Below are 115343 nucleotides of genomic sequence, written 5' to 3'. Positions count from 1 at the left end.
TATGTGCCAGACGCCATTGGATGTGCGCTGAATGCACTCAATGATATTGCCGCTAATTCTGCGCTAAACTCTTCTGTCAGGGAACAGGCAGCCTATGCCGCTGCGAACTTATTGGTGAGCGACTATGTTGACGAATGAAGCCTACAAACCCATCAACTGCGATGACTACGACAACCTGGAACTCGCCTGCCAAAAACACTGGACGCTGTCGCTGGAGTTGAAAAGCGGCGAACAGCTCAAGGCGAAAGCCGTGGACATGGTCTCACGTAAAAACGTTGAGTATCTTGCTGTCGACCTCTCCGGTGAAACACGCGAGCTGCGGCTCGATCACATCGCCAGCTTCAGTCATCCTGAGCTGGGCACCGTCATCGTCAGCGAAGACGAGTAACCTGCCAACGGGCGGGAAGTTTCACATCCCGCCCCCCTCATCTACGGCTGTAGCGAACTGTAATACGCCGCCAAATCCGCCATATCCTCATCGCTTAACCCAGCCACAAACGCCTTCATGACTTCAGCCTGACCGCCACTCCGCTCGCCTTTTTTGTATGCCTGCAGGGAATGCAGCAGATAAGGCGCATGCTGCCCGGCCAGATTAGGATACAAAGGAACGGCGCTTTTTCCCTCAGCGCCGTGGCATGCCAGACAGCTGGCGGCTTTCTGCGCACCTGCCTTGATATCACCGTCGGCCAGTGCCGGTAGTGCCACGACGCACAGCGCCGCCGCGATCCAGTGTTTCATCATTGCTCTCCGTTTTATTGTTGTTTTAACCAAATCGCCTGCCAGCCTTGCTCATTACTGGCCGCGCCTTCGCGGGTGATAAACAATCCCGGCGCGCAAATTAACGTCTGGTTGTAGTAAATCAGTGGGATGCGTTCGCGCTGCCACGGTGGAATACCGGCCTCCTGCCACAGCTTTTTCATCTCGCGTCCGCCCGTCCGGCCCTGCAGGTGAAAATAACCCTGGGCCTGAAAACGCACGCTCACCTGCTCATCTGCAGCGGGAAAACGTAACTGTGGAACGTCAGAACGCGCCAGCAATTCACCCAGTTGATCAGGTAATTGCAGCGCTTGTGAACGGTCATCCCAGGTAAGTAAGTGCTGACTGAGGGAAGTCTGCGGCGGCAGCCAGTAAAGGTGCTGGCGATAACGGCGTAGCTCGAAAGCACCAAAGTTCAGGCAGGGCTGTGCATCTTCCCGGCTCTGCATGACTTCACGGGTGATACGTAACAAGGCATCACGCGAAGGCATCACCCCTCCCTGCCCGGCAATCCAGCGACGCAGCAGCGCATGGCGACGTGCTTCGCTCATGCTCAACAGAGACGTGAAGGCCAGCCGCCCTTGCTCATCCGTAAGCTGTGTGAGCTGTTCCGACAGCAGCTCATCCAGCAGTTGCTCCTGCTCACCGCATAGCGCGGCACTGCGTGCCGCTGCAGCGCTAAAATGCGGCCAGCGCGCCTGCAACTCAGGGATCACCCGCTGGCGCAGAAAGTTGCGATCGTAGCGACAATCGGCGTTGCTTTCGTCTTCAATCCAGCTCAGTTGATGTTCTGCCGCCCAGGCTTCCAGCTGCTGACGGCTGATCCCCAACAGCGGACGCAGATGCCGCTTTTCCCCCAGGGAACGCTGCGCAGGCATCCCCGCCAGCCCCGCCGGGCCACTGCCACGTTTTAACGCCAGCAACAGGGTTTCACATTGATCATCCAGGTGCTGGGCGGTAAGTAAGCACTCACCGGGTTGCAGCTGCTGAAACAATGCCTGATAACGCGCCTCACGGGCTGCGGCTTCTATCCCCTGCTCACGACCATCGACCAACACAGGCAATATCGCTAAGGAAATCCCCCATTGCTGGCAAATTTGCAGGCAATGCGCCGCCCAGCTATCCGCATTGGGACTTAAACCATGATGAACATGTAAGGCGCGCAGATGGACCTGCGGGTGCTGCTGTTGCCAGCAAACCAATTGGTGCAGCAGGACGGTGGAATCCAGCCCACCGCTGAACGCCAGCACATAGCGGGCGTCGGGTGTCAGCAGTGCAGCAAGATGGGACAAAGACATGGCGCATTCCGTGAAAACGAGCTACCTGATTGTGGCTCGCGACGGCGGCTATTTTACGCCTGATACAGCTCCAGCGGCAAACCATCCGGGTCTGAGAAGAAAGTACAGGCTTTACCGGTCAGGGCATCGATACGAATCGGTTCACATACCACGCCTTTCTCTGCCAGCGCAGCGACCGATTGCTCAACATCCTCAACACAGAACGCCAGATGGCGCAAACCACAAGCTTCCGGCTGGCTGACACGTGCCGGTGGCGACGGGAAGGAGAACAGTTCAATGGTGTACACTCCATTCAGGCCGAGATCGCCCTTCCAGGAATCACGCTCCGCCCGGTAAAACTCCCCCAGCAATTCAAAGCCCAGCACATCACAATAGAACGCCTTACTGCGCGCATAATCAGTCGCGATAATGGCGATGTGGTGGATCTGTTTAATTTGCAGCATAGCGGCTCCGGTTGTCTGATTTGCCGCCTACCTTACGCGGCAGGCGGCCAGCTGAAAAGAGGCTTTTGTCCGAAGTTAATGATCGTTCTCGCCTTTTAATACCCGCACCAGATAGCGCCCATCCTCCGTCAGCGTGGCACCGTGGATATCGGTTTCAAAGCCGGGATAGTGCCGCCCGATGGTGCAGAGCATCAGCAGGAAATCGAGCACCGCGCGGCTTTGTTCGGTGATCATTTCCCCCGGCATCACCAGCGGTACACCGGGTGGGTACGGCAAAATCATATTGGCTGAAATACGGCCCACCAGCTCGCGAATATCTACCGTTTCCACCTGTCCTTTTACCTGCTGCTGAAACGCCTGATGGGGCGTCATCTTCATCTCCGGCAACACATCAAACGCCTTCAGCATCAGGCGGGGTAGATCATGCTGCAGGATCAATTGATGGATCCCCTGTGCCAGCGTCTGAATACGCATGTTGCGATAGAAATCAGGATCTTCGGCATACAGATCCGGCAGCATATTTTTCACCCGCAGGTTGAGATCGTAGGCGCGTTTAAACTCTGTCAGGCCACGCAGCACGCTCATCGCTTTGGTTTTATCGATGCCGATACTGAACAGAAACAGCAGGTTATAAGGCCCGGTTTTTTCCACCACCACGCCGCGCTGATCGAGGAATTTCGCCACCAATGCCGCAGGGATCCCCTCCTCCGCCATCACCCCCAGCTCACTCATTCCCGGGGTCAGGATAGTCACCTTGATCGGATCGAGGTACATATGATCGCGATCGGCCTGGGTAAAACCATGCCACGCTTCGTCTCCTGGCTGGATCGGCCAGCACTCTGCTTCATCAACCTGCTCCGGCTGCCAGATATCAAAGAACCAGCCGTCTGACTCCTCGCGCAGACGCTGGATTTCGCGACGGAAATGCAGTGCCCGCTCCACCGAACGATTCACCAGCCGTTTACCCGGATTGCCGCGCAGCATCGCCGCTGCCGTCTCAATTGAGGCAACAATGGCGTAATTTGGCGAGGTAGTGGTATGCATCATGTAGGCTTCGTTGAAGGTCTGCTCGTCGTAATCCCCTTTGATATGAATGAGCGAAGCCTGTGAAAAGGCAGCCAGCAGTTTATGCGTTGACTGCGTTTCATAAAAAACCTTGCCGGGCACACGGTCACCGCTCATGCCGCTCTTGCCTGCGTAGATCGGGTGAAAATTGGTGTAGGGAACCCAGGCAGAGTCGAAGTGGATCGAGGGTACATCCAGCGTCTGTTTGATGTATTGCGTGTTGTACAACAGGCCGTCATAGGTTGAGTTGGTGATCACCGCATGTACTGGCCAGCTGGCGCGGGGCGTCACATCAACTTTGTGCTGAATGCTATCGCGTGTGAACTCTCGCTGTGGAATACCGCCGAGGATGCCAAGGGCGTTACGCGTCGGCTTCAGCCACAGAGGAATAATATCGCTCATCATCAGCAGATGCGTCAGTGACTTATGGCAGTTGCGATCGATCAATACCGTACTGCCCGCCGGTGCCGCATACATACCGACGATCTTATTCGAAGTCGAGGTGCCGTTGGTCACCATGTAACTTTGCTCGGCACCAAAGGTACGCGCCACGTACTCTTCCGCTTCCAGATGTGGGCCGGTATGGTCGAGCAATGAACCCAGCTCGGTAACCGAAATCGAGATATCCGCTTTCAGCGTGTTAGCACCAAAGAAATCGTAGAACAGGCTGCCAACCGGGCTTTTCTGAAACGCCGTACCGCCCATATGGCCTGGCGTACAGAAGGTGTATTTCCCCTCTTTAACATAGGTAAACAGCGCTTTGGTCAGCGGTGGGGTGATTTTATCAATGTATTCATCGGTGTACTGGCGGATGTGCAGTGCAATATCGTCGGCGGCACTGAGCGCATACTCGAAGAAATGCAGCGCCATGCGCATCTCGTTGATGCTGACATCCATTTGCGAATGGGTGTTGATAAAGGCGTACAGCGGCAGATATTCATTGAGTTGATTGATCTCGCTGCATAATTCCAGGCTGTAGTCATCCCAGTCAAAAATTACGCCGCAGATACGCGGGTTATGCTCAATTAACTTGAGCAGATCGCTGGCATCGGTGGGATAGACAGTCTGAAAGCCCTGTAGCTTCAGCGCAGCATCCAGCTCACGGATCGGTTCATCTTTGTAGAAAACGCCGTGCGGTCCCATGATCGCAAGAATATTCAATGCTCACCTCCTGTGGTGTTGTGGCACTGAATAATGATAGCGAAAAGCGAGGGTGGCTTACTGTCAGAATGCTCCACTGTTGCTGAGATAACTGATGGTTTGAATTACATCACGTTGTAGCGGCCTGCTGATGCAGCTGCTGGCGCTCATCGAGACTTCCCCGTGAGTTCTCATCCCGAATGGAAGATATGACAAACTTTCGCCACGCCTTATAATGTTCATTGGCATTTTCGGGGTCGCTGATTCCGGTATTTATCCGGTCAGCAATACTGATAATCCTGAGTTTGTTATTGCTGGGTGAGGTGAGTAAATATGCCAGTTCGTCAATGGTTGTGATTTCACCATGACAAAATTCCAGACTATTTTCCAGTAATGTAATGATATCCTCACCAAAAGATTTATGCCCATAAAGCTTTTGCGCAATAATTTGTAACTTGTCCACCAAAAAATAAGCATAACCCAAATCTTCAGGTAAATTTTTATATTTCACAAAGAAAGATAAGAGCGTGTCACCGTCGAAAGAAAGAAGCCACTTTACAGAAGGGAAAAGTTCACCGGTGGTTGTGATTTCTCTGAGCAATCGGTTACTGTAAATGGCTATCGCCCGAAGCTGTCCATCTGAAATCTCCGCATTATCAATCAATAATCGATCTATCTCTTCAATACTTAAACCTCTGATACCAAAAGGGAGACCTTGTAAATCAACACTGGTTATCTGAAATCCATCGCCAACCACTAACGGAGCAATAAACATATTATCAAACAAAATTTTTATTCTGTTCCCCCGATTAGCAGAAAGTATTGATTTAATCACATCTTCTCTAATCTCTCCATCTTCCAGTTTTATTAGTTTCCTTGTATCCGCGTTGATGTCACTGCGATTCAATACCAGAGGAGAATTATCAATAGTGTTATGATAAAGGGTCATAATAGGCACCCGTTTATAATAACGCTCAATCATTAATCGTTTGGCCCTCTCTTTAATAATTTCATCTATATCCTCTCTTGTTTGATAAGCCACATATTCAAAATCAGCAGTATAATAAAACTCACTTCTCATCCCGAGGATATCACCATGAATCAAGTGTGATAACATATTGTTGTATTGATATATTTTTTGCCATATTTTACCGGCTACTTCTCTAAAGTTATACACCATGCCATTTATCATTTCAGCTACTAACGAATTTCTGATTTTTCTAAAACTGAGGTTTAAAGGATAATATCCTGGAGCTGATAGTAGATTCATTAACATGACAGGTCGCTTATGAATAGCCTGGACCAGTGTTGCTGCTTCAGATAATGCCAGGTAGCAAGAGAGCTGTTTCTGAGTGGGGCCTGCTTTCCATAAAACATAAGCCAGTTCCTGGTTGGCAGCATCGAACAGTACCCCCCATTTATCAAAATCTCCTTCATTCGCACGCGCACAAGGTACGAGAGTGGTTCTTATATGTAAATTATCAATATTTTTGCTGAGATCATGCAATCTATTAATCATATCTTTTTTAACCAAAGACGATATTTCCCAGCTGTTAATATATTCTTCTACCACACTGATTTTTTTAGCACTTTTACAGGAAATGAAATGAGAGAAGGCATTCGAAACTCTGTCCCTCTTTTTCTGCATGTCTTTTTCCCCAGATGAAAGCGATAAATCGAAACATGCTTCAAGATCACGTCGCAGTGCCATAGCAATATGATTAAGAATCATTTCACTGAGTATGGGATACTGAGAACTCAAAGAGATATTTTCCAGGGGATTTTTTTGAGGGAGTTCAGTTTCCCCTTTGAGAGCAACACTGTCTCCCTTTGGCACAAACGCAGCATAATGCTCCCAGTTATTATTGATATAATTTGCCGTTTGTTGCCTTAAATCCTGCCAGGCTTGCTCATTCCCATAATAACCAGCAGCAACAGCACGAAAGAGGCAGTTTCCATCCGCCATAACATTACGAATATTTCCGCTGCTTTCGATAAGTTGATAATGTTCTAAACCATCAGGCCGCGATCTGCGCAGGTATATTACTTTTTCAGGATTTGTCGTATTTCCTGCCTGAAAATGAGTACCACATTGATCATCCTCAATATCCAGCAGAACATTCAAATAATCCGCAACCCCATAAGTGGCAATATCCATTGCCTCATTATTCCAGATATCAGGTTCTCTGATAGTGCTTATCAGACGGTTTTTTATTATTAAACTATCATGCTGCTCTTTCGCTGTAGCCGTAACCTCAGCTTTATGACTCTTCGAAATATATTTTTTCCCGGAAGCGTTTTTTCTGCTTTTGCGTGATTCCAGAATTTCACTGACGGTTTTATTTGCATAAGGTTCAGATTTATCCAGGCGCGTATAAGATGTATTTTCCCTGGTTGTAGCCGAAAAGCACCACTGATATGCTGCTCTGGAATGATTACTGACGCAACCACAAAAATTTTCGGCAACTGATCTTACCTTGCCATGAACTGACAGATCCCGGAAATGTTGTTTTTCTCGTGGTAAAGGAGATCTCTGCGGTAATGATAATTTAATCTCCGAGCTGGGGATCTGAGGCGTGTTTTTCACAAAACTGACAACCTGTTGGCTGACAGGATTTGAGGACAACGATGTATTTGATAAACCCGGTGGTCTGCCAACGGGTGCACGGTAAGCAGTACAATCATTATTTGGCATCTTGCCCTCCTGTTTTATGACATATAACTATACTCACCAGAAATTTATTTTTTAAAAATGCACTGATCCGATGTTCTGGCGTTATAGCCACAGAATTCCACCAGTTAAAACTCATCATATATGAGTTCAACGCTCTTCCGTATTCTCTGATATGTGATTATATTGCTCAGCCAGCGTCTCCAATCCTGACAAAAACATCTGATATGTAGATCTTGCTTCTGGCATAAAACTGATACCACGCATATTAATAACGACCATAATTAAACTTTTATTGTCTTCATTATCAAGGAAATATATACCACAAGAATGATGCGTATTTTCATCTGCAATGAAAACTTCTACGCTGGAGGGGCGAAGGACCAGATAACACCCTCTGACACCATCCTCAGGCAGCGTTTTAAAAGCCTCTCCCGCAGGCCCATAACAACCAATAAACTTTCCTGTTTCATTTTCTCTCAAAATCCAGTAATTACCCTGTTGTGAAAGATAACAATAAAGGTCTCTCATCGGTATTTTTTCAACATATGACTGCAATGATTTATCTAATTTCCTGACTTCCTCTCGCATTTCCAGTGACTGCCTGCAACTCACCTCATTAACTATTTTCTCCACCAGCATATTCCAATCATCACGGGGATGATAAAGATTGCCTCTTTCAATGATTTTTTTGATGATTTCGTTAATACCATTAAGTATTAATGGCGATACAAAAATCACATAAGCCAGCTCATCAGTATTGGCAATTTTATCAGCAAATGACTTCAGGCATGCCTCTATCATCGTAATAATTTTACTGCCATACGCCCCATTGCCATATATTTTTTTAGAAATACAGTCCAGACCATCCACTAAAAAATAGTCACCACCATCATAACCTGGCGTATAGCGAAATAAGAAGCGCTTGCTATCGTCGCTGAGAACATTCAACCATTCCACATAAACTTTAAGTTCTCCGGTGAGGGTAATTTCTGGAAACAGGCGGTTGGCACAAATAGCGATACATTTAAGATGTCCTCTGGAAATAGCGGGATTATCAATAAACTGATGATTAAGCTTCTCAAAGCTTAACCCTCTTTCCCCATAGGGAAGCCCTTTTAAATTCACGCTATTGATCGGATATGCATCGCCTATAACAAATGGAAAAATATGCATATGTTCACTAACAACATGCAACCTGGCTCCACGATTAAAACAAATTAAATCCCTGACAATCTTCCCGGAGGGAAGATCAGTGTGGATATCATATAACTTTCGTTCCTCACTGTTGATCATACTTCTCTTTAATACCAGTGGTGAATTATCAATCGTTTCCTGATATAGATTTATTCCGGGAACACGTTGATAAAATCGTTCTACCATTAGCCGGCAAACTCGATGCCTGATAACAACATTTCTGTCATCCCATATTTCATTTTCAATAAGGTTATCAAGATCCACTTTGTAATAATGATCGCTCTTCATCTTTATCAGATCATAGCCAGCTAACATATGAAAACCATTATCAAAGGGTGGCAGTAAAGAGCAATGATCACTAAAGTACGACGTTAAAATATCTATCAGACCACCAATGCACTCACTTCTGATATTTTTCAGTTCGTTATTCTCAATAAAAGACGTCTCAGTCATCAGCTGCTCCTCCAAACGGAGGCCGCGTTGATGAACCAATTGTATTAAATCAACTGTTTCTGACAGCACTAAGAAATTAGAGAACTGCTGTGCCAACATCCCCGTATTCTCTAAAATATACTGAAGCTCTCTATTCGTTGACTTGAAGAATACGGCCCATGGTGAGAAGTCTTTTTGTTTTAATCGGGACGTACAGAGTTTTACATAATCTTCGCATTTATTATTCAGATGGTTTTTAAGATAATGCAATCTTTTTAATAACCGGTGTTTAACAACCGGGCCAATTTCCCAGTCGTTTATCACTCCTCTGATCTCCTGATACCTTTCCCGACTGATATCGCTAACAAAGTGAGAGACCAGATGGTTAAAACTTTCTTTTACTTTTCTGGATTTTTTTTGCTCTCTCGTGAGAGGAGAACTAAATAATGCTGTTAAATCCGTTTTCATACTCGCGACTGTATAATCCAGAATCGCATCACTGATATCTGGAGCCGCAGTAGAAAGATAGGGCATCATTTTATTCAGTGGATAATTTTTTGGCAGCATCTCAACGGTTGCGGCTTTCCTCGGGAACGTCTGCGTCGGAATAAAATCAACGTAGTTATCCCAATGGTCATTGATATAGTCAGCCGTACCCTGTCTTAGCCGCTGCCAATGTACTTCATTACCATATCTATCGAGGGATATAGCACGAAACAGACAATTCCCATCCGCCATCACATTACGAATATTTCCGCTGCTTTCGATAAGTTGGTAATGTTCTAAACCGCACGGTCTGGATCTACGTAAATGAATAATTTTTTCAGGGCATTGCGTATGTCCCACCTGGAAATGAGTATTGAGCTCTACATCTTCAATATCCAGAATAACGTTTAATAAATCTGCAACCCCCGTAACAGCAATATCCATTGCATCCGTATTCCAGTTACCCGGTTTGCTGATCGCTTTTATCAGGTGATCTTTTATGCTACCTGCGTTGCCGGGATATTCTTCCGTGATCCCTGAGGCACTTAATGGTCTTTTCGTAGTAATGCATTTTTTCTTCGCTGGATTTTTTTTTATTTTACAGGCTTCCAGTATCTTACTTACTGTTCCACCCGCCCCGGTCGCTGATGCTTTCTGCTTGATATTACGGTGTTGTTCTGTGGTTTTATCGGAAAAACACCACTGATAAGCGGCTCGGGAATGGTGACTGACACTGCCACAGACGGTCTCGGTTACCCTCTTCATCTTCCTGTGAATAGACAGGGACTGAAATTGTTGTGTCACCCGTGATAAAGAGGGTCCCTCAGGCAATAACGATTCGGTTCCGGAACTGGAGGGAAGTAACGGTGTATTTTGTGTAAACCTGATCGCGTGCTGGCTGGCTACAGTGGAAGGATCGGATACCGTTAATGGATTTGATGTGCTGACAATCGGCGCACGGTAACTGAAACAATCATTATTTGGCACCCTGCACCGCCTAAGACTGAATATAAGGAACCATAAGGATAGCAATGCCTATAAGCAGGCAATTCAGTTTTTTTTCTGAGAATAGCGGGAGAAATATGGAAGTATCAGGCCAGTAGCCTGAAATCAGGGAATGAAATCACGGAGAATGTCCTGCGACACTCTCCGTGATTTACAGATGCGTGTTAGATGAGAATCAGGCGTAGCCGTAGCTCATCAGACGCTGGTAACGACGGTTCAGCAATTCTTCCGTGCTAAGCACATCAAGATCGGCCAGATCGGCCAGCAGCTGTTTTTTCAGCGTAGCAGCGATATCGACCGGGTGACGATGCGCACCACCCAATGGTTCCGGGATGATGGAATCGATCAGCTTCAGCTCTTTCAGACGATCGGCGGTGATGCCCATCGCTTCTGCTGCCAGCGGCGCTTTGTCGGCGCTTTTCCACAGGATAGAAGCACAGCCTTCCGGAGAGATCACCGAATAGGTGCTGTACTGCAGCATGTTGACTTTATCGCCCACACCAATCGCCAGCGCACCGCCCGAACCGCCTTCGCCGATCACGGTACAAATCACCGGGATTTTCAAGCCAGACATTTCACGCAGGTTGCGCGCGATCGCTTCAGACTGGCCGCGCTCTTCAGCACCCACGCCCGGATAGGCACCCGGTGTGTCGATGAAGGTGATCAACGGCATCTTAAAGCGTTCCGCCATCTCCATCAGGCGCAGCGCTTTGCGGTAGCCCTCTGGTGCTGGCATCCCGAAGTTACGGCGAATTTTTTCTTTGGTTTCACGGCCTTTCTGATGACCAATGATCATCACCGGGCGACCATCGAGACGCGCGATACCGCCAACGATGGCTTTATCGTCAGCATAGGCGCGATCACCTGCCAGCTCGTCAAAATCGTCAAAGGCATTGCGGACATAGTCCAGCGTATAAGGACGCAGCGGATGACGCGCCAACTGCGCGACCTGCCATGCACCCAAATCGGAGAAGATTTTACGGGTCAGCTCGACGCTTTTTTCACGCAGACGCTGCACTTCTTCATCCAGATTAATATCGTGTTTCTCATCCTGACGGCCAATCGATTTCAGCGAATCAATTTTCGCTTCCAGTTCTGCGATTGGCTGTTCAAAATCCAGGTAATTAAGACTCATAATGTTCCTGTTTTAGTCAAACTCCAGTTCCACCTGCTCCGACCCAACTAACGACCGCAAATCGTTGAGTAAACGATCGCTGGGCGAAATACGCCACGCTGCACCAAAGCGCAGCTTCGCCCGCGCATCTGCTCTCTGATAATAGAGATGCACCGGAATAGTCCCGGAACGATAAGGTTCCAGAGACTGGCGGAGACGGTTTAAAAGCTGGTCATCAATTTGCCTGTCCGTCAGCGAGATAGCAAGACCACGCGCGTATTTTTCCCGCGCTTCGTCAATGTCCATCACTTCACGGGCGGTCATTTTAAGGCCGCCACTAAAGTCATCAAAGCTGACCTGTCCGCTGACGATCAGGATTCGGTCCTTCTCCAGCAATTGCTGGTATTTATCCAATGCATCGGTAAATAACATCACTTCCAGACGACCAGAGCGGTCATCCAGAGTACAGATACCAATTCGGTTGCCGCGCTTGGTAACCATCGTCCGGGCTGCAATGACCAGCCCCGCCGCGACGGTCACTTTACCACGATCGGTCGGATGCATGTCCTTCAGGCGCATGCCGCCGACGTAACGTTCAATTTCTTTCAAATACTGATTGATCGGATGGCCGGTGAGATACAGACCCAGCGTTTCACGCTCACCATCCAGCTGAATCTGTTCCGGCCACGGCGTCACGCTGGCGTAGGATTTCTCCACCTGCTCGGGTTCTTCCGCCAGAACACCAAACATATCCGCCTGGCCGATGGCCTCCGCTTTCGCGTGCTGATCGGCCGCTTTCAGCGCATCGCCAAGCGAGCTCATCAACGCGGCACGATGCGGGCCTAAGCGATCGAACGCCCCGGACATGATCAGTTTTTCCATCACGCGGCGGTTGATCTTTTTGGTATCGGTACGCGCACAGAGATCGAAAAGTTCTTTGAAGTAACCATCGCGATTACGCGCTTCAAGGATCGCTTCGATCGGGCCTTCACCCACGCCTTTGATCGCACCGATGCCGTAAACAATCTCACCGTCATCGTTGACATGGAACGGGTACAGCCCGGCGTTGATATCCGGCGGCAGAACCTTGAGGCCCATACGCCAGCACTCATCCACCAGTCCCACCACTTTTTCGGTGTTATCCATATCAGCGGTCATCACCGCTGCCATAAACTCAGCCGGGTAGTGCGCTTTCAGCCACAGCGTTTGGTAAGACACCAGTGCGTAAGCAGCGGAGTGCGATTTGTTGAAACCATAACCGGCGAATTTCTCTACCAGGTCGAAGATCTTCATCGCCAGCTCGCCGTTGACGCCCATTTTCTCCGCGCCTTCCTGGAACACCGAGCGCTGCTTCGCCATCTCTTCCGGTTTCTTTTTACCCATCGCACGACGCAACATATCTGCGCCACCGAGGGTGTAACCGGACAGCACCTGGGCGATCTGCATTACCTGTTCCTGGTAAAGAATGATGCCATAGGTGGGTTCCAGTACCGGTTGCAGCGACTCGTGCTGCCACTCAATATCCGGATAAGAGATCGCTTCACGCCCGTGTTTACGGTCGATAAAGTTATCCACCATGCCAGACTGCAACGGACCAGGACGGAACAAAGCCACCAGAGCGATCATGTCTTCGAAGCAGTCCGGCTTCAGACGTTTGATCAGATCCTTCATGCCGCGCGATTCAAGCTGGAACACCGCGGTGGTTTCCGCGCGTTGCAGCATGTCAAAACTCTTTTTGTCATCGAGCGGAATGGCAGCGATATCAATCGGTTCCAGCCCCTGCTTCTCACGGCGCGGGTTTATCATCTTCAGCGCCCAGTCGATAATGGTGAGCGTTCGCAGGCCGAGGAAGTCAAACTTCACCAGACCCGCGTATTCCACATCATTCTTATCAAACTGCGTCACCGGATGATTGCCGTTTTCATCGCAGTACAACGGGGAAAAATCGGTGATTTTGGTCGGCGCGATCACCACGCCACCGGCATGTTTACCCGCGTTACGCGTTACGCCTTCCAGCTTACGCGCCATATCGATCAGCGCCTTAACCTCTTCATCAGCCTCGTAGATTTCCGGCAGTTGCGGTTCGGCAGCAAAGGCTTTTTCCAGCGTCATGCCCGGATCGGGCGGCACCAGTTTGGAGATGCGATCGACGAAACCATAGGGATGGCCCAGCACGCGGCCTACGTCACGGATAACCGCTTTCGCTGCCATCGTTCCGAAAGTAATGATCTGCGATACGGCGTCACGACCATACATTTCCGCGACATGATCGATGACCTGATCGCGTTTTTCCATGCAGAAGTCGACGTCAAAGTCAGGCATCGACACACGTTCCGGGTTAAGGAAACGTTCGAACAGCAGGTCAAACTCAAGCGGATCAAGGTCAGTGATTTTCAGCGCATAGGCCACCAGCGAACCGGCACCGGAACCACGTCCCGGCCCCACAGGCACGCCGTTATCTTTCGACCACTTGATAAACTCCATGACGATCAGGAAGTAACCGGGGAACCCCATCTGGTTGATAACGTTGAGTTCAATCTCCAGACGCTCATCATATTCCGGCCGCTTCTCCGCGCGAACTTGCGGATCGGGAAACAGGAATTCCAGGCGTTCTTCCAGGCCTTCGCGAGATTTCATCACCAGGAAGTCTTCGGTGGTCATATCGCCGGTAGGGAACTGCGGCAGGAAGTATTCACCGAGACGCACCGTCACGTTACAACGCTTAGCAATTTCTACGCTATTTTCCAGCGCTTCCGGGATGTCCGAGAACAACTCGCACATTTCCGCTTCGCTACGCATATATTGCTGAGGGCTGTAGTTACGCGGGCGCTTAGGATCGTCCAGCGTAAACCCGTCGTGGATCGCCACACGAATCTCGTGTGCGTCAAAATCGTCTTCATTCAGGAAGCAAACTTCATTGGTCGCCACCACCGGCACGCCTTGCGCTATCGCCAGTTCGATTGCGGAGTGCAGATAGGCTTCTTCATCCGGGCGACCCGTGCGCGTCAGTTCGAGGTAGTAGCGATCGGGGAAGTGTTGTTGATAAAACGCCAGACACTGTGCCACCAGCGCATTGTTACCGCGCAGCAAGCTACGTCCTACATCACCACGGCGACCACCGGAAAGCAGGATCAAACCTTCCTGATGCTCAACCAGCCAGTCACGATCAATCACCGGGCCAGCAAAGCCGTAACCTCGCTGATAAGCACGTGAAATCAGCAACGTCAGGTTCTGATAACCGTCGTTGTTGGCGGCCAGCACGGTGAGCTGAGAGAGCTCATCACCCATCAGCTCACTGGCAACGTTAAAATCAGCACCGATAATCGGTTTCACCCCGGCACCATGCGCTGTGCCATAGAACTTCACCAGCCCACACAGGTTGGTAAAATCAGTAATGGCAATGGCGGGCATACCTAATGAGGCCGCTTTTTTTACCAGCGGCCCGGTCTTCGCCAGGCCATCAACCATTGAGTAGTCACTGTGGACACGCAGATGTATAAAACGAGGTTCAGCCATATCAGTTTCCGGTTAAAACAGTGTCAGGCTATTAAAGCGTAGTCGGCTGACGCGCGGCCAGCACGTCGGCATCAATCAGGGCGTTGCGTACCGGCGCAAAACTGCGACGGTGATGGGGTGTGACACCATGCTGGGTGAGTTTTTCCATGTGCAGCGCCGTAGGATAACCCTTGTGCTGTGCAAAACCATACTGCGGGAACAGCAGATCCAGCTCGGCCATTTCACGATCGCGCGTCACTTTGGCCAGGATCGACGCAGCGCTAATCTCCGCCACCAGGCTATCCCCTTTGACCACGGCCTGCGCAGGCATCGGCAACGCCGGGCAACGATTGCCGTCGATCAGTACAAAATCGGGTACCAGCGCTAAACCAGCAACCGCGCGCTGCATCGCCAGCATCGTGGCGTGCAGGATGTTGATCTGATCGATCTCTTCCGGTTCGGCGCGCCCCAGGCTCCACGCCAGCGCTTTCTCTTTGATCTCTTCATACAACGCCAGACGACGTTTTTCTGACAGTTTTTTGGAGTCGGCCAGACCCACGATCGGTTTTGCCGGATCGAGGATCACCGCGGCAGTCACTACCGCCCCCACCAACGGACCGCGTCCCACTTCGTCAACACCCGCAATCAAACGCGCATCCGGATAAATAAACTCAGCCATGGGCAATCTCCAATACAGCATCCGCGGCCTGCTCGTCGGCATTCCAGCGAATCTGTGCATGTAGCTCGTTAAAGGTACTGAGCAACGCATCACGCTCCGGGCCAGCATGCAGCAAGGGTTCCAGTGCGGCGGCCAATGCCTCCGGCTGGCACTCATCCTGCAACAACTCCTTCACCAGTTCACGTCCCGCGAGCAAATTTGGCAATGAAACATAGGGGGTTTTCACCAGCCGTTTCGCCAGCCAGAAAGTGAAGGGTTTCATACGATAACCTACCACCATCGGACATTTTGCCAGCATGCATTCCAGTGCCGCCGTCCCGGATGCCAGAATCGCCGCATCGCTGGCGATCATCGCCTCACGGCCTTTACCGTCGAGCAGATGCATCGGCAGCTCGGGGGCAACCTCGGCTTTGATCTGTTCGAATTGTTCGCGTCGTTTGGCGTTAACCAGCGGCACCACAATTTCCAGAGTCGGATAGCGCTGGCGCAGCAGCTGCGCAGCTCGCAGAAAATCGGCGCTCAGCATTTCGACTTCCGCACCACGGCTACCCGGCAGCAGGCCGAGGCAAATCGCATCGTCGGCAATACCTAAATCACGCCGCGCCGCCAGCTTATCGGGTTGCATTGGCATGGCATCCGCCATGGTATGCCCGATAAAACGGCATGGCACGTTGAAACGATCGTAGAAGGCTTTTTCAAACGGCAGGAATGCCAGCACCAGATTGGTGTTACGACCAATTTTAAAGACACGTTTTTGACGCCAGGCCCACACTGACGGGCTGACATAATGGATGGTACGGATGCCAGCACGCTTCAGGCGGCCTTCCAGCGTAATATTAAAATCTGGTGCATCGATACCAACAAACACGTCCGGTTGCAGTTCAGTGAAGCGCTGCGTCAGGTCGCGACGGATTTTCAGCAAGCGTGGCAGACGTTCCAGCACTTCAACAATGCCCATCACCGCCAGTTCTTCCATCTCATACCAGGCTTCGCAACCTTCAGCTTGCATACGCGGACCCGCAACACCAACAAAACGCGCATCAGGATGGCGCGCCTTTAACGCGCGGATGAGTCCGGCACCAAGAATATCGCCGGAGGTTTCTCCGGCGACCAGGGCAATAGTCAGGGGACGCACTGACATGGATTAACGAATCAACCCACGGGTAGAACGGGCAAAGAAGTCATAGAAAGGCTGCACTTCGCTGTGAGCTTTTGCCAGTGCTTCAATTTCCGGCTTGGCTTCTTCCAGCGTTTTATCGCTGCGATACAACAATTTGTAGGCATTGCGAATCGCATGCAGTGCTTCTTTGCTGAAACCACGACGCTTCAGGCCTTCGATATTGATACCAAAAGGCGTCGCATGGTTACCCTGCGCGATGACATAAGGAGGAATATCCTGAGCTACGCCAGAACAACCACCAACCATCACGTGTGCGCCAATGGTGCACCACTGATGAACGGCGGTCATACCACCAATGATCGCAAAATCATCAACGGTGACATGGCCACCCAGCGTGGCGTTGTTGGCGAAAATGCAGCGATTACCAATCACACAGTCATGTGCGATATGGGCATTCACCATCAGCAAATTGTCACTACCGACTTTTGTCAAACCGCCACCCTGCACCGTTCCACGGTGAATAGTGACGCTTTCGCGGATGCGATTGCGATCGCCAATTTCCACGCGAGTCGGCTCACCGGCATATTTCAGGTCCTGGTTCACTTCACCAATGGAAGCAAACTGATAGATCTGATTATCTTTACCGATACGCGTATGGCCATTCACCACCACGTGCGATTTAAGCACCGTACCTTCACCAATTTCCACGTTGGCACCAATAAAGCAAAAGGGACCGATGTGAACATTGGCACCGATTACGGCACCCTCTTCAATAACAGAACTGGGATGGATGTTGGCGGTTGAATCAATCACTAATTATGCCTCCCGGCTACGGGCACACATCATGGTCGCTTCACAGACAATTTTACCGTCTACGGTAGCAACACCTTTGAAGCGAGTAAGACCACGGCGGGTTTTCTCGAAAGTGACTTCCATGATCATCTGATCGCCCGGAACGACCGGACGCTTGAAACGAGCTTCATCAATACCTGCGAAGTAGTAAAGTTCGCCCGGTTCCAGTTTTCCAACGCTTTTAAACGCCAGAATGCCCGTCGCCTGCGCCATTGCTTCCAGGATCAATACGCCTGGGAAAATCGGTTTACCAGGGAAGTGTCCCTGGAAAAACGGTTCGTTAACGGAAACGTTCTTCACCGCACGCAAATATTTATGCTCTTCAAACTCCAGCACGCGGTCAACCAGCAGAAATGGATAGCGGTGCGGCAGCAATTCTAAAATCTCTTCAATTTTCAGAGTATGCGTTTCAGTAGTCAAAATACTCTTCCTGTCCTAAAAAAATCTGATGGCAACAATAACACGGCCTGCATCGATCAAAATGATCATCTGCAGGCCGCAAATCAGTTCGGTGGCGTTTCGCTTCTTTGCGATACCTGCTGCACTTCCTCAAAAGGCTCCTGAGGTGGTAAGAAGGTACGCTACTTATTATGAAGCGGGTCTCGCGGGATGGCGTCAGTCGTCTTTGCCGACTTTACGCTCGATGGCTTTGAGACGTTTGCTCATGTCATCGATGTTCATCACCAGCGCTGCCGTTTTACGCCAGGTTTTGTTGGGTTGCAACGGAATACCCGAAGAGTATACCCCAGGCTCTGTGATCGGACGCATTACCATGCCCATTCCGGTCACGGTCACTTTGTCACAGATTTCCATATGCCCGTTAATGACGCTGGCGCCGCCAATCATACAGTAACGACCAATCTTCAGACTACCCGCCATGATCACACCACCAGCAACTGCGGTGTTATCGCCGATCACAACGTTGTGTGCAATCTGACACTGGTTATCTATGATAACACCATTGCCGATCAGAGTGTTATCCAGCGCACCGCGATCGATGGTCGTGCAGGCACCAATTTCCACCCGATCACCGATTATCACCGTTCCCAGCTGGGGGATTTTCACCCAATTGCCGCGATCGTTGGCGTATCCGAATCCATCCGCACCAATGACGGTGCCCGATTGAATCAGACAATCCTGACCGATCTCGATTTCGTGGTAAATCGTCACGTTAGCCCACAAACGTGAACCGCGACCAATATGCGTCTGCTTACCTACAAAACATCCGGCACCGATAACGACGTCATCGCCCAGTTCAACACCGGACTCGATCACCGCATTCGCGCCTACCGATACATTGTTTCCCAGCTTCGCGGTCGGGTCGATCACCGCGCTGGGCGCGATATTTTGCGCGGGCTGAGGCGTGGTGTCCAGCAGTTGTGCCATGCGGGCGTAAGTCAGGTAAGGATTTTTTACCACCAGCGCAGCCGTATTACACCACTCCAGATCCGCTTCCGTCAGCACCACGGCCGAAGCCTGAACCTGGGCGAGCTGCTCGCGGTAACGGCTGTTTGCAAGAAAAGTGATTTGGCCAGTTGTGGCGGATTGCATAGAAGCAATGCCGGAGATGGCGATATCGCCATCTCCGTGCAATTCTGCATCCAACTGCTGGGCTAAATCAGCCAGTCGAATAGATGACATCGATTATTTAACCTGTTTTACAACGTCTGCAGTGATGTCTTTAGCATCGGAAGAAGTGTACAGCACGGCCTGAGAGTCCAGAACCAGATCGTACCCTTCGCTTTTCGCTACAGACTGAACTGCGGTCTGGATTTTAGCCAGCAGCTTGTTGCGTTCCTGCATCTGACGGGTCTGGTTGTCTTTTTCAAAAGCCTGAGCTTTTGATTCGAAAGCCGCACGCTCAGAAGAAATCTGCTTCTCTTTCTTGGTACGGTCGCTTGCTTTCATGGTAGAAGCATTGCGCTGCAGATCCTGGATTTCCTGCTGGATTTTCTGCTGCTGAGACTGGAGATCGGAGGCGCGGCCCTGGAACTCACTCTCAAGTTGCTTAGCAACAGCAGCACGCTGCGGAGACTGCTGGAAAACCTGGCTCAGGTTAACAACGGCGATTTTGTCTGCCGCCTGGGCGCCAGCAGAAGCAGCTAATGCAACACCCAGAGCAGCGGCACAGAACAACTTTTTCACTATAAACTCCTTACCCTCAACATGTGTGTTTGCAGCGTGTAGCAGAGCTACACGCTTGCAAGACGCTATTTATACCCGTTGGGTATACACTTCCCTGCTCAGAGCTTTACCAGGTTTTACCGATGTTAAACTGGAACTGCTCTGACTTGTCTCCCTCGACTTTCTTGACCGGCTGGGCATATGAGAATACCAACGGCCCCAACGGTGACATCCACTGTAGTGCGATACCGCTGGATACGCGAATATTGTTTGGATCGCTGTAGTCCGGGATCCCTGCCGCACGTGTTTCGGCAGTATTCTGCCATTTAGTATCCCAGACCGTACCCGCATCAACAAACAATGAGGTACGCACTGAGTTAGCGTATTTCTCGCTCAGGAACGGCGTTGGTGTGATCAGCTCAAGGCTGGCCACTGCCATCGCGTTACCGCCCACCGCATCATCTGACTTACAAACGCCATTCGGATCGGACAGCGTACAGGTGGACGAGCCATCGTTCAGATACGCAGCTTTCGGACCAATGGTGTTGGACTGGAAGCCACGAACGGTGCTGGAACCACCCGCGTAGAAGTTCTCATAGAACGGCATCTCTTTACCACCGAGTCCGTCACCATATCCAATACGGCCACGACCCAACAGCACCCAGGTACGATCCTGGTTAATCGGCACGTATTGTTGCGTATCCAGCGTCGCTTTATAGAAGCTGTTGTCTGAACCCGGAATGGTGATCTTACCGTTCAGGTTGGTACGGTTACCCGACGTTGGGAAGAACCCGCGGTCCAGGGTGTTATATGTCCAGCCATAGTTGAAGGTGAAATCATTCGCAGAATAATCACCGTCACTATTCAGACCCTGCTGATGCCCTACCGAGTCGAGATAACGCCACATCGCAATCTGCGGCTGCATATTGGACAGGTCGTTATGTACGTAACCTAAACCAACACGCAGGGAGTTGTTCTCGTTAATCGGGAAGCCCAGCGTACCATCAACACCATAACTTCTGTTGGTGTAGTCAGAAAGGTCAGCATCGTCAGCTTTAAAGTCGTTATAGAAAATACGACCACCCAGGCTGACACCGTCCACCGTGAAATACGGATCGGTCAGTGAGAATTCAGCATAGGTCTGATAATCGTTTTTGGTACCGCTGATACCCACGGTGTTACCGGTGCCGAGCCAGTTTTCCTGGGTCACACCGACCTGGAAGCTCACGCCACTCTCGGTGCCGTAGCCCACGCCGAAGTTAAAGGTACCGGTATTACGTTCTTTCACCTTGTAGACCACGTCTACCTGATCAGGCGAACCCGGCACACGCTGGGTATCAACGTCTACGGTTTCGAAGTAACCGGTACGGTTCAGACGTTCTTTGCCCTGCTCAACCAGATCGCTACCCAGCCAGGCACCTTCCATCTGACGCATCTCACGACGCAGTACCGAATCTTTCGATGTATCGTTACCCTCGAAGCGGACTTTACGCACGTAGTAGCGGTTGCCTGCATCAACGTTGATATGCAGTTTTACCGTCTTATCGGCATCATTGATTTCCGGCTGTGTCACCACACGCGGGTAGGCATAGCCGTAGCGGCCCAGCAGTTTCTTGATGTCATCTTCCATCTGGGTGACTTTGGTGCCGTTATACAGCTCACCCGCAGGGATCTTCGTCAGATGTTCAATTTCCGCCGAATGACCTGCCATGCTGCCGTTCACGATCACGCCAGCAATCTTGTACTGATCGCCTTCGGTGATGTTTACGGTGATGTAGATACCTTTTTTGTCCGGCGTCAGGCTCACCTGCGTTGAATCGATGTTGAAACGCGCATAACCGCGATCCAGATAGAAGCTGCGCAGGGTTTCGAGGTCCCCGGCCAGTTTCTGTTTCTGGTATTTACGATCGCCCACCACGTTCCACCACGGTACTTCGTCACGCAGCTGGAAGCGGGAGATCAGTTCATCTGAACTAAACGCTTTGTTGCCCACGATGTTGATCTGCTGAATCTGTGCAGAAACACCTTCCTGGAAGACAAACTTCAGGTCGACACGGTTACGCGGCAGCGGCGTGGCAATCGCTTTGACGCTGGCGGTATATTTACCGACGCTGTAATAGAAATCCTCCAGTCCCTTCTCAATGGAAGAGAGCGTGGTGCGGTCAAGGGCTTCACCGACGCGGATACCTGATGCTTCAAGGTTTTGCTTCAGCTGATCTTCTTTCACCGCTTTGTTACCGGAGAAAGTGATGCTGGCAATGGTCGGGCGTTCTTTCACCTGGACAATCAGCGTAGTACCGTCGCGCAGAACCTGAACATCCTCAAAGTTACCGGTGGCGAACAGTGAGCGAATGGTATTTCTGACGTCATCATCATTCACTGTATCGCCGACACGAACCGGCATGCTAAGCAGAGCCGCGCCGACGGCGACTCGCTGTAGCCCTTCGAAATGAATATCCTTCACCACGAAATCGTCTGCACCGTAAACGGTGGCGCTGCTAAACAGCAGCGACGCTATGAGCAACTTTTTCATCGCCATCGTTGTTATGCGTTTTCCTAACACATCCCACGTCTGTCTGCATTCCAGCTATTACAGACGTGAGAAATCATTGAAAAGTGCAAGCCCCATTAACAGCACCAGCAGAATTGAGCCAATGCGATAACTAAAGTCCTGAACTCGCTCGGACACAGGTCCACCTTTGATCTTTTCGATCGCCAGAAAGAGCAAATGTCCACCATCTAAAACCGGCAGTGGGAACAGGTTAATTATCCCTAAGTTGACGCTGATAAGCGCCAGGAACATCAGGTAGTAAATCACCCCATATTCTGCTGATAACCCGGCACCCTGCGCGATCGAAATCGGCCCGCTCAGATTATTCAGCTTCACATCCCCGGTTATCAACTTGCCCAGCATGGAGACCGTCAGCTTCATCAGTTGCCAGGTTTTTACACTGGCTTCACCAATCGCGGCGAAAGGCCCATACTGCCTTACCGTTCTGTACTCGTCAGGCAGCGGAATCACCCGCGGGATGACTCCCGCAAAACCTTCCGCTTTGTTACCCGGTTTCGCTTCAGGTGTCAGCGTTAACGCCAGAGATTCGCCGTTCCGCTCCACTTCCAGCGCCATGTTTTTGCCGGGGTTATCACGCACCTGAACCACAAAAGCCTGCCATTGTGTTAACGGCTGACCATCGACTTTAACGATCCTGTCGCCCGCTTGCAAACCGGCTTCACTCGCCGGAGAGTTAGCCTGCACTTCGGCGAGGGTCGTTTCAATCTGCGGTCCACGTGGACGAATACCTAACGCAACTACCGGGTCCTGCTTGTCTGGCTCAAACTGCCAGTCATGCAAATCCAGCTGCTTCTGCTGCGTAGCCTGTTCGCCAAACTGCGAGACGGTAAGCGTCGTACTTTGGTCGCCGATTTTGCCAATCAGTGCCATGCGTACCGCATCCCAATCAGGCGTTTCGATACCATCTACCGCTTTAAGTTCCATACCGGGGGCAATTTGCGCTTCCGCCGCGATAGAACCGTTCAGAATTTCACCAATTACCGGGCGTACACCGGGCACGCCGTGAATAAACACCGCCCAGTACGCAAAAATGGCAAAAATGAAGTTAGCGATCGGTCCGGCAGCAATAATTGATGCTCGCTGCCAGACAGCTTTGTTATTGAAGGCCTGATGACGCAGTTCAGCGGGGACGCTTTCAACGCGTTCATCCAGCATTTTGACGTAGCCGCCAAGGGGGATCAGAGCAATGACATATTCCGTGCCCTGACGATCGCGGCGACTGAACAGCGCTTTGCCAAAACCAATCGAAAAACGTTCAACTTTGACACCGCAGCGGCGCGCAACCCAAAAATGGCCGAACTCGTGCACGGTAATTAGCACGCCGAGCGCCACAATAAAGGCTGCAAAACTCCAGAGTATGCTCAACATCGTCGCCTATCCTCAGAGGGTGCGGAACACCAGCAGCAACAGGCAGGCAAAGACCGGCACCGCTGCTGTCAGGCTATCAATACGATCGAGGATACCACCGTGACCCGGAATTAAGTTACCGCTGTCTTTGATACCGGCCTCACGTTTGAACATACTTTCTGTCAAATCGCCCAGTACCGACGCCAGAGCGGCGATAACGGCACAAATAATCAGGGTTGACGTGGCAATGGTTAGCGGTGCGAACAGAGCAAACAGCCAGGCAATCACGGCAGAGCAAACTAACCCGCCGAGGAAACCTTCCCAGGTTTTACCTGGTGAGACTTTAGGTGCCAGCTTGTGTTTGCCAAATAACCGGCCAAACATATAGGCACCCGAATCGGCACCCCACACCAGAAACATGACAAACAGCAGCCACCAGGCTCCGGCAAAATGATCGGTATCATAATGGTACTGGCGCAATGCCATCATGCCCCAGAAGAAGGGGATCACGGTGAGCACACCAAACAGGAGACGTAACGGACGTGAGTGACGCCAGACAGCAGCCGAGGCGGGATAGAAAAGCACCAGCACCAATGCCACAACCCACCAGATCAGCGACGCCCACAGGGAGCTTTCCATCTGGAGTTGGTGCAAATCGCGTTGGTAGGGCTGAAGCGTGAAGAGCATCACAGCCAGCAGTAAACCACAAAGTACAGCCAGCCAGATGCGTTGTTGACGGGTCGCCATACCCGCCAGCTGCCCCCATTCCCAGGCGGCAAGCATACAGATGACGATAGTTGTTATCGCAAAACCGGACAGTGGTAACCAGAACAGCGCAGCAATCACCAGCGGAATTAAAATAAACGCGGTAATTAAACGAGACTTCAGCAAAGGTTACCCCCAGGTTGCTCAGGCGCCGCCTGGTGCAGCGCCGCCATAACGACGCTCCCGCAGAGAGAAAGCATTCAGTGCACCTTCAAAAACTTGTTCATCAAAATCAGGCCAAAGAACATCGGTAAACCAGAACTCAGCATAGGCTATTTGCCACAGCAGGAAGTTGCTAATCCGATGCTCTCCCCCGGTCCTTATCACTAAATCCACCGGCGCCAGCTCATTCATACAAAGGTATGGAGCCAGACTCTCTTCGGTTATCTGGTCAGGACGTAACAGACCTTCCTGAACCTGCTCGGCCAGTTTTCTGGCACCCTGGATAATATCCCAACGGCCACCGTAGTTGGCAGCAATGTTGAGAGTCAGTCCATTATTTTGCTGAGTCAGTTCCTCGGCGCGACGAATGCGTTCCTGAATTCTGGAATTGAAACGACTAATGTCGCCAATCACACACAGACGTACATTGTGTTTGTGCAGGCTTTTGACTTCACTATCAAGCGCCCAGACAAACAATTCCATTAAGGCCGTCACTTCCTGTACCGGTCGGCTCCAGTTCTCGCTACTGAACGCGTAAAGCGTGAGCGCCTCCAGCTTATGGCTGACCGCAAAGCTGACGGCCCGGCGTACTGATTTTACCCCGGCTTTGTGGCCTGAAATACGCAGTTTGCCCTGATTTTTTGCCCAGCGACCATTACCATCCATAATGATGGCCACGTGACGCGGCGTACAATCGAACCGGTCATCGAATGTGTTGTGATTGTTGGACGACATAACGCGTAATAATTCCTTTAATCAGAAATGCTGTGGTTTCTGAATACATTGCGCCTGCAGCAAACACCGACCTTTCAGTCGGCTGGCATCGAAACAATGCCAGGCCGTGAAACGCGAGCGAGCGACTATACCATTTTCGCCCTGAGCTAACAAATAGCGGGGACAATCAACCTGCTATGCGCAAACGTGGCAACATTTCATTGGCACACACCCGCGCTAACCGATCAATCTCCACGACCGCCTCAACGCTATCGGGTTCTCCGCAGCTCAGCGATGCCAGCACTTCACTGTTCAGTACAGCGATATCGGTAAAGCGGATCTGATGCTGCAGAAATGCGGCGACCGCCACTTCGTTGGCTGCATTCAGCATCGTCGTGGCGGCCTGGCCAGTGGCACAGGCGTCAATTGCCAGCTTCAGGCAGGGATAGCGCGCGTAATCTGGCTCAGCGAAGGTCAGCGCTTTCATTCGGGTGAAATCGAGCGGTGTCACGCCGGCAGAAATACGTGCTGGCCATGCCATGCTGTGGGCAATCGGGGTACGCATATCAGGCGATCCCAGTTGCGCCAGCACGCTACCATCGCAATAACGCACCATAGAATGGATGACCGACTGCGGGTGCAGGATCACCTCCATCTGAGCATCAGTTGCGTTAAACAGCCAGCGGGCTTCAATGTATTCAAGACCTTTATTCATCATGGTGGCTGAATCAACAGAGATTTTACGCCCCATTGACCAGTTCGGATGCGCACATGCCTGGTCCGGCGACATAGCCGCTAACTCAGCTAATGGCGTGTCACGAAAAGGGCCACCTGATCCCGTGAGGATAATCGACTCAATGCCGTTCTCCTGCAGATCAGCGTACCCCAACTGTTGCTGTATGGAAGCCGGTAAACTCTGAAAAATGGCGTTGTGCTCACTGTCGACAGGCAACAACTGGGCCTGATGGCGCTGTACGGCCTCCATAAACAGGCGGCCGCATGTGACAAGAGATTCTTTATTCGCCAGCAGAACGGTTTTCCCGGCGCGGATGGCCGCCAGCGTCGGCAGCAGACCCGATGCACCGACAATCGCCGCCATCACCTGATCAACTTCATCCAGCGCAGCCAATTCACAGGCTGCCTGAACGCCGGAGAGCACTTCGGTTTTGATGTTGAGTGCTCTCAGTCGCTCACGCAGCGCCTGGGCGGAGATGTCATCCGCCATCGCCGCATAGCGCGGCTTAAACTGCTGACATTGCTCGGCCATTAACGCCACATTCTGACCAGCCACCAGCGCTGTTACCTGATATTGCTCAGGATTTTCTCGCACCACCGCCAGTGTATTGGTACCCACCGAACCCGTAGAACCCAGCAGAGTTAATCGCTTCATGACGCTTTCCGTGTGTATTCAGGAGAAGGCAGATAGAAAATGCCCTCTTCCGCAGGGACAAAAATAAAACGCCGCAAGATTGTGCATTCCCAAATGGGTATACCTCTCTTGACGGCGTTGGTCGGATAAAGATGGAATCAGAACTCCATCAGTTCCTTTTCTTTCTCTGCCAGTGCTGCATCAACATTCTTGATGCGCGCATCGGTCATTTTCTGGATCTCATCCTGCGTACGACGTTCGTCGTCTTCGCTGATCTCTTTATCTTTCAGCAGCGCTTTGATTTTGTCGTTCGCGTCACGACGTACGTTACGTACTGACACACGACCCTGCTCCGCTTCACCACGAACGATTTTGATCAGATCTTTACGACGTTCTTCCGTCAGCGCCGGCAGCGGAACACGGATGTCGCTACCTGCCGAACTTGGGTTCAGGCCCAGATCTGATGCCATGATCGCTTTCTCAACGGCCGGACCGAGGGAACGGTCGAAGACGTTGATTTTCAGCGTGCGGGAGTCTTCTACAGTGACGCTAGCCAGCTGACGCAGCGGCGTCGGTGTACCGTAGTATTCAACAACAATGCCGTCGAGCAGAGAGGGAGAAGCGCGACCAGTGCGCACTTTGCTAATGGTGTTTTTGAATGCTTCCACGCATTTGTCCATGCGCGTTTCAGCATCTTTTTTAATTTCGTTAATCACGTTGAAACCCTTGGATTCGGTTTGACCTGGCCATTTCCGGGCTAACCGGAAGCGGTATCGATAATCATCGATCATCCTGAATGGTGCGCAGCGCCACAGCGCCGCGCCAACAGAATATACCCTATTTTATCTTGCCTCGGGTATTAATGCGTAATCAGGGTACCTTCTTTTTCACCCATCACTACGCGGCGCAGCGCGCCAGGTTTGTTCATATTGAAGACGCGGATCGGCAGTTGATGGTCGCGGGCCAGCGTAAAGGCGGCCAGATCCATCACTTTCAGCTCTTTATCCAGCACTTCAGCATAGGTCAGCTGTTCATACAGCGTTGCATCCGGGTTTTTCACCGGATCGGCAGAATAGACGCCATCGACTTTGGTGGCTTTCAGCACCACATCCGCTTCGATTTCGATGCCACGCAGGCAGGCGGCTGAGTCGGTGGTAAAGAACGGGTTGCCAGTACCGGCAGAGAAAATCACAACACGGTTATTGCGCAGCAGGCTAATCGCTTCGGCCCAGCTGTAGTTATCACATACGCCATTCAGCGGAATCGCTGACATCAGACGCGCATTGACATAGGCACGGTGCAGCGCATCACGCATCGCCAGGCCATTCATCACGGTTGCCAGCATACCCATATGGTCGCCGACCACACGGTTCATACCAGCCTGTGCCAGACCCGCGCCACGGAACAGGTTACCGCCACCAATAACCACACCTACCTGGATACCCAGCTCAACCAGCTCTTTTACCTCTTGCGCCATGCGGTCAAGCACACTCGCGTCAATACCAAAACCTTCGGCACCTTGCAGTGCTTCGCCACTCAGTTTTAGCAGGATACGTTGATATACAGGTTTTGCGTTGGTCGCCATGGTCAATTCTTCCTGGAAGATATGATGAAAAGGAGAAGTTAAATCTGATCAATCATCCGCTTAGCGAGAGAGAAAAGCTATTGGGAAGTGACTGAAAATGCGTCCGCAACAAAATGCAGACAAAAAAGAACCGCCTTCCGGCGGTTCTTTCGGACCAATTAAGACTGTTTGGACATTGCAGCAACTTCTGCTGCGAAGTCAGTCTCAACTTTCTCGATACCTTCACCCACTTCGAAGCGGATAAAGTTGATTACGTCAGCGCCTTTCTCTTTCAGAGCCTGGCCAACGGTTTTGCTCGGGTCGATAACGAAAGCCTGACCAGTCAGAGAAACTTCGCCGGTGAATTTCTTCATACGGCCTTCAACCATTTTCTCTGCGATTTCTTTCGGCTTACCAGACTGCATCGCGATGTCCAGCTGAACCTGGTACTCTTTAGCTACCACGTCTTCAGACACGTCTTCCGGCTTCACGAATTCCGGCTTGCTCGCTGCAACGTGCATTGCAACCTGCTTGATCAGCTCTTCGTCAGCACCTTTGGTAGAAACCAGAACGCCGATACGTGCGCCGTGCAGGTAGTTACCCAGCTCAGCACCTTCCAGAATCGCAACACGACGGATGTTGATGTTCTCACCGATTTTCGCAACCAGTGCTACGCGTTCTTCTTCGAACTGCGCTTTCAGAACTTCAACGTCGGTCACTTTGCCAGCGGCAGCAGCGTCGATCACTTTGTCAGCAAACGCCTGGAAACCGGCATCTTTTGCGACGAAGTCGGTCTGGCAGTTAACTTCCAGGATCACACCATAGCCGTCAACGATCTTGGTTTTGATCACGCCATCAGCAGCAACGTTACCCGCTTTTTTCGCTGCTTTGATTGCGCCAGACTTACGCATGTTTTCGATGGCCAGCTCGATATCGCCATTCGCTTCAGTCAGCGCTTTTTTGCAATCCATCATGCCAGCGGCAGTACGCTCGCGCAGTTCTTTTACCAGTGCAGCGGTAATTTCAGCCATTCCAGAATCCTCGATTCGTTTCTCAGTGTTTGCACACTGCCAGAAACTTGTTGCGGAAAATTTACTCTGCCCCGCTCACCTGAAAGGCCAGCGTGACAAACTTGGATATAATAAAGGGGCCTGTGCGGCCCCCTTAACAGATTACATCTGATGTCTAAGGGCTCTGTGAAAGAGCAGACCTTATCAGGCGTTCTCTAAAGACGCGTCTTCAGCTTGCTCAGCCAGATCCTGTGAACGGCCTTCGCGCACGGTAGTGGCAACGGCAGTCAGGTACAGGCTTACAGCACGGATTGCATCGTCGTTACCCGGGATAACGAAATCAACGCCGTCCGGATCAGAGTTGGTATCAACGATAGCAAATACCGGAATACCCAGGTTGTTTGCTTCTTTGATTGCAATGTGCTCGTGGTCAGCATCAACAACGAACAGTGCATCCGGCAGACCGCCCATATCTTTGATACCGCCCAGGCTGTTTTCCAGCTTGGCCAGTTCACGAGCGCGCATCAGCGCTTCTTTTTTGGTCAGTTTGTCGAAAGTACCGTCCTGAGACTGAGTTTCCAGATCTTTCAGGCGTTTGATTGACTGACGAACGGTTTTCCAGTTGGTCAGCATGCCACCCAACCAGCGGTGGTTAACGAAGAACTGGTCGCAGCTCAGTGCAGACTCTTTTACCGCTTCGGCAGCAGCGCGCTTAGTACCGACGAACAGGATCTTACCTTTACGGGAAGAAATTTTGTTCAGCTCAGCCAGGGCTTCGTTGAACATCGGTACAGTTTTCTCAAGGTTGATGATGTGAACTTTGTTACGCGCACCGAAGATGAACGGCTTCATTTTCGGGTTCCAGTAACGGGTCTGGTGACCGAAGTGAACACCAGCCTTGAGCATGTCGCGCATGGAAACAGTTGCCATGATTACCTCTAAAGTTTGATTGGGGTTGGGCCTCCATGTATCCCATACAACCGACCTCTTACAAGGCACCCCGGCGTATGTGTCGATACATGTGTGTTTTAGTACACATAATGAGATTTATGCGTTTCCTGCCGGCCTTGAGGCTGACAGAGAATCGTCGGCGCGCTTTATACCATAATGCGCAGGAATACGCCAATAGTAGTTAGTGGGAAAAGGCTTACCACTTCCCGATTTGGCAGCCTAAATCGCTGCTGCTAACATGACTGCACAGAATTCAATTATCGTCGAAATTTTCGACAGCCGCGGATTAATTTAATGGCAATTTCAATCAAAACCCCTGAAGAAATCGAAAAAATGCGTGTTGCGGGCCGTCTGGCCGCTGAGGTGCTGGAAATGATTGCACCGCACGTCGTGCCGGGTATCTCTACCGGTGAACTGGACCGCCTCTGCCACGAGCACATCACCCAAAAGCAGCAGGCCATTTCTGCCTGTCTTGGCTACCACGGTTTCCCGAAATCGGTGTGCATCTCAATCAATGAAGTGGTGTGCCACGGTATTCCCAGCGATGACCGTCTGCTGAAAGATGGCGATGTCGTCAACATTGATGTCACGGTGATCAAAGATGAATATCACGGCGACACCTCGAAAATGTTCATTGTTGGCAAGCCAACCATTCAGGGGGAGCGTCTGTGCCGGGTCACGCAGGAAAGCCTGTATCTGGCGCTGCGTCTGGTAAAACCAGGCATTCGCCTGCGCGAGCTGGGCCGTGCGATTCAGAAGTATGTTGAAGCGCAGGATTTCTCCGTGGTGCGTGAATATTGCGGCCACGGCATTGGTAAAGGTTTCCATGAGGAACCCCAGGTGCTGCATTACGATGCCGATGACAGTGGCGTGGTATTGCAGGCTGGCATGACCTTTACTGTCGAGCCAATGGTTAACGCCGGTGATTACCGCATCCGTACCATGAAGGATGGCTGGACCGTAAAAACCAAAGATCGCAGCTTGTCCGCGCAGTATGAGCATACTATTGTGGTGACGGAGAACGGCTGTGAGATTCTGACCCTGCGTGAAGACGACACCATTCCAGCGGTGCTGGAAAACGTAGCGTAAATCTCTTTCTAATAATGACCTCGCCGACTTAGTGTCGGCTTTTTTATGGCGTGCAGACGAGACGATGTCGATGAGTGGTAGCGTGACCGAAGCAGTACACAAGGGCCTGACCGATTCCCCTGCCGACTGGCCCGATGAAGCCTTAACCCGCGAGAACCTCAAACTCTATCTCGAACAATTTCAGCAGCATATGGGCGTGGCTTTTGATGCCGGGACCGATGTTGAATCGCTGATTGATGTACGCACGCTGTTTATCGATCGGCTGTTGCGCCGCTTATGGCGCTTCTTTGGCTTTGATCAGATGAAAGAGATCGCCCTGCTGGCGGTCGGTGGTTATGGCCGTGGCGAATTGCATCCGCTATCCGACATCGATGTACTGATCCTCAGCCGTCGCCCACTGGATGAGCAGGCGGCACAGCGTACCAGCCAACTGCTGACGCTGATGTGGGATCTCAAACTGGAAGTCGGCCATAGTGTCCGTACGCTGGAAGAGTGCCTGCTGGAAGGGCTGTCGGATCTGACCGTGGCCACCAACCTGATTGAGTCGCGCATGCTGACGGGTGACGTGGCGCTGTTTCTCGAACTGCAAAAGAACATTTTCAGTGATGGCTTCTGGCCCTCGGCGCAATTTTTTGCCGCCAAAATTGAAGAACAACAGGAGCGCCATAAGCGCTATCACGGCACCAGCTACAACCTGGAGCCGGATATTAAAAGCAGCCCAGGTGGCCTGCGCGATATTCACACGCTGCAATGGGTAGCGCGCCGCCATTTCGGGGCCACGACCCTGGATGAGATGGTCGGTTTCGGCTTTCTCACCGAGGCAGAACGCAACGAGCTGAATGAATGCCAGGAATTTCTCTGGCGCATCCGCTTTGCCCTGCATCTGACGTTAACGCGCTACGATAACCGGCTGTTGTTTGATCGCCAGTTAAACGTTGCGCAGCGCCTCAACTATCTCGGCGAAGGGAATGAACCCGTTGAGCGCATGATGAAGGACTTTTTCCGCGTCACGCGACGGATTGGTGAGCTGAATCAGATGCTGCTGCAACTGTTTGATGAAGCCATTCTTGGGCTTTCCTCAACCGAAAAGCCGCGTAGCATTGATGACGATTTCCAGCTACGAGGCGATTTGATCGACCTGCGCGACCCAACGTTGTTCGATCGTGAGCCACAATCGATTATGCGTATGTTTTACGTGATGGTACGCAACGAAGACATTAAAGGCATCTATTCCACCACGTTGCGCCAGCTACGTTATTCACGCCGCCATCTGAAACAGCCGTTGTGCCAGATTCCGGAAGCGCGCCAGACATTTATGGCGATTCTGCGCCACCCCGGGGCCGTGAAACGCGCGCTGTTGCCGATGCATCGCCATAGCGTGCTGTGGGCCTATACACCGCTGTGGGGCAATATCGTCGGCCAGATGCAGTTTGACCTGTTCCATGCCTACACGGTGGATGAGCACACCATCCGTGTATTGCAGAAGCTGGAGAGCTTTGCCGACGAAGCCACGCGTCCGATGCATCCCATGTGCGTTGAACTCTGGCCACGTCTGCCGCAACCGGAGTTGCTGCTGATGGCAGCACTGCTGCATGACATCGCCAAAGGCCGCGGCGGCGATCATTCTATTCTTGGGGCGCAGGATGCGCTGGATTTTGCCGAATTGCATGGTCTCAACTCACGCGAAACCCAACTGGTTGCCTGGCTGGTACGCCACCATCTGTTGATGTCGGTCACGGCACAGCGTCGTGATATTCAGGACCCCACCGTCATTCAGCAATTTGCTGAGGTGATGCAGAACGAAAACCGCCTGCGTTATCTGGTGTGCTTAACGGTTTCGGATATTTGCGCCACCAACGAAAGCCTGTGGAACAGCTGGAAGCAGAGCCTGCTGCGTGAACTGTTTTTTGCCACGGAAAAACAGCTGCGCCGCGGTATGGAAAACAGCCCGGACCTGCGCGAGCGCGTGCGCCATCATCGGTTGCAGGCGCTGGCCCTGCTGCGCATGGAAAATCTCGACGAAGAACGGTTGCAGCATATCTGGAGCCGCTGCCGTTCTGACTATTTCCTGCGGCACACCCCTAATCAGCTGGCATGGCATGCGCGTCATCTGATTAACCATGATTTAAGCAAACCGCTGGTGCTGGTCAGCCCGCAGGCCACCCGTGGCGGCACCGAAATTTTTATCTGGAGCCCGGACCGTCCTTACCTGTTCGCTACGGTGGCGGGCGAGCTGGATCGGCGCAACCTTAGCGTGCACGACGCGCAAATCTTTACCAGCCGCGACGGCATGGCAATGGATACCTTTATCGTGCTGGAGCCGGATGGCAACCCGCTTGCCGCCGATCGTCACCCGATGATCATCCAGGCGCTGGAACAGGCGATCACCCAAACGCAGTGGGTACCACCGCGCGTGCGTCGTCAGTCATCACGTCTGAAGCACTTCAGCGTGGATACCGAAGTCAGCTTCCTGCCGACCCATACCGATCGCCGCAGCTATCTGGAATTGATCGCACTCGATCAACCGGGTCTGCTGGCGCGGGTGGGAGAGGTTTTTGCCGATTTAGGTGTGTCGCTGCATGGCGCACGTATCAGTACAATTGGTGAGCGGGTTGAGGATCTTTTCATCCTGGCGAACAGCGAGCGACGCGCGCTTGATGCCGAAATGCGCAATGTATTGCAACAACGGTTGACAGAGGCCCTTAATCCAAACGATAAAGTGTGACCGCAATCGATTTATTACTCGTGCTTGCACGGATTTGTAGCGGCGCGATTTATCGCGCTGTTTTCAGGCATTTTCAGGGTTTGTTAAACCCGCGCGATAAATCGCGCCGCTACGGAATGTGCCTTAAACAATCAATTTAGTATGACAGACTCAGGAAATTATCATGCAACAGTTACAGAGCGTTATTGAATCTGCCTTTGAGCGTCGCGCTGACATCACGCCAGCCAGCGTGGACAGCGCCACTCGTGAAGCCATCAACCAGGTCATCGGTCTGCTGGACAGCGGTGAACTGCGCGTTTCTGAAAAGATCAACGGTGAGTGGGTAACGCATCAGTGGCTGAAGAAAGCAGTGCTGCTGTCGTTCCGCATCAACGACAACCAGGTCATGGAAGGCGCAGAAACCCGTTTCTACGACAAAGTACCGATGAAATTCGCCAACTGGGACGAAGCGCGCTTCAAAAAAGAAGGCTTCCGCGTTGTTCCTCCGGCAGCGGTTCGCCAGGGTGCATTTATTGCACGTAACACCGTGCTGATGCCGTCTTACGTTAACATCGGCGCTTACGTTGATGAAGGCAGCATGGTCGACACCTGGGCAACCGTGGGTTCCTGTGCGCAGATCGGTAAAAACGTTCACCTGTCTGGCGGTGTCGGCATCGGTGGCGTACTGGAGCCATTGCAGGCTAACCCGACGATCATCGAAGACAACTGCTTTATCGGCGCGCGTTCAGAAATCGTAGAAGGCGTGATCGTTGAAGAAGGTTCCGTGATCTCCATGGGCGTCTACATCGGCCAAAGCACCAAAATTTATGACCGCGAAACCGGCGAAGTTCATTATGGCCGTGTACCAGCGGGTTCTGTGGTGGTCTCAGGTAACCTGCCTTCTAAAGATGGCAGCTACAGCCTGTACTGCGCGGTTATCGTGAAGAAAGTTGATGCGAAAACCCGTGGCAAAGTCGGCATTAATGAGCTGCTGCGCACCATCGACTAAGGCGAATTTGCCTTAAATAAACTTATCCGACGGGCCTGTATTCAGGCCCGTAATTTTTTCTTTACACATCCCACCTGACAACCTGTTTCTCACCGCGAATTAACAAGTGCGTTTGTTTTTCAAACAGGTCATAATCCGCGCCAGTTAACTCAGGCCGCGCAATGTTCATCCCGGTTTTTTATGTCTACAGTTGTTTAAGCTGGTTGCTGCGTTTCAGCTGCATCCTGAATGATGATGGTCCTGCGCGCTCTCCCACTTTTGATGGAATATAAAGCTATGTACGACAACCTGAAAAGCTTAGGTATCAGCAACCCTGACGACATTGACCGTTACAGCCTGCGTCAGGAAGCCAATAACGACATCCTGAAAATCTACTTCCGCAAAGACAAAGGTGAATTCTTCGCGAAAAGCGTGAAATTCAAATACCCGCGTCAGCGCAAAACCGTGGTGGCCGACCACAGCAGCCAGGGATATAAAGAAGTTCAGGAAATCAGCCCTAACCTGCGTTATGTGATTGATGAGCTGGATCAGATTTGCCAGCGTGACCAGGTTGAAGTCGATCTGAAACGCAAAATCCTTGATGACCTGCGCCACCTGGAAAACGTGGTATCTAACAAGATTGCCGAGATCGAATCTGACCTCGATAAACTGACCCGCAGCGGTCGTTAATCCTTTCTTCCCGCTCTGCTCAGGCCAGCTAATGCTGGCCTTTTTTCTGCGCATAAGGCAGTGAAAACAGCCAGGTATCGCGCTGTGCCTGTTGTACCGCGCCACGTTCAGAAACTGTCGATGCTGTCCAGTCAGCCTGAGCAATGCGCTGCTGCCAGCGTGATTGCTGCAAGCTGTTATCCGCCAGCGATAATAAAGGAATCAGCCGTTGGCTGACGCGATCACGGTTTTTCCATGGCCAGGCTTTCGCCGGATCGCTGTAAGGTGCCATGGCTGCCAGCGCTGTGAGCAACGATCCGCCCTGCGGGTTCTGGTAATGCCAGAGATCGCCGGTGCCGCTTCGTTGCGCCAGTTGGGCAAGGTTGCTGAGTGCCTGCAGGTTAAAAAAGCTGTAATGAAAGGATCGCGTGCGCGCCAGTTCAGCCGGTTGCGTACCATCAGCACGAATCTGTTGATCGATCTTACTGCGCGCCAATGCCACCATCGCCTGCACCGTCGTGCGATCGCCAAGATACCAGGCAATGCCCGCCACCTGCGTACAGTACCAGCTGCCGTGGTTGTTAGCTGCTGCGGCCTCTTGCTGCGCCAGCGGGCTCTGTTGCAGCCAGTGCAGATACGCGTGAAACCATTGCTGCACGCCCTGCTCATCCGTGCGTCGCCAGCCCGGCGCACTGCGCAATAGCGTCAGCGCATCTACCACCCGGGTAGCGAAATAACGCCCATCAAGCACCCCGGTATGACGCCCCTCCGCCACACCTGGCACGCCCTGGGCAAAATTGAGATTAGGATTCATGCGACTGGCGGCATCAATGAACCAATGCCGCACCATCGCCTGCGCTTTATCGGCATAACGCTGCTCGCCCGAGAAGTAACAGGCGAGGGTCAATACCTGCAAATCGGCGGTAAAACGCGCCAGCCGGACACCATCGCTTTGATCATTTTTGCTGGCTGGATTGACCACCCCATCGCGCCGCTGCCAGGGCAGACCTGCCGGGTGGGTATCGTCTGGCCACCAATAGGCGCTCAGACTGAGATAATCATGCTTTGAACCGCTCGGTGGCAGCAGCCCTTTATCGGTGACGCTCGGGTCAGGATGCTTCAGCGCCTGCTGCGCTTCCCGCTGCAATTGCTGCCACGCTGCGCGGGTTGGTGCTGGCGCAGTATGCTGGGCCAGCTGTTGCCTGACCTGCTGTAAGTCGGTCAGGGAGAGAAAAGCCAGCTCAGTCGCCATACCCACACCACTGTACAACCACAGTAGTGATGCCAGTAGCCCTGCCAGCCTCATCAGGTCTGCTCATCCAGTTGCAGTGCCACATACAGCAGCAGGCGATCGTCAAAGTTACCCAAATCCAGGCCGGTCAATTCCGAGATACGGTTCAAACGGTATTCCAGCGTATTGCGGTGGATAAACAACGCACGCGCCGTAGCGCTCGGCTGCACATTATGCGTGAACCAGGCGATCAGGGTCCGACGCAGCAAACCGTTGTTATCCATATTTTTTAATTTCGCCAGCGGCCGGGCCAGCTCATTCGCCTGCCAGCCGCCACGTAAACTATCGAGCAGCACCGGCAGCACCAAATCCTGATAAAAATAGCTACGCTGCTCCGGCATACGCTGCTTGCCCACCATCATGGTGGTGCGGGCAGTACGATAGGATCGCGCGATGCTGCCCGGCCCGGTGAAGTAGTTGCCCAACGCAATGCGCATCCGCAGATGACCGCTCTCTTTCATCCGGTGCAGCAGTTGTTCCACCCGGCGACGGTGATCGTCCTGATCGTAGCGGCCATGCGTATTCAGCGCGGGCTTCAACACCACCATTTCGGTCAGCGACACAATGGCGATCAGGTTATCGCGCTCAGGCGTGGTCAGCAGGGTTTGCAGTTGCTGTAATTCCGACATGGCGCTATCTACGCCCAGCTGGCCGCTATCGACCTCCACCACCGCCACAACGCGTGGCTGATTGAGGTCGATACCCAGCCGCTGCGCCCATTCACTCAACGCCGGTGACAGGCTTTCGCTCCGCACCAGGTTTAGCACCAGTTCTTCACGCAGACGGCTGTCCTGCGCCAGCATATGCAGCAAACGTGCCTGTTCCAGCATCATTTCAGCTGTCATGCAAACCAGCTCGCCGTAATGACGTAGTGCGACCGGCTGCCCGGTCAGGCCGATCACGCCGACGATTTCACCATCAATACGCAACGGCAGATTAATACCAGGGCGGACGCCATGCAGATGTCTGGCAACAGCCTCATCAATGTCCACCACCCTGCCCTGCGACAGCACCAGCAACGCACCTTCGTGCAATTCGCCAATACGCTCACGGTCACCACTGCCAATAATGCGGCCACGGGCATCCATCACGTTGACATTGCTGTCAATAATTTTCATGGTGCGGGCAACAATATCCTGAGCCAGGCGCGCATCGAGATGATAGGTGGCCATCAATCACTCCAGAAAAAAGACGAGAAGACAGAATACGCGCCCATCAGACAGCTGACATTGTGCAAATGCACATAGCCGCAGGAATAATGCGGGAATTGCGGGGGAGGTCACACTCGCTGAATATTTGACCGGACCCCATTGTTACAAAAAAGGCGGACCGAAGTCCGCCTTGAGTTTAACGCTACAGAGATTACTGCATCAGGAGGTACAGGCTGCTGTCGCCGCGCTGTACATTCAACGCCAGAACCGACGGTTTGGTGTCGAGGATCTTGCGTAATTCGCCCAGATTCGCCACGCCCTGCTGGTTCACACCGAGGATCACATCGCCTTTTTTCAGGCCGATGCGCGCCGCAGCACTCCCCGCTTTCACGCTATCGACACGCACGCCTTTCTGGCCATTGCTGTCGACATTGCTCAGGTCAGCGCCTTCAATGCCGGTGTAGATAGTGGCTGACTGCACTTTATCCTGGGTGCTCTGCTGCAACTCCACGGTGACGCTCACCGGCTTGCCGTCACGCAGCAGACCCAGTTGCAGTTTGGTGCCAACCGGCAGCGAACCGACTTCCGCACGCAGTGCTGAGAAGCTGGTCAGCGGTTTACCGTTCATGGAAACCACGACGTCACCCGCTTTGATACCGGCTTTCGCCGCCGCTGAATTTGGCAGTACCTGGCTGACGAACGCACCGCGCTGTGCATCGACTTTCATCGCTTTTGCCAGCTCAGAGTTCAGCTCGGTGCCCATAATACCCAGCTCACCGCGTTTCACCTGGCCATATTCGACCATCTGCGCGCTGAGGTTTTTCACCATGTTACTCGGGATAGCAAAACCGATACCGATGTTGCCACCGTCCGGTGCCAGAATCGCGGTGTTGATACCGATCAGTTCACCGTTAAGGTTCACCAGTGCACCACCCGAGTTACCCCGGTTAATCGCGGCATCGGTCTGGATGAAGTTTTCATAGTTTTCGACATTCAGGCCACTACGACCCAGTGCCGAAACAATGCCCGAGGTAACGGTTTCGCCGAGACCATACGGGTTACCGATGGCCACGGTGTAATCACCCACGCGCAGATTGTCGGAGTCAGCAATCTTAATCGCCGTCAGGTTTTTCGCATCTTTCAGCTGGATCAACGCAATATCCGACTGCGGATCTTTACCGATCACTTTCGCGTCGTAGCGACGGCCATCGCTCAGCTGCACCTGGATTTTTGTCGCGTTTTCAACCACATGGTTGTTGGTGACCACGTAGCCTTTATCCGCATTGATCACCACGCCAGAACCCAGCGCACGGAATTTCTCCTGCTGCGTGTCGCTACCGCCGCCGCTGTTATCGCCGCCGCCGCCGCCCTGACACATCGGTGAGCTTTGGAACGGCGAGCCGTCCTGGCAGAACGGGGAGTTATCACCAAAGAACTGCTGGAATTGCTGCGGCATGCGCGGCGTCTTCACCGTCGTGCTACCTTCCACGCTGATACTCACCACCGAAGGCATCACTTTTTCCAGCATGGGTGCAAGGCTAGGCAGCTGTTGACTGGAGGAGGAAGCTGTCTCCGCCGCGAAAACACTGACAGGGCTGAATGCCATGCCCAGACTAAGTGCCAGCGCACTTAACGTTAATGTGCTTTTTTTCATTCATCTGTGTCTCATATAAGATTTACGTCCGGACCATTGCTGTGGTCGTGATGATGAGATTAAATTGTAAACGCGAAGTTCCTGATAAAGTTTTGGGTAAAAGTAAAAAATTATTCCTCTTCTTTACAAAACTTCGCTTATTCCACCGCCATCAAACGACGGTACTCATCCCAGGCATAAAGATCGGTCATACCACTGATATAGTCCTGAATAAGGCGTGAACGATAATAGCGTTCCCACAGCAGACGCTCATATTTATGTTCCACAATCAACGTGCGCATTGATTGCTGATACGCTTTGCGATGTTTGCCAGAAAGTTTATGAAACAGACGCGTTTCAATCGGATGTCTGGCTAAGAAATCATCATTCATCAGCGTGGTGAACTGCTCATAATCCAGCTGCATTAATGACTGATAAATTTCCAGTAATCCTTTAATTACGCGATAACCCTGTAATTCCAGCTGTTCGACTTCCGGATGATTAAACACTTGCTGACGCGCGACCGTTTTAAATAACATCAGCAAGCGACCTTCCTCACCATCATCCTCCAGCAGGGCATGATTAAAATTACCTGTAAAAATAGCGGGTAAGTTATCGATAAAGCGCCGTACCGCATGGCTGACTAACACGTTTTGTACGTTAACACGTAGCGCCATAAAAAATTGATCGCCTTTGGTGCGCCATTTCTTTTGGCAGGCTTCTTTCCAGGCCTCACCAATGGTGCGACTAAATGCATCACCCGGTTTCACCCCTCCCCAGGCTTTCAGCAAATAGTCATATAAGGTATCAACATTGAAAATATCTTTCTCCACTGCGTCGTCAAGGTCGGCGATGCAATACGAGATATCATCGGCGGCTTCCATTATCCAGGTCAGCGGATAACGATGATGTTCTTTTATATCGGTAGCCACCCGAAGATTCGCGACATATTCCCGCTCTGATAAATAAAAACCCGGCTTTTTCATTAATACGCTGAACTCAGCCGGTTTATCTCCCTGCCACCAGGCCGGGGCGGTATATTTCAAAATGCAGGCCACCTGAGCATAACTCAGGTTCAGTTGCAGCAAGGTATGGACCATGCGAATCGCCTGCGCATTGCCTTCGAAGTGGCACAAATCCTGACGAATCATTGCATTCAGCTGGTCAAAAGCGGCGCGTTGCGCATCATCTTCGACCCCCGCCACCAGCGGATCAACCAGTTCAGCGGGCAAATTGTCATCAAACCAGTCATTGATCGCCGCCTCACCGAAGTGACCAAAAGGCGGATTTCCCACATCATGTAACAGGCAAGCCATCTCGATCAGGCTTTCAAATGCGCCTTCCAGCTCATCCAGCCCGTATTTCGCCAGCCCGCCGCCCTGGGTTTTCAGGCATTGCAGGATCTCTTTCGCGATGTAGCGTCCGGTTTGTTGCACTTCCAGCGAGTGGGTCAGACGCGAGCGCACGGCTGCATTGCGCTCCAGCGGAAAGACCTGGGTTTTTTGTTGCAGACGGCGGATAGCGGCAGAATTAATAATACGTCCACGATCGCTTTCAAAATGACGGGTAATAAAGTATTCCCCTTCGGGATCTTTGCGGCTGGTATAGGGACGGGTGAAGCTGATCTTCTTCCTGAAATTGATCGTCGCCATAATTACCCCTTATTTTTTCGTGAATTCTTCCTCTGACAGCCATGTTAGACTATGCCTCACTTTTACCGTTTACATCCACAACATTAGCGAGACTCTTTTATGAAAGCAGGCATTATTGGCGCGATGGAGCAGGAAGTCACCCTGCTGCGTGACAAGATTGAAAACCGTCAGACGCTGACGCTGGCCGGGTGCGAAATTTACACTGGCACGCTGAATGGTGTTGAGGTTGCCCTGCTGAAATCGGGCATTGGTAAAACCGCAGCTGCCCTCGGCACCACGCTGCTGCTGCAACTGTGCAAGCCAGACGTGGTGATCAACACCGGATCGGCCGGTGGCCTGGCCCCGACCCTGAAGGTCGGCGATATCGTGGTTTCTGACGAAGTGCGTTATCACGATGCCGATGTGACCGCTTTTGGCTACGAACCAGGCCAGATGGCCGGTTGTCCGGCCGCTTTTGTCGCCGATGAAAAACTGATCGCCGCCGCTGAGCGGGTGATCAAACAGCTGGATCTCAACGCGGTACGTGGCCTGGTGGTCAGCGGCGATGCCTTTATTAATGGTGCCGCACCGCTGGCGCGCATCCGCAGCACTTTCCCGCAGGCGATTGCCGTCGAAATGGAAGCCACGGCGATTGGTCACGTGTGCCACCAATTCAAGGTGCCTTTTGTCGTCGTTCGCGCCATCTCTGATGTCGCCGATCAGGAATCGCATCTCAGCTTTGATGAATTTCTCAGCGTCGCCGCGCAGCAATCTTCCCTGATGGTAGAAAACCTGCTGGCACAGTTGGCACGTGGCTAAATCGTTCTGGCTGGCCGGGCTGCTGCTGTTTTGCAGCAGCCTGCTGGCTGCCACGCCGCGCGTGATTACCCTTGCCCCGCATCTGACGGAACTGGCATTCGCCGCCGGTATCACGCCGGTGGCGGTGAGCGCCTGGTCTGATTACCCGGCCAGTGCCAAAGCGCTGGAGCAGGTGGCGAACTGGCAGGGCATCCGCATTGAGCGCATTGTGCAGCTCAAACCGGATGTGGTGCTGGCGTGGCGTGGCGGCAACCCACAGCGGCAAATTGATCAACTGCAACGCTTAGGCATTAAGGTGGAGTGGATCGATCCGCAAACCCTTGATCAGATGATTGATGCGCTGGCGTCACTGCAACGCTGGAGCCCACATCCGCAGCAGGCGCGTGATGCCGCCCAGGCACTGCGCAGCCAGGAAGCGCAGCTACGTCAGCAGTATCAGGCACAGACGCCCGTCCGGGTGTTTTTGCAGTTTGGTCAGCAGCCGCTGTTCACCGCCGCCCGCAACACATTACAAAATGAAGTGATCGAATTGTGCGGAGGCCGTAATATCTTTGCCGATAGCACGGTGAGCTGGCCGCAGGTCAGCCGCGAGCAGGTCCTGGCGCGTCATCCCCAGGCGATTGTCATGGGCGGTACTGCCGCACAGGCCAGTGCTATCGGGCAGTTCTGGCAACCGCAGTTATCGGTGCCGGTAATTGCGCTTAATGATGACTGGCTAAGCCGACCGGGGCCACGTTTGCTGCTGGCAGCGCAACAGCTGTGCGCGGCGCTGCATCCGGCGAAAATCAGTACCAAAAACGATTAAAGAATCACCAAAGATTGTCGTTAATCAGGTAACAAAGCACAGCAGCCATGTATGCTCTGTGCCCTTTTTGCGCTTAGCGCAATTTTAAAAACACCAGGAAATCAACATGACCAGAGCTCTGCTGCTGGCCATAGGGCTTGTGATCGCGGCACCCATCGGTGCGGCCACCACCACCGGCTCTATCGTCGCTACGCTGACTATCTTCTCCCGCTGTGATATTTCACGCCCCGGCGTTCAATCGCTGCCTGCGGTAGATTGTGGCCGCCATTTCAGCGCGCAGCCACGGATTACGCAAAGCACATTGCCTCGCGATGCGATGCGCCACGAAACGTCACGATTAGTTACGATAGAGTGGTAACAGGCCGCCAGAACGGCGGCCTGATAAATCAGATACTGAAGGAAGAACCGCAGCCACAGGTGGTTTTGGCATTCGGGTTGGTCACGATAAAACGTGAGCCTTCCAGCCCTTCGGTGTAGTCAACCGAACCACCCACCAGATATTGCAGGCTCATCGGGTCAACCACCAGCGCCACTCCCTGTTTCTCGATGGTCATGTCGCCGTCATTCATCTGGTCATCAAAAGTGAAACCGTACTGGAAGCCGCTACAGCCACCACCGGTGATGTAAACACGCAATTTCAGATCCGGGTTCTCTTCATCCGCGATCAGATTTTTCACTTTTTTCGCTGCTGCATCGGTGAATTGCAAAGGCAGTGCTGCTACATCGTCACTCATGTTTTACTCCGGGTAAACGTCCAGGTCAGAAAACGACCTCAATCACGCTATTATCTGCCAGCCGCAGAGTGCAATCAAGTCTTGCCCTTCGCACTGCGTGCCGCCTGTTATGCTTTAAAGTATAGCCACATGGCGCGGGTGCCTTTCACCTGACCGCTATCTTCCCGTAGAATGACGCGAGTTTTTTTAAGACACAGCCGGAGCCGAAGAATGAGTAAGTCAGAAAACCTGTATGCCGAAGCACAGCGCCTGATCCCTGGCGGTGTGAACTCCCCGGTACGTGCGTTTACCGGTGTGGGCGGCGTGCCGCTGTTCATTGAACGCGCTGATGGCGCTTACCTGTATGATGCCGACGGCAAAGCCTATATCGACTATGTCGGATCATGGGGTCCGATGGTGCTCGGCCACAACAACGCCACCATCCGTAATGCGGTGATTGAAGCGGCCTCACGTGGCCTGAGCTTTGGTGCGCCGACCGAGATGGAAGTGAAAATGGCGCAGCTGGTATGCGAGCTGGTGCCGAGCATGGATATGGTGCGTATGGTTAACTCCGGCACCGAAGCCACCATGAGCGCGATTCGTCTGGCGCGTGGTTTCACCCATCGTGACAAGATCATCAAATTTGAAGGCTGCTATCACGGCCATGCCGACTGCCTGCTGGTGAAAGCCGGTTCTGGCGCACTGACCCTCGGCCAGCCGAACTCGCCGGGCGTGCCAGCTGATTTCGCCAAACATACCCTGACCTGCACTTACAACGATTTGTCCACCGTGCGCAGCGCGTTCGAGCAATATCCTGAGGATATTGCCTGCATCATCGTTGAGCCGGTCGCGGGTAACATGAACTGCATTCCACCGCAGCCGGACTTCCTGCCTGGCTTGCGGGCGCTGTGCGACGAGTTTGGCGCTCTGCTGATTATTGACGAAGTGATGACCGGCTTCCGTGTCGCGCTGGGCGGCGCGCAGGCGTATTACGATGTCACCCCGGATCTGACCTGCCTCGGTAAAATCATCGGTGGCGGTATGCCGGTGGGTGCCTTTGGTGGCCGTCGTGATGTGATGGCAGCGCTGGCACCGACTGGCCCGGTTTACCAGGCGGGAACCCTGTCCGGAAACCCGATTGCCATGGCAGCCGGTTTTGCCTGCCTGTCGCAGATTGCCCAGCCGGGTACTCATGAAACCCTGACCGAGCTGACCACCCAATTATCAGAAGGTTTGCTGGCGGCCGCCAAAGCGGAAAACATCCCGTTGGTGATTAACCATGTGGGCGGCATGTTTGGCCTGTTCTTTACCGCAGCCGACAGCGTGACCTGCTATCAGGACGTCACCCAGTGTGATGTGGAGCGCTTCAAACGTTTCTTCCATCTGATGCTGGAGGAAGGTGTCTACCTGGCTCCGTCTGCGTTCGAAGCGGGCTTTATGTCGCTGGCACACAGCCAGGAAGATATTCAGCGCACCATCGATGCAGCACGCCGCTGCTTCGCGCAGCTGTAATAAAACAAGCGGTGCGCATCAGTGCGCACCCTACGTCATCGCACCCGCCGCAGCAGCCAGATAAAATACGGCGCGCCAAAGAAGGTGGCCATCAACCCCGCCGGAATCTGATCCGGAAACGCCAGCATACGACCACACCAGTCGGCAAACACCATCAACCCCGTTCCCAGCAGCCCCGCCATTAACACCTGCGGTAAGGCACGGCGGAAGCCCAGCATGCGCACGATATGCGGAGCCATCAAACCGACAAAACTTAACGGCCCGATGGTTAAGGTGGCGGTAGCCGTCAGCGCCGCAGCCAGCAACAACAGCGCCAGACGCGATGTTGTCAGCGCCATGCCCGCCGAGCGTGCCGTCGCGCTACCCAGTGGCAGTAACGTCAACCAGCGGCTCGCCAGCGGTGCCAGCGCCACCAGCACCACGCCACAAACCGCGCTTTGCAGCGCCTGCTGCATAGTAATGTTGTAGGTAGAACCCGAGATCCAGCTCAGCAGGCCGCCCATACGCGGATCGCCGCTTGCCATTAACAACATCAGTAAGGTGACGAAGGCGCTGTTCAGCGCCATCCCCGCCAGCAACATGCGTTCCGGCGAAAAGCCGCCGCGACTGGCCACCAGCATAATGGTCAGCAGGGTGACCGCTGCACCCAGCGCACCGGCTGGAAGCAACCAGGCAATCGCATTACCCGGCACGAAAAACATCATCACCACCACGCCGCAGGCAGCACCGGAACTGATCCCCAGCACTTCCGGGCTGGCCATCGGATTGCCGGTTAAACGCTGTATCAGCGCCCCGGCCACCCCGAGCATCAGCCCGACTACCAGCGCCGCCAGCACACGCGGCGCGCGCCACGGCAGCAGCTGATGCAGCATATCGCCACTGACCCAGGCCCAGCCGTGCGCATCACGGCCAAAGGTCACGCCGATCACCCCCAGCAATGCCAGTATCAGCAGGCCAGACAAGCACCAGCGCGCCACCGCCTGACGTTCAGCCGGCACGTTGTCTCCCTGATTCAGCAGCGGAGGCACCGAGCCGGTACGCAAGCGCGGCAGCAGCCAGAGCAGAATCGGCACGCCAATCAGCGCGGTCGCCGTGCCGGTGGACACTTCACGCCAGTGCGTCGTCAGCCACAACACGCATTGATCCGCCAGCCACAGCAATAACGCACCAATCAGCGGAGCCAGCAGCATCCGGCTCAACAGACGGCGGCCGCCCAGCATCTTCGCCAGCAGTGGAGCAAACAAGCCAATAAAACCTATAATACCCGCCACGTTGACCAGTTGGGCGCTAAGCAGAATCGCCAGCGCCAGCGTTGCCACCCGCGCCAGTGACAGCGCCAGTCCGAGGTTTTTGGCAACGCCATCATCCAGTCCCATCAGGGTAAGTGGACGCAGCAACGCCAGCGCCAGCACAAAGGCCAACAGCAGACGCGGCCACAACAAGGCCACATTGCGCCCATCCAGCTGATTGAGCGCACCGGTACTCCACAGAAACATGTTCTGCAATTGATCGTGGTTGAAGATGGCAAAGATCTGGTTGACCGCACCGGCATACAGGCTGAGCACCAGCCCGGCGAGAATCAGCGTCACCGGCGACAGGCGTTTGCCCCAGGCTACGCCAAACACCAGAATCCCCACCACCACCGCGCCGCCCATCGCAGCGAATTGTTGCGTCAGCGCTCCGCCGGGTAACTGCCACAGAGTAGCGACCGTAATGCCAAGCTGGGCACCGGAAGAAACGCCCAACGTAGTGGGGTCTGCCAGCGGGTTACGCAGCACCTGCTGAAACAACAAACCCGCCAGCCCCAGCCCGGCACCGACCAGCAGCGCCAGCGCGAGGCGAGACAACAAGCTGTGATGGAACACCACCTGCTGGATATTGTTGACGTCCGGCGCGACAAACGCCTGCGCCCACTGCGCCATCGGCAGCGCCTGACGCAGGTTAACCAGGGTTAACGCCAGCGCCAGCAGAAACAGGGCACTTAATAGCGCGACGGGAAAAAGACGGTTGCGCATCAGTGCGACTCCAGCGCGTGTTCCAGCACGCGGACAAATTTCAGTGCCGAGTAAGTGGCACCGTAATACCAGACGGCAGGGACACGCTGAAAATGCCCGGCGCGCACAAACGGCAGCGCCTGCCAGAGTGCCGTTGCCATCATCTCCTGCATCTGCAATTCATTATCGTGGTCGAAGCAAATCACCGGGACATCTCCCACGGCAGCCAGTCGCTCGATGCCAATCACCGCGCTGCCCCAGAAGTTGGTTTCGCCCTGCCAGGCGCTTTGCAGCCCCAGATGATCCATCACCTCCAGAAACAGGCTGCCTTTACCAAAGGTAATGGCATGGCGGCTATCGAGGATCGACATCAGCAGGATCGGTCGCCCGGCCCAGGGTTTGAGGCGTTCGCGCGCCGCCGCCAGCACGCCATCGACGTACTCTAAATGCTGCACGGCCTGCGCTTCACGGCCAATACGCGCCCCCAGCGCATGCAATGACTTGCGTGCGGTGCTAAGGGGTTTGCCATCGCCACTGTTCAGATCAAAGCCCATGGTGGGGGCGATGCGCGCCAGGTTAGCGGCTGAAGGGCCATAACCATTGGAATGCAGGATCAGCGAAGGATTGAGCTGAGTCATCAGCTCCAGATTGGGTTCAGTGCGCAGGCCGAGATCGATCGTCCCGGCAGGCAGGGGCGGTTCCCCCACCCATACCCGATAGTTATACACATCCGCGACGCCCAGCGGGGGCACGCCCAATGCCATCAGCAATTCAGTGGGTAACCACTCCAGCGCCAGAATGCGCTGGGTATCCGGTAACGCCGCCTGTAACGGCGACATTTTCATTAACGGCGTTAGCGCCAGCGCCGCCAGCAAACGACGGCGTGAAATATCCAGCATAGCCAGCCTTAATAGACGAAACTGACGGGCGCACCGCCCTGCGGATGGGGCAGAATGCCCATCGGAATGCCGTAAATGCTGCCCAGCACATCAGCTTGCATGATCACTTCAGGTCCACCTTCGGCAATCATTTCACCGCCACGTAATGCCACCAGTTGATCGCAATAGCGCGCCGCCATATTGATATCATGCAGCACCGCGATCACCGTCAAACCACGCTCCTGGCTGAGACGTTGAATCAACGCCAGCACTTCCACCTGATGGGCGATATCCAGCGCCGAGGTCGGTTCATCCAGCAGCAGGCAGCGGCTGTTTTGTGCCACCAGCATCGCCAGCCAGGCACGCTGACGTTCACCCCCTGACAGGCTATCCACCAGACGCCCGGCAAAGGGTTTAAGCCCCACCAGCGCAATCGCTTCCTCCACGCGGTCACGATCTTCCTGACCATAACGACCCAGCGCCCCGTGCCACGGATAGCGCCCAATCGCCACCAGCTCGCGCACCGTCATGCCTTCTGCCGCCGGTAACTGCTGCGGCAAATACGCCACCTGACGGGCAAAATCCTTGCTGCCCCACTGTTCCACCGCTTCATCGTTCAGCAACACGCGGCCTTCACTGGCGGCCTGATGGCGTCCGAGCATTTTTAGCAGTGTCGATTTGCCGGAACCGTTATGGCCGATCAGGGCCGTCACTTTGCCCGGCGTGAAGGTGAGAGAAAGCGGATGGAGCAGCGTGCGCCCAGGCACGCGAAAACTGACGTTATCCAGCGTAAAGGTTGTTTCCTGGTGGTGCGGATGCTGCATGGTAATCCCTGGCGTTACGGGCGCGTTCCGCGCCCTTTGCTATCAGAAACGGAAGGTTGCAGTACCAACAATCTGGCGATCGGTGCCCCAGTAGCAGGCATATTCGCGGTAGCAGCTGGCGACATACTCGCGATCAAACAGGTTGTTGACGTTGATACCCAGCGATGAACCCGGCAGGCCGAAACGTGCGAGGTCATATTTCACTGCCGCATCAACCACGGTATAGCCCTTCACATCGAAGTTTTGGTTGGCATTATCGCCCGTGCTATACAGCCCTTTGCTGGCACCGGTATAACGCACACCAGCACCCAGCGTCAGGCCAGAAAGTGCGGTTTCGTGGAAGGTATAATCTCCCCACACGGACGCAGTTTGTTTCGGTACCTGCACCGGGGTTTTGCCCTGGAGCTGCGTATCATGGGTATATTCCGCGTCGGTGTAGCTATAACCCGCTGTCAGGTTGATATTGGCGTTCAGCGCCGCTTTCGCTTCCAGCTCCACACCGCGTGAACGGATCTCACCGCTCTGAATGCTGAACAGAACGTTGTTCGGATCGGCGGTCAGGTTTTTGGTTTTGGTCAGCTGATACACTGCCGCCGTCAACACAATCGGACGATCTTTCGGTACGTATTTCACGCCCGCTTCATACTGCTTAGCACGGGAAGGATCGAACGGCTGGCCGCCTGAAGTGGTGCCCGGCGTCGGAATAAAGGATTCGCTGTAGCTGAAGTACGGGGCGATTCCGTTATCAAACACGTAGTTCAGACCGCCACGCCAGGTAAATGCCTGATCGTGGCTTTTCACTTCGGTGTTGCCATTGCGGTTCAGCGCTGAAGTCATCGCATAATCGTAGCGACCACCCAGCGTCAGCACCCAGCGGTTCCACTCCATCTGATCCTGCGTGTAAAGGCCGGTCTGCTCCTGACGATTCAGATACTGATACAGGAAAGGTGTGCCGGTGGTGTTGTTACCATATTGCGGGCTCACCGCGCTGATCGGATCGGCGCTGGCGAAAGCCGCATCGATATCATTGCGCGTGCGCTGGTAATCCACACCCATCAGCAGCGTATGATCCACCGCGCCGGTAGCGAATTTAGCCTGTGCCTGGGTATCCACCGCGAACTGGTTCAGCTTCTCATTTGAAATGGCCGAACCACGGGTGATTTCCTGCGTTGCGGCATCATAACCGTTGCCGTAAATGCTGCGATAATCGGTACGCAGGTCGGCATAGCGCAGATTCTGACGCACCGTCCAGGTGTCGTTGAAGCTGTGCTCAAAGCTGTAGCCCACCATTTTGGTGTTGCGCGAAATCTTGTTGCTCGGTTCGCCTTCATCAAAGTTGGTCGGCAGTTTGTACTGGCTACCGTCAGCACGAATAATCGGTACCACGGTGCCTTCACGCGGCAGCCAGCCGTAGTAACCGGTTTCGGGTTCGTTCTGGAAATAGGTCAGCAGATCGAAACGGGTATTGGCATCAGGACGCCAGCTAAAGGAAGGCGCGATGGTGTAGCGCTTTTCTTTGTTCATCTCCTGCTGCGCATCCTGGCTGCGCGCCAGCCCGGTCAGACGGTAGCTATAGACGCCAGCATCATCCAGCGCGCCACCAAAATCGAAGCCGGTGGAAAAGCGGTTATCCGTCCCCATCTGGAACTGCACTTCGCGCAAGGTTTCCTGCGTCGGACGCTTACTCACCAGCGACACCACACCACCCGGGTTGCTTTTACCGTACAGGACAGAAGCCGGGCCACGCAGCAATTCGGCGCGCTCAAGGAAGTAAGGATCGATGGCGAACTCGGAGTAGTTATCGCCCTGCAACTTCAGGCCATCGAGATATTGGTTGGTATTCGTTTCGCTGAAGCCACGAATGGAGAAAGCATCGATGACATCGGAGCTACCGCGGTTATCACTGATGCCGGGGGTATAGCTGAAGGCACGTTTGACCGACTGGACATTGTGCATCGCCATCTCTTCCTGCGTCACCACAGAAACCGACTGCGGCGTCTTCTCGATAGGCGTATCGGTTTTGGTGGCCGTGGCGCTGCGTTTCGCGGCGATAGTCGGTGCCGGACCCCAGGCGCTTTCCTGGGAGGCAGCAGACCCCCCATCGGCGGTGACTACCACCGTATCTTCAGCCAGCGCTTGCGCGCTCAGGGTGCCCAGGGTTAAGGAAATCAGTAAAGCGAGCGGACGTTTGGTAGACGTACCGCGCGGGAAGGAAACATTTCGCGCATTCATATCAGGGTCTCTCGAAAAAAAGTCGGTGCAGGCGAATGTAAACGAGAATGATTATTAGAAAGGTTGGATTTTAGGCGATATCTCGCAAGATCCGCAAGATATAAAGCCTGATGGCGGTGCGTTTGCCGCAAGTTCGTTCATTTTTGTTACGAAAAAACTGCCATAAAAAAAGGGTGCCGCAGCACCCTTTTTAAATTTCAGCCACTTAGTTGTTGCCGAACATATCTTTGATCCAACCAGCAACGCCGTTGCTGTCTTTCTGTTCTTCCTGCTGCTGCTGTTGCAACTGTTGCTGCTGCTGAACCTGCTGCTGTTGCTGCTGGCACAGGGAGTTCGGATCAAGCGTCCACACCGGCAAGGTGCGCCAGGTGCTGCTGCCGGAGCCGCAGACAAAGTTACCGGCCGAATCAATATTCATCTGGCTGATATCTTCCGGCGGCGTCAATACCAGCGGCATCGGTGCCTGGTTATCGAGGTAACGACGATAAAGCTGCATCGCACCGCTGGCACCGTACAGCTTAGTGGTCTGGTTGTTATCGCGGCCCACCCAGGTGATCGCCACTTCTTTACCATCAATACCGGCAAACCAGCTGTCGATCAGATCATTGGTGGTACCGGTTTTGCCCGCCAGATGCGCATTCGGGAAACGCGCGCCCAGCGCACGCGCCGTACCGTGGTCCGCCACCTGCTGCATGCTGTACAACGTCAGATACGCGGCCTGCGGCGGCTCTACACGCTGTGCCTGCGGGAAACTCTGGTACAACACGGTCCCGTCTTCCGCAATCACCGAACGCACCGCCGACAGCTCAGCACGGTTACCACCACTGGCGATGGACTGGAACGCCTGCGCCACTTCCACCGGCGTCAGGTTAAGCGCACCCAGTAACATCGCCGGGACCGGATTCAGCTGGTCTTTCGGCACGCCAAGTTTGGCCCAGGTATCCACCACCGAATTCAGCCCCAGCGTCATACCGAGGTTGACCGTCGGCACGTTCATGGAATTGGTCAGCGCATCCACCAGCATTACTTTGCCGCTGAAGCGACGATCGTCATTAAGCGGTTTCCAGATGGTGCCGTTCGGCTGTTTCAGCGCGATAGGCTCATCGGCGATCCAGCTGTTAAGACGGTAGCTGTTCGGCTGGCTCAGCGCCGTCAGATAGGTGGCCGGTTTCGCCAGTGAACCGATGGAACGACGCGCCTGCAACGCACGGTTATAACCGGCGAACTGCGGATCAGAGCCACCCACCATGGCGCGGACTTCGCCACTGAAGCGGTCCACCACCACCATCGCGGTTTCCAGATCTTTCAGGCCACGTTGTTTCTTCAGCGTCGGAATACCTTCTTCCACCGCTTTCTCCGCCGCATCCTGGGAAATCGGGTCCAGCGTGGTGAAGATCTTCACGCCGGAGAGATCTTTCACTTTATCACCGAGTTTGGCCTGCAACTCGTTACGTACCATCTGCATAAAGGCAGGCTGTGGGGTAATCACCCCGCCCTTCGGCTGCACGCCCAGCGGACGTGCCGACAGCATGTTGTACAGTTCTTCGTCGATAATCTTTTGCTGCTGCAACAGACGCAACACCAGGTTACGACGCTCCAGCGCCAGCTGCGGATTCCGCCATGGGTTGTACAGCGAAGCACCTTTCACCATCCCCACCAGCATCGCCTGCTGATCGAGGCTCAGCTCATCCACCGGACGACCAAAATAGTACAGACTCGCCAGCGGGAAGCCACGGATCTGATCGTTACCGGCCTGGCCGAGATACACCTCATTGAGGTACAGCTCCAGAATGCGGTCTTTGCTGTAACGCGCATCCATGATCACCGCCATATAGGCTTCACGCGCTTTACGCCACAGCGAACGCTCGTTAGTGAGGAACAGGTTTTTTACCAGCTGCTGCGTCAGGGTACTGCCGCCCTGCACCGCTTTACCGGCGGTGATGTTGGCAAGGAACGCACGACCAATCGAGTACGGGCTGATGCCATCGTGCTCGTAGAAGTGGCGGTCTTCGGTGGCGATCAGCGTATCAACCAGCAGATCCGGGAAACCGGCGCGCGGCACAAAAAGGCGCTGTTCACCGTTCGGGGACTGCAACATGGTGATCAGCCGCGGATCGAGACGGAAGATGCCAAAATCACGCCCGGTATCGAGGTTTTTAATCTCGCTCAGCTCGTTACTGCTGAAACTCATACGCGCACGGATCTGTCCCTCTTTGCCGTCCGGGAAATCAAATGGACGGCGTAACAGATCGATGGTGTTACCTTTCACGCTAAACTCGCCAGGGCGGGTAATGCGCGAGACTTCGCGATATTGCGTGCCTTCCAGCAGCGCAATCATCTCTTTTTTGTCGTAAGGCATTCCCGGTTCGAGGCTGACCATGCGGCCATAAACGGCAGCAGGCAATTGCCACACTTTACCGTCGATACGGCTGCGGATTTCTGAGTCGAGATAGACGCCCCAGATAACCATCACCACCACAAACACCAGGAATAGCTTGATGAACCAGCCTAACCAGCGGCGTTTCGCACGCGGCGGGCGTTTTCCTTTACCTTTACGTGGCACTGGCTCATTCTCCTCATCATCCTGCTGTGTATCATCATCAAGTTCCCTGCGGCGACCCCGGCGCGCGATGCTGCGCGGTGGTTTGGGCTGTTTTCCTTTGCGCCCAATCGGTTCGCGATCGTTCCCAGACATGCTTTTATTCTCCAGGCATAGCTACGGCTGCGCCGTTACTCTAACTGCTTTCTCGTGCTGCGCATGGCAGAACCCTCTGAATTCGATACCAAAGGATCACGATGAAAATTTTTTAGTCCGCCTCGTTGGTAAGGCGTTGGCCGGATCATCCGGCCAGGGATGTTTGGGATAGCGCCCTTTCATCTCTTTCTGTACTTCAGGATATGCTCCACGCCAGAACGCCGCCAGATCACGGGTGATCTGCAAGGGGCGGTGCGCCGGTGACAACAGCTCCAGTACCAGCGGCACCCGTCCATCCGCAACAGCCGGATTGCGCGCTTCACCAAACATTTCCTGAATACGCACCGCTAACGCCGGTGGCTTCTCTGCATCGTAGCGGATCGGCAGGCGGCTTCCGGTCGGCACAGTGTAATGAGTTGGCAACACACTATCCAGCCGCTGACGTTGTGACCATGTCAGCAAATGTAATAATGCGCTGACAAGATTGACGCTCTGCAACCCCTTCAAATCGCGCACCGCACTCATCTCCGGCAGCAACCAGCTCTCCAGCGTATCCAGCAGGGTATCGTCATCCAGTGACGGCCAGGCCTCCTCCGGTAGCCACAACGCGGCACAATGCAAACGCAGGCGCAGCTGTTCCGCTTCCGGCGTCCAGCCCAGCACCGTCAGACCTTTTTCGCGGATCCAGCGCAGCATCGCCGCATGTAACACCTCCGGTTCCGGGCGCGCCAGCGGCTGTGCTTTGAGTACCAGCGCACCCACCACTTCACGTCGCCAGGCGCGCAGCGTCCCTTTCTCTTCATCCCATTCCACATCGGTACGCTGCTCAACCAGATGCGGGCAAAGCTGGCGCAACGCCTCAATATCCACCGGCAACGCCAGCAGGATACGCGCATCGGCCGCGCTGGCCCCCTGTAATAAGGAAGGGGCAATCAGCCATTCGCTGCGGCTCAGGCCGTCCTGCTCATCCAGCATCGCGCCGATGCCGTTCGCCAGCTGATAACGCGCGCTATCGCCACGTCGCTGCGCCAGCCGGTCGGCAAATCCGGCAGCCAGCAGCGCCGGAAAACGATCCGCATCGGCATTGCCGCCGCTGGCGTTGAGACGCTGCTGCCACTGGCGGGCGCGCCGTTGCCACATCGATTGTGGACGATGCAACGCATCGCGCAGGTCAGCACTGCCGCTGCGCGGCGGCTCCTCCAGAATCGCCACCAGTAACGCGGCGCTGGCGATGGCATGCTTATCCTGCCCGGCAGCACACAGGATAGCCGTCAGCCGTGGATCGCTACCCAGCGCTGCCATTTTGCGCCCCGTCGCGTTTAATCGACCGGCCTCATCCAGCGCCGCCAGCCGGGTCAGCAACTCACGCGCGGCACGCAGATGGCGCGCGGGTGGTACATCAAGCCAGCTGAGCTGTGCGGCATCCGCACACCCCCATTGCAGCAGATCGATTTGCAGCGAGGCCAGGTCACTGTGCAGGATTTCCGGCTCACTCTGGGCCGCCGCCCTTAACGCCTGCTCCTGCGGCAACAGATGCAGGCAGATACCGGGTTCGAGGCGTCCGGCACGCCCGGCGCGCTGCGTCATGGATGCCTGGCTGATGCGCTGCGTTTGCAGCCGGGTCACGCCACTGCGCACCTCAAACTGCGCCGCACGCTCCAGCGCGCTATCCACCACCAGCCGGATACCTTCAATCGTCAGGCTGGTTTCCGCGATATTGGTGGCCAGCACCACTTTGCGGCGACCCGGCGGTGACGGCAGAATCGCCCGGCGTTGCGCATCGAGCGATAACGCGCCATATAAAGGAGAGAGATCAACGTCTTCGCTTATCCGCGTCTCCAGTTCGCGCTTCACGCGTTCAATTTCCGCCACACCCGGCAGGAACAACAATAACGACCCATGTTCTTCGCGCAGCAGCTGCGCCACTTCCCGCGCCACCGCTTCTTCAAAGCGCAGCTGGTTATTCAGCGAGGCGTAACGACGGGTCACAGGGAAGCTGCGGCCCTCGGAGGCGATAAACGGGGCGTCTGGCAGCAGGCTGCGCAGACGTTGATTATCCAGCGTTGCTGACATCAGCAGAATTTTCAGGTCATCACGTAGCCCCTGCTGCACATCCAGCAACAACGCCAGCGCCAGATCGGCCTGCAGGCTGCGCTCATGAAATTCATCGAGGATCACCAGAGAAACCCCTTCCAGCATCGGATCGCGTTGCAGCATCCGTGTCAGAATCCCTTCGGTGACCACTTCCAGCCGGGTGTCGGCACCACAGCAATTTTCTCCGCGCAGCCGATAGCCCACGGTGCCGCCCGGCTGTTCGCCGAGTAATTCTGCCAGCCGCTGTGCCACGTTGCGTGCAGCCAGCCGTCGCGGCTCCAGCATGATGATACGGCCGGGTAACTGCGCCTGTTGCAGCAGTTGTAAAGGTAGCCAGGTGGATTTACCTGCGCCGGTGGGTGCCGCCAGCAATACCTGTGACGACTGCGCCAGCGCAGCCAGCAGTTCAGGTAGCACCTCACTTACCGGTAATTCACTCACACTCAACTCCGTTTCTGCCTGTGCTAAGATGGCGCGCATTGTAGCACTCCCCGCAGAGTCCACCATGGCAACGCAACGTCTGTTTTTTGCTCTCGAACTGCCCGCCGCGCTGCAACGCCAGCTGGTGCGCTGGCGGGCGGAGAATTTTGCTGAAGATACTGGCAGGCCAATTGCGGCAGCGAATCTGCACCTGACGCTGGCCTTTCTCGGTGAGGTCAGCGATGAAACTTCGCAGCGTTTACAGCAGCTGGCCGCGCGTATCACGCAACCCGGCTTTGCGCTCGATCTGGATGATGCTGGCCACTGGCCGCGTCCCGGCGTGGTATGGCTGGGCTGTCAGCGCCCGCCGCGCGGATTACTGCAACTGGCAAATCTGCTGCGAGCGCAGGCGGCACGGCATGGTTGTGCACAAAACGCACCGTCGTTTCATCCGCACATCACCCTGTGGCGTAACGCCACGCAAAAAGTGGCACTTCCGCCGCGCGGCTTTCACTGGCGTGTCGATATCAGCCATTTTGCGCTGTTTTCGTCTCGCTTCGAGAAAGGCCGCACCCGTTATCAGGCGCTGGCCCGTTGGCCGCTATCCGCCCCTACAGGAGACTGAATGCTTTTCTCCCCGCCACTCAAACCGGCCCGTTTAATCAGCCGTTATAAGCGTTTCTTAGCGGATGTGATCACCCCCGAAGGGGAAACCCTGACCATTCATTGCGCGAATACCGGTGCCATGACCGGTTGTGCCACGCCAGGCGATACCGTGTGGTATTCCACTTCTGATAGCGTGACGCGCAAGTATCCGCACAGCTGGGAACTGACCGAAACCCAGCAGGGCCACTGGATCTGCGTCAATACCCTGCGCGCCAATCAGCTGGTGAAGGAAGCGCTGATCTCTGCTGCGATTCCAGAATTATCCTCTTATGAGCACTGCCAGCCTGAGGTAAAATACGGCACGGAAAAAAGCCGAATTGATTTTCTGTTGCGGGCAGATGACAGATCAAACTGCTATATTGAAGTCAAGTCCGTCACACTTTTACAACAAGGTAAAGGCTACTTTCCGGATGCGGTGACGGCTCGTGGGCAAAAGCATCTGCGCGAACTCACACAGATCGCGGCAGAGGGCCATCGGGCCGTTTTGTTGTTTGCAGTTCTGCATACGGGGATTGAGGACGTTTCCCCGGCGCGCCATATCGACGCGCAGTACGCGGAACTACTGGTACAGGCGCAGCGGCGTGGCGTGGAAGTATTGGCGTATCAGGCTCACATCTCACCGCTAAAAATGTTACTGACGCGGCCGATAAGGGTAGAGTTGTAATATTCTTAGCAATTTGGTGTGATAGGAATGTTCCGAGCGGTGCGCTAAATACGCTGTTCCTCACAGGCTTGTCAAGGTGCGATCATGAATAATTGCCAACCTTGATTGCTTCTGCTATTTATAGCGGCCTGTTTTTTTCCCTGTTGGGAATCGATAACCCGAAGTAGTTCGTATTGCAGGAAGACGGCCTCGCCGCATGCAATCTGAAGTATCAAGGGTAGTGCGTGTTATCCAGGAGAAACAACATGCAAGAAGGGCAAAACCGTAAAACATCGTCCCTGAGTATCCTCGCCATCGCTGGGGTGGAGCCGTATCAGGAGAAACCGGGCGAAGAGTATATGAACGAAGCCCAGCTGAACCATTTCCGCAAGATTCTGGAAGCCTGGCGCAATCAACTCAGGGATGAAGTCGATCGTACTGTGTCGCATATGCAGGATGAAGCTGCCAACTTCCCGGATCCGGTTGACCGTGCCGCGCAGGAAGAGGAATTCAGTCTGGAACTGCGTAACCGCGATCGTGAGCGTAAATTGATCAAAAAGATCGAGAAGACGCTGAAGAAAGTGGAAGATGACGATTTCGGCTACTGCGAATCCTGCGGTGTTGAAATTGGTATTCGTCGTCTGGAAGCGCGTCCGACCGCCGATCTCTGCATTGACTGTAAAACGCTGGCAGAAATCCGCGAGAAACAGATGGCAGGCTAATGGCCGTGAACAGACTGTCGCCGCACGGCAGGGAAAACCACTGTTTTCCCGCTGTGCGGTGCACATCATAAAATGTCAAACCTTCCCTGTATTGGGCGTTTCGCCCCCTCCCCCTCTGGTGAACTTCATTTTGGCTCGCTGATTGCAGCGTTAGGCAGCTACCTGAGTGCGCGTGCCCAACAAGGGCGCTGGCTGGTGCGTATTGAAGATATCGATCCACCACGTGAAGTGCCGGGTGCCGCTACCCGTATTCTGCAACAGCTGGAACATTATGGCTTGCACTGGGATGGTGAGGTGCTGTGGCAGTCACAGCGCCATGAGGCTTACCGCGCCGCCCTGAACTGGCTGCGGGAACAGCGTCAGAGTTATTTCTGTACCTGCACGCGCAGCCGCATTCAGCAACTGGGTGGTTTTTATGATGGTCACTGCCGCGCTTTGCAGCTGCCAGCGGAAAATGCCGCGCTGCGCCTGCGTCAGCATACGCCGGTATATGGCTTTGACGATGGTCTGCGTGGCCATCTGCTGGCCGATACCCGGCTGGCGGAAGAGGATTTTATTATCCATCGCCGCGATGGCCTGTTTGCCTATAATCTGGCCGTGGTGGTGGATGACCATTTTCAGGGTATGACCGAGATTGTCCGCGGTGCCGATTTAATTGAGCCAACGGTACGCCAGATCGCGCTGTATCAGCAATTTGGCTGGCCGGTACCGGAATATCTGCATCTGCCGCTGGCGGTGAATAGCGATGGCAACAAGTTATCGAAGCAAAACCATGCACCTGCGTTGCCTGCAGGTGACCCCCGTCCTTTGCTGGTGCAGGCGTTAAACTTTTTGGGTCAACCGGTTTCACCCGGCTGGCAGGACGAATCGCTGGAAACCCTGCTTAAGGTGGCGATTAGCCAGTGGAATATCCGTTTGATCCCACTGGAGAACGTCCTGATGCCAGATGAAATGACAACGCCATTCTCAAATGGTTCGCAACAGGCTATGATTAGCCGCTGATTTAACTAACACCACTAATTGTCACTGTCGAGGTGTCCCATTTTTACCCGAGTCGCTAATTTTTGCCGGAGAGTCCTCAAGCGTGACGAGGAGGCGCCTGAAGAGGTGGAAACCGAAAGTCTGATGACCGTTATTCCCCGTGAAAGCCACAACATCTCACGCAAAGATATCAGCGAAAATGCCCTCAAAGTGCTCTATCGCCTGAATAAAGCCGGTTACGAAGCTTACCTGGTAGGTGGCGGCGTGCGCGATTTGCTGTTGGGTAAAAAACCCAAGGATTTCGATGTCACCACCAACGCCACACCGGAACAGATGCGTAAGCTGTTCCGCAACTGTCGTCTGGTCGGACGTCGTTTCCGTCTGGCTCACGTCATGTTCGGACCGGAAGTGATTGAAGTTGCGACCTTCCGTGGCCATCACCAGATAGACGAAGCCGAAGAAGAAGATCGTAACAGCTCGCAGCGTGCACAAAACGGCATGCTGCTGCGCGATAACATCTTCGGCAGCATCGAAGACGATGCCCAGCGTCGCGATCTCACCATCAACAGCCTGTATTACAGCGTGGCGGATTTCAGCGTCCGTGATTACGTCGGCGGTTTACAGGATTTGCAGCAGGGCATCATTCGTCTGATTGGTGACCCGGAAACGCGTTATCGCGAAGACCCGGTACGTATGCTGCGCGTGGTGCGTTTTGCCGCCAAGCTGGAAATGCGCATTGCCGCAGAAACCGCAGAGCCGATTCCTCGCCTGGCCACGCTGTTGCATGACATCCCGCCAGCCCGTCTGTTCGAAGAATCGCTCAAACTGTTGCAGGCCGGTTACGGTTACCGCACTTATCAGATGATGCGTGAATATCAGCTGTTCCAGCCGCTGTTCCCGACGCTGACGCGCGGTTTCACCGAGCACAGCGACAGCCCGATGGAACATATGCTGGCGCAGGTACTGAAAAATACCGATACCCGCATTCAGAATGATATGCGCGTCAATCCGGCGTTCCTGTTTGCCGCGATGTTCTGGTATCCGCAGCTGGAATCTGCTGAGCAGATTGCCCAGGAAAGTGGCCTGACCTATTACGATGCCTTCGCGCTGGCGATGAACGAAACCCTGGATGAAGCCTGCCGTGCGCTGGCCATTCCGAAGCGTATTACCACGCTGATTCGCGATATCTGGCAATTGCAGTTGCGCATGTCGCGCCGTCACGGCAAACGTGCGTGGAAGCTGATGGAGCATCCGAAGTTCCGCGCGGCGTATGACCTGCTGGCATTGCGCGCCGATGTGGAAAATAACCCGGAGCTGCAACGTCTGAGCCAGTGGTGGGGCGAGTTCCAGGCCGCAGCACCGACGCAGCAGAAAAACATGCTGAACACCCTGGGCGACGATCCTGCGCCACGCCGTAAACCGCGCCGTCCGCGTCGCCGTCCTGCCGCGCCACGCAACAACAGCGCGCCATGACCCGTGTTTATCTCGCCTTAGGCAGTAACCTCGCCGACCCGCTGCATCAGGTTGATGCAGCGCTGGCGGCGCTGGATGCGCTACCGCAGACCTCTCGCGTTGCAACGTCATCCCTGTATCGTACTCCGCCTTACGGCCCGCCGGATCAGCCTGATTACCTCAATGCTGTGGTTGCGCTGGAAACCGGGCTGACCGCTGAAACCCTGCTTGACCATACCCAGCGCATTGAACTGGAACATGGCCGGGTGCGCAAAGCCGAGCGCTGGGGTCCACGCACTCTCGATCTGGATATTCTGCTGTTTGGTGACGCCGTGATTAACACGCCACGTCTGACGGTGCCGCATTACGACATGCATAACCGCGCGTTTATGCTGTTACCGCTGCTGGAGATCGCGCCCCAGCTGACTTTCCCCGATGGCACGCCGCTGGCACCGCTGCTGGCTGAGCTCGATCAAAGCGAGATTCGTTTCTGGTCTGAGTGACCCCAGAATCGCACGGCAATCATATCGCCTCCCCTTTCAATCCAGTACACTGCGCCCATCAGAAAATACTGAGAACGTGCGATGAAACCCACAACTATCTCCCATCTGCGTCAGTGGAAAGCCAGTGGCCGCAAATTTGCCACCCTGACGGCCTATGACTTCAGCTTTGCCCGCCTGTTTGCTGACGAAGGCATCCAGGTCCTGCTGATTGGTGATTCACTTGGCATGACGGTGCAGGGCCACGAATCCACCCTGCCGGTGACCGTCAATGATATTGCCTACCACACCGCAGCGGTACGCCGTGGTGCTCCTCAGGCGCTGGTGATGGCCGACCTGCCGTTTATGAGTTATGCCACCCCGGAGCAGACTTTTGCTAACGCGGCCCAGCTGATGCGCGCCGGTGCCAATATGGTCAAACTGGAAGGCGGTGCCTGGCTGGCGGAAACCGTGCAAATGCTCACCGAGCGCGCAGTGCCGGTATGTGGTCATCTCGGCTTAACGCCGCAGTCGGTGAATATCTTCGGCGGCTATAAAGTGCAGGGCCGGGACGCAGCGGGAGCCGAACGCCTGCTGGCCGATGCGCTGGCGCTGGAAGCGGCAGGTGCACAGCTGATGGTGCTGGAATGCGTGCCGGTCGCCCTGGCAGAACGCGTGACGAAGGCACTGACCATCCCGGTCATCGGCATCGGTGCCGGTAACGTGACCGATGGGCAAATTCTGGTCATGCATGATGCTTTTGGTATTACCGGCGGCCATATCCCGAAATTCGCTAAAAATTTCCTCGCGGAAACCGGCGACATTCGCGCTGCGATTCGCCACTATATTGCCGAAGTTGAGGCGGGCAGTTACCCTGCCGCCGAACACAGTTTCCAGTAAATCAGGAGATGTGCAGTGCTGATCATTGAAACACTGCCGATGCTGCGTCACGAGATCCGTCGCTGGCGTCAGGCAGGCAAACGTATCGCGCTGGTGCCTACTATGGGCAACCTGCATGATGGACACATGACGCTGGTCGATGAAGCGCGCGCGCGTGCCGATATCGTGGTGACGTCGATTTTTGTTAACCCAATGCAGTTTGATCGCCCTGACGATTTGGCGCGCTACCCGCGTACTTTGCAGGATGATTGCGAAAAGCTGAATCGCCATGGTGTTGATCTGGTGTTTGCCCCGGCCCCGGCAGATGTCTACCCCAAAGGCCTCGACACCCAGACCTTCGTGGAAGTCCCGGGGCTGTCGTCGCTGCTGGAAGGTGCCGCCCGCCCAGGGCATTTCCGTGGCGTCTCCACCATCGTCAGCAAGCTGTTCAACCTGGTGCAGCCGGACATTGCCTGTTTTGGTGAAAAGGATTTTCAGCAGTTGGCTATTATCCGCAAAATGGTGGCGGATATGGGTTTCGACATCGAGATTGTCGGCGTACCCACGGTTCGTGCCAAAGATGGCCTGGCCCTCAGTTCACGTAATGGTTATCTCACCGCCGATGAGCGTAAACTGGCACCCGGCTTAAGCCAGGTGATGAACAGCATGGCGGAGCGCCTCAGCAACGGCGAGCGCCATGTCGAAGAGATTATCGAAAACGCCGAACAGGCGTTAAGTGAGAAAGGTTTCCGCCCGGATGGGCTGGCGATTTGCGATGCTGAAACCTTGCAGGCGCTGACCGTCGATAGCAACCGTGCCGTAATTCTGATGGCCGCGTGGCTGGGCAATGCGCGCCTGATCGATAATCAGCAAGTGGATCTGACCCAGTAAGGGATCATTTATATAAGGTTGTACCGCCATGATTCGTACCGTATTACAGGGCAAACTGCACCGCGTCAAAGTGACTCAGGCAGATTTGAATTACGAGGGTTCCTGCGCCATCGACCAGGATTTCCTTGATGCGTCTGGCATTCTGCAATATGAAGCCATCGACATCTATAACGTGACCAACGGCCAGCGTTTCTCTACCTACGCCATTGCCGCTGAGCGTGGCTCAAGGATTATCTCCGTCAACGGCGCAGCCGCACGCTGTGCCTGCGAGGGCGACATTATGATCATCTGTTCTTATGTGCAGGTGGAAGATGAAGTCGCGCGTAGCTGGCAGCCGAAAGTGGCCTATTTTGAGGGTGACAACGAGATGAAGCGGATAGCCAAAGCGTTGCCGGTTCAGGTCGCCTGATCCTGATACAAAAAAAGGTCGGGATAAATCCCGACCCTACATGTAGGGTCGCCATTGATGGCGACCTTATCGACCTTAGCTTCTTAAGCCGCGTCCGCGCTGAATCAGCACATACACCACCGCGTAAAACACCACGATAAACGCCACCAGCACCGATAAGGTCAGCTCCAGCGGGACATCATTGATACCGAGGAAACCGTAGCGGAAGCCGCTGATCATATACACAATCGGGTTCAGCTTTGACACCATCTGCCAGAACGGCGGCAGCAGCGTCAGCGAGTAAAAGACCCCGCCCAGATAGGTTAACGGTGTCAGCACAAAGGTCGGAATCAGGCTGATATCATCAAAGGTGCGGGCAAACACCGCGTTCAGCAGACCAGCGAGCGAGAACAGAATCGCCGTCAGCAGCAGCGTCAGCGCCACCATCGACCATGAATACACATGGAACGGCACGAAAAACAGCGATATCGCCGTGACCAGAATCCCGACGCAGACGCCACGCGCCACACCCCCACCGACATAACCGGCGATGATAATGTGCGTCGGCACCGGTGCCACCAGCAACTCCTCAATATTGCGCTGAAACTTGGCGCTGAAGAACGAAGAAGCCACATTAGCGTAGGCGTTGGTGATCACCGCCATCATGATCAGGCCCGGCACGATAAATTGCATGTAGCTGAAACCATGCATATCACCGATGCGTGAACCAATCAGATTGCCGAAAATAATAAAATACAGGGTCATGGTGATCACCGGCGGCACCAGCGTCTGAATCCAGATGCGGGCAAAACGGTTGATCTCTTTGGTCCAGATGCTCTTGAGCGCTACCCAATACAAATGCGTCATGCTTTTGCTCCTGTTTTTCCCTGCACCAGGCTGACAAACAGCTCCTCAAGGCGGTTGGCCTTGTTACGCATACTCAACACCTGCACCCCCTGCGCGCTCAGCTGGCTGAACACGCTGTTCAGTCCCTGTTCACGCATCACTTCGACTTCCAGCGTGGAAGTATCCACCAGACGATACTGGAAGCCCTCCAACTGCGGCAGCGGGCTGCGTGGCGCTAAATCGAGGATAAAGGTTTCCGATTGCAGCTTGGACAGCAGTCCTTTCATCGAGGTGTTTTCCACCAGTTCACCGCTCTGGATAATACCGATATTGCGGCACAGCATTTCCGCTTCTTCCAGATAGTGAGTGGTCAGAATGATGGTGGTGCCTTTCGCGTTCAGTTCTTTCAGGAATACCCACATCGAGCGACGCAGCTCGATATCGACACCTGCCGTCGGCTCATCGAGGATCAGCAATTTGGGTTCATGCATCAGCGCGCGGGCAATCATCAGACGGCGTTTCATACCACCGGATAACATCCGTGCACGCTCGTTGCGCTTACCCCAGAGATCGAGCTGTTTCAGGTATTTTTCCGCACGCAGATTCGCTTCGCGGCGTTCCACACCGTAGTAACCCGCCTGATTAACCACAATCTGTAGCACGGTTTCAAACGGGTTGAAGTTGAATTCCTGCGGCACCAGCCCGAGCTGACGCTTAGCGTTGACCACATCTTTTTCCAGGTCATAGCCAAACACGCGCACGCTGCCGCCAGATTTATTTACCAGCGAGCTGATAATGCCGATGGTGGTGGACTTACCGGCACCGTTTGGCCCCAGTAAGGCGTAAAAATCACCTGCTTCCACGCTGAGATCGATCCCTTTCAGCGCCTGTACGCCGCCAGGATAGGTCTTGATCAGCCCGGAAAGTTCCAGTGCATAAGTCATTGCGAGTCCATACCTTGTTGTAGTGACATCATTGCCTGTTGAAATGATAGTGTGCGCGAGCGGTACGTGCGCGTTCGCTGGGATAAAGGTTGTGAAATCAAAGGAGTCGGGCAGAGTCTATCATTCTGCACGCCGCAGGGAAACGCAGCAGAATGCCCGTCAGCCACTGGCCGACGGGCTGCGCATCTTATCGCAGGCGGGAAAGGTTAGCTTTGGAAGATTGTGCGGTTATTCGTCGAGCAGCACCACTTTGCCGATATACGGCAGATGACGGTAGCGCTGGGCATAATCGATACCAAAACCCACCACGAATTCGTCAGGGATGGAGAAACCGACGTATTCCACCGTCACATCGACTTCACGGCGTTCCGGCTTATCCAGCAGGGTACAAATGGCCAGTGATTTAGGCTCACGCAGGCGCAGGATCTCGCGCACTTTGCTCAGGGTGTTGCCGGAGTCGATGATGTCCTCAACGATCAACACGTCTTTGCCACGAATGTCTTCGTCGAGATCTTTCAGGATCTTCACATCACGGGTGGTGGACATGCCGCTGCCGTAGCTGGAAGCGGTCATAAAGTCGACTTCGTGTGGCACCTCAACGGCACGGCACAAATCGGCCATAAACATAAAGGAACCGCGCAGCAGACCAACCAGCACCATTTCGCTGCCGCTGTTGCGGTAGTGGTCGCTAATCTGCTTGCCCAGTTCGGCAATACGGGTTGCAATCTCCTGCTCAGAGATCATCACGTCTACGGTGTGTTTCATTGCATTCTGCCTGGGTTTGATATCTCAGAAAGCCACGCAGTCTATCATAGTCCATTTAAGCACTGACGCCGCGCACACAACGCAAACGTTACCGTGGCGAAAAATATTGCTCTGACGTTAACTGTATGAAAAGCACCCAACAGCGATCCCCTGCCAACCGGAGACGTTATGACCTCTTCATCCAGTAAAAAAACGCCAGCTGGCCATCATTCGCTTCACCCCGAAACCCAGATGCTGAATTACGGTTACGATCCGCGTCTGTCCGAAGGCGCGGTCAAGCCACCGGTATTTCTCACCTCCACCTTTGTGTTTAACAGTGCCGAAGAGGGGAAAGATTTTTTTGATTTCGTCGCCGGACGGCGTGAACCGCCAGAAGGTAAAAGCGGCGGGCTGGTCTATTCACGTTTCAATCACCCCAATAGCGAAATTGTTGAAGACCGGCTGGCGATTTACGAAGGCGCAGAAAAGGCCGCGCTGTTCTCCTCCGGCATGGCGGCCATTGCCACCACGCTGCTGACTTTCGCCCGACCAGGCGAGGTGATTCTGCATTCCCAGCCGCTCTACGGTGGCACCGAAACCCTGCTGAGTAAAACGCTGCATAATCTGGAAATCAAAGCGGTTGGCTTCAGCGACGGCACCGACGAGGAGAAAGTCCACGAAGCGGCCAAACTGGCCTGGCAACGGGGGCGGGTGGCATTGATCCTGATTGAAACGCCGGCAAATCCCACCAACAGCCTGGTGGATATTAAATTGATGGTGCAGGTGGCCGAGGTGATTGCGCAGCATCAGGGATCGCGCCCGATTATCGCCTGTGATAACACCCTGCTCGGCCCGTTGTTTCAGCGCCCGCTGGAACAGGGTGCCGACCTGTCACTGTATTCGCTGACCAAATATGTCGGTGGCCATTCGGATCTGATTGCCGGTGCGGTGCTGGGCAGGAAAGCGTTGATCGACCAGGTTCGGTCGTTGCGTAGCGCTATCGGCACCCAGCTTGACCCGCACTCCAGCTGGATGATTGGCCGCTCTCTGGAAACGCTGGCGCTGCGCATGGAGAAAGCGGCGCACAATGCGGCGCGGGTCGCGGCGTTCCTGCGCGATCGGCCCGAGGTGGAAAAGCTGCACTGGCTACCTTATCTGGATAAAAACAGCAGCGCAGGAGAAACCTATCGCCGCCAGTGTTTCGGCGCAGGTTCGACCTTTTCCTTTGATATTCGCGGCGGGCAAGCCGCAGCGTTTCGTTTTCTGAATGCGCTGGCGCTGTTCAAACTGGCGGTAAGTCTGGGCGGCACCGAGTCGCTGGCCAGCCATCCGGCCAGTACCACTCATTCCGGAGTAGCAGCGGAGGTGCGTCAGCGTATTGGTATCACTGACGCCACCGTCCGTTTGTCGATCGGCATCGAGCATGCCGATGATTTGATTGAAGATATCCGTCAGGCGCTGACCGGTTAAGTCACGGTGAAGCCCAGCATCATGCCGGTGTCTTCATGCTCCAGCAGATGGCAGTGGGCCATATAGGCCTGTTCAGCGCTGGCGACATAATCGAAGCGCACCAGCACTTCGCTGCGCCAGCCGTTAACGCTGACCATATCCTTCCAGCCCTGACGATGCGGGGCTGGTGGCTTGCCGTTTTCCGACAGAATGCGGAACTGGGTGCCATGGATATGGAACGGATGCAGCATGCTGTCGCCCTCGCCGGAAATTGTCCATTTTTCCATGCTGCCGAGCTTCACATCAAACATCGGTTTGGTCATATCAAAGGCGATCCCATTGATCTTATTACCGTTGTGGAAGTCATAACCGGCGGCAGCCTTGCCGTGGCCGCTATGATCCATCGCCATCTTGCTATGATCCATTGGCATGTCGCCCATATCCATCTTCATATCGCCCTGCTTCTGCCCCTGAGGCATGCTCATGGCGTGATGGCCATCCATGCTACCCATGGCTTTCGCGCCATAGCGATCCATCAGCGCCTGCATCCCCTGGCTATCGAGCTGCGGGTCCATCATCAGTTGCAGCCAACGGGTTTGCAGACCCTCGGTGGCGGGCAGCGGCGGGACATCCACCAGCTTATCCGGCAGCGAAGCACTTGCCATCACACGCAGCGGCAGGATATTCACCAGCGGCAACGGTTGATCAAACGGTGCCAGCATCATGCCCATTTGCGTCACCGGCAGCGTCACCATGTCAAAGCTTTTACCGTCTGAAGTGTCCACCATCACTTCAAAACGCTCGCCGGGGAGCAGTGGCAGGCTGTCCACTTTTACCGGCTCGGCCAGCAGGCCGCCATCGCTGCCAATCACATACAACGGACGCTGGTCGCTGGTGGCAATATGCATTGAACGCGCGTTACAACCGTTCAGCAGACGCAGGCGTAACCAGCCGCGCGGCACCGCGTGTTGCGGGTACTGCACGCCGTTAGTCAGCATCATGTCGCCAAACCAACCTACCGCCGCGCGCATAATATCGAGCTGATAATCAATCCGCGTACCATCCGTACTGAGTTGTTTGTCCTGGAAGATCAGCGGCACATCGTCAACCCCCCACTGCACAGGCAAGCGCAGTTTGCCTGAGGCCTCATCCTGCAACAGCACCAGCCCCGCCAGCCCCTGCGCCACCTGATAGCCCGTTTTGCCATGCTGATGAGGATGAAACCAGCAGGTCGCGGCGGGTTGGTCTGGCGTGAAGGTCACCTGACGTGATGCCCCTGGCGCGATGGTCGCCTGCGGCCCCCCATCCACCGCGCCCGGAATTTCCAGCCCGTGCCAGTGCACGGTGGTGGCATCCGGCAGACGGTTATGAATATTCACGGTGACCGGTTTGCCCCGCTGGAGCACGATCGCAGGCCCAAGCAGGCTGCCGTTGTAGCCCCAGGTCGGCACTGCTTTGCCATTCCACTGGCTGGTGCCCGCCTGGGCGGTAAGGTTGTAGCTACCGTGTGCATCCGCTTCCAGCAGGTTGGGGACAGGCAGCAGCGGTCGCGTGGCGGCCATTAGCGAACGGCTCCACATGGGCAGGGCACCTGCTGCGCTGAGGGCGGCAGTCAGCTTCAGAAAATGACGACGTTGCATATTCATATCCTTATTGTGCATAGGCATACAGCGTAAACCTTGCCCCTGCGGGAGGGTCAAGTCTTGCGACAGAATGCACCGAAAAAAACTGTGCCGGGCGCCACGGCGGCAAATTTATCAGAATCCTGCCCATATCTGTGCTAACGTCATTTTATTGCCACCTGTTGAGAATGATTATGTCGAAAAGCATCAAGATCCTGCTGCTGGCGGGACTCCTTGGCTTCTCCTCCACCAGCTTTGCCCTGAGCGAATCCGAAGCGGAAGATCTGGCCGATCTGACCGCAGTTTTTGTTTATCTGAAGAATGATTGCGGCTATCAGGATCTCCCCGATGCGCAGATTCGCAAGGCTCTGGTGTTTTTCGCCCAGCAAAATCGCTGGGATTTGAGTAACTACAGCACCTTCAACATGAAAGCGCTCGGCGAAGACAGTTACAAAGATCTGAGCGGCATCGCCATCACCAACGACAAGAAATGTAAGTCGCTGGCACGGGATTCTCTGAGCCTGCTCGCCTACGTGAAATGACCTGCCGCCCCGCTCTCCTGCTGAACATTTGACCGTGCAACCACGGTCATAATTCGCTATGATTTGCCGCCCATTTTCATGGCGATGTCATTACAGGAGAGCCTCATCATGGCCCAAAATGAAATGTGGTATGAAACCCTTCATGCCGGTTTCGGACAGTATTTCACGGTTGATAAAGAACTCTACCGCGACAAAACCGCGCATCAGGATCTCGTCATCTTCGAAAATGCGGCTTTCGGTCGCGTTATGGCGCTGGACGGCGTGGTACAAACCACCGAGCGTGATGAATTCATTTACCATGAAATGATGACCCATGTACCGATTCTGGCGCACGGGGCGGCGAAACGCGTGCTGATCATCGGCGGTGGCGACGGAGCCATGCTGCGCGAGGTCTCACGTCACAGCAGCATCGAACATATCACCATGGTAGAAATCGATGCGGGTGTGGTGAGCTTCTGCAAACAGTACCTGCCGAACCACAGCGCAGGGGCATACGACGATGCACGTTTGCAACTGGTGATTGATGATGGCGTCAACTTCGTCAATCAAACGCAGGAAAAATTCGATGTGATCATCTCCGACTGTACCGACCCGATCGGTCCGGGAGAGAGTCTGTTCACTTCGGAATTCTATGCTGGTTGCAAAAACGCCCTCAATGCTGGCGGCATTTTTGTGGCGCAGAATGGCGTATGCTTTCTGCAACAGGATGAAGCGGTTAACAGCCATCGCAAACTCAGCCACTACTTTTCCGATGTCAGCTTTTACCAGGCAGCGATCCCGACTTACTACGGCGGCATCATGACCTTTGCCTGGGCAAGCGACAATCCGGCGCTGCGCACGCTCGATAGCGCAACCTTGCAGTCACGTTTTGTGGCCGCTGGCCTGAACTGCCGTTACTACAATCCGGCAATCCATACTGGCAGCTTTGCCCTGCCGCAATATCTGTTGAATGCCCTGTCAGACGCGCGCTGATCGGACATTTATAAGGGGGTGAACGAAATTGCAAAAGCTAAAACTACATGGCTTCAACAACCTGACAAAGAGCCTGAGTTTTTGTATTTACGATATTTGCTATGCAAATACTGAAGCTGAGCGTGACGGTTACATCGCTTATATTGATGAGCAATATAACGCCAACCGTCTGACCGAAATCCTGACAGAAACCTGCTCGATCATTGGTGCGAACGTGCTGAACATCGCGCGTCAGGACTATGAACCGCAAGGCGCCAGCGTCACCATTCTGGTGAGCGAGGAGCCAATCGATCCGAAAGATATCGATAATTCAGAGCATCCCGGCCCGCTGCCTAACTCCGTCGTCGCCCATCTCGATAAAAGCCATATTTGCGTGCATACCTATCCGGAGAGCCACCCGGAAGGCGGATTGTGTACCTTCCGCGCCGATATCGAAGTCTCGACCTGCGGCGTGATTTCACCGCTGAAAGCGTTAAATTATCTGATTCACCAGCTGGAATCCGATATCGTCACCATTGATTATCGCGTGCGTGGTTTCACCCGTGATGTGAATGGCGTGAAGCACTTCATCGATCATGCGATTAACTCGATCCAGAACTTTATGTCTGACGATATGAAATCGATGTATGACATGCTGGACGTGAACGTCTACCAGGAAAATATCTTTCATACCAAGATGTTGCTGAAAGAATTCGACCTGAAGCATTACCTGTTCAATACCAGACCGGAAGATCTCAGCCCACAGGAACATAAGCGTATTACCAGCTTGCTGTGGAAAGAGATGCGGGAGATTTACTACGGACGCAATATTCCGTCGGTGGGCCTGAAGCCAGGAGCGTTCTGACACCTTTCCCGGAAAGTGGCGGGCAGCAGCCCGCCACTACTTTTATACCCGAAAATTTATCAAAAAATTCATTATTCAGATAAAATTTAATACCACCCATTAATAAACACACGCCCGCGTGGTATCCGTTATCATTTTGTATAAACAGAAATGTTCGTCTACTCTTCGTATGTGCAACAGATTGAATATTATTTCATATACATAAACTGATGGCAGAATAAATGATACATAATCCGTAATAACTCTGAACGGGGTTGTGGACATGAACATTTTCACGCGAAATACGCTCTGGGTATTATTCTATCTGTTTTTCACTGCCGGTCCGTTATTTGTTCTCCTGATAGGCCCACTCCCACCCCCCAGGGATTTCTGGACAGAATTTTCCGCTGCTGCAGGTTATGCTGGTCTGGCTATTCTTGGATTGCAGGTTGGTCTCACCGCCCGCTTTCGCGCGGTGACGCGCCCCTGGGGGGAAGATATTATTTATCATTTTCATAAACAAATTTCTTTTATTGCTTTGGCCCTGATTATTGCCCACCCAGTCATCCTTTTTATTTTACGACCGGAAAGGCTTGCGCTGCTCAATTTCATTGATGCTCCGTGGCGGGCGCGCTTCGCGGCAATATCGACCTATTCGCTTATTGCATTAATTGTGATGGCACTCTGGCGTGTAAAACTAAAAATTAGCTATGAGACCTGGCACTACACGCATATTATTCTGGCGGTTTTAGCGATTGGTGGCGGTTTACTTCATACGGTTGCCTGGGGATTCTATTTAGATGCACCATTAAAACGCGCCTTGTGGACAGGATTAGCCATTCTCTGGTGTTGCCTGCTGATTTATACACGCATCGTCCGGCCTTTTCTGATGCTGCGCAAGCCCTACCAGGTCATCGCAACGCGCAATGAACGGGGAGGCAGTACCACGCTGGTGATGCAACCTCTTGGTCATACAGGATTTCCATTTGTCCCTGGCCAGTTTGGCTGGCTTAACGTCTGGGGCAGTCCTTTCAAATTGACATCGCATCCCTTCTCCTTTTCATCCAGTGCGGAAATGGCGAAACAGTCGATTGAAATGACCATACAGGATGCTGGCGATTACACCAGGAAGATCAGAAATGTGACTGCGGGTAAACGTGTTTACATTGATGGTCCTTATGGCGCATTCACTGTGGGTAATCCGGCGGATATGCATGTGTTAATTGCCGGAGGGATTGGTATTACCCCGATGATGAGTATCATCAGAACGTTTGCCGATAATGGTGATAAGCGGCCGATAATACTGATTTATGGCAATAAAAACTGGGATGACATTACCTTCAGAGAAGAACTGGAAGCCTTATCAGGCAGGATAAATCTACAGGTCATACATGTTCTTGAACATCCCCCGAAAAACTGGACGGGAGAGACCGGCATCATTACCAGTGCGCTGATAGAGCGTTATATTCCAGCGCCCTATGAAAAACATGAATACTTTATCTGCGGCCCGAACAGAATGATGGATGAGATTGAAAAAACACTCTCTGCATTACATGTTCCGTTAGCGAAATACCACTCAGAACGCTATCACTTTGTATAAAGAGGCGAAAATGCGTAAATTATTTGCCGATCTTCTTATTTTTATCACGGCCGTAATAATACTGGCGCTGATGATATTCTTTGCATATAGCAGAGTCTATTTTTGATAATTTCCCTGAAATGATCACCGTTCATCGCCTGTAGAATTAACGTGATACAAAACTGTATGCAGAAAATAGTCTGGGTAATTGTACTCAGGAATGAGTCCGGCGCATTCGCGCCTGAACTCCTGATCCACGACAAGGGAGGAAAATCGTTTTATTCCGTCAGTTGCAACGCAATGCCGCGTTCACGCAGGCTATGGCACACCGTCTCATCCAGCCGCGCATCGGTGACGATATCGGTCAGGCTATCGATCGGTGCTGCGCAAAACAGCGACCAGGAACCGTATTTGCTGCTGTCAGCCAGCAGAATCCGCCGCCGGGCATTGGCCAGCAGATCCATCTTCAGACCGGCCTTCTCTTCGGTTGGCGTGGTAATCCCGCGCTCAATACTCCACGAGTTACAGCTAACAAAAGCAATATCCGGATTGATGCTGCGCAGCAGACGGCGGCCATGTTCGCCAATGCACGACTGGCTGGAATCATCGATACGCCCGCCGATAATGGTGACCTCAATCTGTTTGAATTCTGACAGGAACAGCGCGATATGCAGATCGGCGGTAATCACCCGCAGCTGCAGATGGGTCAGCTGACGCGCCAGCTCCAGCATGGTGGTGCCCGCATCCAGCACCACCGCATCGCCGGACTGAACAAAACCGGCAGCAAAATGGGCGATCGCCTGTTTTTCTGCCAGGTTGCGCTGCATTTTTTCCAGCGTAGTGGGCTGAGCAGGAATAAAACGATTTAAGGTCACGCCGCCATGACTGCGGCTCACCACGCCTTCCTTGTCCAGCTTAATCAGATCACGGCGAATAGTGGCCGGTGAGGCAGAAATGGCACTCACCAGTTGTTCAACAGTAACCAGATTATGGCTTTTCAGATAATCCATAATCTGGTCGAGGCGACTTTGTCCCTTCATATTTCCCTATGCAAGTTGCATCGCGAGTTTGATGGAGATCGCCATGCTCGCAGAGTTCGCCTTACCTGTCCAGGCGATATCAAAGGCGGTGCCGTGGTCCGCTGAAGTGCGGATAAACGGCAGCCCGGCTGTGATGTTCACGCCATCATAAAAACCAAGTAATTTCAGTGGAATATGCCCCTGATCGTGGTACATCGCGACCACCATATCGTACTGGCCTTGCTGACATTGCAGGAACACCGTATCCGGCGGGCACGGGCCGTACACATCAATCCCTTTTTCCTTCATCGCCTGAATAGCCGGTGTCACCGTGGTGATCTCTTCATCACCGAACAGGCCGTTTTCACCGGCATGCGGATTCACCCCTGCCACCGCAATGCGCGGCTTATCGAAACCAACGCGACGCAGGAAACTATCCGCCATGCCGATCACCGTTTCAATACGCGGACGATTCAGGGTATCGAGGAATTTACGCAGCGCGATATGGGTGGTGACGTGAATCACCTTCAGATGGTCGGTGTACAGCACCATGGCGTAATTTTTGGTGTTGGTCAGTTGCGCCAGCAATTCGGTATGCCCCGGATAGATATGCCCCGCCGAATGCAGCGCTTCTTTGTTAAGCGGCGCAGTAGCAATCGCCTGAACTTCCCCGGCCAGCGCCAGCTCGGTGGCGCGTTTCACACAGCGCCAGGCCAGATCGCCCGCTTCCTTCTGCACCACCCCCGGCTTCAGGGCTTCCGGATGCGCCAGCGGCTCATCAATGACGTTGATAATGCCTGGTGCAAAGTGCGCATCTTTTACCTGATCCAGCACGCGCAGTTCGACCTGCGGCGTAATGTTCAATCCCATCACCCGACGCAACGTACTGGCGCAGCCGACCACCACCGCAGGCACGCCTGCCAGGTCGCCTTCCGCCAGCGCTTTAATGATGATCTCCGGGCTGATGCCCGCCGGATCGCCCATGGTCACCGCAATAATTTTATTCACTCGACTTCTCCTCAATAAAACGAATGGCTTCTACCAGGGTGTTTTCGTCACCAAAGCCACCCGCTTTGGTCATCACCGGCAGGTGTAAATCACTATTAAGCAGTACCCCGTGCGGCACACAGCCCGCCACCAGGCCCTGAATCTGGAAACCACTGGCACCGAGTGCCTGCGCCACGGCTATCGCGACATCACCACCGGAGAGATACAACCCGGCAGGTTGATGATCGCGGCAGACCGTTTTGGTCAGCTGCGCCAGAAACTGGCAAATCCTCTCGCCCAGCTGCTGGCGTGATAGCTGATGCTGCTGACACAGCGCCTCAATCTCATGGCGTTGTCCGGCATGTTGCGTGGTACGCACCACGCAGTGGATGCCTGCCTGCAATGCCTGCTGCATCTCCTGCTGCCAGATGCTGGCCTGCGGCCATGCGGGCTGAGCAAACAGCTGGCGGATATCAATATCGATGACACGAATGGCGCGCTGGCTGGCGAGGCGGTCAATCTGCTGCTGAGCAATGGCGCTCATCGAGCCAACGATGGCCAGCACCGGGCGCGCCGGTCGTCCGGCCAGATACTCACCTAAGGCATCACCGAGACCGGAAGCCCCGGCCAGCAGCGGGCGGGGGTTCAGGGTCGCGGCAGCCTGCATCAGCAGGGCCAGATCAGCATCCTGCTCAATATCAATCACCACCAGCCCGCGCATCGTAGCCAGCCGCTGCGCCAGTTTGCCGCTGCGCAACGTAGCGAGATCAATCACCTCACCTGGCAAGTCGCTCTGCATTTGCAGACGCGTCAACACGTGGCTGCTGGTGACCGGCGTTTTCGGGTCGCTGGCAAATTCGGTGTCAGTCAGGCGCTGCTGGTTGATCCACACTTCACCGTTACGCGTGGTACGCCCGAGTTTCGGCACAGCTGGTGCCACCAGCGCCAGCGTTTTGCCACTGGCCTGTAATGCGGCGGCGATCTCCGCACCGGGGTTGCCACGTAACGTCGAGTCGATCTTCTTAAACAGCCAGCCATCCTGCGCAATCGCCTGATGCTGCTGCACGGCGTGGCGGGTGCGCTCGGCCGCTTCGGCTGCACTAACCGCCCGGCTGTCAGTGCTGATGACCAGCACATCGGCAGCATCGGCATCGTGTGGTGTCTGGCTATCAAATAGCACATGTACGCGCGCGCCTGCCCGGGCCAGCCCGCTTCCGGCATCGTTAGCGCCGGTAAAATCATCGGCAATCACCAGAACCGGCGTTTTCCATGGATGTGAACGCATTCTCTCTCCTGTCACGGGCAGCTTGCCGTATTGAAATTGATTATATTCAATCATGATTGATTATATGTGAGCAAGATCAAATTAATTGAAATCAATATGCCCTATAAATTCAGGCACAGTTAGTGACAGATATCGCATTGCATTGAGCAATAACAATCAATCAGTGCGATAACACCGGGAAAAGGGTACGAAATGAATATCAACAGCACCGTGATCAGCGGCTTTCAGGCACTTAATGACCTCAGCTACCTGCTGAAAGGTAAGCAAAAAGCTCTGCTGGTTACTGATAAGAATATAGAGGGCATTCCGGCAGTACAGACGTTAATCGCCCAGCTGAAGCAGCAGATTGTCAGCCTCAGCGTGGTCAATAGCGTGCCGCCGGAACCGAGCCAGCATGATGTGGCGGCGATTGTCGCGGCCCTGCCAACCACCGATGTGGATCTGGTGATTGGGGTGGGCGGCGGTAGCGTACTGGATGTCGCCAAGCTGCTGTCTATTCTGTGCGTATCTGGCGCACCCAGCCTGGATGCGCTGCTGGCAGGGGAAAAACCGCTGACTCGCACCACCTCGCTGTTGATTCCAACTACCGCCGGTACCGGTTCTGAAGCCACGCCGAACGCCATCCTGGCGATCCCGGAGAAAGAGACCAAAGTGGGCATTATCACCCCGGTGATGCTGCCGGATTACGTGGCACTGATACCGGAACTCACTACCAGCATGCCACCGCATATTGCCTCCTCAACCGGTATTGATGCGTTGTGTCACCTGATTGAATGCTTCACCGCCACGGTGGCGAATTCGGTCAGCGATAACTACGCGATGATCGGCATGAAGAAGTTGTTTGCCAGCCTGGAAACCGCCGTTGCCGAACCGGGTAATCTCGAAGCCCGCCTGAATATGCTGTGGGCGTCTTATTACGGCGGCGCGTCGATTGCCCATGCCGGTACCCACCTGGTGCACGCCATGTCTTATCCGCTGGGCGGCAAATATCACATCCCGCACGGCGTCGCCAACGCCATCCTGCTGGCCCCCTGCATGCGTTTCGTGCGTCCGGCGGCGGTGAGTAAATTTGCTCAGGCCTACGATTTGCTGCCCGATGCCGACCTCCAGCTGGATGAAGAGGCGAAGTCGCACGCGCTGGTGGACTATTTCGCTGCGCTGGTCCAGCGCCTGAAGTTGCCTGCCAGCCTGGAAGAACTGGGTATCGGCCCGGATCACCTGCCCTATCTGGTGGAAGCCGCGCTCGACGTGCAACGCCTGATGAAGAATGTACCGATGAAAGTGAGCGCCGATGACGTGCGAAACGTCTACCTGACGCTGTTTCCGGCATTGAATCACTAAGGACTATCGAGGAAATCATGAGTAACAAAATCCAGGGCGTACTGACCGCCATTGTCACCACCTTCGACCGCGACGGTGCCTTCAACCCTGCTACCCAGCGTGAGCAGGTCAGGCGTCAGCTGAGCGCCGGTAACGGTATTTTCTGCGGCGGCACCAACGGCGAATTCTTCGTGCTGAATGAGCAGGAGAAGCTGGCAGTCACCGAAACCTGTGTCAATGAAGTCAACGGCAGTGCACCTGTCGTGGCCCATATTGGCGAGATCTCCACGCGTGAAACCATCCGTCTCGGTAAGCAAATTGAGAAGCTGGGCGTGGATGCTGTATCGGTGATCACCCCTTATTTTGTGCCGCTGAAACAGGATGAGCTGATTTATCACTATCAGACCGTGGCTGATGCGCTGAGCGTGCCGCTGTTCCTCTACAACATTCCGGCGCGCACCGGTAACACGTTGCAACCAGACACCGTGCGCAAACTGGCCGCGCATCCCAACATCATCGGCATCAAAGACAGCGCGGGCAGCTATGAGAGCCTGAGCGGTTTCCTCAAGGCAGCGGAAGGTATCGCTAGCTTTGACGTGCTGAACGGCCCGGATTCCTTAATCCACCAGGGCTTCGTCGATGGCTGCTCTGCCTGTATCTCCGGCCTTGCCAACGTGGCACCAAAAGAGATCAACGCCATCTGGGCACGCTTCCATGCCGGTGATATTGCAGGTTCGCGTCTGGCACAGGAAAACGTCACTGGCCTGCGTACCGATCTTTACAGCATCGGGTTCTCCCCGGCAGCAGTGAAGAAAGCCGTCTCCCTGCTGGGTTATGACGTGGGCGACAGCCGCTATGCGGTGCGCTTCTCTGCCGAAGAAGAGCAGAAGATCCGCCAGGTCGTGAACCAGTATTTGCAGTAACGGCCGTCAGGGCAGCCGCTGCTGCCCTTGCCTGTTCCACTTTTTACACCGGGAAGCGTTATGAAAGTCATCTGTACCTCACCGTCATTCGCCAAATATGACGTCACACCCATTACCACCTTACAACAGCAGGGTTTCGAGCTGATTACCCTGCCAGCCGATGCCCCGCTCAGCGCGCTGGAACCCCATCTGGCTGCAACCGTGGCGATGATTGTCGCCTTTACCGACGTTAACGAAGAACTGCTGAGCAAAGCGCCGCAGCTGAAGATTGTCTGCAAGCACGGCGTTGGCGTCGATAACATCAACCTCGATGCCACGCGCGCACGCGGTATCTACGTCACCAACGTACCGGATGCCAATAAGCACGCCGTAGCCGACTTCGCCTTTGCGCTGATTCTCAACAGCGCACGCCAGGTCACTCAGGCCGCCGTAGAAACTCGCGCCGGTCACTGGCCACGTATTTTTGCCACCGATGTCTATGGCAAAACCCTCGGTATCGTCGGTCTGGGCAACATTGGCAAGCAGGTCGCACTACGCGCCAAAGGATTCAACATGCGCGTGATCGCCTTTGATTTCTACCCGGATGAAAAATTCGCTGCTGAACACGGCATTGCATTCGTCGACATGGATCAGCTGACTGAGGCGAGCGACTTCATCACCCTGCATACCCCACTGACCAACGAAACGCGCAACCTGTTTGATGCCGCACGCATCAAACGCATGAAGAAAAGCGCCTTCCTGATCAACGTATCACGCGGTGGTGTGGTGAATGAACAGGACCTGTTCCACGCGTTGCAGGACAACGTGATCGCCGGTGCCGCTGCTGACGTATTTGAACAGGAACCGCTGGCGGAACACCCGCTGTTCACCCTGAGTAACTTTATCCCAACCTCGCACATCGCGGGCTACACCGACGGGGCGATCAGCGCCATCGGCGAGCGCTGCGTGATGCAGATTGTGCAATGCATTAAACAGGGTGAACGCCCGGTGAACGTGATGAACGGGCTGGCCTAAAGGCCACCCGGTTCAACCTCCGAAATGTCTGGTGGATTATTATTATGAACAACACCTCTCGCATTCGCTGGTGGATCGCAGGCCTGATGTGGCTGGCGGTTGCCATTAACTATATTGACCGAACTGTACTCTCTGCTGCTGCCCCACACCTGATCAAAGAACTGTCGATCAACCCGGAAATGATGGGCGTGATCATGGCTGCATTCTTCTGGTCTTATGCGCTGCTGCAAATCCCGGCAGGCTGGTTTGCTGACCGTTTCGGCCAGAAAAAAGGTCTCGGTATTGCCGTTGGCTGGTGGTCCATCGCTACCATGGCAATGGGGCTCGCGACGGGCTTTAAATCGCTGCTGGCGTTGCGTCTGGCGCTGGGTGTGGGTGAAGCCGCCGCCTATCCAAGTAATGCCGGAATCGCCGCACGCTGGTTCCCGGACAGGGAACGCGCCACCGTCTCTGGCCTGTTTGATAGCGCCTCTAAGTTCGGCGGTGCCGTCGCGATGCCGCTGATCGTCTGGATGATCGCCATGTTTGACTGGCGCATCACCTTCCTCGCCATCGGCGCGATCGGTTTGATCTGGGTGATCGCCTGGTACTTTATCTACGCGGAAAATCCGGAAGATCATAAGGCGATCAGCCGCGAAGAAGTTCGCATGATCCGCGATGGCCAGGCTAACAAGCACGGCGATAAAAGTGTGCTGCCAATGAAATGGTACAAGCTGCTGCGCTATCGCAACATCTGGGCGATGTGTATTGGTTTCTTCACCATTAACTACACCTCCTATTTCTTTATCACCTGGCTGCCAACTTACCTGGTGAAAGATAAAGGCATGGATTTCCTGAAAATGGGGATGGTGGCTGCGCTGCCATTGATTTGCGGCATGGTGATTGAAGTGCTGGCAGGCTGGGCATCGGACCGTATGGTGCATAACAAAGTGCTGTCGCTCACCGCCACCCGCAAACTGTTCCTGACCATTGGCCTGCTGATGGCGCTGTGTATCGGTTTCGCCCCGTTCACCGACTCGGTATTTATGACGGTATTGCTGCTGTGTATCGCCAAATCCGGCACCACCGTGGCGGCTTCTCAGGTGTGGGCACTGCCAGGTGACGTCGCGCCGAAAAATAGCGTGTCGATTGTCGCCGGTTTACAAAATACCGTCTCCAATATGGGCGGTGCGGTAGGTCCGATCATTACCGGGGCCATCGTCGGTGCCACCGGCCACTTCACCTGGGCACTGGTGTTCTCTGCCGTGCTGGTGGTGATTGGTATCCTCAATTACCTGTTCCTGATGGGCAAAGTTGAACCGATCGTGGATGAGGAAAAAATTCATCATCCACGCACCCTGACCAGCGGCGCGTAAACGCCGTGATCCGCCGCATCGTCCTGATGCGGCGTTCCCCTCCCTCCCACCTGCTGAGCGCTGTCATCAGGATTTGATAACCATCAATGAATATTCTCAAATATACACGTAGATTTAGCCCTCTTTAATGGATTAATCAAACCCACCAGGATGTGACAATAATGAGAATTAAACTCAGCGCCTTTGTCGTAAGTGCGTTAACCGCGACGTTTTTTACCTCTTCCGCTTCTGCCCAATTAATGAAATCTCCGCCCGGTGATTTACACGCTGATTATGGTAAATTGCGGGAAGCCTGTATTCCTGCAGAAAATAAAACACCCGCATGGGCTGACGGCGATATTATATCTGAGCCGTGGTATCGGGACTGGCTTAACTCAACCGTTTCTTTCTGCGTTAACCTGAAGAATATCGAAAGCGATCAGACAAGGCCCTTTGAAAAAATAATCTGGCGTGAAGAACCCGGATTACTTTTTCGTGCCAGTGGATCAACATTAACTTCCTATCCTTCCATTCCCGACATTTTCCTGAAAGGTTTTTTCCCGTGGCAACCCGACGGTGGTAATCTCGCGATGGTGAGTGGTATTTCCGCCCAGGACTCCGGTATTATCAGCACCAGTTATAATATTATGCATACCCGCTTCTTCGGTGCTAACACTTATATTCTGGATGCCCCAGGTGGCATTGATGTTGATAACTCATTTGGCGTGAATGAACGGGAAATTGCCTTTCCCGGCGGCATCCAGCCTGGCTATATTCATGGGGTGATTGGGTCATCATCATCAGACTGGCCAGGCCGATCCTGGACAGACATCGATTATTACCGGAATCCAGGCTATCGGAACTTCGCGCCCATAGCGCCAGGTCAGGTCGATTTAATCCTTTCAGCCACTGGCAGAGCGTTGTTTGGCCGGGCAGCCATCAGCGACGACACAGCGGATAACATTCATTTGTTGCTGGACGGTAAGCCGATAAACGCCGGTATCACGCGTCTGCCAGAAAAACAGACGATGACGTTAGCAGCGGTTGATGCGGCACAGCAATATCAGCCAATATCGTATTGGTATATATCAGGACTGGGTGCCGTCGCGGCCAGTAAAGATGAAAACCCCGCCTGCATTAAATTACCCGGCGGCATGAGTTACAGTAATACGATTATTGCTCAGGCGGTTAAGTTCTTTAAGCCACTGCCCGATGCCAGTGATAAACCCTGTTTACTGGCAAACAGTTCCGAGCTGATCCCAGTCAAAGACAGAACCTTTACCGATACCGGCAATATAAAGGATTATTCCCTGCGATATTTGCCGGAAGGACTGCATGGCGGATGGCAGGTTGAGGGAGGTGCATTTATTTTTTCCGCGCAAGGCGCACATACGGGAAGTGCCTCTCAGGCGATCGAGCTGAGTCGGGCCGTCTATGAAGGAAAAAATTATTATCTGTATCCCGGTAAAATATCGCAAAAAGTCAGCTTCATGAAACCGGACGAGAATAAGTCTGCCCATATTAAGTCGGTGCTGTTATTTCGTTTAGGCAATAATACCCAGCCCTGGTGCGCTAAACCCACTGACAGCCAATGGCAGGGTAGCCTGCCGTTTTTGTCGGGGAGCCAGGACGTTGAAGTGACGGTCAGGCTGGAAGGTCAGGAGCAGCCTGTTGCCCGGCAACGCTATAACCTTGGCACCAGCGCTGAATTCGTCATCGATCATGTTGGCAAACGTAAACATGCCAGAATGAATCCGCAATGGCGTCATCACGCTCTGGCCCTGAAACTGCCCGATACCCACGAAGATCTGCATCTGACCATTGAATTTGCCTCTGAAAGCAAAGAACTGGCAGCCTGCGGTGCGCTGCTGTCCGATGTCGATCTGATTTCTTACTATGGCATCGACAGAGACTGGAACGCTGTATCGGGCTGAAACGCCCGATTGAGATGACGTGAGATGCGGTGGCCGGTTATTTCCCTGCCAGAAATTGCCGGTATGCCGCAATCACCGCCAGAAAATCCTCTACGCCGCAGAATGACAGGCTCTCTTCATCGTAATAGGTCATGCCCTCCTCCAGCCCGTCATCCTCCAACGCCAGCTGATTGGCCCGAATCATCACCTCTTCCTCATCCAGCCAAATCGTGTATTCATGGCCGACACGCTGCCACTGTTGATGGGTGCCTTTTACCTGCTGCGCGGCGGCTTCAACCTCATCCAGCAAAGCCAGATTGTCATCAACCTCTTCGTTGAACCAGTGCCCCACCGCTTCGTGGTCCATCGACATACGCACTTTGACCTTGCCGGTCAGATCGCGCAAAAATTCATACTCCATGTGTATAACCTCTTACCAATGGCGCGCCGCGTGGCACTGCCTGAATTCATTTTGTGCGCAACACGCTGAATAAAGTGGGATCGCGCTCGCATTATGTCAGGCCACGGCCGACGAAAAAAGGGCGTAAAAAAAGGGGCGATTCGCATCGCCCCTTGTTACTTGTGCCGCCGATTACAGCGCGGTCTGGAAGATCACGTTGTCTGCTTTATCGGTGTACTGATTCAGCTGGTCAAAGTTCAGGTAACGGTAAGTATCTGCCGCGGTCTTATCAACCTGCGTCATGAACTGCTGATACTCGTCCGGTGTCGGCAATTTGCCCAGCAGCGATGCGACTGCTGCCAGTTCCGCAGACGCCAGATAGACGTTAGCTCCGGTGCCAAGACGGTTCGGGAAGTTACGGGTTGAGGTGGACACCACCGTGGCACCGTCTTTCACTCGCGCCTGGTTACCCATGCAGAGTGAACAACCAGGGATCTCAATACGCGCACCGCTCTTACCGAACACGCTGTAGTAGCCTTCTTCGGTCAGCTGTGCCGCATCCATCTTGGTTGGCGGAGCCACCCACAGACGGGTCGGCAGCTGACCTTTGTGCGCATCCAGCAATTTACCGGCGGCACGGAAGTGACCGATGTTGGTCATGCAGGAGCCGATGAACACTTCATCAATCTTCTCGCCCTGCACGTCAGACAGCAGACGCGCATCGTCCGGATCGTTCGGCGCACACAGGATCGGCTCTTTGATTTCTGCCAGATCGATGTCGATCACCGCCGCATATTCGGCATCGGCATCACCTTCCAGCAACTGTGGATCGGCCAGCCATTTCTCCATGCCCTCGACGCGACGCTCCAGCGTACGACGATCGCCGTAACCCTCGGAGATCATCCACTTCAGCAGCACGATATTCGAGTTGAGATACTCGATGATCGGCTCTTTATCGAGTTTGATGGTGCAACCCGCAGCAGAACGTTCAGCAGAGGCATCGGTCAGTTCGAACGCCTGCTCCACTTTCAGTTTCGGCAGGCCTTCGATTTCCAGTACGCGGCCAGAGAAGATGTTTTTCTTACCTTTCTTCTCAACGGTCAGCAGGCCCTGTTTGATCGCGTACAGCGGGATCGCATGCACCAGATCGCGCAGGGTAATGCCTGGCTGCATTTCGCCTTTGAAGCGCACCAGCACCGATTCCGGCATATCCAGCGGCATCACGCCCGTTGCCGCAGCAAACGCCACCAGACCAGAACCGGCCGGGAACGAAATACCAATCGGGAAACGGGTATGCGAGTCACCACCGGTACCCACGGTATCCGGCAGCAGCATACGGTTCAGCCAGCTGTGGATCACGCCGTCACCCGGACGCAGCGACACACCACCACGGTTCATGATGAAGTCTGGCAGGGTGTGGTGCGTGGTCACGTCTACCGGTTTCGGGTAAGCGGCAGTGTGACAGAAGGATTGCATCACCAGATCGGCCGAGAAGCCGAGGCAGGCCAGGTCTTTCAGTTCATCACGGGTCATGGGACCGGTGGTGTCCTGAGAACCGACCGAAGTCATTTTAGGTTCGCAGTAAGCGCCAGGGCGGATACCTTCGACACCACAGGCGCGACCCACCATTTTCTGCGCCAGCGAGAAGCCACGGTTGCTGGCGGCGACATCTTTCGCTTGCAGGAAGACATCGCTGTGCGGCAGCCCCAGAGATTCGCGTGCTTTAGACGTCAGGCCACGACCGATAATCAGCGGAATACGACCGCCCGCACGCACCTCATCCAGCAACACTTCAGTTTTCAGTTCGAATGTCGCCAGCACTTCATCGGTGTCGTGGTTACGCACTTCACCTTTATACGGGTAGACATCAATGACATCGCCCATATTCAAACGATCAACGTCCACTTCGATCGGCAGTGCGCCAGCATCTTCCATGGTGTTGAAGAAGATCGGAGCGATTTTACCGCCGAGGCACAAGCCACCGCCCTTCTTGTTGGGAACATACGGAATGTCGTCACCCATAAACCACAGCACCGAGTTGGTGGCGGATTTACGCGAAGAACCGGTACCCACGACGTCACCGACGTAAGTCAGCGGGAAGCCTTTCTGCTGCAGTGCTTCGATCTGTTTGATCGGGCCGATGTTACCAGCATCATCGGGTTCGATGCCTTCACGCAGGTTTTTCAGCATCGCCAGCGCGTGCAGTGGAATATCCGGGCGAGACCATGCATCCGGTGCCGGGGAGAGGTCATCGGTGTTGGTTTCGCCGGTCACTTTGAACACGGTTACGGTGATTTTTTCTGCCAGTTTTGGACGCTTCAGGAACCATTCAGCATCGGCCCAGGACTGGATAATTTTTTTTGCGTGTGGGTTACCCGCTTTGGCTTTCTCTTCGACATCGTAGAAGTTATCGAACATCAGCAGCGTATGGGACAGGGCTTCTGCAGCAATCGGCGCCAGAGTCTCATCATCAAGGGATTCAATCAATGCATGGATGTTGTAGCCACCCTGCATGGTGCCCAGAAGTTCGACTGCTTTTTCAGGAGTAACCAGAGGAGAGTGGGCTTCGCCCTTTGCTACAGCGGCCAGGAAACCGGCTTTTACATAAGCCGCTTCATCAACACCTGGCGGGACACGGTTGACCAACAGGTCAGTAAGGAATTCTTCTTCACCCGCTGGCGGGTTTTTCAGCAGTTCAACCAGCGCGGCCATTTGGGAAGCATCTAACGGCTTAGGTACGATTCCCTGGGCAGCACGCTCGGCAACGTGCTTACGGTATTCTTCTAGCACGACGTTCTCCTCGCTCTCATTGTATAGCTTTCCGGTGCACCCTGTGACGCAGTCCAAAAGTAGGGTGAGGTGCCCGGTTCCGCGTCGGCCAGCATAGCAGCATTTCGGCTGATTGTTAATCTGTTTACAAAAAAGCAACATTCTTTTGTGGAACAGAAGATTGTACGGGGCATCCCGACACGAATCGTGGCGGCGCGATTTATCGCGCGCTTTTGGCAGGAGGTTTGGTCATTTGATGTGAGCAGCGCAATAAATTGCGCCGCTACAAAATGTGCTATCGCTCTCAGGTTAACCTTTAGCGATCGACCAGCACAAACTCCGTGGCGTTATAACGCTCACCCTGAATCTGTTGCGGATCGAATAGCGTATCCAGCGCGCTGATGTCGGCACTGCGTAATGATAAGGCTGCGGCGGCACAGTTTTGTTCCAGATGACTGATTTTGCTGGCTCCCGGAATCGGCACAATAAACTCGCCTTTTGCCAGTACCCATGCCAGCGCCAGTTGTGCCGGGGTGGCGTCATAACCTGTGGCCATCTCTGTCAGCTGATTCACTAACTTCTGGTTATGCGCCTGAGCGTCCTGCTGGAAGCGCGGCAGAAAGCGGCGAAAATCATCCTCCGCCAGCGTTTCCGCGGCAGGGAATTTACCGGTCAGGAAACCGCGTCCCAGCGGGCTGTAAGGCACAAAACCGATGTTAAGCTCACGGCAGGCGGCAAAGATCCCCTGCTCCGGATCGCGTGACCACAATGAATATTCACTTTGCAGGGCAGAGATAGGATGTACCGCACAGGCGCAGCGCAGCGTCGCCGGGGAGACTTCCGACAAACCGAGATACTGAACCTTCCCTTCGCGTACCAGGTCGGCCATCACGCCAACGACCTCTTCAATCGGGACTGCCGGATCGAGGCGGTGTTGATACAGGAGATCAATGCTTTCCACTCCCAGACGCTGGAGCGATCCTTCCACCGCAACACGGATATGCGCCGGATCGCTGTTTACCCCCGTCACACGCTCCCAGCCCTCCCCCTGATCGTTGATACGGAAGCCAAACTTGGTCGCCACTTTAATGTCTTTACGCCCCTTCAGGGCTTTTGCCAGCAAAGTTTCATTGGTAAAGGGGCCGTAGACTTCAGCCGTATCGAGAAAATCGACGCCCAGTTCAAAGGCGCGAGCCAGGGTATTCAGCGCCTGCTGCTCATCATTAGGACCATAGGCAAATGACATCCCCATGCAGCCCAGCCCCAGTGCCGAAACCTGTAATCCCTGATTGCCTAATTGACGTTGTTGCATTGCTTCATCCTCTTCGCTGTCGATGTTATTGTTATAACCCTCAACAATGACCGCAACAATTGAGGCATTTTTGCCGATTTAGTGAGTGAAATTCAGTAATGAGCCAATATCGCGCCACGCTACAGGAACTTGAGATGTTTGCCGCTATTGCCCAGCATCTGAGCTTTCGTAAAGCCGCTGGAGAACGCAATATCACGCCATCGGCACTTAGCCATGCGATGCGTAATTTTGAACAACGCCTCGGGATGCGACTTCTCAATCGCACCACCCGCAAAGTGGCACTGACGCCCGCCGGGGAGCGCTTTCTCCAGCGTATCCAGCCCGCGTTACAGGATCTGGCACAGGCGGTTGATGAACTGAATGACTGGCGCAGCGACCCACAAGGGAACCTGCGTATCAGTATCCCGCGTTCAGCCGAAGCCCTGTTTTTTCAGTCACTTATTTTGCCGTTTATGCAGCGCTATCCGCAGATCAGCGTGGAGATCGACAGTAACGATTCGCTGGTGGATATTGTGAGCGCAGGTTTTGATGCGGGTGTACGTTATGGTGCCGTGCTGGCGCAGGATATGGTGGCGGTGCCGTTTGGCGAACCGATGCGTGCAGTGGCGGTCGCCACCCCGGCATTCATTGCCCACCACGGTGTGCCACAAACTCCCGCAGAGTTGCTGCACTTTCCCTGCATTGAGCGACGCTTTCCCAGCGGGCGTCGCTATCGCTGGGAGTTCTGGCAGGATGGGCAGAAACAGGAGGTGGCCGTGCGCGGCTCCCTGATACTGGACAATAACGAACGGATTCTGCAAGCCGCACTGGCGGGAACGGGGATTGCTTTTTTACATCAGGGCACCGTGGCTGAAGCGCTAAATAGTGGGGAACTGGTAGAAATCCTGCCGGATTTCACCCAGGTAGAAGAAGGCTTCTGGCTTTATTATCCCAGCCGGAAATATATCCCCACGCCGCTGCGCTATTTTATTGACTGGCTTAAAGAAAAAATGAATATAAATAATAAACATCGTTAATAGAACAACTAAATAATAAAACAAACCTCAGAAAAAAGAATAAAAATAAAAGGTGAAAATAATAAAAAACAGATTAGACTGCCTGCGGGCGCTTGAGACAATCTGTCTTAAGCATCAGAAATGATATTGAGGTGGATTGTGGAGAGTTTGCTCGCGGGATTAATTTTACTTAACCACCGCGAGCGAGCGACTACCCAAAACACCTAGCAATGTCAGGGTAGTCGCTTGCTCGCTTTAAATCAAGGAGCAAGTGACGATGAGGTCAACATTCAGCAAACTGATTATCAGCGGAATCATTTTATTAGGATTCTGTCTCATCAACCGCAATTCATTATGTGAGTTACGATTGAGAATATTCACAGCTGAATTATCAGCGGTTATGGCCTGCGAAGGCAGACCGTAGAAACTTCATTAAGCGGGGATTTTTCCCCGCTTTTCCGTCATTGTCCTGGCGTTAGCTCAGGCGCCCATTTCATTATTCCATTAAAATGAACGCGTAATAAAAAACGGCTCCCTTAAGGAGCCGTCTGTTTATTTCTCAGCGCTTATTTCTTTTTCGCTTTCGGGTTCGGCAGGTCGGTAATGCTACCTTCGAACACTTCCGCCGCCAGACCAACGGATTCATGCAACGTCGGGTGCGCATGGATGGTCAGCGCGATATCTTCCGCATCACAACCCATTTCGATGGCCAGACCGATTTCACCCAGCAGCTCGCCGCCGTTGGTACCGACAATGGCACCACCGATAACACGATGCGTTTCTTTGTCGAAAATCAGCTTGGTCATACCGTCAGCGCAGTCAGAAGCGATAGCACGGCCAGAAGCCGCCCACGGGAAGGTGGAAATTTCGTAGCTGATGCCTTTTTCTTTCGCTTCTTTCTCAGTCAGACCCACCCATGCCACTTCTGGCTCGGTGTAGGCGATTGACGGAATCACTTTCGGATCGAAGTAGTGCTTCATACCGGCGATAACTTCAGCCGCTACGTGGCCTTCATGCACGCCTTTATGCGCCAGCATCGGTTGACCCACGATGTCACCGATAGCATAGATATGCGGCACGTTGGTGCGCATTTGCTTGTCAACGCGGATGAAACCACGGTCGTCCACTTCTACGCCCGCTTTACCAGCATCCAGGCCTTTACCGTTCGGTACACGGCCAATCGCCACCAGCACTGCGTCATAACGCTGGGCTTCGGTCGGCGCTTTTTTACCTTCCATGGAAACGTAGATACCGTCTTCTTTCGCTTCAACGGCAGTCACTTTGGTTTCCAGCATCAGGTTGAATTTCTTGCTGATACGTTTGGTGAAAACTTTCACCACGTCTTTATCGGCAGCCGGGATCACCTGGTCAAACATTTCAACCACGTCGATCTCTGAACCCAGCGCATGGTAAACGGTACCCATTTCCAGGCCGATGATACCACCGCCCATCACCAGCAGACGCTTCGGTACTTCTTTCAGTTCCAGCGCATCGGTGGAGTCCCACACGCGCGGATCTTCATGCGGAATGAACGGCAGTTCAATCGGACGAGAACCGGCAGCAATGATGGCGTTGTCGAAGTTGATGGTGGTTGCACCGCCTTCACCCTCTACCACCAGCGTGTTAGCACCGGTGAATTTACCCAGACCATTCACCACTTTCACTTTACGGCCTTTGGCCATACCCGCCAGACCGCCGGTCAGTTGAGTGATAACTTTCTCTTTCCAGGTACGAATTTTGTTGATGTCGGTTGAAGGCTGGCCAAACACGATGCCGTGTTCTTCCAGTGCTTTCGCTTCTTCAATCACTTTCGCTACGTGCAGCAGCGCTTTTGACGGGATACAGCCTACGTTCAGACATACACCACCGAGGGTGCTGTAGCGCTCTACCAGTACGGTTTCCAGACCTAAATCAGCGCAACGGAAGGCTGCAGAGTAACCTGCAGGACCTGCCCCAAGTACCACGACTTGAGTTTTAATCTCTGTACTCATCATGACCTCTTATTAGATTTCCGGCGGCCAGACGCGAACCTGTCCCAGGCTCTGGATGCCCTTATTCCACCGGCACATTTCACCGCAAGAGTTTACAGAATTGTTAATAAACTGCCAACCGCGGCAACTCTGAATGCGTACAACAAGGCCGGCATTTGCCGGCCTTGATTAACTTCACATCACCAGACGGCGAATATCCGACAGCATGTTGTTGATAATGGTGATAAAGCGCGCACCATCAGCACCATCGATCACGCGGTGGTCGAAGGAAAGAGAGATCGGCATCATCAGACGCGGCGCAAACTCTTTACCGTTCCATACCGGTTCCATCGCAGATTTGGACACACCAAGGATAGCCACTTCCGGCGCGTTAACGATTGGCGCGAAGTGCGTGGTACCGAGGCCACCCAGGCTGGAAATCGTGAAGCATCCACCCTGCATGTCGCCTGCGGTCAGCTTACCGTCACGCGCTTTTTTCGAGATCGCCATCAGTTCACGAGACAGTTCAGTGATGCCTTTTTTGTTCACATCTTTGAACACTGGAACCACCAGACCGTTTGGCGTATCAACCGCCACACCGATGTTGATGTATTTCTTCAGCGTCAGTTTCTGACCGTCTTCAGACAGTGAACTGTTGAAACGCGGCATCTGCTCCAGCGCAGCGGCAACGGCTTTCATGATAAACACCACCGGGGTGAATTTCACATCCAGCTTACGTTTCTCGGCTTCGCTGTTCTGCAGTTTGCGGAACGCTTCCAGATCGGTGATGTCGGTTTTGTCGAAGTGGGTAACATGCGGAATCATCACCCAGTTGCGGCTCAGGTTAGCACCAGAGATTTTCTGGATACGGCCCAGTTCCACTTCTTCGATTTCGCCGAACTTGCTGAAATCAACTTTCGGCCACGGCAGCAGGCCTGGCAGGCTACCACCGCTGGCAGCAGCAGCCGGTGCCGCTTCAGCGCGTTTCACCGCGTCTTTCACATACGCCTGCACGTCTTCTTTCAGGATGCGACCTTTACGACCGGTGCCTTTGACTTTCGCCAGGTTCACACCGAACTCGCGCGCCAGGCGACGAATCACCGGCGTGGCGTGGACGTAAGCATCGTTCTCAGCAAAGTCACTTTTCGCATCCGCTTTCGCCGCAGCCGGAGCTGCTGCCGGGGCGGGAGCCGCTTCCTGTTTCGCAGCAGGTGCGGCAGCAGCAGGCGCAGCGCCTTCTACTTCAAACACCATGATCAGCGAGCCGGTTTTGACTTTGTCGCCGGTGGCAACTTTCAGCTCTTTAACGGTGCCCGCAAACGGTGCCGGAACTTCCATTGACGCTTTGTCGCCTTCAACCACAATCAGAGACTGCTCAGCAGTGACTTTGTCACCCACTTTCACCAGCACTTCAGTGACTTCAACTTCATCACCGCCGATGTCAGGAACATTGACGTCTTTCGCGCCAGCCGCAGCAGCCGGGGCCGGAGCCGCAGCAGGCTGTGCCGCCGGTGCAGCCGCCGCCGGAGCAGCGCCTTGCGCTTCAAACACCATGATAAGTGAACCGGTGTTCACTTTGTCGCCGGTGGCAATTTTGATCTCTTTTACCACGCCCGCAAACGGTGCCGGGACTTCCATCGAAGCCTTATCGCCTTCCACGGTGATCAGTGACTGCTCAGCCGCAACGGTATCGCCCACTTTGACCAGAATCTCGGTGACTTCGACTTCATCGCCGCCGATGTCAGGAACATTGACGTCTTTGCTGACAGCCGCAGCAGCCGGTGCTGGTGCAGCTTCCGCTTTCTTCTCTTCTGCCGCAGGTGCAGCAGCTGCTGCACCCTCTGCGTCAAAGATCATGATGAGCGAACCAGTTTCAACTTTGTCACCGGTCGCAATTTTGATCTCTTTAACCACACCCGCCTGCGGCGAGGGAACTTCCATCGAAGCTTTATCGCCTTCCACGGTGATCAGCGACTGTTCGGCTTCTACCTTGTCGCCCACCTTGACCAGGATCTCGGTGACTTCAACTTCATCTGACCCGATATCCGGCACTTTAATTTCGATAGCCATTACTCTCTTACCTCTTAAGCCAGACGCGGGTTAACTTTATCGGCATCGATGTTGAATTTGGTGATCGCTTCTGCCACCACTTTCTTATCGATTTCGCCGCGTTTAGCCAGTTCACCCAGCGCTGCAACCACTACATAAGATGCATCCACTTCGAAGTGGTGACGCAGGTTCTCACGGCTGTCTGAACGACCGAAACCATCAGTACCCAGTACGCGGTAATCGCTGGCTGGCACGTAGCTGCGAACCTGCTCAGCAAACAGTTTCATGTAGTCAGTCGACGCCACGGCAGGTGCCTCATTCATCACCTGAGCGATGTAAGGTACGCGCGGGGTTTCTGTCGGATGCAGCATGTTCCAGCGCTCACAATCCTGGCCATCACGCGCCAGTTCGGTGAACGAGGTCACGCTGTAGACGTCAGAACCGATACCGTAGTCTTTCGCCAGGATCTGCGCAGCTTCACGCACATGACGCAGGATAGAACCTGAACCCAGCAGCTGAACTTTGCCTTTGCTACCGTCCACAGTTTCCAGCTTGTAGATACCCTTACGGATACCCTCTTCCGCACCCTGCGGCATCGCCGGCATGTGGTAGTTTTCGTTCAGCGTGGTGATGTAGTAGTAAACGTTTTCCTGCGCTTCGCCGTACATACGTACCAGGCCGTCATGCATGATGACTGCCACTTCGTAGGCATAAGACGGATCGTAAGAAATACAGTTCGGAATAGTCAGCGACTGAATATGGCTGTGACCATCTTCATGCTGCAGACCTTCACCGTTCAGAGTGGTACGACCGGAGGTGCCTCCCACGAGGAAGCCGCGCGCCTGCTGATCGCCCGCCAGCCACATCAGATCACCGATACGCTGGAAGCCAAACATTGAGTAATAGATGTAGAACGGAATCATCGGCAGATTGTTGGTGCTGTAAGAAGTCGCAGCAGCCAGCCAGGATGAACCTGCACCCAGCTCGTTGATCCCTTCCTGCAAAATCTGGCCTTTTTCGTCTTCTTTATAGTAAGCAACCTGCTCGCGGTCCTGCGGAGTGTACTGCTGACCGTTCGGGCTGTAGATACCGATCTGACGGAACAGACCTTCCATACCAAAGGTACGGGCTTCGTCCGCCAGAATCGGTACCAGGCGATCTTTGATCGACTTGTTCTTCAGCATCACGTTCAGCGCACGCACGAAAGCGATGGTGGTAGAGATCTCTTTGCTCTGCTCTTCCAGCAGTGCACTGAACTCTTCCAGTGCCGGCATTTCCAGCTTCTCAGTGAAGTGCGGCTGACGCGTCGGCAGGTAGCCGCCCAGCTTCTCACGCTGACCATGCAGATAGTTGTACTCTTCAGACCCTTTTTCGAAGGTCACGTACGGCAGTTTTTCAATGTTTTCATCGGCTACCGGCACATTGAAGCGATCACGGATGTAGCGAACGCCATCCATGTTCATCTTTTTCACCTGGTGAGCGATGTTTTTGCCTTCCGCCGTGTCGCCCATACCATAACCTTTGATGGTATGCGCCAGGATCAGGGTCGGCTGGCCTTTGGTTTCCTGCGCTTTTTTCAGTGCAGCATAGACTTTCTTCGGATCATGACCACCACGGTTCAGGGCGAAGATCTCTTCGTCTGACCAGTCTTTCACCAGCGCTGCAGTCTCCGGGTATTTACCGAAGAAGTGCTCACGGACGTATGCGCCATCGCGTGATTTGAAGGTCTGGTAGTCGCCGTCAACGGTTTCGTTCATCAGCTGGATCAGCTTGCCGCTGGTGTCTTTCTTCAGCAGCTCATCCCAACGACCGCCCCAGATCACTTTAATCACGTTCCAGCCAGCACCGGCAAAGATGCCTTCCAGTTCGTTGATGATCTTGCCGTTACCGGTGACCGGGCCATCCAGACGCTGCAGGTTACAGTTGATGATGAACACCAGGTTATCCAGTTTTTCGCGGACCGCGATAGTGATCGCGCCTTTGGATTCCGGTTCATCCATCTCGCCATCCCCCAGGAAGGCGTATACCGTCTGATCGGCGGTATCTTTCAGACCACGGTGCTCAAGGTATTTCAGGAATTTAGCCTGATAAATCGCATTGAGTGGGCCAAGACCCATAGAAACTGTCGGGAACTGCCAGAATTCAGGCATCAGTTTCGGGTGCGGATAAGAAGAGAGACCGTTGCCGTGTACTTCCTGACGGAAGTTGTTCATCTGTTCTTCGGTCAGACGGCCTTCAAGGAACGCACGAGAATAGATACCTGGAGAGATATGGCCCTGGAAATAAACCAGATCGCCGCCATTTTTCTCGCTACGAGCACGGAAGAAGTGGTTAAAGCACACTTCATAGATAGTCGCGGAAGACTGGAATGATGAGAGGTGACCACCCAGTTCCAGGTCTTTCTTCGACGCACGCAGCACCGACATGATGGCGTTCCAGCGAATTGCGGAACGGATACGACGTTCAAGGGAGGCGTTGCCCGGATAGTCCGGTTCGTCTTCAACGGCAATAGAGTTGATGTAGTTGCTGACAGCAGAAGAGCCTGCTGCAACTTTTACGCCGCCTTTGCGTGCAGCACTTAATACCTGGTCAATCAGATACTGCGCGCGCTCAACACCTTCTTCACGGATGACCGATTCGATCGCCTGTAGCCAATCACGAGTTTCGATCGGATCCACGTCATTGTGTAAACGTTCTGACATGGGGTGTATTCCTTATCTGTGTCTAATACGTTGAATTGTCAGGAGCCTGTCTGCTTGTGCTTTGCTTCAGTTCACAGCACAAGAAGACAGGCCCGTCGCTTTTTGATCCGCACGTTCGTTGCCGCGCGTTATTCCTTACGTTGCTGTAAACGACGCAGGGAGCGTTCACGACGACTCTGCTCCCGACTTCTGTCCAGCAAGATTTCCTCAATGAACGCCAGGTGACGGTGTGATGCCTCGCGTGCTTGTTCTGGCTCACGAGCCACAATCGCCTCAAAAATACTGGCGCGGTGACCGCTCACTTTCGCCAGCATTTCCCGGCGAGCGTAGAGCAATTCAAAATTCTGACGGACGTTTTGTTCCAGCATAGGGCCCATGGAACGCAGCAAATGTAAAAGCACCACATTATGGGCCGCTTCTGTGACAGCGATCTGATACTGCATCACGGCATCCGCTTCGGCATCGAGATCGCCGCTGTCCTGTGCCTGCTGGATCTGAACATGGCAGTCGCGAATGCGCTGCAAATCCTCATCAGTGCCACGCAATGCCGCATAATAGGCAGCAATACCTTCCAGTGCATGGCGGGTTTCCAGCAGGTCAAACTGAGATTCAGGGTGTTGAGCGAGCAGGCCGATTAGCGGGTCGCTCAGGCTTTGCCAGAGATGTTTTTGGACGAAGGTGCCGCCACCCTGACGGCGCAGCAGCAATCCTTTCGCCTCCAGGCGCTGGATCGCTTCACGAAGAGAAGGACGTGATACATCGAATTGTTTGGCGAGTTCGCGCTCGGGAAGCAACTTCTCTCCCGGCCGCAGCGTCCCTTCCATAATGAGGGATTCCAGCTGTTGCTCAATTGCATCGGAGAGCTTTGGTTGGCGAATCTTACTGTATGCCATCTTCCCTTCTTAGTTATGCCAGGCATCCGGAGTAAATTGGTAATACCAATTGCCAAAAGGTGCCGGTAAAGTAACAAAGTATTCACCTTGTGTCTATATGGCAGCCGTCACACTTCAGGGGATTATCATTGGTTAAATGCGCTAAATAGCGCTGATAAAGACAGAAATAGAGCCTCAGGGAGAATTGTTAACAGAATTCTCTTTTACCAAACCTTACACAGATTTAGCGCGTCTCTTTCCCTGCAACCATAAGGGAAAACTATTCGTGTTTATTACCCATTCATGTCAGAAATAGCGCGGCAGGTCAGCAGTGGATGCTGCTGCTTTTTCCGTCATCTCTCAGCACAAAAAGCAAAAGCAGGTGCAAAGCGGCGCGCTTATCACTATTCTGGTCGCCAGGGTAGCTTACGTATGCACACAGCACGCCAGATACCGTAAATAAATGAGTACGTTATGTAAAAACAGCCTTACATAGGGCGTAAAATAACAACATCACGAGGTTCGTATGGAACAACAACATGGCGAAACGCTGCACCGCGGCTTAAAAAATCGCCATATTCAGCTCATTGCACTGGGCGGTGCAGTGGGTACCGGTCTGTTTCTGGGTAGCGCATCGGTCATCAAATCCGCCGGTCCGGCGGTGATTCTCGGTTATGCCATTGCGGGATTTATTGCCTTTCTGATCATGCGCCAATTAGGCGAAATGGTAGTGGAAGAGCCGGTTGCCGGTAGCTTCAGCCATTTTGCTTACAAATACTGGGGCAACTTCGCCGGTTTTGCTTCCGGCTGGAACTACTGGGTGCTGTATGTGCTGGTCGCCATGGCCGAGCTGACCGCAGTCGGTAAATATGTCCAGTTCTGGTGGCCGGACTTCCCCACCTGGGCGACAGCCGCCATCTTCTTTGTGCTGATCAACGCCATCAACCTGACCAACGTGAAAGTGTTTGGTGAGATGGAGTTCTGGTTTGCCATTATCAAAGTTGTCGCGGTCATCGGCATGATTCTGTTTGGCGGCTGGTTGCTGTTCAGCGGCAACGGCGGCCCGCAGGCGACCGTCAGCAACCTGTGGAACCAGGGCGGCTTCCTGCCGAATGGTTTCGGCGGGCTGGTGATGATGATGGCGATTATTATGTTCTCGTTTGGCGGGCTGGAACTGGTGGGTATCACCGCCGCGGAAGCCGACAACCCGGAGCAGAGCATTCCCAAAGCCACCAATCAGGTACTGTGGCGTATTCTGATTTTCTATATCGGCTCACTGGCGGTGCTGTTGTCACTGCTGCCGTGGACCCGCGTTACCGCAGATACCAGCCCGTTCGTCCTGATCTTCCACGAACTCGGTGATTCGCTGGTTGCCAATGCGCTGAACGTGGTGATCCTGACCGCGGCACTGTCGGTGTACAACAGCTGCGTCTACTGCAACAGCCGTATGTTGTTCGGCCTGGCGCAACAGGGCAATGCGCCGAAAGCGCTGCTGAACGTCGACAAACGTGGCGTTCCGGTGGCGACGATTCTGGTGTCTGCGGTCGCCACGGCGCTCTGCGTGCTGATTAACTATCTGATGCCGGGTGAAGCTTTCGGCTTGCTGATGTCTTTAGTGGTCTCCGCGCTGGTGATCAACTGGGCGATGATCAGCCTGGCACACCTGAAATTCCGTAAGAAGAAGAACCAGCAGGGTGTCACCACGCGTTTCCCTGCCATCCTTTACCCTCTGGGTAACTGGATTTGTCTGCTGTTCCTTGCGGCGATTCTGGTGATCATGCTGATGACGCCTGGCATGGCGATTTCGGTATGGCTGATTCCGGTCTGGCTGGTGGTGCTGGCCATCGGTTACGCGATCAAAAACAAAGCCCAACAGGCGTAAAGCTTCTCCTTCGGCCCGGCATTTATGTCCGGGCCGAAGTTCCCCTTCTTTAGATCTTCCTCACACTTTTTCCTGCCCAGGTGTTTTGTCCATCATCGTGACCAATTGGTCCCCGCCAGATTGCTGATTTTCCGTTAATAATTTTTGCACCTGTTATTACTGGAGATGAACAATGAAAGGAGCTGCACTCTCGTTCCGGGAAAAGCTGGGATACGGCATGGGCGATGCCGGATGCAACATGATTGGTGGTGCCATCATGTTGTTCCTCAACTATTTCTATACCGATGTCTTTGGGCTGGCACCAGCGCTGGTCGGCACCTTATTGCTTTCGGTGCGGGTACTGGATGCGGTAACGGATCCGATTATGGGCGCGATTGCCGACCGTACGCAAAGCCGCTGGGGACGCTTTCGTCCGTGGCTGCTGTGGGTATCCGTTCCCTATGTGTTATTCAGCGTTCTGATGTTCACCACGCCAGACTGGAGCTATGACAACAAGGTGATCTGGGCATTTATCACCTATTTCCTGATGTCACTGACCTACACCGCCATCAACATTCCCTACTGCTCGCTGGGCGGGGTCATCACCAATGATCCTGGCGAACGCGTCTCCTGCCAGTCGTATCGTTTTGTTATGGTGGGTGTCGCCACGCTGATCCTGTCGCTATCGCTCCTGCCGATGGCGGAGTGGTTTGGTGGGGATAACAAAGCGCGCGGCTATCAGATGGCGATGAGCGTGCTGGCGCTGATTGGCCTCGCGATGTTTCTGTTTTGCTTCGCCACGGTGCGAGAGCGTATTCGCCCGGCAGTGCCCAGTAACGACGATCTGAAAAACGACCTGCGCGATGTCTGGAAAAACGACCAGTGGGTACGCATTCTGCTGCTGACCTTCTGTAACGTTTGCCCTGGGTTTATTCGCATGGCCGCCACCATGTATTACGTGACCTGGGTCATGGGCCAATCGACCCATTTTGCCACCCTGTTTATCAGCCTCGGCGTGATCGGCATGATGCTGGGCAGTACGCTGGCCAAAATCCTCACCGATCGCTGGTGCAAATTAAAAGTGTTCTTCTGGACCAACATCGCGTTAGCCCTGTTCTCCAGCGGTTTTTACTGGATTGATCCTCACGCCACTCTGGCGGTAGTTATTGCTTATTTCCTGCTGAACATCCTCCATCAGATCCCCTCACCGCTGCACTGGTCGCTGATGGCGGATGTTGATGATTACGGCGAATGGAAAACCGGCAAACGCATCACCGGCATGAGCTTTTCCGGCAATCTGTTTTTCCTCAAGGTCGGGCTGGCTGTGGCGGGTGCGATGGTGGGCTTTTTACTCTCCATCTATGGCTATGATGCCGGTGCGAAACAGCAAGCCCCCAGCGCGCTGAATGGCATCATGCTGCTATTTACCGTGATTCCTGGTATTGGCTACCTGATTACCGCCGGGGTTGTACGTTTGCTGAAAGTCGATCGCAAACTGATGCGCACCATTCAGGACGATCTCGCCCTGCGTCGCGCCAATTTCCGCGACCTGCATGCTCCACACCCGCCCGCTGCCGCCACTATCGAACCCGGAGAAATTAAATGAGTCATCCATGGCCTAATCCGTTTATCACCCAGCGCGCCGACCCTTTTATTCTCCGTCACGACAAGGGGTATTACTTTGTCGCTTCGGTGCCCGAATATGACCGGCTGGAAATACGTCACGCTGCGACGCTGGCAGCGCTACCCGAGGCCGAACCGGTGGTGGTGTGGCACAAACCCGACACGGGGCCGTTTAGCGCACTGATCTGGGCACCGGAACTGCACCACATCAACGGACAGTGGGTGATCTACTTCGCAGCCGCGCCGAGTCGTGAAATCAAAGATGGATTATTCCAGCACCGCATGTATGCGCTGGTGTGCAGTGATGCCGACCCGCTAACCGGCCACTGGCAGCCCGTCCGGCGCGTCCACACGCCGCTGGATAGCTTCTCTCTCGACGCCACACATTTCGTCCATCAGGGGAAAAACTGGTATCTGTGGGCGCAGAAAGACCCGGCTATTCCCGGCAATTCGAACCTGTATCTTGCTGAATTGCTCAACCCCTGGACGCTGAAAGGGACACCGCAAATGCTGAGCCGCCCTGAATATGAATGGGAGTGCGCCGGATTTAGCGTCAATGAAGGACCGGCAGTGATTCGCCACGGCGACAGGCTTTTTGTCACTTACTCAGCCAGCGCCACGGATGAGAATTACTGTCTGGGAATACTGAGTATTGCTGCTGATGCCGACCCGCTCCAGCCTGGCGCGTGGCAAAAATCCGCCCGTCCGGTATTCAGCAGCAGCTGGGATAACCATCAATATGGACCGGGCCATAATAGCTTTACCGTTGATGAACAGGGGCGGGATGTGCTGGTCTATCATGCGCGCAACTACACGGAGATTGAGGGCGATCCTCTGTGGGACCCCAACCGCCATACGCGGCTGAAGTATTTTGACTGGCGCGAGGACGGCACACCTGATTTTGGCGTGCCGCCTGCCGATCACACCAGCGTGCCGTAGATGGTCAGCAACGCAACGACCACCACCAGCACCAGGGAAATACGCTTCGCCAGCGCAACCGCCACGCGCGGCGTTTCCACTTTATCAACATGTGGATCACGCGCGAGGGAGAATTGCGCCAGGCTGGTCAACACCTGATACTGCGAGCGATGCCAGTCGGTTAAGGAAGCGAACCAGGCTGGCAATGCGCGCTCACCGTGTCCGAGCAAGGCATAGGCGGCACCGGCGAGACGCACGGGAATCCAGTCCAGCAGGTGCAGCACGCGGTCAACGCCAGACTGCGCACGCTCCAGCGTTGAATGGTGTTTTGCCAGCCAGCTTTGCCAGGCGCGCAGAAACGCATAGCCCACCAGCAACACTGGCCCCCACGGGCCTCCCACCACAAACCAGAACAACGGGGCCAGATAGAAGCGGAAATTTATCCAGATAAGGGCGTTCTGTAGCTCGCGCAGAAAGTCGCGTTCAGTGCATTCTACCGGCACACCATGAATCAACGTCAGCTCTGCCGCCATCGCCTGATGAGCCGCCTTATCATCATGGCTCGCCGCTTTCAGATAGGCGTGATAATGCAAACGTACCGAACCCGCACCGATACACAGCAGGCCCACCACAATCCAAAATAACAGCTGCGCCACGCCAAATAGCAGACCTTTCAGACTCCAGACCAGCAGCCAGACAATCAGCATCGCTACCATCGTCATCATCAGGGTGCGGAATAACGAAAAACGCTGACGACCACGAAACAGCGGCTCCAGCCGATGATCGAGCTGCCAGTGTTCTCCCAGCTTAAATAACCGTTCCCAACCTAAAACTAATAACAAGCTAAACAACGTCATAACTGCTCCTGCTGTTTCAGGGATTCTCCCGCTTTAAGGCGTGTTTATAGCGTTCCCAGTCAAATGCCGGACCCGGATCGGTTTTACGTTCCGGCGCAATATCGCTGTGGCCGGTAATGCGTTCCGCGGTCAGTGGATAGTGTTGCATTAATAACGCCGTTACCGCCCGCAACGTGGCATATTGCGCGTCGGTGTAAGGCTGGGTATCGGTGCCTTCCAGCTCAATCCCCATCGAGAAATCGTTGCAGTTTTCCCGGCCTTCGAACTGAGATACTCCCGCATGCCAGGCGCGCTCATCGAATGAAACATATTGCACCAACTCGCCATCACGGCGAATCAGACAGTGTGCGGCGACACGCAAATGGGCAATATCGGCAAAATAGGGATGCGCATCGGCAGGCAAGGTGCCAGTAAACAACCTATCAATCCACGGACCGCCAAACTCACCGGGCGGCAAGCTGATATTGTGAATAATCAGTACGGAAGGCGTTTCATTTTCCGGTCGTTGATTAAAGTGCGGTGACGGCACTTTACGCGCACTGTTAATCCAGCCATCTTCCAGTTTCATGCCATTTTTCCTGCATTTAAGTCTGGCTGAGAATAACATGATTCTCCACGCCTGCTTGCGCGTTAATGCGAAAGCCGATGTGTGTTAAGGATACTAAACATTTTAGGCCAATGAACTGGCAATGCCGCTAAAATCGGGCTAAGGTGTGCGCTTACTATCTCGTCATCTGGAGCAGAAAGAGTATGGCATCGCGTCGTTACGATCCGGTTCGTCGCCGTCAGGAATTGATTGAGCGTATTGAGCATGACATCCCCGAAGCCGTTGCCCGCGCGCTTCAGGAAGATTTAGGTGGCGAAGTGGATGCTGACCGCGATATTACCGCGCTCTTGCTGCCCGCAGAAAAACAGGCCGACGCACAGATCATTACCCGTGAAGCGGGTGTTTTCTGTGGTAAACGCTGGGTGGAAGAAGTATTCATTCAGTTAGGCAATAAAGTTACCCTCACCTGGCACGTTGAAGATGGACAGGCTTTAGTGGCTGACCAGCTGTTATTTGAACTGCATGGCCCGGCGCGCCTGCTATTAACGGCGGAACGTACCGCACTGAATTTTGTGCAGACGCTCTCAGGCGTCGCCACGGAAGTCAGCCGCTATGTGGCATTGCTGGCAGGCAGCAACACCCAGCTACTGGATACCCGCAAAACACTGCCTGGCCTGCGTACCGCGCTGAAATACGCGGTGCTGTGCGGCGGCGGCAGCAATCATCGCCTTGGCCTGTCTGATGCTTTTTTGATTAAAGAAAATCACATCATTGCCAGTGGCTCGGTACGCCAGGCAGTGGAAAAAGCATTGTGGTTACAGCCTGATGTGCCGGTGGAAGTCGAAGTGGAAACCCTGAGTGAGTTGCAGGATGCGCTGAATGCGGGCGCGGATATCATCATGCTCGACAACTTCAGCATGGAGATGATGCGAGAGGCCGTGACGCTGACGCAAAAACAGGCGTTGCTGGAAGTCTCCGGTAACGTCACGGAAAGCACGCTGCCGCAAATTGCGCAGACAGGTGTGGATTATGTCTCAGTGGGTGCCTTAACCAAGCATGTGCGCGCCCTCGATCTCTCGATGCGCTTTCGCGATGCCTGATCGTTTTCTCGCGGAGGCGGTTCACAGAATATTTGTGTGGCCGCTTCCAGTTTGCTGTTCGTTGCTTTGCAAACCTGAATCTATTCTGCGCACGGCTTCCAGCCGTGCCACTCTGCCCTCTTCCGCTTAGCTCAACCCTTTTCTACCGTAGCGGCTCGACAACAAGGAGCCAGCTTATGGAACGACAACGCGGTTTTACCCTTATCGAATTAATGATTGTGATTGGCATCGTCGCCATCCTCAGCGCAATCGGTGTACCGGCTTATCAAAACTACCTGCAGCGTGCCGCACTGACGGATATGTTGCAGACCATGGTGCCCTTTAAGACGGCAGTCGAACTTTGTGCCATTGAGCGAGGCGGCCCGGCACAGTGCCAGGCAGGCGATCGCGGCATTCCTGCGGCCAAAGGTTCTCGCTATGTCGCAACACTTACTGTCATCAATGGCGTCATCACGCTGACCGGTCAGGAAAGCCTTTCTGGTTTAACGGTAGAAATGCAACCCATCTGGAATACCACTGATGGCACGCTTGACTGGCAACGCAGCTGCACCAGCGATAACAACAGCCTGCGTGAAAACTGCCTCGAACAGTTCCGTTTTGCTGACAAAGGTGGACGCAATGGAGAAATGTGATGCCATGCTCAGGGCGCTGTGCAAGCGCCACCACGCCATCATTCTGCATCATGACACCACGCTGCTGCGCGTGGCTGTCGCGGGAACACCTGACCCCGCCCTGCTGGAAGCGCTACAGTTTGCCAGCCAGTGCAAAGTTGAAGTGGAATGCTGGCCTGCCGCGCGGATTGAGCAACTGTTGCATGAACCGGGAAACACTGATAAGCCCCGTGAGCAGGTTTCGGCTGAATCGGCAATCAACGCCGTTGAGCACATCCTGCAACAAGCCATACAGCGGCGGGCATCTGATGTCCATTTCGAGCCGCAGCGCCAGGCGCTACGTATTCGGCTGCGCATCGATGGGGTTCTGCACAAACTGACGCAGTTGCCCGATGTGCAACCCGCTGCGGTGCTGGCCCGCCTGAAGATTCTTGGCGGCCTGGATATTGCGGAACGTCGCCTGCCTCAGGATGGGCAGTTTACACTCGATATTGAAGGCAAAACCGCCGCCTTCCGCCTCTCCACCCTGCCCGTGAGTCACGGCGAGAAAGCGGTAGTGCGTCTGATGCAGAGCGAAAACAGCGCCATTGCACTGGATAAACTTGGCATGCCAGCGATGCAACTGCGTCAGTTCAGCAACGCCCTGGCGAAGCCACAGGGATTAATTCTGGTTACCGGCCCAACCGGCAGCGGCAAGACCTTCACCCTCTACAGTGGATTGAGTGCACTCAATGTGCCGGAAAAAAACGTCTGCAGCGTAGAAGATCCGCTGGAGATCCCGCTGGAAGGTATCAACCAGACGCAGATTCAGCCTCGCAGTGGGCTGGATTTTAATCTGGTGCTGCGTGCGCTGCTGCGTCAGGATCCCGATGTCATCATGGTGGGCGAAATTCGCGATGCCGAAACAGCCGGGATTGCCGTTAAAGCTGCACAAACGGGCCATCTGGTGCTTTCCACCCTGCATACCAACTCCACAGCTGAAACACTGACACGATTGCGGCAAATGGGAATTCCCGGCTATCTGCTCGGCCCGGCATTGCAGCTGATCGTTGCACAGCGTCTGGTGAGGCGGCTATGTACACATTGCCGACAACCCGGGCAGGCGATAGCGCATTTACCTGTCGGATTATGGCCGGGAACCCTGCAAACCTGGCGGGCACCAGGTTGTGACCATTGCTTTTCGGGCTATTACGGTCGGCTGGCACTTTTCGAACTGCTGCCGATGACCGCTAAATTACAAAACGCGATTTCTGCCGATATGCCGCTGGAGCATCTGCTGTCACTGGCGAATCAGCAGGGAATGAAAACATTAGTCAGCGCCGGACTGGAGGCGGTTAGCCGCGGAGACACCTCACTGGAAGAGATGCAGCGTGTCATTGGGTTAGGTAATGACTAATCTCTACCATTTTCGCTGGCAGGCGCTGGACAGCACGGGAGTGCTGCAAAGCGGCGAGTCGTTAATTAACGATCAGGATGCGCTATTACAGCACCTTGCCGATCGCGGCATGCTGGCTGTGAGTTGGCAACGGGGCAAATGCTGGCGGACCCGCGACTGGAAATGGCAGCAAAAAATCGATCTGATACGCCAGTTAGCAACCTTACTCAGGGCAGGACTGCCTCTTGCTGAGAGCCTGACACTGCTGGCTGAAGGCCATCCGCATGCTGGCTGGCGCATATTGCTTAAAGGCCTGCAGCAACGGGTCATTACCGGGGTCCCCTTTTCTCAGGCGCTGCACGACTGGCCGCAAATATTTCCACCGTTGTTTCCCGCACTGATGCAGGTGGGTGAACTTACCGGGCAACTGGATGAATGTTGTCGCCAGCTGGCGCAGCAGCAAACCGGACAACAACATTTGCGGCAAAAAGTGGTGAAAGCACTGCGCTATCCGCTCTTCATTTTGCTGGTCGCGGTTGCCGTGAGTGCCGGAATGCTGTTGTTTGTGTTGCCGGAGTTTGTCGCGGTTTACGCCAGCTTCGATGCACCACTGCCTGCGCTCACCGCTGGTGTGATGGCGCTGTCCGCCCTGCTACAACAGGCAGCGTTACCCCTGCTGGCAACCGGTGTCTCACTTTCGGTTATTACCCGCCACATTTATCGACGATCGGTGGACTGGCAACGTCGTATACATCGCGGGTTGCTGCGATTGCCGCTGCTTGCACCACTGTGGCGCGGCAGCCAGCTCAGCCAGATCTATGCCATTTTGCAATTGACGCAGCAGGCAGGTTTAACCTTGCTGCAAAGTTTACAGGCGGTAGAAGTGACGCTGGCGTCACGACTTTGGCGGGAAGCCATCACCGACTTACAACAACATATTGCCGGTGGCGCACCATTGCATCAGGCTCTGCAACAACATCAGTTATTTACGCCATTGTGCGCCCAGCTCATAAAAGTGGGTGAGCAAGCCGGTGCCCTGGATGTGATGCTGTCGCGGCTGGCGGAATGGCACGAGGGACAAACATTAACGCGTGCCGAATCACTGGCGTCTGCGCTGGAACCGATGATGATGGTGGTGATTGGTGGCATCGTTGGCACTCTGGTGATTGCCATGTATTTGCCGGTGTTCGGGCTGGGTGATGCAATACGCTAACGGGTGCACATGGCATGCACCCGTTTCACGGCATCAGCGGGTAAACACCCGGTTTTCCTGTTCAGCAACACGGATAAAGGTGGTGCGCTTGGTCAGCTCTTTGAGTCTTTCCGCGCCAACATAGGTACAGGCTGAACGCAGGCCACCAAGAATATCTTTAATCGTTTCTTCAACCGGACCACGCAGCGGTAAACGCACCGTCTTCCCTTCTGCCGCCCGATATTGTGCCACGCCGCCCACATGGCGCTTCATGGCCGACTCTGAACTCATGCCATAAAACAGCATAAATTGCTCGCCGTGTTCCTCCACGAGGGTGCCTTCACATTCATCATGCGCCGCCAGCATACCGCCGAGCATGACGAAATCCGCGCCGCCGCCAAACGCTTTTGCGATATCACCCGGCACGGCGCAGCCTCCGTCACTGACGATCTGCCCACCCAGGCCATGAGCGGCATCTGCACACTCAATCACCGCCGAAAGCTGCGGATAGCCCACACCGGTTTTAACGCGGGTGGTACAGACAGACCCCGGGCCGATACCTACTTTCACGATATCTGCGCCGGAAAGAATCAACTCCTCCACCATTTCACCGGTCACCACATTGCCTGCGCAGATGGTTTTACCAGGAAAGCTTTCGCGGACGCGTTGCAGAAAGGCGACAAAGTGCTCGGAATAGCCATTGGCAACATCAATGCAGATAAAATTCAGTTGCGGGGACAGAGCCAGCACGGCAGTTAATTTGCGGAAATCTGCTTCTGAAGTCCCGGAGGAAACCATGACATGCTCAAGGACTGAGGCCGGAACACGCTGGATAAATGCCTGCCAGTCTTCAACGCTGTAATGTTTATGAACGGCAGTCAGCACGCCAAAACCGGCCAGTGCTTCTGCCATGGTGAACGTGCCCACCGTATCCATATTGGCGGCAATCACCGGTACGCCTGTCCAGCTCAGACCAGAATGTTTGAAAGTATAGGTACGTTCCAGCTCGACTTCGGAACGGCTTTTCAGGGTGGAGCGTTTAGGGCGGATGAGTACGTCTTTAAAGCCCAGTTTTAAATCTTCTTCAATACGCATAACAAGTGTCCTGGTTAGTGGCATCGAACCGCAGTTCGGGTAGCGCTCACGGCTCCAGTGTCGTTATCATACGCGCCATTCGTTCCGCGACAAGACTGCGAATTTCACTTTATTTAAGCTACAATCCGTTAAATTTAGCTGAGAAAATCGATTGTGATCGTGCTCTCATCTTGCTTTTAGTGATACGCAGGTTGTGGTGGCATGACAGTGCGAACTTCGGGATAACGTTATGCCTTTTACCGTTGCGCTAACGGGTGGTATTGGTAGTGGCAAATCTACCATTGCCAATGCCTTTGCGGCGCTGGGCGTTGATATTGTTGACGCCGACGCCATTGCCAGAGAAGTGGTTGAGCCAGGTACACCGGCATTGCAGGCCATTGCCCAACGCCATGGCGAATCAATTCTGACTGCGGAAGGCACCCTTTATCGCGCGCGTCTGCGCGAGATTATTTTTCAGCAGCCACAGGAAAAGAACTGGCTGAACCAACTGCTGCATCCGCTGATTAATGCGCGCACTCAGCAGTTAAAGCAACTTGCCACCTCGCCTTATGTGCTGTGGGTGGTGCCGTTGCTGGTGGAAAATGGCTTGCAGCATCAGGCCGATCGCGTTCTGGTGGTGGATGTGGATGAAGCAATCCAATTGCAGCGCACTCAACAGCGCGATGGAATTTCTCTCGCACAGGCCAAAAATATTCTTGCCGCACAGGCCAGCCGACAGCAGCGCCTGGCCTGCGCGGATGACATCATTGATAATAGTGGCACGCCTGATGACGCGCTGCCGCGTGTTGCTGAACTTCACCAGCGCTATTTGCGACTGGCAGCAGCAGGACAGGATTAACATCATGAGTACAGTCGTTCTATTTGAACATCCCCTGAATGAGAAGATGCGCACCTGGCTGCGCGTTGAATTTTTGCTTAACCAATTGCACGACACGATTCCCGTCACCAGCTCTGTTTCGGCTCTGGGTGTTTTCCGCATCATTGGTGATTTGCTGGATATCTTCGAACGTGGCGATATGCGCACGGAATTGCTGAAAGAACTGGAGCGGCAGCAGCAAAAATTGCGTGCCTGGCTCGATGTCCCCGGCGTCGATTTGCAGCGGGTTGACTCCCTCAGCAAGCAGTTAAAACAGCAATCGTCCGAGTTGATGCAGGCACCACGTATGGGCCAGCAATTACGCGAAGATCGCCTGGTTGGGCTGGTGCGTCAGCGTCTGAGCATTCCCGGCGGTTGCTGCAGCTTTGACATCCCCGGATTGCATATCTGGTTGCACCTCGAACAATCAGTACGCGACACACAGGTAAATGCCTGGATCGAGTCGCTGAATCCGCTGCGTCACAGCCTGGTGATGATCCTCGATCTCATTCGTCAGTCGGGTGTTTTCCGTAATCAAACCAGCCTGAACGGTTTTTATCAGGATAATGCCGAAGGCGCTGATTTGTTACGACTGCAACTGACGCTGGAAGACGCGCTTTACCCGCAGGTCTCCGGCCACAAGAGCCGTTATGCCATTCGTTTCCTGCCGCTGGACAGTGAGCGTGGTGACGTGCCTGCGCGACTTAATTTTGAACTGGCCTGTTGTTAGAGGATGTTATGCAGGAAGAAATGATTATTGTGTCTTGTCCCAATTGCGGTAAAGACGTGATGTGGGATGAGCTGAGTCCGTGGCGTCCGTTTTGCAGCAAACGCTGCCAGCTGATTGATTTAGGTGAGTGGGCGGCGGAAGAAAAACGCATCCCCAGCAGCGGCGACCTCACGGACAGCGATGACTGGAGTGAAGAGCAGCAGTAACCATCAGGGGCCTGTGCCCCTGATGTCAGATTTCGCCCGCGACCAGACGCGCAATCAGCGCATGGTTAGCTGGCGGAAATTCATCGGCAACCAGCGCTTTCTGTTCCACCCAGCGTTGCGGCTGCCCTTCTTTGCCCCACGGCTCACCTTGCCAGCCTTCGACCAGAAAGAAATGCAGCGTCACGCGCAGATCTTCATAGCTGTGATCGGCCTGACCAATCGCCTGGGCCGCCGTCACCTCAATACCGGTTTCTTCCATTAACTCACGCTTCAGCGCCTGTTCAGCGGTTTCGCCTTGTTCGATTTTCCCACCAGGAAACTCCCATTTATTGGCCATGTAGGAGCTTGCCGCACGCTGAGCAAGGAAGATCTGATGGCTGGCATTGCGAATGATGCCCACCGCAACTTGCAGGTGTTTCATAAACTGAGTTCCGCTAAAGATGAATGAAGCGCCATGTTTGTAGCGGCGCGATTTATCGCGCGTTTTTTTCTGCCAACACGCACAGAAATGCGCGATAAATCGCGCCGCTACAGTTTAACGGTCTGAAGGAGCCTGACGGCTCCTTTGTTCTTATCAGGCCAGGCGGCCGTGACACTGCTTATATTTTTTACCTGAACCACATGGGCATGGATCGTTACGACCGACCTTGCGTTCACCACCCTGTGCTGCCAGCGCGGCGGCTGCGGCGGTTTCATCATCCACATGGCTGAGTTGCTGCTGCTGTGCCAGACGCTCAGCGTCTTCGCGACGTTGTTGCTCCATCGCTTCCACTTCTTCCGGCATACGCACCTGAACTTTGCTCAGGGTGCTGATCACCTCATATTTCAATGATTCCAGCATGGCAGCAAACATGGCAAAAGATTCACGTTTGTATTCCTGCTTCGGATCCTTCTGCGCATAACCACGCAGGTGGATACCCTGACGCAGATAATCCATCGCCGCCAGATGCTCTTTCCACAAGGAATCCAGCGTTTGCAGCATCACACCTTTCTCAAAGTTACGCATCATTTCTACGCCCACCACTTCTTCTTTGGCAGCGTAGCTTTCTGTTGCGTGCTTCATGATGCGCTCGCGCAGCGTCTCTTCATGCAGATCCGGCTCTTTATCCAGCCATTCAGCAATCGGCAGATCAAGGTCGAAATCGGTGCGCAGACGTTCTTCCAGCCCCGGTACATCCCACATTTCTTCCAGCGACTGCGGCGGGATATAGGTGTCGATAGTGGCTTTGAACACATCTTCCCGGATGCTGTTGATGGTTTCTGACACGTCAGACACATCCAGCAGTTCGTTACGCTGGCTATAAATGGCACGACGCTGATCGTTGGCAACATCATCATATTCCAGCAGCTGCTTACGAATATCGAAGTTGCGGCTTTCCACTTTACGCTGCGCATTGGCAATCGCTTTGGTTACCCACGGATGCTCAATCGCTTCACCCGGTTTCATACCCAGCTTACGCATCATGTTAGAAACACGATCCGAGGCGAAAATACGCATCAGCGCATCTTCCATCGACAGGTAGAAACGCGATGAACCGGCGTCACCCTGACGGCCTGCACGACCACGCAGCTGGTTATCGATACGACGCGATTCATGGCGCTCAGTACCGATAATATGCAGACCACCGGCAGCCAGCACCGCTTCATGACGCAGCTGCCAGGCGTTTTTAATGTCTTCAATCTGGGCTTCAGTCGGCGCTTCCAGCTCTGCCACTTCAGCATGCCAGTTACCGCCCAGCATAATGTCAGTACCACGGCCGGCCATGTTAGTCGCGATAGTTACCGCACCAGGCTGACCCGCCTGTGCCACGATATCCGCTTCACGGGCGTGGAATTTGGCGTTCAGTACGCTGTGCTTGATCCCCGCACGCGTCAGCTCGTTAGACACCACTTCTGATTTTTCGATGGAGATGGTACCCACCAGCACCGGCTGCCCGTTGGCAGTACAGGCGCGGATATCTTCGATGATGGCATCAATCTTCTCTTTCTCGGTCATGTAGACCAGATCAGCCATATCTTTACGTACCATCGGGCGGTTAGTCGGCACGACGATGGTATCGAGCTTATAAATCGAGCTAAATTCAAAGGCTTCGGTATCAGCAGTACCGGTCATACCGGCCAGTTTTTCATAGATACGGAAATAGTTCTGGAAGGTGATAGACGCCAGCGTTTGGTTCTCGTTCTGGATTTCTACGCCTTCTTTCGCTTCAACCGCCTGATGCAAACCATCAGACCAGCGACGTCCCTGCATGGTACGGCCGGTGTGCTCATCAACGATGACCACTTCACCATCTTTAACGATGTAATCAACGTCGCGGGTGAACAGCGCGTGAGCGCGCAGTGCCGCAGTCACGTGATGCATCAGCATGATGTTGCTCGGTGAATACAGTGATTCACCTTCATCCATAATGCTCTGGCTGACCAGCAGTTCCTCGACTTTCACCAGACCGCGCTCGGTCATATGTGCCTGACGGCCTTTTTCATCCACCCAGAAATCACCTTCACCCTGGAAGGTATCGGAGTCTTCTTTTTCCTGACGAACCAGGTGCGGGATGATTTTATTAACTTTGATATACAGGTCAGAACTGTCTTCCGCCGGACCAGAAATTATCAGCGGCGTACGCGCTTCATCGATGAGGATGGAGTCCACTTCATCCACCAGCGCGTAGTGCAGTTTACGCTGTACACGCTCTTCCGGGCTGAACGCCATGTTATCGCGCAGGTAGTCGAAACCGTATTCGTTGTTGGTGCCGTAGGTGATATCGGCAGCGTAAGCGGCACGTTTGGCGATGGAGGGCATACCCGGCAGGTTGATACCCACCGTCAGGCCAAGGAATTCAAACAGCGGACGGTTATTTTCGGCGTCACGCTGGGCGAGGTAGTCGTTGACTGTTACGACGTGAACACCTTTGCCACTCAGCGCATTGAGGTAAGCGGGCAGGGTTGCGGTCAGGGTTTTACCTTCACCGGTACGCATCTCGGCGATGCAGCGCTCATTCAGCACCATGCCACCAATCAACTGCACGTCAAAGTGACGCATACCAAATACACGCTTACTGGCTTCACGTACCGTTGCAAAGGCTTCCGGGATCAGGCTTTCCAGCACTTCGCCTTTTTCCAGGCGCTCACGGAATAAACCGGTTTTGGCTTTCAGTTCATCATCAGAGAGCTTTTCAAAATCCGGCTCCATCTTGTTGATGACATCCACAACTTTGCGCATACGACGCAGAGTACGATCATTGCTGCTACCAAAAACTTTAGTTAACAATTTGATTAACATGATAAATATATTCTCAATTCAGCCGTGACTTCACGGGCTGCGAAATCTAAACAGTGTGTGGAAAAAACGTTAGCAGTTGAGCAATGAAGGTCCGGCGCGAATGCCGTGAATGGCAGACAACCAGAAAGCGGGGGTATTAAATTGAGGTTCTGCAACAACAACTGCACGTTGTGGTTCAGCAGCAATCGGCGGCATTGCCGGTGAGGTCAGCAATGCCTGTAATGAATCGATCAACGCCAGCTTTTGTGCCGCCAGCGGTGCTGCGTTACCGTTCTCCACCTGCGTCGGAGGCGTCATGCTGAACGAAAGATGGCGGATAACGGTACGAATAGCGTGTTGATGCCAGTAATCGACATTGAAGTTCGGACGTCGCGCAGTTTCCTGCAAGCGAATTAAATGGTCAAAACGAACGACATTGCCAGTAAACAGGCTGCTGACGGGGGTATCCGCGGAGGCAGGTTCAGAAGTCTGAGCACACGCGGGCAAGCCAAAGCTGGCTGCAACCATCCCCAACAGGAGATGCGGCCAGAAGTAGCGTCTGCCAAATTGTCGCCAGCGTGAAAAAATCCCGATCACAACCCGTCCACAAAACTTCAGTAAGTAGTTTATCCACCGTGTTTAACGGCGGTGCCCTGCCAATACAAGCGCCTGATAATAGCATTTATGTGTGGCTTCCACACCAGTGATTAAACGGCTGCGGGGTGATTTCACGCTTTTTTGTACAGCGTTTAGCCAGTGTTGGCAGTGGGGAGCGTGTCTTTGAACAGAAATGGCAGGAGACAATAAAAAACGGCAGGCACCACTGACCGGAGAGAGTGTCAGGGAAACCCGCCGTTTTGTGCCTGACTTACGCCAGGACCAGATTGGGTGCTTTGAATGCCAGCGGCAGTTCAGCTTCGTCTTCGAAGGTCGCCCATTCCCAGGCTTCCTGTTTCGCCAGTACCGCCTGCAGCAGTTTGTTGTTCAGTGCGTGGCCAGATTTAAAGGCAGAAAACGCGCCAATAACGTTGTGACCACACATAAACAGGTCGCCGATAGCGTCCAGCATTTTGTGACGAACGAACTCATCCTCAAAGCGCAGACCTTCTTCGTTCAGTACGCGGAAATCGTCAAGACCAATCGCACAATCTAAACTACCGCCCAGGCACAGGCCTTTAGACTGCAGATATTCGATTTCACGCATAAAGCCGAAAGTACGCGCACGACTGATCTGGCGCACAAACGCCTCGGCCGAGAAGTTGAGCTGATAGCGCTGCGAGCTGGAATCAATTGCCGGATGTTTAAAATCGATGGTGAAGTCGAGTGAGAAACCATTGTAAGGTTTGATCTCAGCCCACTTGTCGCCATCTTCAACGCGCACCGTTTGCTTAACACGCACAAATTTCTTCGCGCTGTTCAGCTCGTGGATACCCGCATCCATCAGCAAATAGATAAAAGGTGCAGCACTGCCGTCCATGATCGGGATTTCTGGTGCATCGACTTCAACAACAATGTTATCGATACCCAGACCGGCCAGGGCGGCGTTCAGGTGTTCAACGGTCGAAATACGCACGCCTTCATCATTCACCAGACAAGTACTCAGCATGGTGTCGCGCACGTATTTTGCATCAGCCGGGAAATCAACCGGTGGATTCAAGTCAGTGCGACGATAGATGACCCCGGTATTAGCCGACGCAGGGCGTAAGGTCAGTGTGACTTTTTTGCCGGTATGTAAACCGACGCCAGTCGCCTGAACAATACGTTTTAGTGTCCTTTGTTTGATCATCGCATTATCTCGCAATATTACCCATCCGACCGCCAGTATAAATTACCAGCGGGCGAACACTTTAGCACAAAGAGCGGAGAAACCCAATTCTCGGGTTATTCTTAGTCGGCCTGCTTACGCAGAAACGCCGGAATATCCAGATAGTCAGGTTCTTTGCCAGATGCCGCGGCGGGATCGTTGACCACTTTCGCAGCAGGTTTTTGCTCCTGCGGCAGCGGTGCCATACCATGCTGCTGGTAACGATGATCCATCACTGGCTGGCTGCTCTGCTTGTTGGTTACCAGGGTAATTTCCGGACGTTTGTCCATACCGATACCGGTCGCCACCACGGTCACGCGCAGTTCGTCGTTCATCTCTGGATCCAGAGAAGTACCGATAACCACAGTCGCGTTGTCCGAAGCGAAAGCACGGATGGTGTTACCCACGGTTTCGAACTCGTCGAGACGCAGATCGAAGCCCGCCGTGATGTTAACCAGCACACCACGCGCGCCAGACAGGTCGATATCTTCCAGCAGCGGGCTGGAGATCGCCATTTCTGCCGCTTCTTCGGCACGGTCTTCACCACAAGCCACGCCAGAACCCATCATGGCGTAACCCATTTCAGACATCACGGTACGCACGTCGGCGAAGTCAACGTTCATCAGACCCGGACGGGTAATCAGTTCAGCGATACCCTGCACCGCGCCTTTCAGCACGTCGTTGGCTGCACCAAATGCATCCAGCAGAGAGATGCCACGACCCAGCACTTTCAGCAGCTTGTCGTTCGGAATGGTGATCAGTGAATCGACATGCTTCGACAGTTCAGCGATACCCTGCTCGGCAAAAGCCATACGCTTTTTGCCTTCGAAGTTGAATGGCTTCGTCACCACCGCAACCGTCAGGATACCCAAATCTTTGGCAACTTCTGCCACCACCGGTGCCGCACCGGTACCGGTGCCGCCACCCATACCCGCGGCAATAAACACCATGTCTGCCCCATCCAGCGCAGAACGCAGTGCTTCGCGATCTTCTTCCGCTGAGGTACGACCGACTTCCGGGTTAGCACCCGCACCCAGACCTTTGGTGATATTCGTCCCGATCTGGATCGTCTGGCCGACCGCTGTTTTACGCAACGCCTGGGCGTCGGTGTTTACAGCGAAGAATTCCACACCTTCGATACGCTCGCGTACCATGTGTTCTACGGCGTTGCCACCGCCACCGCCGACGCCGATGACTTTAATCACCGCGTCATTGGTTAATTCCATAGGTTCAAACATGATTTCTCTCCGTTATGTGCCTGTCGCCTGGAGATCATAAAAACTGCCAGCATGATCCCCTTTTACAAAAATTAAAACTCTTTCTTCAGCCAGCTGTTGATGCGTTTAAACC

At 54.0% G+C, this 115343-nt stretch carries 98 protein-coding genes (2 of these 98 running past the window's edge); 41 read left to right on the top strand and 57 right to left on the bottom strand.

Features of this window, described 5'->3' with window-relative positions; all coding sequences use genetic code 11:
• Both CUN67_RS03810 and rof read left to right on the top strand, forming a co-directional pair.
• Window positions 1–138, top strand: partial view of a YaeP family protein gene (locus CUN67_RS03810; protein WP_013507964.1) — the 3' portion only. The gene continues 63 nt to the left of window position 1, outside the view; only the last 138 of its 201 coding nucleotides appear in the window; the start codon falls outside the window, past its left edge; its stop codon occupies window positions 136–138.
• Window positions 125–388 (top strand): Rho-binding antiterminator, encoded by a 264-nt coding sequence (gene rof / locus CUN67_RS03805; RefSeq protein WP_084872879.1) that lies wholly within the window; start codon window positions 125–127, stop codon window positions 386–388. The genes CUN67_RS03810 and rof overlap by 14 nt, the downstream gene beginning before the upstream one ends.
• A 41-nt stretch (window positions 389–429) precedes the next feature.
• Here the strand turns inward: rof and CUN67_RS03800 are convergent, their stop codons facing one another.
• The 23 genes from CUN67_RS03800 to rpsB all read right to left on the bottom strand — a co-directional run bounded on the left by CUN67_RS03800 (window position 430) and on the right by rpsB (window position 30310).
• Window positions 430–738 carry a c-type cytochrome gene (locus CUN67_RS03800; protein WP_208717061.1) on the bottom strand — a complete coding sequence of 103 codons (309 nt, stop codon included), beginning with the start codon at window positions 736–738 and terminating at the stop codon, window positions 430–432.
• Between the two features lie 14 nt (window positions 739–752).
• Window positions 753–2054, bottom strand: a complete 1302-nt coding sequence (tilS, locus tag CUN67_RS03795) for a tRNA lysidine(34) synthetase TilS (protein ID WP_208714071.1) — start codon at window positions 2052–2054, stop codon at window positions 753–755.
• 53 nt (window positions 2055–2107) lie between these two features.
• Window positions 2108–2497, bottom strand: a complete 390-nt coding sequence (locus tag CUN67_RS03790) for a VOC family protein (RefSeq protein WP_208714070.1) — start codon at window positions 2495–2497, stop codon at window positions 2108–2110.
• A gap of 75 nt (window positions 2498–2572) precedes the next feature.
• Window positions 2573–4723 carry a lysine decarboxylase LdcC gene (locus tag CUN67_RS03785; protein ID WP_208714069.1) on the bottom strand — a complete coding sequence of 717 codons (2151 nt, stop codon included), beginning with the start codon at window positions 4721–4723 and terminating at the stop codon, window positions 2573–2575.
• A 109-nt stretch (window positions 4724–4832) separates the two neighbouring features.
• Complete coding sequence (locus CUN67_RS03780; RefSeq protein WP_208714068.1) at window positions 4833–7397, bottom strand: OTU domain-containing protein; 2565 nt, start codon at window positions 7395–7397, stop codon at window positions 4833–4835.
• A gap of 126 nt (window positions 7398–7523) precedes the next feature.
• The gene (locus CUN67_RS03775) at window positions 7524–10475 is read right to left on the bottom strand and encodes a hypothetical protein (RefSeq protein WP_208714067.1); all 2952 of its coding nucleotides are present in this window, start codon (window positions 10473–10475) and stop codon (window positions 7524–7526) included.
• 193 nt (window positions 10476–10668) lie between these two features.
• Window positions 10669–11628 carry an acetyl-CoA carboxylase carboxyl transferase subunit alpha gene (accA, locus tag CUN67_RS03770; RefSeq protein ID WP_208714066.1) on the bottom strand — a complete coding sequence of 320 codons (960 nt, stop codon included), beginning with the start codon at window positions 11626–11628 and terminating at the stop codon, window positions 10669–10671.
• 12 nt (window positions 11629–11640) lie between these two features.
• A complete protein-coding gene (gene dnaE / locus CUN67_RS03765; RefSeq protein WP_208714065.1) occupies window positions 11641–15123 on the bottom strand; it encodes a DNA polymerase III subunit alpha in 3483 nt (1160 codons plus the stop codon).
• A gap of 31 nt (window positions 15124–15154) precedes the next feature.
• Window positions 15155–15781 (bottom strand): ribonuclease HII, encoded by a 627-nt coding sequence (gene rnhB, locus CUN67_RS03760; RefSeq protein WP_208714064.1) that lies wholly within the window; start codon window positions 15779–15781, stop codon window positions 15155–15157.
• Window positions 15774–16922: a lipid-A-disaccharide synthase gene (lpxB, locus tag CUN67_RS03755; protein WP_208714063.1), complete on the bottom strand. Its 1149-nt coding sequence runs from the start codon at window positions 16920–16922 to the stop codon at window positions 15774–15776. The genes rnhB and lpxB overlap by 8 nt, the downstream gene beginning before the upstream one ends.
• 3 nt (window positions 16923–16925) lie before the next feature.
• Window positions 16926–17714, bottom strand: a complete 789-nt coding sequence (gene lpxA / locus CUN67_RS03750; protein WP_084872861.1) for an acyl-ACP--UDP-N-acetylglucosamine O-acyltransferase — start codon at window positions 17712–17714, stop codon at window positions 16926–16928.
• A 3-nt stretch (window positions 17715–17717) separates the two neighbouring features.
• Window positions 17718–18173, bottom strand: a complete 456-nt coding sequence (fabZ, locus tag CUN67_RS03745) for a 3-hydroxyacyl-ACP dehydratase FabZ (RefSeq protein ID WP_013507953.1) — start codon at window positions 18171–18173, stop codon at window positions 17718–17720.
• A 195-nt stretch (window positions 18174–18368) separates the two neighbouring features.
• Entirely contained in the window at window positions 18369–19394 is a 1026-nt protein-coding gene (gene lpxD, locus CUN67_RS03740) for a UDP-3-O-(3-hydroxymyristoyl)glucosamine N-acyltransferase (protein ID WP_208714062.1), read from the bottom strand.
• Between the two features lie 3 nt (window positions 19395–19397).
• Window positions 19398–19898: an OmpH family outer membrane protein gene (locus tag CUN67_RS03735; RefSeq protein WP_208714061.1), complete on the bottom strand. Its 501-nt coding sequence runs from the start codon at window positions 19896–19898 to the stop codon at window positions 19398–19400.
• A gap of 106 nt (window positions 19899–20004) precedes the next feature.
• Window positions 20005–22416, bottom strand: coding sequence for an outer membrane protein assembly factor BamA (gene bamA / locus CUN67_RS03730; protein WP_208717060.1), 2412 nt, complete (start codon window positions 22414–22416; stop codon window positions 20005–20007).
• Between the two features lie 51 nt (window positions 22417–22467).
• Window positions 22468–23817: a sigma E protease regulator RseP gene (rseP, locus tag CUN67_RS03725; RefSeq protein ID WP_208714060.1), complete on the bottom strand. Its 1350-nt coding sequence runs from the start codon at window positions 23815–23817 to the stop codon at window positions 22468–22470.
• A gap of 12 nt (window positions 23818–23829) precedes the next feature.
• On the bottom strand, window positions 23830–24687 hold the full coding sequence (gene cdsA, locus CUN67_RS03720; RefSeq protein ID WP_208714059.1) for a phosphatidate cytidylyltransferase: 858 nt from the start codon (window positions 24685–24687) through the stop codon (window positions 23830–23832).
• Between the two features lie 18 nt (window positions 24688–24705).
• Window positions 24706–25458, bottom strand: a complete 753-nt coding sequence (gene ispU, locus CUN67_RS03715; protein WP_208714058.1) for a (2E,6E)-farnesyl-diphosphate-specific ditrans,polycis-undecaprenyl-diphosphate synthase — start codon at window positions 25456–25458, stop codon at window positions 24706–24708.
• A gap of 166 nt (window positions 25459–25624) precedes the next feature.
• Window positions 25625–26827 carry a 1-deoxy-D-xylulose-5-phosphate reductoisomerase gene (gene ispC / locus CUN67_RS03710; RefSeq protein WP_208714057.1) on the bottom strand — a complete coding sequence of 401 codons (1203 nt, stop codon included), beginning with the start codon at window positions 26825–26827 and terminating at the stop codon, window positions 25625–25627.
• Window positions 26828–26964: 137 nt separating this feature from the next.
• On the bottom strand, window positions 26965–27522 hold the full coding sequence (gene frr / locus CUN67_RS03705; protein ID WP_084878324.1) for a ribosome recycling factor: 558 nt from the start codon (window positions 27520–27522) through the stop codon (window positions 26965–26967).
• A 143-nt stretch (window positions 27523–27665) separates the two neighbouring features.
• Window positions 27666–28391: a UMP kinase gene (gene pyrH, locus CUN67_RS03700; RefSeq protein WP_013507944.1), complete on the bottom strand. Its 726-nt coding sequence runs from the start codon at window positions 28389–28391 to the stop codon at window positions 27666–27668.
• 158 nt (window positions 28392–28549) lie between these two features.
• Complete coding sequence (gene tsf, locus CUN67_RS03695) at window positions 28550–29401, bottom strand: translation elongation factor Ts (RefSeq protein ID WP_208714056.1); 852 nt, start codon at window positions 29399–29401, stop codon at window positions 28550–28552.
• A 183-nt stretch (window positions 29402–29584) separates the two neighbouring features.
• On the bottom strand, window positions 29585–30310 hold the full coding sequence (gene rpsB, locus CUN67_RS03690) for a 30S ribosomal protein S2 (protein ID WP_013507942.1): 726 nt from the start codon (window positions 30308–30310) through the stop codon (window positions 29585–29587).
• A gap of 315 nt (window positions 30311–30625) precedes the next feature.
• Here rpsB and map point away from each other — a divergent pair, with 315 nt between their 5' ends.
• The 4 genes from map (at window position 30626) to CUN67_RS03670 (ending at window position 35802) form a co-directional block, all read left to right on the top strand.
• Complete coding sequence (gene map, locus CUN67_RS03685) at window positions 30626–31420, top strand: type I methionyl aminopeptidase (RefSeq protein WP_208714055.1); 795 nt, start codon at window positions 30626–30628, stop codon at window positions 31418–31420.
• A gap of 70 nt (window positions 31421–31490) precedes the next feature.
• On the top strand, window positions 31491–34145 hold the full coding sequence (gene glnD / locus CUN67_RS03680; protein ID WP_208717059.1) for a bifunctional uridylyltransferase/uridylyl-removing protein GlnD: 2655 nt from the start codon (window positions 31491–31493) through the stop codon (window positions 34143–34145).
• A 163-nt stretch (window positions 34146–34308) separates the two neighbouring features.
• Window positions 34309–35133 (top strand): 2,3,4,5-tetrahydropyridine-2,6-dicarboxylate N-succinyltransferase, encoded by an 825-nt coding sequence (dapD, locus tag CUN67_RS03675; RefSeq protein ID WP_084872838.1) that lies wholly within the window; start codon window positions 34309–34311, stop codon window positions 35131–35133.
• A 276-nt stretch (window positions 35134–35409) separates the two neighbouring features.
• Window positions 35410–35802, top strand: coding sequence for a DUF3461 family protein (locus CUN67_RS03670; RefSeq protein WP_084872836.1), 393 nt, complete (start codon window positions 35410–35412; stop codon window positions 35800–35802).
• A 28-nt stretch (window positions 35803–35830) separates the two neighbouring features.
• On the opposite strand, the gene CUN67_RS03665 is transcribed toward CUN67_RS03670, so the two are convergent.
• The 4 genes from CUN67_RS03665 to dgt form a co-directional block, all read right to left on the bottom strand.
• On the bottom strand, window positions 35831–37087 hold the full coding sequence (locus CUN67_RS03665) for an alginate lyase family protein (RefSeq protein ID WP_208714054.1): 1257 nt from the start codon (window positions 37085–37087) through the stop codon (window positions 35831–35833).
• Window positions 37087–38244 (bottom strand): CdaR family transcriptional regulator, encoded by a 1158-nt coding sequence (locus CUN67_RS03660; RefSeq protein ID WP_208714053.1) that lies wholly within the window; start codon window positions 38242–38244, stop codon window positions 37087–37089. Before CUN67_RS03660 ends, CUN67_RS03665 begins: the two co-directional genes overlap by 1 nt.
• A gap of 190 nt (window positions 38245–38434) precedes the next feature.
• Window positions 38435–39877, bottom strand: coding sequence for a serine endoprotease DegP (degP, locus tag CUN67_RS03655; RefSeq protein ID WP_208714052.1), 1443 nt, complete (start codon window positions 39875–39877; stop codon window positions 38435–38437).
• 137 nt (window positions 39878–40014) lie between these two features.
• On the bottom strand, window positions 40015–41508 hold the full coding sequence (gene dgt / locus CUN67_RS03650; RefSeq protein WP_208714051.1) for a dGTPase: 1494 nt from the start codon (window positions 41506–41508) through the stop codon (window positions 40015–40017).
• 99 nt (window positions 41509–41607) lie between these two features.
• Here dgt and mtnN point away from each other — a divergent pair, with 99 nt between their 5' ends.
• The 3 genes from mtnN (at window position 41608) to CUN67_RS03635 (ending at window position 43469) form a co-directional block, all read left to right on the top strand.
• The gene (gene mtnN, locus CUN67_RS03645) at window positions 41608–42306 is read left to right on the top strand and encodes a 5'-methylthioadenosine/S-adenosylhomocysteine nucleosidase (RefSeq protein ID WP_208714050.1); all 699 of its coding nucleotides are present in this window, start codon (window positions 41608–41610) and stop codon (window positions 42304–42306) included.
• Complete coding sequence (gene btuF, locus CUN67_RS03640) at window positions 42299–43111, top strand: vitamin B12 ABC transporter substrate-binding protein BtuF (protein ID WP_208714049.1); 813 nt, start codon at window positions 42299–42301, stop codon at window positions 43109–43111. Before mtnN ends, btuF begins: the two co-directional genes overlap by 8 nt.
• Window positions 43112–43217: 106 nt before the next feature.
• On the top strand, window positions 43218–43469 hold the full coding sequence (locus tag CUN67_RS03635) for a hypothetical protein (RefSeq protein ID WP_208714048.1): 252 nt from the start codon (window positions 43218–43220) through the stop codon (window positions 43467–43469).
• A 28-nt stretch (window positions 43470–43497) separates the two neighbouring features.
• On the opposite strand, the gene erpA is transcribed toward CUN67_RS03635, so the two are convergent.
• Window positions 43498–43845 (bottom strand): iron-sulfur cluster insertion protein ErpA, encoded by a 348-nt coding sequence (gene erpA / locus CUN67_RS03630; protein ID WP_084872819.1) that lies wholly within the window; start codon window positions 43843–43845, stop codon window positions 43498–43500.
• 210 nt (window positions 43846–44055) lie between these two features.
• Between erpA and hemL the strand changes: the two genes are divergently transcribed.
• Window positions 44056–45336 carry a glutamate-1-semialdehyde 2,1-aminomutase gene (hemL, locus tag CUN67_RS03625; RefSeq protein WP_208714047.1) on the top strand — a complete coding sequence of 427 codons (1281 nt, stop codon included), beginning with the start codon at window positions 44056–44058 and terminating at the stop codon, window positions 45334–45336.
• A 35-nt stretch (window positions 45337–45371) separates the two neighbouring features.
• Here the strand turns inward: hemL and fhuB are convergent, their stop codons facing one another.
• The 6 genes from fhuB to hrpB all read right to left on the bottom strand — a co-directional run bounded on the left by fhuB (window position 45372) and on the right by hrpB (window position 56533).
• Window positions 45372–47351, bottom strand: a complete 1980-nt coding sequence (fhuB, locus tag CUN67_RS03620; RefSeq protein WP_208714046.1) for a Fe(3+)-hydroxamate ABC transporter permease FhuB — start codon at window positions 47349–47351, stop codon at window positions 45372–45374.
• The gene (fhuD, locus tag CUN67_RS03615) at window positions 47351–48229 is read right to left on the bottom strand and encodes a Fe(3+)-hydroxamate ABC transporter substrate-binding protein FhuD (protein WP_208714045.1); all 879 of its coding nucleotides are present in this window, start codon (window positions 48227–48229) and stop codon (window positions 47351–47353) included. The genes fhuB and fhuD overlap by 1 nt, the downstream gene beginning before the upstream one ends.
• Before the next feature lie 8 nt (window positions 48230–48237).
• A complete protein-coding gene (fhuC, locus tag CUN67_RS03610) occupies window positions 48238–49032 on the bottom strand; it encodes a Fe3+-hydroxamate ABC transporter ATP-binding protein FhuC (RefSeq protein ID WP_208714044.1) in 795 nt (264 codons plus the stop codon).
• Between the two features lie 42 nt (window positions 49033–49074).
• Entirely contained in the window at window positions 49075–51264 is a 2190-nt protein-coding gene (gene fhuA, locus CUN67_RS03605) for a ferrichrome porin FhuA (RefSeq protein ID WP_208714043.1), read from the bottom strand.
• 205 nt (window positions 51265–51469) lie between these two features.
• Window positions 51470–53959, bottom strand: a complete 2490-nt coding sequence (mrcB, locus tag CUN67_RS03600) for a bifunctional glycosyl transferase/transpeptidase (protein ID WP_208714042.1) — start codon at window positions 53957–53959, stop codon at window positions 51470–51472.
• Window positions 53960–54055: 96 nt separating this feature from the next.
• On the bottom strand, window positions 54056–56533 hold the full coding sequence (gene hrpB / locus CUN67_RS03595; protein ID WP_208714041.1) for an ATP-dependent helicase HrpB: 2478 nt from the start codon (window positions 56531–56533) through the stop codon (window positions 54056–54058).
• 25 nt (window positions 56534–56558) lie between these two features.
• Here hrpB and thpR point away from each other — a divergent pair, with 25 nt between their 5' ends.
• From thpR to panD, 9 genes are all read left to right on the top strand, one after another.
• The gene (thpR, locus tag CUN67_RS03590) at window positions 56559–57098 is read left to right on the top strand and encodes an RNA 2',3'-cyclic phosphodiesterase (RefSeq protein WP_208714040.1); all 540 of its coding nucleotides are present in this window, start codon (window positions 56559–56561) and stop codon (window positions 57096–57098) included.
• On the top strand, window positions 57099–57803 hold the full coding sequence (sfsA, locus tag CUN67_RS03585; protein WP_208714039.1) for a DNA/RNA nuclease SfsA: 705 nt from the start codon (window positions 57099–57101) through the stop codon (window positions 57801–57803).
• Window positions 57804–58048: 245 nt separating this feature from the next.
• Window positions 58049–58504 carry an RNA polymerase-binding protein DksA gene (gene dksA / locus CUN67_RS03580; RefSeq protein ID WP_084872798.1) on the top strand — a complete coding sequence of 152 codons (456 nt, stop codon included), beginning with the start codon at window positions 58049–58051 and terminating at the stop codon, window positions 58502–58504.
• Window positions 58505–58576: 72 nt separating this feature from the next.
• Window positions 58577–59506 (top strand): tRNA glutamyl-Q(34) synthetase GluQRS, encoded by a 930-nt coding sequence (gene gluQRS, locus CUN67_RS03575; RefSeq protein WP_208714038.1) that lies wholly within the window; start codon window positions 58577–58579, stop codon window positions 59504–59506.
• Window positions 59507–59545: 39 nt separating this feature from the next.
• Entirely contained in the window at window positions 59546–60958 is a 1413-nt protein-coding gene (pcnB, locus tag CUN67_RS03570) for a polynucleotide adenylyltransferase PcnB (protein WP_217621303.1), read from the top strand.
• A complete protein-coding gene (gene folK / locus CUN67_RS03565; protein ID WP_208714036.1) occupies window positions 60955–61440 on the top strand; it encodes a 2-amino-4-hydroxy-6-hydroxymethyldihydropteridine diphosphokinase in 486 nt (161 codons plus the stop codon). The genes pcnB and folK overlap by 4 nt, the downstream gene beginning before the upstream one ends.
• Window positions 61441–61521: 81 nt before the next feature.
• A complete protein-coding gene (gene panB / locus CUN67_RS03560; RefSeq protein ID WP_208714035.1) occupies window positions 61522–62316 on the top strand; it encodes a 3-methyl-2-oxobutanoate hydroxymethyltransferase in 795 nt (264 codons plus the stop codon).
• Between the two features lie 15 nt (window positions 62317–62331).
• Window positions 62332–63186, top strand: coding sequence for a pantoate--beta-alanine ligase (panC, locus tag CUN67_RS03555; RefSeq protein ID WP_208714034.1), 855 nt, complete (start codon window positions 62332–62334; stop codon window positions 63184–63186).
• A gap of 28 nt (window positions 63187–63214) precedes the next feature.
• Window positions 63215–63595: an aspartate 1-decarboxylase gene (gene panD / locus CUN67_RS03550; RefSeq protein WP_208714033.1), complete on the top strand. Its 381-nt coding sequence runs from the start codon at window positions 63215–63217 to the stop codon at window positions 63593–63595.
• 75 nt (window positions 63596–63670) lie between these two features.
• Here panD and CUN67_RS03545 read toward each other — a convergent pair whose 3' ends face one another.
• From CUN67_RS03545 to hpt, 3 genes are all read right to left on the bottom strand, one after another.
• Window positions 63671–64441: an ABC transporter permease gene (locus CUN67_RS03545; protein ID WP_084872784.1), complete on the bottom strand. Its 771-nt coding sequence runs from the start codon at window positions 64439–64441 to the stop codon at window positions 63671–63673.
• Window positions 64438–65364 (bottom strand): ABC transporter ATP-binding protein, encoded by a 927-nt coding sequence (locus tag CUN67_RS03540; protein ID WP_084872782.1) that lies wholly within the window; start codon window positions 65362–65364, stop codon window positions 64438–64440. Before CUN67_RS03540 ends, CUN67_RS03545 begins: the two co-directional genes overlap by 4 nt.
• Before the next feature lie 228 nt (window positions 65365–65592).
• Entirely contained in the window at window positions 65593–66129 is a 537-nt protein-coding gene (gene hpt, locus CUN67_RS03535; protein WP_208714032.1) for a hypoxanthine phosphoribosyltransferase, read from the bottom strand.
• 168 nt (window positions 66130–66297) lie between these two features.
• On the opposite strand from hpt, the gene CUN67_RS03530 reads away from it, so the two are divergent.
• Complete coding sequence (locus CUN67_RS03530; RefSeq protein ID WP_208714031.1) at window positions 66298–67578, top strand: cystathionine gamma-synthase family protein; 1281 nt, start codon at window positions 66298–66300, stop codon at window positions 67576–67578.
• Here the strand turns inward: CUN67_RS03530 and cueO are convergent.
• Complete coding sequence (gene cueO, locus CUN67_RS03525) at window positions 67575–69197, bottom strand: multicopper oxidase CueO (RefSeq protein ID WP_208714030.1); 1623 nt, start codon at window positions 69195–69197, stop codon at window positions 67575–67577. The genes CUN67_RS03530 and cueO overlap by 4 nt on opposite strands.
• Before the next feature lie 176 nt (window positions 69198–69373).
• On the opposite strand from cueO, the gene CUN67_RS03520 reads away from it, so the two are divergent.
• The 4 genes from CUN67_RS03520 to CUN67_RS03505 all read left to right on the top strand — a co-directional run bounded on the left by CUN67_RS03520 (window position 69374) and on the right by CUN67_RS03505 (window position 73116).
• Window positions 69374–69721, top strand: a complete 348-nt coding sequence (locus CUN67_RS03520) for a YacC family pilotin-like protein (protein ID WP_084872772.1) — start codon at window positions 69374–69376, stop codon at window positions 69719–69721.
• 108 nt (window positions 69722–69829) lie between these two features.
• Window positions 69830–70693, top strand: coding sequence for a polyamine aminopropyltransferase (gene speE / locus CUN67_RS03515; protein ID WP_208714029.1), 864 nt, complete (start codon window positions 69830–69832; stop codon window positions 70691–70693).
• Between the two features lie 28 nt (window positions 70694–70721).
• Window positions 70722–71537, top strand: a complete 816-nt coding sequence (speD, locus tag CUN67_RS03510) for an adenosylmethionine decarboxylase (protein WP_208714028.1) — start codon at window positions 70722–70724, stop codon at window positions 71535–71537.
• Window positions 71538–71799: 262 nt separating this feature from the next.
• Window positions 71800–73116, top strand: coding sequence for a ferredoxin reductase family protein (locus tag CUN67_RS03505; RefSeq protein ID WP_208714027.1), 1317 nt, complete (start codon window positions 71800–71802; stop codon window positions 73114–73116).
• 257 nt (window positions 73117–73373) lie between these two features.
• Here the strand turns inward: CUN67_RS03505 and CUN67_RS03500 are convergent, their stop codons facing one another.
• From CUN67_RS03500 to dtnK, 3 genes are read right to left on the bottom strand one after another with little or no spacing between them, the layout of a single operon-like run.
• Window positions 73374–74135, bottom strand: a complete 762-nt coding sequence (locus CUN67_RS03500; RefSeq protein ID WP_208714026.1) for a DeoR/GlpR family DNA-binding transcription regulator — start codon at window positions 74133–74135, stop codon at window positions 73374–73376.
• Window positions 74136–74141: 6 nt separating this feature from the next.
• Window positions 74142–75122, bottom strand: a complete 981-nt coding sequence (locus CUN67_RS03495) for a D-threonate 4-phosphate dehydrogenase (RefSeq protein WP_208714025.1) — start codon at window positions 75120–75122, stop codon at window positions 74142–74144.
• Window positions 75115–76386, bottom strand: a complete 1272-nt coding sequence (gene dtnK / locus CUN67_RS03490) for a D-threonate kinase (RefSeq protein ID WP_208714024.1) — start codon at window positions 76384–76386, stop codon at window positions 75115–75117. The genes CUN67_RS03495 and dtnK overlap by 8 nt, the downstream gene beginning before the upstream one ends.
• A 192-nt stretch (window positions 76387–76578) precedes the next feature.
• Between dtnK and CUN67_RS03485 the strand changes: the two genes are divergently transcribed.
• The 5 genes from CUN67_RS03485 (at window position 76579) to CUN67_RS03465 (ending at window position 82911) form a co-directional block, all read left to right on the top strand.
• Window positions 76579–77727: an iron-containing alcohol dehydrogenase gene (locus CUN67_RS03485; protein WP_208714023.1), complete on the top strand. Its 1149-nt coding sequence runs from the start codon at window positions 76579–76581 to the stop codon at window positions 77725–77727.
• 17 nt (window positions 77728–77744) lie between these two features.
• Window positions 77745–78629 carry a dihydrodipicolinate synthase family protein gene (locus CUN67_RS03480; RefSeq protein WP_208714022.1) on the top strand — a complete coding sequence of 295 codons (885 nt, stop codon included), beginning with the start codon at window positions 77745–77747 and terminating at the stop codon, window positions 78627–78629.
• 60 nt (window positions 78630–78689) lie between these two features.
• On the top strand, window positions 78690–79643 hold the full coding sequence (locus tag CUN67_RS03475; protein WP_208714021.1) for a phosphoglycerate dehydrogenase: 954 nt from the start codon (window positions 78690–78692) through the stop codon (window positions 79641–79643).
• A 44-nt stretch (window positions 79644–79687) separates the two neighbouring features.
• On the top strand, window positions 79688–80998 hold the full coding sequence (locus CUN67_RS03470; RefSeq protein WP_208714020.1) for an MFS transporter: 1311 nt from the start codon (window positions 79688–79690) through the stop codon (window positions 80996–80998).
• A 161-nt stretch (window positions 80999–81159) separates the two neighbouring features.
• Window positions 81160–82911 (top strand): scabin-related ADP-ribosyltransferase, encoded by a 1752-nt coding sequence (locus tag CUN67_RS03465; protein WP_208714019.1) that lies wholly within the window; start codon window positions 81160–81162, stop codon window positions 82909–82911.
• 37 nt (window positions 82912–82948) lie between these two features.
• On the opposite strand, the gene yacL is transcribed toward CUN67_RS03465, so the two are convergent.
• From yacL to CUN67_RS03450, 3 genes are all read right to left on the bottom strand, one after another.
• Window positions 82949–83311: a protein YacL gene (gene yacL / locus CUN67_RS03460; RefSeq protein WP_208714018.1), complete on the bottom strand. Its 363-nt coding sequence runs from the start codon at window positions 83309–83311 to the stop codon at window positions 82949–82951.
• Between the two features lie 171 nt (window positions 83312–83482).
• A complete protein-coding gene (gene acnB / locus CUN67_RS03455) occupies window positions 83483–86080 on the bottom strand; it encodes a bifunctional aconitate hydratase 2/2-methylisocitrate dehydratase (protein WP_208714017.1) in 2598 nt (865 codons plus the stop codon).
• A gap of 295 nt (window positions 86081–86375) precedes the next feature.
• A complete protein-coding gene (locus CUN67_RS03450; protein ID WP_208714016.1) occupies window positions 86376–87371 on the bottom strand; it encodes an aldo/keto reductase in 996 nt (331 codons plus the stop codon).
• Window positions 87372–87469: 98 nt separating this feature from the next.
• Between CUN67_RS03450 and CUN67_RS03445 the strand changes: the two genes are divergently transcribed.
• Both CUN67_RS03445 and CUN67_RS30650 read left to right on the top strand, forming a co-directional pair.
• Complete coding sequence (locus CUN67_RS03445; protein WP_208714015.1) at window positions 87470–88387, top strand: LysR family transcriptional regulator; 918 nt, start codon at window positions 87470–87472, stop codon at window positions 88385–88387.
• Window positions 88388–88643: 256 nt separating this feature from the next.
• On the top strand, window positions 88644–88790 hold the full coding sequence (locus tag CUN67_RS30650; RefSeq protein ID WP_208714014.1) for a Hok/Gef family protein: 147 nt from the start codon (window positions 88644–88646) through the stop codon (window positions 88788–88790).
• 142 nt (window positions 88791–88932) lie between these two features.
• Here the strand turns inward: CUN67_RS30650 and lpdA are convergent, their stop codons facing one another.
• From lpdA to pdhR, 4 genes are all read right to left on the bottom strand, one after another.
• Window positions 88933–90357, bottom strand: coding sequence for a dihydrolipoyl dehydrogenase (gene lpdA, locus CUN67_RS03435; protein WP_208717058.1), 1425 nt, complete (start codon window positions 90355–90357; stop codon window positions 88933–88935).
• A gap of 174 nt (window positions 90358–90531) precedes the next feature.
• Window positions 90532–92406: a pyruvate dehydrogenase complex dihydrolipoyllysine-residue acetyltransferase gene (gene aceF / locus CUN67_RS03430; protein ID WP_208714013.1), complete on the bottom strand. Its 1875-nt coding sequence runs from the start codon at window positions 92404–92406 to the stop codon at window positions 90532–90534.
• 14 nt (window positions 92407–92420) lie between these two features.
• The gene (gene aceE / locus CUN67_RS03425; protein ID WP_208714012.1) at window positions 92421–95087 is read right to left on the bottom strand and encodes a pyruvate dehydrogenase (acetyl-transferring), homodimeric type; all 2667 of its coding nucleotides are present in this window, start codon (window positions 95085–95087) and stop codon (window positions 92421–92423) included.
• 128 nt (window positions 95088–95215) lie between these two features.
• On the bottom strand, window positions 95216–95980 hold the full coding sequence (pdhR, locus tag CUN67_RS03420; protein WP_084872735.1) for a pyruvate dehydrogenase complex transcriptional repressor PdhR: 765 nt from the start codon (window positions 95978–95980) through the stop codon (window positions 95216–95218).
• A gap of 505 nt (window positions 95981–96485) precedes the next feature.
• Here pdhR and aroP point away from each other — a divergent pair.
• From aroP to CUN67_RS03405, 3 genes are all read left to right on the top strand, one after another.
• Complete coding sequence (gene aroP / locus CUN67_RS03415) at window positions 96486–97841, top strand: aromatic amino acid transporter AroP (RefSeq protein WP_208714011.1); 1356 nt, start codon at window positions 96486–96488, stop codon at window positions 97839–97841.
• A gap of 172 nt (window positions 97842–98013) precedes the next feature.
• The gene (locus CUN67_RS03410) at window positions 98014–99426 is read left to right on the top strand and encodes a glycoside-pentoside-hexuronide (GPH):cation symporter (RefSeq protein ID WP_208714010.1); all 1413 of its coding nucleotides are present in this window, start codon (window positions 98014–98016) and stop codon (window positions 99424–99426) included.
• On the top strand, window positions 99423–100382 hold the full coding sequence (locus tag CUN67_RS03405) for a glycoside hydrolase family 43 protein (protein WP_208714009.1): 960 nt from the start codon (window positions 99423–99425) through the stop codon (window positions 100380–100382). Before CUN67_RS03410 ends, CUN67_RS03405 begins: the two co-directional genes overlap by 4 nt.
• Here the strand turns inward: CUN67_RS03405 and ampE are convergent.
• Together ampE and ampD are read right to left on the bottom strand one after the other, a co-directional pair.
• Complete coding sequence (gene ampE, locus CUN67_RS03400) at window positions 100364–101218, bottom strand: beta-lactamase regulator AmpE (RefSeq protein ID WP_208714008.1); 855 nt, start codon at window positions 101216–101218, stop codon at window positions 100364–100366. The genes CUN67_RS03405 and ampE overlap by 19 nt on opposite strands.
• A 16-nt stretch (window positions 101219–101234) precedes the next feature.
• Window positions 101235–101786, bottom strand: a complete 552-nt coding sequence (gene ampD / locus CUN67_RS03395) for a 1,6-anhydro-N-acetylmuramyl-L-alanine amidase AmpD (RefSeq protein WP_208714007.1) — start codon at window positions 101784–101786, stop codon at window positions 101235–101237.
• Window positions 101787–101968: 182 nt separating this feature from the next.
• On the opposite strand from ampD, the gene nadC reads away from it, so the two are divergent.
• The 4 genes from nadC (at window position 101969) to hofC (ending at window position 106064) form a co-directional block, all read left to right on the top strand.
• Window positions 101969–102865 carry a carboxylating nicotinate-nucleotide diphosphorylase gene (gene nadC / locus CUN67_RS03390; RefSeq protein WP_208714006.1) on the top strand — a complete coding sequence of 299 codons (897 nt, stop codon included), beginning with the start codon at window positions 101969–101971 and terminating at the stop codon, window positions 102863–102865.
• Window positions 102866–103041: 176 nt separating this feature from the next.
• Complete coding sequence (gene ppdD / locus CUN67_RS03385; RefSeq protein ID WP_208714005.1) at window positions 103042–103497, top strand: prepilin peptidase-dependent pilin; 456 nt, start codon at window positions 103042–103044, stop codon at window positions 103495–103497.
• Window positions 103484–104872 (top strand): type II secretion system protein GspE, encoded by a 1389-nt coding sequence (gene gspE, locus CUN67_RS03380; RefSeq protein ID WP_208714004.1) that lies wholly within the window; start codon window positions 103484–103486, stop codon window positions 104870–104872. The genes ppdD and gspE overlap by 14 nt, the downstream gene beginning before the upstream one ends.
• The gene (gene hofC / locus CUN67_RS03375) at window positions 104865–106064 is read left to right on the top strand and encodes a protein transport protein HofC (protein WP_208714003.1); all 1200 of its coding nucleotides are present in this window, start codon (window positions 104865–104867) and stop codon (window positions 106062–106064) included. The genes gspE and hofC overlap by 8 nt, the downstream gene beginning before the upstream one ends.
• 33 nt (window positions 106065–106097) lie before the next feature.
• Here the strand turns inward: hofC and CUN67_RS03370 are convergent, their stop codons facing one another.
• Window positions 106098–107138: a GMP reductase gene (locus tag CUN67_RS03370; protein WP_208714002.1), complete on the bottom strand. Its 1041-nt coding sequence runs from the start codon at window positions 107136–107138 to the stop codon at window positions 106098–106100.
• 229 nt (window positions 107139–107367) lie between these two features.
• Here CUN67_RS03370 and coaE point away from each other — a divergent pair, with 229 nt between their 5' ends.
• From coaE to yacG, 3 genes are read left to right on the top strand one after another with little or no spacing between them, the layout of a single operon-like run.
• Window positions 107368–107976: a dephospho-CoA kinase gene (coaE, locus tag CUN67_RS03365; RefSeq protein ID WP_208714001.1), complete on the top strand. Its 609-nt coding sequence runs from the start codon at window positions 107368–107370 to the stop codon at window positions 107974–107976.
• A gap of 4 nt (window positions 107977–107980) precedes the next feature.
• On the top strand, window positions 107981–108724 hold the full coding sequence (gene zapD / locus CUN67_RS03360; protein ID WP_208714000.1) for a cell division protein ZapD: 744 nt from the start codon (window positions 107981–107983) through the stop codon (window positions 108722–108724).
• An 8-nt stretch (window positions 108725–108732) separates the two neighbouring features.
• Window positions 108733–108930 (top strand): DNA gyrase inhibitor YacG, encoded by a 198-nt coding sequence (gene yacG / locus CUN67_RS03355; RefSeq protein WP_084872703.1) that lies wholly within the window; start codon window positions 108733–108735, stop codon window positions 108928–108930.
• 25 nt (window positions 108931–108955) lie between these two features.
• On the opposite strand, the gene mutT is transcribed toward yacG, so the two are convergent.
• From mutT to ftsA, 6 genes are all read right to left on the bottom strand, one after another.
• On the bottom strand, window positions 108956–109351 hold the full coding sequence (mutT, locus tag CUN67_RS03350) for an 8-oxo-dGTP diphosphatase MutT (RefSeq protein ID WP_208713999.1): 396 nt from the start codon (window positions 109349–109351) through the stop codon (window positions 108956–108958).
• A gap of 153 nt (window positions 109352–109504) precedes the next feature.
• Window positions 109505–112210, bottom strand: coding sequence for a preprotein translocase subunit SecA (secA, locus tag CUN67_RS03345; RefSeq protein WP_208713998.1), 2706 nt, complete (start codon window positions 112208–112210; stop codon window positions 109505–109507).
• 69 nt (window positions 112211–112279) lie between these two features.
• Window positions 112280–112786 (bottom strand): secA translation cis-regulator SecM, encoded by a 507-nt coding sequence (gene secM / locus CUN67_RS03340; protein WP_208713997.1) that lies wholly within the window; start codon window positions 112784–112786, stop codon window positions 112280–112282.
• Window positions 112787–113057: 271 nt separating this feature from the next.
• Entirely contained in the window at window positions 113058–113975 is a 918-nt protein-coding gene (gene lpxC / locus CUN67_RS03335) for a UDP-3-O-acyl-N-acetylglucosamine deacetylase (RefSeq protein WP_084872691.1), read from the bottom strand.
• 101 nt (window positions 113976–114076) lie between these two features.
• The gene (gene ftsZ / locus CUN67_RS03330; RefSeq protein ID WP_084872689.1) at window positions 114077–115231 is read right to left on the bottom strand and encodes a cell division protein FtsZ; all 1155 of its coding nucleotides are present in this window, start codon (window positions 115229–115231) and stop codon (window positions 114077–114079) included.
• 71 nt (window positions 115232–115302) lie between these two features.
• On the bottom strand, window positions 115303–115343 hold the end of the coding sequence (ftsA, locus tag CUN67_RS03325; RefSeq protein ID WP_013507861.1) for a cell division protein FtsA. 1216 nt of this gene lie beyond the right edge of the window; only the last 41 of its 1257 coding nucleotides appear in the window; its start codon lies off the right edge, out of view; the stop codon is at window positions 115303–115305.

Origin of the sequence: Pantoea cypripedii (assembly GCF_011395035.1) — a bacterium.
Taxonomy (GTDB): Bacteria; Pseudomonadota; Gammaproteobacteria; order Enterobacterales; family Enterobacteriaceae; genus Pantoea; species Pantoea cypripedii_A.
This window is presented reverse-complemented; position numbering and strand designations above follow the sequence as displayed.

Bases quoted from the DNA above. Each gene is read 5' to 3' on its own strand.
- zapD (WP_208714000.1), top strand. From the start codon at position 107,981: ATGAGTACAGTCGTTCTATTTGAACATCCCCTGAATGAGAAGATGCGC.
- fhuB (WP_208714046.1), bottom strand. From the start codon at position 47,351: ATGCGCAACCGTCTTTTTCCCGTCGCGCTATTAAGTGCCCTGTTTCTG.
- CUN67_RS03670 (WP_084872836.1), top strand. From the start codon at position 35,410: ATGTACGACAACCTGAAAAGCTTAGGTATCAGCAACCCTGACGACATT.
- dnaE (WP_208714065.1), bottom strand. From the start codon at position 15,123: ATGGCTGAACCTCGTTTTATACATCTGCGTGTCCACAGTGACTACTCA.
- CUN67_RS03505 (WP_208714027.1), top strand. From the start codon at position 71,800: ATGAACATTTTCACGCGAAATACGCTCTGGGTATTATTCTATCTGTTT.
- lpxB (WP_208714063.1), bottom strand. From the start codon at position 16,922: ATGTCAGTGCGTCCCCTGACTATTGCCCTGGTCGCCGGAGAAACCTCC.
- thpR (WP_208714040.1), top strand. From the start codon at position 56,559: ATGGCAACGCAACGTCTGTTTTTTGCTCTCGAACTGCCCGCCGCGCTG.
- lpxD (WP_208714062.1), bottom strand. From the start codon at position 19,394: ATGTCATCTATTCGACTGGCTGATTTAGCCCAGCAGTTGGATGCAGAA.
- erpA (WP_084872819.1), bottom strand. From the start codon at position 43,845: ATGAGTGACGATGTAGCAGCACTGCCTTTGCAATTCACCGATGCAGCA.
- cueO (WP_208714030.1), bottom strand. From the start codon at position 69,197: ATGCAACGTCGTCATTTTCTGAAGCTGACTGCCGCCCTCAGCGCAGCA.
- rpsB (WP_013507942.1), bottom strand. From the start codon at position 30,310: ATGGCAACTGTTTCCATGCGCGACATGCTCAAGGCTGGTGTTCACTTC.
- CUN67_RS03665 (WP_208714054.1), bottom strand. From the start codon at position 37,087: ATGAGGCTGGCAGGGCTACTGGCATCACTACTGTGGTTGTACAGTGGT.
- rnhB (WP_208714064.1), bottom strand. From the start codon at position 15,781: ATGGCTGAGTTTATTTATCCGGATGCGCGTTTGATTGCGGGTGTTGAC.
- ispC (WP_208714057.1), bottom strand. From the start codon at position 26,827: ATGAAGCGATTAACTCTGCTGGGTTCTACGGGTTCGGTGGGTACCAAT.
- nadC (WP_208714006.1), top strand. From the start codon at position 101,969: ATGGCATCGCGTCGTTACGATCCGGTTCGTCGCCGTCAGGAATTGATT.
- CUN67_RS03500 (WP_208714026.1), bottom strand. From the start codon at position 74,135: ATGAAGGGACAAAGTCGCCTCGACCAGATTATGGATTATCTGAAAAGC.
- CUN67_RS03370 (WP_208714002.1), bottom strand. From the start codon at position 107,138: ATGCGTATTGAAGAAGATTTAAAACTGGGCTTTAAAGACGTACTCATC.
- lpdA (WP_208717058.1), bottom strand. From the start codon at position 90,357: ATGAGTACAGAGATTAAAACTCAAGTCGTGGTACTTGGGGCAGGTCCT.
- dgt (WP_208714051.1), bottom strand. From the start codon at position 41,508: ATGGCGACGATCAATTTCAGGAAGAAGATCAGCTTCACCCGTCCCTAT.
- CUN67_RS30650 (WP_208714014.1), top strand. From the start codon at position 88,644: ATGAGGTCAACATTCAGCAAACTGATTATCAGCGGAATCATTTTATTA.
- CUN67_RS03470 (WP_208714020.1), top strand. From the start codon at position 79,688: ATGAACAACACCTCTCGCATTCGCTGGTGGATCGCAGGCCTGATGTGG.
- CUN67_RS03450 (WP_208714016.1), bottom strand. From the start codon at position 87,371: ATGCAACAACGTCAATTAGGCAATCAGGGATTACAGGTTTCGGCACTG.
- CUN67_RS03405 (WP_208714009.1), top strand. From the start codon at position 99,423: ATGAGTCATCCATGGCCTAATCCGTTTATCACCCAGCGCGCCGACCCT.
- fhuC (WP_208714044.1), bottom strand. From the start codon at position 49,032: ATGCAGCATCCGCACCACCAGGAAACAACCTTTACGCTGGATAACGTC.
- rof (WP_084872879.1), top strand. From the start codon at position 125: ATGTTGACGAATGAAGCCTACAAACCCATCAACTGCGATGACTACGAC.
- coaE (WP_208714001.1), top strand. From the start codon at position 107,368: ATGCCTTTTACCGTTGCGCTAACGGGTGGTATTGGTAGTGGCAAATCT.
- CUN67_RS03485 (WP_208714023.1), top strand. From the start codon at position 76,579: ATGAATATCAACAGCACCGTGATCAGCGGCTTTCAGGCACTTAATGAC.
- CUN67_RS03780 (WP_208714068.1), bottom strand. From the start codon at position 7,397: ATGCCAAATAATGATTGTACTGCTTACCGTGCACCCGTTGGCAGACCA.
- aceE (WP_208714012.1), bottom strand. From the start codon at position 95,087: ATGTCAGAACGTTTACACAATGACGTGGATCCGATCGAAACTCGTGAT.
- rseP (WP_208714060.1), bottom strand. From the start codon at position 23,817: ATGTTGAGCATACTCTGGAGTTTTGCAGCCTTTATTGTGGCGCTCGGC.
- degP (WP_208714052.1), bottom strand. From the start codon at position 39,877: ATGAAAAAAAGCACATTAACGTTAAGTGCGCTGGCACTTAGTCTGGGC.
- mrcB (WP_208714042.1), bottom strand. From the start codon at position 53,959: ATGTCTGGGAACGATCGCGAACCGATTGGGCGCAAAGGAAAACAGCCC.
- ppdD (WP_208714005.1), top strand. From the start codon at position 103,042: ATGGAACGACAACGCGGTTTTACCCTTATCGAATTAATGATTGTGATT.
- lpxC (WP_084872691.1), bottom strand. From the start codon at position 113,975: ATGATCAAACAAAGGACACTAAAACGTATTGTTCAGGCGACTGGCGTC.
- ispU (WP_208714058.1), bottom strand. From the start codon at position 25,458: ATGTCGTCCAACAATCACAACACATTCGATGACCGGTTCGATTGTACG.
- CUN67_RS03545 (WP_084872784.1), bottom strand. From the start codon at position 64,441: ATGACGCATTTGTATTGGGTAGCGCTCAAGAGCATCTGGACCAAAGAG.
- accA (WP_208714066.1), bottom strand. From the start codon at position 11,628: ATGAGTCTTAATTACCTGGATTTTGAACAGCCAATCGCAGAACTGGAA.
- speE (WP_208714029.1), top strand. From the start codon at position 69,830: ATGGCCCAAAATGAAATGTGGTATGAAACCCTTCATGCCGGTTTCGGA.
- mutT (WP_208713999.1), bottom strand. From the start codon at position 109,351: ATGAAACACCTGCAAGTTGCGGTGGGCATCATTCGCAATGCCAGCCAT.
- yacL (WP_208714018.1), bottom strand. From the start codon at position 83,311: ATGGAGTATGAATTTTTGCGCGATCTGACCGGCAAGGTCAAAGTGCGT.
- CUN67_RS03475 (WP_208714021.1), top strand. From the start codon at position 78,690: ATGAAAGTCATCTGTACCTCACCGTCATTCGCCAAATATGACGTCACA.
- CUN67_RS03520 (WP_084872772.1), top strand. From the start codon at position 69,374: ATGTCGAAAAGCATCAAGATCCTGCTGCTGGCGGGACTCCTTGGCTTC.
- hpt (WP_208714032.1), bottom strand. From the start codon at position 66,129: ATGAAACACACCGTAGACGTGATGATCTCTGAGCAGGAGATTGCAACC.
- CUN67_RS03530 (WP_208714031.1), top strand. From the start codon at position 66,298: ATGACCTCTTCATCCAGTAAAAAAACGCCAGCTGGCCATCATTCGCTT.
- secA (WP_208713998.1), bottom strand. From the start codon at position 112,210: ATGTTAATCAAATTGTTAACTAAAGTTTTTGGTAGCAGCAATGATCGT.
- mtnN (WP_208714050.1), top strand. From the start codon at position 41,608: ATGAAAGCAGGCATTATTGGCGCGATGGAGCAGGAAGTCACCCTGCTG.
- folK (WP_208714036.1), top strand. From the start codon at position 60,955: ATGACCCGTGTTTATCTCGCCTTAGGCAGTAACCTCGCCGACCCGCTG.
- hrpB (WP_208714041.1), bottom strand. From the start codon at position 56,533: ATGCGCGCCATCTTAGCACAGGCAGAAACGGAGTTGAGTGTGAGTGAA.
- CUN67_RS03635 (WP_208714048.1), top strand. From the start codon at position 43,218: ATGACCAGAGCTCTGCTGCTGGCCATAGGGCTTGTGATCGCGGCACCC.
- ampE (WP_208714008.1), bottom strand. From the start codon at position 101,218: ATGACGTTGTTTAGCTTGTTATTAGTTTTAGGTTGGGAACGGTTATTT.
- CUN67_RS03465 (WP_208714019.1), top strand. From the start codon at position 81,160: ATGAGAATTAAACTCAGCGCCTTTGTCGTAAGTGCGTTAACCGCGACG.
- tsf (WP_208714056.1), bottom strand. From the start codon at position 29,401: ATGGCTGAAATTACCGCTGCACTGGTAAAAGAACTGCGCGAGCGTACT.
- aceF (WP_208714013.1), bottom strand. From the start codon at position 92,406: ATGGCTATCGAAATTAAAGTGCCGGATATCGGGTCAGATGAAGTTGAA.
- CUN67_RS03790 (WP_208714070.1), bottom strand. From the start codon at position 2,497: ATGCTGCAAATTAAACAGATCCACCACATCGCCATTATCGCGACTGAT.
- panB (WP_208714035.1), top strand. From the start codon at position 61,522: ATGAAACCCACAACTATCTCCCATCTGCGTCAGTGGAAAGCCAGTGGC.
- ftsZ (WP_084872689.1), bottom strand. From the start codon at position 115,231: ATGTTTGAACCTATGGAATTAACCAATGACGCGGTGATTAAAGTCATC.
- dapD (WP_084872838.1), top strand. From the start codon at position 34,309: ATGCAACAGTTACAGAGCGTTATTGAATCTGCCTTTGAGCGTCGCGCT.
- pdhR (WP_084872735.1), bottom strand. From the start codon at position 95,980: ATGGCATACAGTAAGATTCGCCAACCAAAGCTCTCCGATGCAATTGAG.
- map (WP_208714055.1), top strand. From the start codon at position 30,626: ATGGCAATTTCAATCAAAACCCCTGAAGAAATCGAAAAAATGCGTGTT.
- fhuD (WP_208714045.1), bottom strand. From the start codon at position 48,229: ATGCTGGATATTTCACGCCGTCGTTTGCTGGCGGCGCTGGCGCTAACG.
- gluQRS (WP_208714038.1), top strand. From the start codon at position 58,577: ATGTCAAACCTTCCCTGTATTGGGCGTTTCGCCCCCTCCCCCTCTGGT.
- gspE (WP_208714004.1), top strand. From the start codon at position 103,484: ATGGAGAAATGTGATGCCATGCTCAGGGCGCTGTGCAAGCGCCACCAC.
- CUN67_RS03540 (WP_084872782.1), bottom strand. From the start codon at position 65,364: ATGACTTATGCACTGGAACTTTCCGGGCTGATCAAGACCTATCCTGGC.
- ampD (WP_208714007.1), bottom strand. From the start codon at position 101,786: ATGAAACTGGAAGATGGCTGGATTAACAGTGCGCGTAAAGTGCCGTCA.
- glnD (WP_208717059.1), top strand. From the start codon at position 31,491: ATGAGTGGTAGCGTGACCGAAGCAGTACACAAGGGCCTGACCGATTCC.
- hofC (WP_208714003.1), top strand. From the start codon at position 104,865: ATGACTAATCTCTACCATTTTCGCTGGCAGGCGCTGGACAGCACGGGA.
- CUN67_RS03800 (WP_208717061.1), bottom strand. From the start codon at position 738: ATGAAACACTGGATCGCGGCGGCGCTGTGCGTCGTGGCACTACCGGCA.
- hemL (WP_208714047.1), top strand. From the start codon at position 44,056: ATGAGTAAGTCAGAAAACCTGTATGCCGAAGCACAGCGCCTGATCCCT.
- yacG (WP_084872703.1), top strand. From the start codon at position 108,733: ATGCAGGAAGAAATGATTATTGTGTCTTGTCCCAATTGCGGTAAAGAC.
- bamA (WP_208717060.1), bottom strand. From the start codon at position 22,416: ATGGCGATGAAAAAGTTGCTCATAGCGTCGCTGCTGTTTAGCAGCGCC.
- CUN67_RS03480 (WP_208714022.1), top strand. From the start codon at position 77,745: ATGAGTAACAAAATCCAGGGCGTACTGACCGCCATTGTCACCACCTTC.
- aroP (WP_208714011.1), top strand. From the start codon at position 96,486: ATGGAACAACAACATGGCGAAACGCTGCACCGCGGCTTAAAAAATCGC.
- CUN67_RS03660 (WP_208714053.1), bottom strand. From the start codon at position 38,244: ATGGCCACCTATCATCTCGATGCGCGCCTGGCTCAGGATATTGTTGCC.
- dksA (WP_084872798.1), top strand. From the start codon at position 58,049: ATGCAAGAAGGGCAAAACCGTAAAACATCGTCCCTGAGTATCCTCGCC.
- fhuA (WP_208714043.1), bottom strand. From the start codon at position 51,264: ATGAATGCGCGAAATGTTTCCTTCCCGCGCGGTACGTCTACCAAACGT.
- pyrH (WP_013507944.1), bottom strand. From the start codon at position 28,391: ATGGCGACCAACGCAAAACCTGTATATCAACGTATCCTGCTAAAACTG.
- CUN67_RS03445 (WP_208714015.1), top strand. From the start codon at position 87,470: ATGAGCCAATATCGCGCCACGCTACAGGAACTTGAGATGTTTGCCGCT.
- panD (WP_208714033.1), top strand. From the start codon at position 63,215: ATGATTCGTACCGTATTACAGGGCAAACTGCACCGCGTCAAAGTGACT.
- tilS (WP_208714071.1), bottom strand. From the start codon at position 2,054: ATGTCTTTGTCCCATCTTGCTGCACTGCTGACACCCGACGCCCGCTAT.
- dtnK (WP_208714024.1), bottom strand. From the start codon at position 76,386: ATGCGTTCACATCCATGGAAAACGCCGGTTCTGGTGATTGCCGATGAT.
- CUN67_RS03410 (WP_208714010.1), top strand. From the start codon at position 98,014: ATGAAAGGAGCTGCACTCTCGTTCCGGGAAAAGCTGGGATACGGCATG.
- sfsA (WP_208714039.1), top strand. From the start codon at position 57,099: ATGCTTTTCTCCCCGCCACTCAAACCGGCCCGTTTAATCAGCCGTTAT.